Source organism: Streptomyces sp. Z26, from assembly GCF_003665095.1.
Classification (GTDB): domain Bacteria; phylum Actinomycetota; class Actinomycetes; order Streptomycetales; family Streptomycetaceae; genus Streptomyces; species Streptomyces phytohabitans.
The window spans coordinates 3,022,052-3,133,931 of record NZ_RCHV01000002.1; the positions used below are offsets into that span (position 1 = coordinate 3,022,052).

The window sequence follows — 111,880 nt, forward strand, 5'->3', positions numbered from 1 at the left end:
GACCGGCGGGCAGAAGATCGCCTCGATGGGCAACGAGGGCCAGTCGACCGGACCGCATCTGCACTTCGAGGTGCATCTCGACGGCGGATTCGGTTTCGGGGACGACCCGTTGGCCTATATGTCCGAACGAGGCGTGCAACTTCCCTGCGTGCCGTAACCGACCGGCCCGTCGCCGTACGGCCGTGGCAGAACAGCCCGTCACCGTACGGCCCGGCGCCGTCCGGCGTCGCCGCCCCCACACGGCGGTCGCCGCCCGGCGCCCCACGCGGCGTCCCGCTCGACGCCGCACACGACCCCGGTGCCCCGCACCGACCCCGTCCCACCGGACGGGCTTTCCCGGCACCACGGGCGCACCCCCACGGGCGCCCGCTCCCCCCACTGCCGAAGGAGAGCACGACATGGCAGCCAACAGGAACGACAGAGACCACGCACACGGCCCGGCCGAACAGCCGGGCGCCCGGTCGCCACGGCCGCTCCCGTCCGCGTTCGACCGGCGCGCGGTGCTGCGCGGCGGTCTGGGCGCGACGGCGGCCGTCGGCGCGCTCGCGCTGGGCAGCACGGGCACCGCGCACGCAACCCCCACGGCGTACGCGGACCGGCTGTCCAGCGCGACGAGCGCGCGGCGGGGCGCACGCGCCGCCGCCGAGCCGCGGATCTACACCACCGCCGAGTGGAACGCGCGACCGCCGAGCGACGACATCGTCGTCCTCGACCGGAAGCCGACGTACATCGTGGTGCACCACACGGCGGAGCCGGGCAACAGCACGGACTACTCGCTGGCGCACGCCAAGCAGATCTGCCGCGACATCCAGAACTTCCACATGGACGGCAACGGCTGGTCCGACACCGGCCAGCAGTTCACCAACAGCCGCGGCGGCTTCGTACTGGAGGGGCGGCACAAGAGCCTCGACGTCGTACGCGGCGGTGTCCAGCACGTGCAGGGCGCCAACGTCGGGGACCACAACAGCGAGGTCATCGGCATCGAGAACGAGGGCCTGTACACGCAGGTCGACGTGCCCGCCGCGCTGTGGACCTCCCTCGTCGGGCTGGTCGGCTGGATCGCCGCGCAGTACGGCACGGCGCCCGCGAACATCCAGGGCCACCGGGACTTCAACTCCACGGAGTGCCCCGGCGACGTGCTGTACGGGCGGCTCCAGGAGCTGCGCGACGCGGTCGGCCTCGCCCTCGGCGTACCGTCCGCGCACCCCGCCCTGTGGCCGCTGCTGCGGCCGGGCGACTCCGGGCACCGGGTGCGCGCGGCGCAGCACCTGCTGCGCGCCAAGGGCTTCGAACGCCTGCCGGTGGACGGCCTGTTCGGCCCGGCCACCCGCCGGGCGGTCGCCACGCTCGCCGAACGGAACGGTGTGAAGCAGCACACGTGCGCCGCGTCGCACCACCGTACGACGGACGAGACGGGCTATCTCGGCTCGGACATCTGGCCGCTTCTCACTCCGCACGTTCGAGCCGGAGATAACGGGGAAGTCTCCAAAGCAGTCAGTACGCTGAAGGGCGCGACTCGCGAGGGTGTCCCCACGGACGCGCTCGGTGAGCGGGACTGGAAGCGTCTGCTCGCCTGAACGCCGGTGGGCCCGCCCCCAGGGAGCGGGCCGACCGGCCCCCGGTCGGGCGCACCGGCCGGGTGACCACGGAGGGGTCACCCGACCGGCACGCCGTCCCGGGGCGTACGGCTGGGCCCCGGCCGCTCCCGCGCGCGGGTCAGCGCAGCGAGTCCAGCAGCACCCCGAACGCGGGGGTGTGCGGCGTCATCGGCGCGTAGTGACCGCACGCCAGGAGATGCAGCCGCGCACCCCAGTCGTTCGCGTAGCGGCGGGACAGTTCGACCGGGACGGTCCGGTCCCCCGTGCCGTGCAGGATCTCCACCGGCACGCGCGGCATCTGCTTCATGGGGTCGGCGGCGTACAGCCGGTCCGACCAGCCGGGGGCCGTGTGCTCCAGGAAGTCCGCCACCGCGCCGTCACCGAGGCGCAGTTCGTGCGCGCGGGCCAGGTCCGCGACGGGTGACACCGCGAGGACGCGGGTCCGCGCGGCCCGTTCCCGCGCGGCGGCCGCCCACAGCGCGAGGTGGCCGCCCGCCGAGTGCCCGAGCAGCACGTGCGGCGGCTCACCGAGGTGCGTCAGCGCCGCGTCCACGTCCTCCGCGGTCGGCGGCCAGCCGCCGCCACCACCCGTACGGCGGTACTCGACCAGCTCCACCACGTACCCGTTCGCGGCCAACCCGGCGGCCAGCGGCGACAGATGGGTACGGTCGAACTTCTCCCGCCAGAAACCGCCGTGCAGCACGGTGATCCGCGGGCCGCCGCCCGCCGCCCCGTACACGTCCACGACCTGCGACGGATGCGGTCCGTACCGCTCCGTACGGTCCGGCGCCACCGGCGCGAGCCCGAGCAGCGCGTCCTGTTCCCCCGCGTCGTTCAACCGACGACCTCCCCCAGCGCACGCGCGGCGCGCTCCGCGTCCGCGAACGAAGTGTAGAGCGGGGTGAAGCCGAAGCGCAGCACGTCGGGCGGCCGGAAGTCCCCGACCACACCGCGCTGCGCCAGCGCGGCCATCACGCCCTCCGCGTCGGCGCAGCGCAGCGAGACCTGGCTGCCGCGCCGCCGCCGGAGCGCCGGGGTGAGGCTGTGGACGCGGCCGCCGCGCACGTACGCGCCGACGCAGCGCAGGAAGAAGTCCGTCAGCGCGAGGCTCTTGGCGCGTACGTCCGCGAGGTCGACGCCGTCCCACACCGTCAGCGCCTCCTCCAGCGCGAGCAGCGACAGGATCTCCGGGGTGCCGACGCGGCCGCGCGCGGCGCCGTCGGCGGGCACGTAGCCGGGGGACATCGCGAAGGGCTCGGCGTGCGAGTTCCAGCCGGGCAGCGGGGAGTCGAAGCGGTCCTGGAGGTCGCGGCGCACGTGCAGGTACGCGGGGGAGCCGGGGCCGCCGTTGAGGTACTTGTACGTGCAGCCGACCGCGAAGTCCACCCGCTCCGCGTCGAGTTCGACGGGGAGCGCACCCGCGCTGTGGCACAGGTCCCAGACGACGCGGGCGCCCGCGCGGTGGGCGGACGCGGTGATGCCGGACAGGTCGCCCAGCTGGCCCGTGCGGTAGTCGACGTGGTTGACGAGGGCGACCGCCGTGTACGGGCCGAACGCCTCCGCCAGCTCCGCCGCGGGCAGCGGGCGGAGCGTGGCGCCGGTGAGCCGGGCGGCGGACGCCGCGAGGTAGCCGTCGGTGGGGAACGTCGCCTCGTCGACCAGCACCTCGTGCCGTCCGGGCGCGTCCTCGCGCGCCATCCGTACGGCGGCGACGACCGCCTTGAACACGTTGACGCTGGTCGAGTCCCCGACCACCAACTGGCCCGGCGCGGCGCCGACGAGCGGCGCGATCCGGTCCCCGACCCGTTCCGGCGCGGTCCACCAGTCGGACTCGGACCAGGAGCGGATGCGCAGCTCGCCCCACTCGCGGGTCACGACGTCCGCGAGGCGGGCGGCGACGGCGCGGGGGAGGGCGCCGAGGGAGTTGCCGTCGAGGTAGACGGTGCCGTCGTCGACGGCGAACTCGCCGCGCTTGGCGGCGAGTCCGTCGGCGGCGTCCAGCGCGGCGGCCTCGGCGACGAGGTCGGCGGGGGTGCCGACCGGCGGGTCCACGGGCGGGGCGGGGGGCTCGTGGGGGCGCGGGGGCACGGGGGTCCCGTGGGGCTGCGGGGGGTCGTGGGGCTGCGGGGTCTCAGACATGGCTGCGCGCCGTCCACAGCTCGGGGAACACGTTCTTCGTGGCCCGCTTCTCCAGCCAGGCCACCCCCGCCGAGCCGCCCGTACCCGTCTTGCTGCCCATCGCGCGGCGGGTCGCCACCAGGTGGTCGTTGCGCCAGCGCCACACCAGCTCGGCCACCTCGGTCAGCGCCTCCCCGAGCCGTACGACGTCGCTGCCCGGGTCGCCCGCGTACGCCCGCACCCACACCGCCTCCACGGCCGGGTGCGGGTCGTGGCGGCGGGTCAGGTCGCGCGCCAGCACGTCGTCCGGCACGTCCTCGCCGCGCCGCGCGAGGTAGCGCAGCACCTCGTCGTACAGGCCCGGTTCGTGCAGCGCCTTCGCCAACTCGTCGTGCACACGCGGCGCGCCGCGGTGCGGCACCAGCATCGACGCCGACTTCTCACCGAGCAGGAACTCCATCCGCCGGTACATCGCGGACTGGAAGCCGGAGCCCTCCCCGAGGGCCGAGCGATACGCGTTGAACTGCCCCGGGGTGAGGTGCGCGAGCGGCTCCCAGGACGCGTTCAGCGACTGGAGCTCGTACGTCGACCGCTTCAGCGCGGCGAGCGCCACGGGCAGGTCGTCCCGGCGGAGCGCCTCGGCGGCGGTCTCCCACTCGTGCACGATGACCGTGAACCACAACTCCATGACCTGCGTGGTCACCAGGAACACCATCTCGCCCGGGTCGTCGGACAGCGGGTGCTGGAGATGGGTGAGGACGTCCGCCTGGACGTAGTCCTCGTACGGGGTGGTGCCGGCGAAGTCGAGCGCGGGGGTCTCCACCGCGTCGTCGGGGGCATCGGAAACGTGGGACATCGCTGTCTCCTCCATGAGCCTTCCGGGTAGCGGTCCGCTCCTTCCTGGAGGTGGTGGAGCCCCGGTCCCCTGGGCCGCGCCGTACGGACGGGGCCCACGAAGCATCATCAGCGAGGCGAGGGCCGGGGGCAAGGCCACCCCTGTGAGGCCATGGGCATATGCCCTCGGTCTCACGGGGGTGGCGGCCCCTCGGTCACGGCCCTGGGGCCGACCGCCCTACGACAGGGTCTCCGCCGCCGTCGGGGAGCTGTCCTTCAGGAACGTGGCGCAGCGCTCGTACTCCTCCTGCTCCCCGATCTCCTTCGCCGCGCGCGCGAGCGCGTGCAGGGCGCGGAGGAAACCGCGGTTCGGCTCGTGCTCGAAGGGCACCGGGCCGTGGCCCTTCCAGCCGCTGCGGCGGAGGGCGTCGAGCCCGCGGTGGTAGCCCGTACGGGCGTAGGCGTACGACTCGACGACACGACCGGCCTCGAAGGCGTCGTCGGCGAGCTGCGCCCAGGCCAGCGAGGAGGACGGGTACTGCGCGGCCACCTCGGCGGGCGCGGTCCCGGCGGCGAGCAGCTCGCGCGGCCCGGGGTCGTCGGGCAGATGCGTCGGGGGCGGACCCCCGAGGAGGTTCTCGTGAATGGGCATGGTCCCAGTCTGCCCCGCCCCGACGTGCCGCTGCCGCCGGGGGCGGGGCCTGGGACCGGCCCGGACCGCGTTACTTCAGCTTCGTACCGGTCGAACGGAGGTGGCCGCAGGCCAGCTGCACGCGCTCGGCCATGCCCTTCTCGGCGGCCTTGCCCCAGCTGCGCGGGTCGTAGACCTTCTTGTTGCCGACCTCGCCGTCGACCTTCAGCACGCCGTCGTAGTTGCGGAACAGGTGCTCCACGACGGGGCGCGTGAACGCGTACTGCGTGTCCGTGTCGAGGTTCATCTTCACGACGCCGTTCTCCAGCGCGGTGGCGATCTCCTCCTCCGTGGAGCCGGAGCCGCCGTGGAAGACGAAGTCGAACGGGGACTGCTTGCCGTACTTCTCGGCCACGCCCGCCTGGAGGTCCTTCAGCAGCTCGGGACGGAGCACGACGTTGCCCGGCTTGTAGACGCCGTGCACGTTGCCGAAGGAGGCGGCCAGCAGGTAGCGGCCCTTCTCGCCCAGGCCCAGGGCCTCGGCGGTGCGCAGCGCGTCGTCGACGGTCGTGTACAGCTCGTCGTTGATCTCGTGCGTGACGCCGTCCTCCTCGCCACCGGTCGGCGTGATCTCGACCTCGAGGATGATCCGGGCGGCGGTCGCGGCGGCCAGCAGCTCCTCGCCGATCGCCAGGTTGTCCTTCAGCGTCTCGGCCGAACCGTCCCACATGTGGGACTGGAACAGCGGGTTCTGCCCCGCGTCCACGCGCTCCTTGGAAATGGCGATCAGCGGACGCACGTAGCCGTCCAGCTTGTCCTTGGGGCAGTGGTCGGTGTGCAGGGCGATGTTGACCGGGTACTTCTTCGCGACGATGTGGGCGAACTCGGCCAGCGCCACGGAGCCGCTGACCATGTCCTTGCTGTACTGCCCGCCCAGGAACTCCGCGCCACCCGTGGAGATCTGGATGATGCCGTCACTCTCGGCGTCGGCGAAGCCGCGCAGCGCGGCGTGCAGCGTCTGCGTCGAGGTGACATTGATCGCCGGGTAGGCGAACTTGTCCGCCTTCGCCCGGTCCAGCATCTCGTTGTAGATCTCAGGGGTTGCGATGGGCATCTGTCCGCTCCTTGTGATGTCCGATATGCGTGGGCCCTGACCTGGGTGCCGAGTGACGTCACCGTCGGCCCCATCTTTCCAGACACCCTCACGGACTCCACCCCGGCGGGAGTTTCACGTGAAACCCCCGGTGGTAGGGCCCGGCGGCGGGGCCCGCCCACGGTGGGGGCGCAGCGGGTCAACCCCCGCCCGGAGCGCGGTCGTTCACCCCAGCCCGAGATCGCTCAGGTCGTACGGGTAGAGGTACGGCAGACCCGCCTCGCGCATCGCCCCGGCCGCGCCGCGCTCCACGATCGACGCCACCGCGACGACCTCCGCGCCCGCCTCGCGCGCCGCCTCGACGGCGGTGAGCGGCGAGTTCCCCGTGGTGGTGGTGTCCTCGACGATCAGCACTCGACGGCCCGCGATGCTCGGCCCCTCGATGCGCTGCTGGAGCCCGTGCGCCTTCCCCGCCTTCCGTACGACGAACGCGTCCAGCGAACGCCCGCGCGCGGCGGCGGCGTGCAGCATGGACGTGGCGACCGGGTCGGCGCCGAGGGTCAGCCCGCCCACGGCGTCGTACTCCAGGTCCGCGGTCACGTCGAGCATCACCTGTCCGGCGAGCGGCGCGGCCGTGCCGTCGAGGGTGATGCGGCGCAGGTCGATGTAGAAGTCGGCCTCGATGCCGGAGGAGAGGGTCACCCGGCCGTGCACGACGGCCTTGTCCCGGATCTGCCGCAGCAGTTCGGCCCGTACGCCCGTCGGGTCGTCGCCGTCGCTCACGTCACTCACACCACTCACGTCGTTCACGTCGCTCATGGCGTCGAGCCTATGACAGGTGCCGCCAGCTCCAGGTGGTGGCGATCTCCAGCGGCTCGATGGGGGTGACGAAGCGGGGCAGCGTGTTCAGCCCGTTGGGCGGGCCGGACTGCGGCTCGACACAGACGGCCTCCGGCTGCTCGTCGTAGACCACCACCCACTCGTCGCGGCCGGTCAGCCGCAGCTCCAGCTCGCCGGGCCAGGTCAGCGTCACGTCGACGCCCCGCGGCATGCCGAAGCAGTCGTCCCACGGGCCGGGGCGCGGTGCGACGCGCCGCCCGTTCGGCAGGTGGTCGGGGCCGCGCTCCTCCTGCCACTCGGCGTCGAAGTCGATCCGCACGTCCTCGCCGCCCGCGCCCAGGTTCCGGAGGAACCACGGGTGCCAGCCCGCCTGCGCCGGGAACGAGTCGCCCCGCGTCTCCACACCCAGCGTCAACGTCAGCCCCGTACCGTCCTCGGCCAGCTCGACGAGCTGCGTGACCCGGCCCTCCCAGGGCCAGGGCTCGGTCAGGTCGACGGTGAACGCGGCGGAGCGCCCGTCGGCGCGTACGGTGCGCCAGCGGGCGTTCCGTACGGTGCCGTGGAGGGCGTGCGGGTCGGCGTCGACCGGGAGTTGGAACAGGTCGGGGCCGTTGCGGAACCGGCCCCGGTCCGTACGGCCGCACCACGGCGCCATCACGAACGAGCCGTACCGCGCGCCCTGCCGCAGCAGCTCCGTACCGCGCGTCGTGAGCGAGGTCAGGCGGCAGCCGTTCCCGGGGTCGACGCGCAACTCGGTGTCCGCGGCGCGCAGTACGACGGCCGCGTCGGGGTGGTGACGGTCCATGGGGCCGACCCTAACCGGCCGGACCGCGCGGCGGCGGTCCGGCCGTACGGCGAGCGGCGTACGTGGCCGGCGCGCGTACGGGGCAGGGCGCGTACGGGGTGGCCGGTCAGCGGCGGCGGCGCAGGGCCCGGCCGAGGACCACCGCACCGGCGACGACCAGCGCGGCGGCCGGGGCCGCCCAGCGCAGGGTGGCGGTGGCGGCGGCGTCCTCCGGGGCGGGCACGGGGGCGTACCGGCCACGGGGCGGCGCGTGGTCGACCTCCTCGGCGCTGCGGCCGATCATGGTGCGCCGGGCGTGCGCCGCCTCGGCGGTCGCCTCCCCGGCGTGGTCGGCGTCGTCGTCCGTACCGGAGCCGGCGCCCGTGCCGTAGGTGTCGGCACCGGCGTCGGCGCGCGGGTCGAGGGACGGCGGCGGGATCTCGGCGTCGAAGACGCCGCCCGTGGTGGGCCCGGTGCCGGGCGCCGGGGCGTCGTCGGCGCCCTCCGGGGTGTCGGGTGCGGCGGGGGTGTCCGAGGGGGTCTCGGCGTCGGCCTCGGAGCCCGCGGGTGCCTCCGTACCCGCGTCCGCGTCCGTCCCGGCGGGCGGCTCCCCGGACGTACGGTCGCCGTCCCGCTCCGTCGTACCGTCGGCGCCGTCCCTCCCGGCGCGGTCCGCGTCGCCCTTCTCGGGCCCGGGGATGCCGGGGATCGCGCGGTCGTTGTCGTCGGGTTCCCCGATGCCGCCCGTGGCGCCCGCCGCCTCCGCGGCGCCGTCGGGCCGCGGCCCGTCCCCGGCGGGAGCCTCAGCCCCCGTCGTCCCGGACCCGGACTCCGGCGTACCCGTCGTCCCCGGCTCCGTGGCGCCGTCCGGCGTCTCGGCGCGCAGGCTGTCCGCGAGGGCCTGAGCGAAACGATCCAGCAGCCGGTGCCCGGCCGCCGTCGCCACCTTGGCCTCCAGGTCGGCGAGCCGCCCGTCACCGGTCGCCTTGCCGGTGCAGACGAGCCGGGTGCCCCGGCCGTCGTCCGCGAGTCGGGGCACGACCTTCAGCCGGACCTTCACCGTGCCGCTGCCCCGTACCTCCTCGCCGGTGCCCCTGGCGGTGAACCCGTCGCCCTGCGCGGTGATCCGGAGCCTGCCCCGGTACGTGATCGTGGAGCCGCCGACGCGGACCCGCAGCCGCCCTTCGACCGCGTCACCCGCGCCCTCGGCGGCGGCGAGCTGGAGGCCCGGGACGCAGCGCGTCACGCGGGTCCGCTCAGCGAGCGCGGCCCGTACGGAGCCGACCGGGAACGGGACGTACACCTCATGCTCCATAGGCCGGAGCCTACCCACCGCACCCCGCGCATGTGCCCGACCGCACATCCGCCGCGCCGCGCACCGCCCGCGCCCCGGCCGTACGACGCCCGTACGTACGTCACCCGCGCCCGTACGGCGCCCGCGCGGGCCGTCAGAACCGCGGCCGCATCAGGGACGACGGCGGCAGCCCGCCGATCCGCGCGCGTTGCGCCCGGCTCACCGCCTCCCGCAGCCTGCCGGGCGCGAGCGCCTCGGGCCGGGGCGGGTCGCCGTCGCGGCCGGTCGCGGCGACCCGTACGGGTGGTGGCTCCCCCGTGTGGTGCCCCGACGCGAGGACGAAGCTCCAGTGCCGCCGCCCGTTCCCCTCCCTGCGGTGCCCGCGGTCCCCGTCGGAGGTGTGCGCGGGTGTCCGGCCCGGCACGGCGTACGGGGTGGTGCGCAGGCCCGCGGCGCGCATCGTCGACTCCACCGTCCAGAAGGCGCGCGAACCGAGGTCCTGCGCGCCCGCGTGGACGACCACGCGCCCGCGCGGGGCCAGGACGCGGGCGGCGAGGCCGTAGAACTCCCGCGAGTACAGCTTGGTGTTCGCCGAGATGCGCGGGTCCGGCAGCGCCGAGACGATCACGTCGTACGTGCTGCGGGTGGCGGGACCGCGGGTGCCGGGGCCGCCGGGCGCGACATGGCCGCGGTCGGCGCGCGTACGGGCCCGGTCGCGCAGCCAGTCGAAGGCGTCGGAGGTGACGACGCGTACCCGCGGGTCCGCGAAGGCGGAACGGTTCAGCCTCCGCAGCTGCTCGTCCTCGCGGGCCAACTCGACCAGCGCGGGATCGAGTTCGACGACGGTCACCGACCGCACGTCCGGGTACGCCAGCGCCTCGCGCAGCGCGAGCCCGTCGCCGCCGCCGAGGATCAGCACGCGGGCGTGCGGGCCGCCGCTCATCGCGGGGCGCACCAGCGACTGGTGGTAGCGCTCCTCGTAGCGCGCCGCCACCCGCAGCCGCCCGTCGAGGAACAGCTCCAGCTCGCGCCGCCCGTCCCCCGTCAGGACGATCTCCTGCACGTCGGAGCGGGTGGCGACCCGTACGTCCGGCCCGTACACGGCCTCCCGCGCGGCCCGTTCGAAGGGCGCCACGAACACGGTGCCCACGAGCAGCAGCACCAGCACCACGCCGTTCACGGCGAGCAGGCTCCAGCGGCCGCGCCGCGACAGGTCCTGGCGGAACAGCCACAGCACGACGACGCCGCCCGCGACCGCGTTCACCACCCCGGTCAGCAGCGTGCCGGTCAACTGCCCGAAGAACGGCAGCAACAGGAACGGGAACATCAGCCCGCCCAGCAGCGCGCCCACGTAGTCCGCGGCGAACAGGTCCGCCAGCGCCACCCCCGGGTCCTGCGCGCGGATGCGCTGGATCAGCGTCATCAGCAGCGGCATCTCCGCGCCGATCAGCACCCCGATCGCGAACGAGAAGCCCACCATCGGCACCCGCGCCTCGTCGAACCAGGCGAACGCGGCGTACAGCGCCATCGCCGACCCCCCGCCCACGAGCGCGAGCAGCGCCTCGATCAGGCCGAAGCCGACCGCGGCGCGGGCGTACAGCCACTTGGCGAGCAGCGAGCCGACGCCCATCGCGAAGACCATCACGGACAGCACGACGGACGCCTGGGTGACGGAGTCGCCCACCAGGTACGCGGCCAGGGCGACGAGTTCCAGCTCGTAGACCAGCCCGCAGGCGGCGCACACGAACACCGAGACGAGCACGACACCGCGTCCGAACCCGGCCGGTACGGGCAGCCGCGCGGGATTGCTGGGCCGGTCGATCATGTGGGGAACCTACGTCACACGAACCGCGCACAAGTCGTCCACCCGAATGTTCCGTTCACACACACGGGAACACGCGAACTCCCGGGGGCGTACTCAGACCAACGCCTGTTCGGCCGCGTCGTGCGTACGTACGCCCACCCGCGTCCGGGTGGACACCAGCCGGCCCTCCTGCGGATAGGAATGCCAGGTGCGCCACGCGACCTGTTCGCCGTGCCGTTGGACGAGCAGCGCGGTGAAAGCCGTCGGACTTCCCGGAAAGGTGCCCGCGAGGCCGTTCGGATGGTCGGCCACGAGCGCGAGCAACTCCTGCGTGCGCCCCAGGAACGAACCGGCGGACAACGTCTCGACGCGCGCCGCGAACTCGTACTCCCACGCGCCTATGCGCTTCGACACGCCGAGCGGCAGCGGCGCCGTACTGCCGGGCATGCACGCCACCGTCTCCGAGCACGAGCCGTGCTCCTCGTCGAGCAGCACCTGGTGGGAGGCGCCGAGCAGGCGCAACCGCACGCGGGCGCCGGAGAGTTCCAGGTCGAGTTCGGCGAGCGCGGGCAACGGCTCGCGCCCCAGCGCCCAAGCGAGGTCGCCCGCGCGGGTGTCGCTGTACGCGGTCTTGAGAGAAGTGAGCATGGGTCGGCTCCGCAAGGCGCAGTTGAGGGTGGGATTCACCGAATCACGGAATGCGCCGGGACCACAGCGTTTTACCCATCTTCGCCGGGTTTCCATCCGCTTGGGGGCTCGGCTGCGCAACTGTTCAACTCGAAAGCCCACCAAGGGATTACGGCTCATCCGCGAGCAATCGTTTCAGGGAGCTCCGCGAACGGAGGCCCCGGTTTCGCGCGCCGCGGGAAAAGCAGCGCTCGCGGAGTCGTGCGCGCCCGCTCACGCCCGTCTGCGCCGGGAAGCGCGGGAAGCGCGCGGGGGACGGGCCGCGCCGGGGACGCGTGGATCGCCGCGGCCCCGCTGCCCGTGGGCCCCGACCGCCGCCCGCGGCGCGTCCGGTGGCCGCGGCGGGCACGTCGGCCCCGACAGCCCCACGGTGATCATCCCCGCGGCCATGGCGTCCCCCTTCGTCCGACCGGCTACCCACCACACGTCGCGCGAGTGATAAGACGGAACGTTCCCGCTGAACTCCGGTTCAATCCCTCCGTGTTGACACTGTGTCGCATTGCGCACCGCCGCAGGCCGGGCAGTCCGTACGGCGGCCGAAGCGGTCGACGGCGGGCTCCTCGGGCCGGACGAGGTTGAGACCGAAGCGGAATCCCGGCTCCATGGCCGGGACCCCGGTCAGCAGCGCGAGCGCCGCGTGCGCCAGCAGGCTGCCGGAGAGCCCGGCGGTGACGGCGTTGACCGGGTTCCACGGCATGCGGGGCGAGGCGGCCTCCTCCCCCTGGTCCGGGCCCAGCCGCAGGTCGCGGCGTTCGCGGTCGCCCGCGCGGTGGCACTCCCAGCAGGCGCCCCGGCCCGGCACGTGGACGCCGACGGAGACCAGCGGGCCGCGGTAACCGCCGTCCACCCACGGCGTACCGGCCGCGAGACAGGCGGTGTTGGCCCAGCCCCGTACCTCCGCCGGGTGGTCGGCGCACAGCGCCAGCAGGTCGTAGCCGGGGGCCAGCAGGGCGGCGAGGTCGTCCGGGCCGCCGACGGCGCGGCGCTCGCCGGTGACGGCCACGTCGGAGTTGAGCGCGCGCAGCGACGCGAGGGCCGCGTCGAGCTTGGGGCAGCCGATGTCGTCCTCGCGGAAGAGGAGTTGCCGGTTGAGGTTGGACAGCTCCACGACGTCCGGCTCGACGCAGTGCAGCAGGCCGACCCCGGAGGACACCAGGGCCTGCGCGGCGAAGCTCCCCGTCCCGCCGACGCCGACGAGCAGCACCCGGGACCGGCGCAGCCGCAGCTGCAACTCCCAGGCGCTGGCGCGCGGTTGGCGGTCCATCCAGCGAAGCAGCGGAACGCCCTTGGCGTAACGATTGTGCTCCCGCTCGGACAGCTCGACCGGCGGCCCCGCCCCCGCGTCCTCCAGGAAGCCCGCCGCCAGCAGCTCCCCCATCGCCTCCACCACGTCGGCGGCGGGCAGCCACGGGTGCCGCACCCGTACGGCCGCGGCGACCTCCGCCGGGGAACGGGCGCCGTCCATCGCCTCCGTGAGCGTCCAGATCCAGCCGTCGGGGTCGCTGATCTCGGCGCCGAGACCGTAGATGACGCTGCCTATGCGGATATTCCCGTCCACGGTCCGGTACGGCCGATGCTCGGGCTTGACCCGCGGTTTTCGTATCGCGTCGATTGTCACCGCCACGCGTTTTCCCCGTCCCTTCGCCCTCGCGACCGAAAGACATCTTGACACTGTGCCCAGCGCCATGGACTACTGACAAGGCTGCACCACACAAACACGCCAGCGCGGTCAACCGGTCCTTATCCTGGGCCGGTTGAAGTGGAAGGAGCCGGAAGTGGCCCAGAAGATCCAGATAAGGCCGCTCGAAAAGAAAGAGACCACCGGACTCAGCGGCACCAGTAACAGCTGACCGGCCCGGGGCGCCCCCGTCGTGTTCGGGGGCGTCCACGGACCGCCCTCGCGCCTTTCGGTCGTTTCTGCCCGACTGTTCCTCTGCTCCGCGCCACCGCCCCCCGCCCGCTGAGAAATCGCCCGCAGAGAGCCCGGCAGAGAAGTGAGGCATTCCCCCGTTGAGCGAAACCCTGCGCCCGCACGGTGTCCCGCCGTTCAACGACTATCCGACCGTGTCGGAACTCCACTTCCGCGCCCGCGCGTTCGCCTCCCGCCATCCCGCACGCACCGGCGTACGCCGGGTCGGCACCTCGCGCGCGGGCGAGGAACTGCTGCTGCTGTCCGTGGGTACCCCGGATACGGCCCCCGACACCCGGCACGGCCCCGGTGTCCGCGCGCGCCCCGACGGCCACCGCGACGTGCTGGTGGTCGCGGGGCCGCACGCCAACGAACGGGTCGGCGGCGCCACCGCCCTGCGGCTGGCCGAACACGTCGTGGGCGAAAGGCCGTTGCGCGGCGACGGGTCCCACGACGTCCGCTGGCACTTCCTGCTCTGCCTCGATCCGGACGGCGCCCGGGTGAACGAGCACGGGGCCACGGGAACGGATTCCGCGACGGTCGCGGGAACCAGCCGGAACACCCTGCTCGGCTACCACCGGCCGTTCTTCCGGCCCCCCGGAAAGGAGCAGCCGGAATGGGCGCCCTCCCTCACCGGAAACGACGGTGAATTACTCCCGGAAAGCCGCGCCCTGCTCACCGTCATCGACGAAATACGCCCTTTCCTGCAATGCTCCCTGCACGCGAACGACGTCGGCGGAAGCTGGGTCCAACTCACCCGCGCGGTGCCCGGATTGCCGGAACCGTTCGCAAAGTCCGCCGCGGATCTGGGAATCCCGGTCGAGATCGGCAGCATCGACACGCTGTATTGGCCGAGTCCCGGCCCCGGGGTGTTCGTGATGCCCGAACCGGGCGTTCCCGAACGCCTCGCGAGCCTCCAGGAGGACGCGGCGCGCTCCACCTGGTACCACCCGCACCGGTACGGCGGCATGACGGCCGTCGTGGAGGCGCCGATGTGGGCGAGTCGCCTGGTGGACGACTGCACGCCCGTGCCCGACCCCGGGCCCGCCGTACGCGGCGCCGCGCTGCGGCTGCGGCGGCGCGGGCGGCGCGTCGCCGCGTTGCTCGACCGCGCGCGCCCGCTGGTGCCCGTCGAGCACGCGCCGGTGCTGCGTGGCGCGGAGGCGGCCGTGGAGGTGTGCCCGGGGCTGGCGGACGACTGGACGCGCCTGTCGCGGGCGCAGGCACAGGCCCGGGTGCCGGGCCCGGACGCGGCGCGGGTGCCCGCGCCGGGGTGGGCGGGGCTCGGGGCGGGGGCGACGGTGGTCGGCGGGGCGGCCGGTGGCGGCCGACGGCCGGGCGCGTACGGGGAGACGGGGCGCGGGGGCACGGCGTACGGGGACGTGGCCGGAGGCGTGGCGGCGCGCGGCACCCGTACGGCACCCGGCCCGCGCCCGTACGCGGGACCGGGCGGCGCGGGCGCCCGTACGGGCCGGGGCGCGGACGGTGCGGACGGCGCCGGGACGGGCGCCGGGGTGCCCGCGCCACCCGCGCTCACCGCCGGGCACCTCGCCTCCTTCGCGGGTGTCACCTGGCGCATCCCGCTGCGCGCCGCCGCGATGCTGCTCGGCGCGCTCGACGGCGTACCGGGCCGCGCCGCCGGGGAGTTGCGGGCGGAGCTGGCGGGGATCGTGTCGGCGTGGTGCGCGGCCTTCGAGTGCGAGTTCCAGACGCGCTGGGTGCCGCTCGACGACCAGGTGCGGCACCAGGCGCGTACGGTCCTCGCGGTCCTCGACCGCGTCGGCCACGGTCGTGCGTGAGACCCGTACGCGCCGGGCCGGTCGTCGGGGCCGGTCGTCGGGCCGGTCGTCAGTCGGGGAGGTGGCAGACGGCCTCCACGTTGTTGCCCTCCGGGTCGCGGACGAACGCCGCGAAGTAGCACGCGTGGTACTCGGGGTGGAGCGCCGGGGCGTGCAGCGTCTCCGCGCCCGCCGCCGTCGCCGCCTCGTGGAAGGCCACGACGGCCGCCCGGTCGGCGGCGGTGAACGCGACGTGCGTCTCGCGCGGCGCGCCGTCCGCCCCGGCCGGTCCGATCCAGAACGTCGGCCGGTCCCCCACCCCGTACCCGACGACCGGCCCGAACTCCCGCACCCGGCTGCCGCCGAGCGGCGCCAGCACCGCGTCGTAGAAGGCCCCGACGGCCCGGGGGTCCCGCACCTGGAGCGACATGTGATCGATCATGCCGGGCAGTCTGGCAGCCGCCACCGACAATCCACGGGCGCGCGCGGCCCGAAGCGCGCCGCCCCGCGCACCCGGCCCCCGGCGCCGCGCGCCCTCAGCCGAAGTCCGCGGCGTGCGCCGCCGCGTACGCCGCGAACGACCGCGGCGCCCGCCCGGTCAGCTCCTCCACCGTGTCCGTCGTACGGTCCTCCGCGCCGCGCGCGATCCCGTCGTCCAGGTCCGCCAGCAGCTCCGCGTACGGCACGGGCATGTCCCGCGCCAGCCGGTCCCGCAACTCCCCCCGGGACAGCGGCCGGTGGCGTACGGGCCGCCCGGTGATCCCGGCGACGACGGCCGCCACGTCGGCGTAGCCGAGGGCGTCCGGGCCGGTGAGGACGAGGTCGGCGCGGGGCGCCACGGGGGCGGTGAGGGCGTGGGCGGCGACGGCCGCGATGTCGGCCGCGTCGATGAAGCCGACGCGGCCGTCCCCCGTCGCCGAGACGATCTCGTCCGCGCCGCGGATGCTCTCCGCGTGCGGGTGCCCGCCGGTGAAGTTCTGCATGAACCACGACGGCCGCAGCACCGCCCACTCCTCGTACGTGTCCGCCAGCGCCCGGTGCACCGCCCCCAGCCCCGGGCCACCGGCCGGGACGGCGCTGGAGCTGAGCAGCACCGCCCGGCGCACGCCCGCCGCGCGCGCCCGCGCCAGGAAGGGCACCATGACGGCGTCCGGCTCCGGGTCGTAGGCGGGCGCGACGAGGTACACGCGGTCGGCGTCGCGCAGCGCGGCGTCGTACGTGCCGGGGTCGGCCCAGTCGAAGCGGACGGCGCGCACGGGCGCGTCGGCGGGCGCGTCGGCCGTACGGGCGCCGGGGTCCGTACCGGTGCCGGGGACCGTCGCGGCCCCGCGGCTGGCGGCCGTGACGGGGTGGCCGAGGGCGGCGAGGCGCCGGGCGAGGGGGCCGCCGGTGTTGCCGGTGGCGCCGGTGACCAGGACGCGGGCGGCGGCCGGTGCCGTACGGGCGCTCACGCGGCGGTGCCCTCGGCGGCCGTGGCGTCCGTGGCGTCCTCCGCGTGCCAGGAGTCGGGCAGGCCGAGCGGGTTCCAGTAGTCGCGGTAGTGGTGGAAGCGGCCGTTCCGTACGGTCACCACGGCCACGTACGCCATCTCGTACGGGCTGTCCGTGACCACCAGCCGACCGGTCGCCCGCATCTCCACCACGATCGTCCCGGGGTCCTGCGTGCGGTGGATCTCCAGGTGGGGGATGGCGCGCAGGTCGACCTGGTCCGGGTACTCCCGCATGTACGCGGCGACCTCGGCCCGGCCGTCCAGCCGGGAGGGCGCGCGGGGCGGGGCGAAGGGGAACTCCATCGTCCCGTCCTCGTCCCAGAGGGCCACCCAGCCGTCGATGTCCTTGTCCAGCAGCAGGCGCAGCCCGTGCCGGAACAGCTCGGCGGGGTCGGCGAGTTCCGCGCGTTCGGCGTGATCCGCGTGTTCGGCGTGCTCCGCGGGCTCGCCCGGCACCGCCGGGTCCGTGGGGGTGTCCGGCGTCGTGTGCCCGGTGCGTCGTTCGCTCATGGTGTCCCGTCCCGTCCGTGCGGATAGAATGCGGACCGTCAGTCCGCTTCAACCCCCAACATACGGACCGTCAGTCCGTTTAGCAACCGGAAGGCCCCGCGCCCATGCCCGACCGCAGGCCCCGAGCCGACGCCGTACGCAACCGCGAGACCGTCCTCGCCGCCGCCGACGCCCTCTTCACCGACTCCGAGAGCGCCCGTACCGTCTCCATGGACGACGTCGCCGCCGCGGCGGGCGTCGGGAAGGGCACGCTGTTCCGCCGGTTCGGCGACCGCGACGGCCTGGTCCGCGCCCTGTTCGAGGCGCGTACGGACTCCCTCCGGCAGGCCGTCGAACACGGCCCGGCGCCCCTCGGGCCACGGACCGCCCCCCGCCGCCGCGTCCTCGCCCTCCTCGACGCGCTCCTCACGTTCAAGCTCGCGAACCGCCACCTCTCGCGCGCCCTGGAGGAGACGGGCAGCGGCAGCCCGTACGAGGCCACCCACTACACCTGGTGGCACGGCACCCTGCGCGACACCCTCCTGCTGCTGCGCGGGCCCGCTTCGCGCGAGGACACCGGCGCGCCCGAGGCGCCCGAACAGCCCCTCGACGCCTGCGCGTTCACCGCCCACGCCCTGCTCGCCGCCGTACGCGCCGACCTCGTCGAGCACCTGCTCGGCGCGGAGGGGGCGTCGCCCGAGGCCGTACGCGCCCAGCTCGCGGCGTACGCGGCGCGGGTCCTCGACGCGGACGGCGCCCCCTGACCCGTACGGCCCGCGCACCCGCCCGGCGTCCCCGGCCCCACCCCGCCCGAGCCCTGTTGAGGAAGCCCGCGGCTTCCCCGAGGATGGCGGCCATGACCGCCACGCCAGGACGCCCGCCGCTCAACCGCCGCCTCACGGAGTTCGGCTCGACGATCTTCACGGAGATGTCCGCGCTCGCCGTCCGCACCGGCGCGCTCAACCTCGGCCAGGGCTTCCCCGACACCGACGGCCCCGAGTCCGTACGGGAGGCGGCCGTACGGGCGCTGCGGGACGGCCGCGGCAACCAGTACCCGCCCGGCCCCGGCGTCCCCGAGCTGCGCCTCGCCGTCACCGAGCACCAACGGCGCTTCCGCGGCCTCGACCTCGACCCCGACACGGAGGTCCTGGTCACCGCGGGCGCCACCGAGGCGATCGCCGCCTCCATGCTGGCCCTCCTGGAACCGGGCGACGAGGTCATCGCCTTCGAGCCGTTCTACGACTCGTACGCCGCCTCCATCGCCATGGCCGGCGCCACCCGCGTCCCCCTCACCCTCCACGCCCCGGACTTCCGGCCCGACCTCGACGCGCTCCGGGACGCCGTCACACCCCGCACCCGCCTGCTCCTCCTCAACTCGCCGCACAACCCGACCGGCATGGTCCTCACCCGCGCCGAGGCCACCGCCCTCGCCGAACTCGCCGTCGCCCACGACCTCCTGGTCGTCACCGACGAGGTCTACGAACACCTCGTCTTCGACGGCGAGCACGTCCCGCTCGCCTCCCTGCCCGGCATGCGCGACCGCACGGTGTCCATCTCGTCGTCCGGCAAGACGTTCTCGTACACCGGCTGGAAGGTCGGCTGGGTCACCGGCTGCCCGGAGCTGGTGGCGGCGGTGCGGACGGCGAAGCAGTACCTGACGTTCGTCAGCGCGGGCCCGTTCCAGTACGCGATCGCGGAGGCGCTACGGCTCCCCGACGCGTACTTCCACGACTTCCGCGAGGGGCTGCGCGCGAAGCGGGACCTGCTCGCGGACGGGCTGGCGGAGGCGGGGCTGGCCGTCCACCGGCCGCAGGGCACGTACTTCGTCACCGCCGACATCTCCCCGCTCGGCGAGAAGGACGGCGTCGCCTTCTGCCTGGCCCTGCCGGAACGCTGCGGCGTCGTCGCCGTACCCACCGCGGTCTTCTACGATGACCCGTCGGCGGGCCGCTCGCTGATCCGCTTCGCGTTCTGCAAGCGGGACGAGGTGCTGCGGGAGGCGGTCCGCCGCCTCAAGGGGCTGACGGGCTGACGGGCCCGGCGGGCGTACCGGCGGCGGGCGTACGGGCGCGGGCACGGCAGCGCCCCCGGAGCGGCGCGAACGGCCGCCGGGGGCGCTGTCGTGGGAGCCGGGGCCGCCGGGGGGGGCGACTCAGCTCTTGCCGGTGTCCTCACCGGGCTGGTCGTCGGCGTCCTTGCCGGACGCGTCCGCCTCGGTGCCGGACTCGGCGGCGGCGTCGGCGGCGTCCGCCTCAGCGCCGGCGTCGGCGTCCGAGCCGGACCCGGCGTCCTTCTCCAGGCCGAGCTGCTCGACGAGCCACTTGTCGAACTCGATCGACGCCCGCACCCAGCTGACGGTGCTGGACACGAAGTGCTCCAGCGAGACACCGGTGCCGATCATCATCTGCGCCTCGCCGATGAGCCGTACGGTGCCGTCGTCGTGCGTGTGCGTGTAGACCTTCGGCCACAGCGTGCGGCGGTTCCAGTCGTCGATCGACTCGAGCAGCGGGAGCTTCTCGTCGATGGAGTGCGGGCGGTCGTAGAACGTCCGCACCGAGAACACCCGCTGGTCGCCCTCGCCACGGAACATGAAGTACGTGCGGAATTCCTCCCAGGGCGCGGCGAGGTCCCCCTCGTCATCCACGACGTACTTCAGCTCCATCTGGTCGAGGAGCTGCTTGACCAGGTCCTGGTCGGGGATGACGGGGCCGGCCGGGCCGCTCGCCTGCTGCGGGTCGGGCTGCTGGCCCCCGAAATTCGGAATCGAGGACGGGTCGATGCTCACCGTGGAATTCCCTTCATACGGTTCCGGCCATCCTCTCCCATGACGGCCCGGACAACGCAAGCGTGTGCCCGGACGACCTGCCGCCCGGGTGCAGAAAACCTTCCCCCGCCCCACACGCACCACGCGCCCCGTCCCCGAGGGGAAGAGGCGCGCGGCGCGTACGGGTACGGGTGGTCCCGCGTGGCCGGTCAGACGCGGGGTGCCGCGCGACCGGCCGGACGTGACCGGGTCAGGCGGTGTGGAGCGTGAGGCCGTACTTGCTCAGCACCGGGTTGAGGGGTTGGAAGAAGGTGGTGCCGCCGCTGGAGCAGTTGCCGGAGCCGCCCGACGTGATGCCCTGCGCCTGGTCACCGCTGATGTACGAGCCGCCGGAGTCGCCGCCCTCGGCGCAGACGCTCGTCTGCGTCATGGAGTAGACGGGACCCTGCGAGTAGTTGACGGTGACGTTCTTCGCCTGGATGTTGCCGCAGTGCCAGTGCGTGGTGGAACCGGAACGGCAGATGGAAGCGCCGATCGGGGCCTCGTTCGAGCCGCGCACGAGCTGGTCGGAGACGGTGCCCCAGCCGAGGACGACGGGCTCGGTCCACCAGCCGTTGGCGACGTTGACCCACGCGTAGTCGTTGCCGGGGAAGGTCGAGCCCTGGAACTCGCCGATCCGCGAGCGGTCCCAGCCGTTCACGGCCTGGCCCTTCGGGCCGCAGTGGCCCGCCGTGACGAAGCCGCCGTGCACGGAGAAGCCGATGGAGCACCGGACGTTGCCGGTGTAGTACGGGTCGCCGCCGACCGTACCGGCCGCGGTCGTACGGGGTGCCTCCGCGACCTTCGCCACGGTGACGGGGCCGCTCTCGCGCGCGTCCGCGACGAACGCGCGGACGTCGTCGTCCGACTCCTTCGAGTCGACGACGTTCACCACGACGCGGTTCGTCCGGTCGTCGACCTGCCAGCTGCTGACTCCCGCCGGCACGGAGAGCTTGTCGATCTTCTTCATCGTCGCCGCGAGCCGCTTGGCGCTGTGCTCCACGACGCGGACGCTCGCACCGGTCTTCCGCACGGCGTCGGCCTTCGCCTCGTCGGTGACGGCGACGGCGAGGGTGTTGCGCTCCGTGTCGAACCAGGAGCCGCCGTACGACGCGCCCGCCGCGCGCCGCGCGTCGTCCTGGGCGGCCGTCGCCTTCTTCTCGGCGGCGAGGCGGACGGTGGCCTGCTTCTTCGTCAGCCCCAGGTCGCGCTGCATCGCGGAGAGCAGCGCGTCGGAGGCGGGCTTCGCCGCGGCCGAGGTCGAAGCGGAGTCGGAAGCGGAATCCGCATCGGAGGTGGTGGCGGTGGCGGTGGGGATGAAGGCCGCGGCGGCCAGGCCACCGGCGACGAGCATCGCGGAAACGCGGGCACGCAGGACTGTCTTACGTCTCATACGTCTCAAGGGAGGAACCCTTCTGTGTTCCAGGAAGTGGGGTGGAACAGCAGACAGTTGAGAGCGCTCTTAACCGATGCCAGCTGGAGCGTAGCCCCGCGCCATTTGCCAGGTCCATACCAGTGGCGACGTGAATTTCGGGCGCCCCGGACGCGGGTCGCGCGCGGGCGACGGGTGGACGACGGGCGCGGTGGGCGTCCCGTACCGCACCCGTCACGGCCCGTCGCCGTACGCCCGCCGCGGCCCCCGGCTCCGGCCGCCCCCGCGCCCGTCACCGGACGGGAGGCGGCACCCGCGTCACCCCTCCGCCCGCGCCACGCTCAACCCCTCCCAGCCGTCGACGCGGTCCACCCGCACCGTGTCGCCGTCCCGGACGTCGCCCGCCAGGATCTCCCGCGCCAGCTGGTCCCCGATCGCGGTCTGTACGAGCCGCCGCAGCGGACGCGCCCCGTACGCCGGGTCGTTGCCCTCCTCGGCCAGCCAGTGCAGCGCCGCCGGGGTGACGTCCAGGGTGAGCCGCCGGTCGGCCAACCGCCTTTGCAGCGCCTTCAGTTGGAGCGCCGCGATCCGGCCCAGCTCGTCCGGGCCCAGGGCGTCGAACACCACCACGTCGTCCAGCCGGTTCAGGAACTCCGGCCGGAACGACGCCCGTACGGTCTCCAGCACCTTCGCCTTCTTCGCCTCCGGCTTCTCCAACTGGTCGACCAGGAACTGGCTGCCGAGGTTGGAGGTGAGGACGAGGATGGTGTTGCGGAAGTCGACCGTACGGCCCTGCCCGTCCGTGAGCCGACCGTCGTCGAGCACCTGGAGCAGGATGTCGAAGACGTCGTGGTGCGCCTTCTCCACCTCGTCCAGCAGCACCACCGTGTACGGCCGCCGCCGCACCGCCTCGGTGAGCTGGCCGCCCTCCTCGTAGCCCACGTAGCCGGGGGGCGCGCCGACGAGCCGGGCGACGGAGTGCTTCTCGCCGTACTCGCTCATGTCGATGCGGACCATGGCCCGCTCGTCGTCGAAGAGGAAGTCCGCGAGCGCCTTGGCCAGTTCGGTCTTGCCGACGCCCGTCGGGCCGAGGAAGAGGAACGAGCCCGTGGGCCGGTCCGGGTCCGCGACACCCGCGCGCGTACGGCGTACGGCGTCCGACACCGCCCGTACGGCCTCCGTCTGGCCGATCAGCCGCCTGCCCAGCTCGTCCTCCATCCGCAGCAGCTTCTGCGTCTCGCCCTCCAGCAGCCGCCCGGCGGGGATGCCCGTCCAGGACGCGACGACGTCCGCGATGTCGTCCGGACCGACCTCCTCCTTCACCATCGTCTGCTTGGCGGCGTGCCCGTCGTCCCCGCGCTGCGAGGCGGCGGCCTCCTCCTCGGCGGCGCTGGCCTCCTCCAGCTCCCGTTCCAGGTCCGGGATCTCGCCGTACAGCAGCTGGGAGGCGCCCTCGAAGTCGCCGTCGCGCTGGGCCCGTTCGGCCCGGCCGCGCAGCTCGTCGAGCTTCTCCTTCAGCTCACCCAGCCGGTTCAGGCCCTGCTTCTCCTTCTCCCAGCGGGCGTTCAGACCGCGCAGCTCCTCCTCGCGGTCGGCCAGCTCACGGCGCAGCCGCTCCAGCCGCTGCACGGAGCCGGGGTCCGTCTCGTTCGCGAGGGCCAGCTCCTCCATCCGCAGCCGGTCCACCGCACGCTGCAACTCGTCGATCTCCACCGGCGACGAGTCGATCTCCATCCGCAGCCGCGACGCCGCCTCGTCTACCAGGTCGATGGCCTTGTCCGGCAGGAAGCGGGACGTGATGTAACGGTCCGAGAGCGCCGCCGCCGACACCAGCGCGCCGTCCGCGATCTGCACCTTGTGGTGGGCCTCGTACCGCCCCTTCAGCCCGCGCAGGATCGCGATCGTGTCCGGCACCGTCGGCTCCGCCACCAGCACCTGCTGGAAACGGCGCTCCAATGCCGGGTCCTTCTCGACCCGCTCGCGGTACTCGTCGAGGGTCGTCGCGCCCACCATCCGCAGCTCGCCCCGGGCCAGCATCGGCTTCAGCATGTTGCCCGCGTCCATCGCGGAGTCGCCGCCCGCGCCCGCGCCGACGACGGTGTGCAGCTCGTCGATGAACGTGATGATCCGGCCGTCGCTGGACCGGATCTCCGCCAGCACCGTCTTCAGCCGCTCCTCGAACTCCCCCCGGTACTTCGCGCCCGCCACCATCGCGCCGAGGTCCAGCCCGACCAGCCGCTTGTTCTTCAGCGACTCGGGCACGTCGCCCTTCACGATCCGCTGGGCCAGGCCCTCCACCACGGCCGTCTTGCCCACGCCGGGCTCGCCGATGAGCACGGGGTTGTTCTTCGTGCGGCGCGACAGCACCTGCACCACGCGGCGGATCTCCTGGTCCCGGCCGATCACCGGGTCGAGCTTGCCCTCGCGGGCGGCGGCGGTGAAGTCCGTACCGAACTTCTCCAGCGCCTTGTACGTCCCCTCCGGGTCCGCGTTCGTGACCCGCTGGCCGCCGCGCGACTTCTCGAACGCGTCGAGCAGCTTCCGGTCCGTCGCCCCCTGCGCGCGCATCAGCTCCGCGACCGGGCCGCCCTTCGCGGCGACGCCGATGAGCAGGTGCTCCGTCGAGACGTAGTCGTCGCCCAGCTCCTTGGCGTGCCGCGCGGCGTCCGCGATCACGGCCAGCAGCGCGCGGTCCGGCTGCGGGCGGCTGACGGTCGAGCCCCGCACGCTGGGCAGCGCGGCGAGCCGCCGCTCGGCGTCCGCGCGCAGGGCCGCCTGGTCGACGTCGACGGCGGCGATCAGGTCCTGCACGTTCTCGTTGTCCTCGCCCTCCAGCAGGGCGAGGAGGAGATGGACCGGGGTGATGTCGGGGTGCCCGCCGGTGACGGCCTTGTCGTTGGCCGCGCTGATGGCGTCCCGGCTCTTGTTGGTCAGCTCGGCGTCCACTGTGCTGCGTTCCTCCTCGTCCCGTGGCGTACGGCTGGTGCGCGGCGCCGTCCGTGCGGCGCTCCGGTGCTCACTGACTGATGTGACTTGCCATGTTCAACCTGCAACAAGTTGAGTCTATTCCACTCAACTCACGAGCGGCTACATTCGTTCCCCGTGACGACCACCGAGGACCCGGCGCTCCTCGCCTTCTGGCGCGAGCCCCACCACTCCACCCTGACGACGTTCCGGCCCGACGGCACGCCGCACGTGGTACCCGTCTCCGTCACGTACGACCCGGAGACCCGTACCGCCCGCGTCGTCGCCAGCGGAGGCAGCAAGAAGGTGCGCAACGTACGGGCCGCCGGGCCCGACGGCATGCGCGTGGCGCTCTGCCAGGTGGCAGGGCGCCGGTGGTCGACCCTGGAGGGGCGCGCGACCGTACGCACCGAGCCGGAGCTGATCGCGGACGCCGAACGGCGCTTCGCGGAACGCTACGGGCGCGACCCCCGGCCGAACCCGCGGCGGGTCCTCATCGAGGTGGCCGTGGACCGGACGATGGGCCGGGGCTGACCGGCGCGGGGCGGGGGTGCGCGAGGGCGACGGCGTACGGCGGGGCGACGGGCGCGGGCGCGGGTGCCGGGGGGGGCGCGACGGCGTACGGGCGGGCGCCCGGCGGCGGGCGCGGGCACGCGTACGGCGAACGGCCCCGGCGCGTACGCGGACCCGGCCACGTACACCGGACGACTCCCGCACAAGAGGGGTAACCGGCCAGCCCGTGCCTCCGACGGCCGGGGCCACCACGGCGCGAATCGACCCCTTCGCCCCCCACGGCGGCGGGCCATGCCCGCCCAGTCACGGCCAAATCGCCCCACCCTCGGCGCGCCCGGGTGCAGAAACGATTGGGCTGGATCGCGCCTCCCCGCCCCCGTACGGAACTCCTAGCCTCCGCCGAGACGACGAGGAATCCCTCACATCCACGTCCCGGAGGAGCTCCGATGAGCCCGTTCGCCCGCATATCCCCGCGCGCCCGCACCCGTGCCCTCGGCATGGCGGCGGTGGCCGGAACGCTCGCCCTCACCCCCCTCTCCGCCCCCGCCGCCGATCCCGGCCACGCCCCCGGCGGCACGGACAGATCCGCGACCGCCGCCCAGAGCGCGCAGGGCACGCAGGCCGCCGACTGCGCCGACACGACCACCACGGCCGCCGCCGACGGTCACGGCCACGGGCACGCCACCGAGGCCGCGCCCAACGCCCGCGCGTACGGCGAGGAGGGCGTCGCCCACGAGCCCAACGCCGTCAGCGACCGCGAGGCCCGCGGCATGGAGGCCGACCTGCGCGACCGCCTCGACCGGCTGCGCGCCGCCGGCAAGCTCCAGCTGCCCTCCAGCGCCGACGTCACCATCCCCGTGTACTTCCACGTCGTCCACGACGGCGCCACCGGCAAGGTCGACGAGGCCGCCATCGCCGCGCAGATCGACGTGCTGAACGCCGCCTACGCGGGAGAGGGCGAGGGCAACAACGCCTCCCCGTACCAGTTCGAGCTGGCGGGCACCACGTACACCGACAACGCCGACTGGTACAACGGCCTCGCCCCCGGCTCCTCCGCCGAGACCGCCATGAAGTCCTCGCTGCGCGAGGGCGGCGCCGACGCGCTGAACTTCTACACCGCCAACCTCGGCCAGAGCCTGCTCGGTTGGGCGACCTTCCCCAGCTCGTACGAGAGCTACCCCGAGGACGACGGCGTCGTCGTCCTCGACACCTCGCTGCCGGGCGGCTCCGCCGAGAACTACAACGAGGGCGACACCGGCACCCACGAGGTCGGCCACTGGATGGGCCTGTACCACACCTTCCAGGGCGGCTGCGCCGAGCCGGGCGACGAGGTCGACGACACCCCGGCCGAGAGCGAGCCCGCGTCCGGCTGCCCCGAGGGCGCCGACACGTGCCCGGCCGAGGGCACGGACCCGATCCACAACTTCATGGACTACTCGTACGACGCGTGCATGACCCAGTTCACGGCGGGCCAGGTGACGCGGATGAACGAGGCGTGGCAGGCGTACCGGGCGGGCTGACCCGGACACGCGGGGCCCGTACGCGCCGACCGGCCGTACGGGCCTCCCGCACGCGCGAGCGCGGGCTCTCCTTTTTGTGCCTCCGCACGCGAACAGGCGTGGCGCAGGCATTTTCGTGATTCGTTCATACCTTGGAGTGCGTGCGGTACCGAGGCTCCCCACCAGGGCACACCAGGCCCTAATCTGCGCGTTGGCAGACCAGCCGGTGCTTCGCGCACCGGCTCCGCACAGCCACGCGACGGGGGACCGGTTTGGCCGCACACACGATGTCCGCCTTCGGGGTCTCCCCGGAGGAGGAGGAGACGTACCGGTACTTCCTGCGCCACCCGGACGCCCTCCTCGACGGCCCCGCATGCGTGCCGCACGTCGGTACGGACGCCGTGCCGGGCGCGGTCGAACGGCTCGTCGCCCGAGGCCTGTTGCGCCGCGACGCCACGGCCCGTTCGGGGTACGCGCCGGAGGACCCGGAGACCGCCATGGCCCGGCTCATGGACCAGCGCATGCACGAACTCCACGACGAGCTGCGCCGCGTCACCAGGATCCGCCCGGTCATCGAGGCTCTACGCGCGGAGATGCAGGCCCTTCCCGCCCCCCGCGCCGCCGGGCCCGAAGCGGCCCCGCCACGGGCGGACGCGGCGGCCCCCGGCACGGACGCCCCGGGCGCGGGTGAGGGTGCCCCGGGCGCGGGTACGGGCGCCGACGCGCGTACGGGCGCGGGTGCCGGTACGGGTGCGCGTGCCGGTGCGGGCACCACGGCGGACGGGCGTGCGGCGGCAGGCGCCACGCACCGACCGCCCCACGTCCCGGCCCCTGCCCCGGCTCCCGCCACGACGCGCGACACGACGGCAACCGCCGCACCACGTACGGGGGCGCCGCGCGGCGTCGAGCGGGTGACCGAACCGGACCGGATCCTCAGCCGCGTCGACGATCTCGCGTTCTTCGCGCGCGAGGAGATCCTGTCCGTCGAGCCCACCGCCGCGCCGACGGCCGGTGACCTCGAACGGGCCCGCGCGAGGGACCTGCGTTCCCTACGGCACGGTGTACGGCTGCGCAGCGTCGTCCCCACCGCGGCCCTGCACCATCCGGCCTCCGTGGCCCACCTGCGCGAACTCGCCGCCACAGGCGTTTCCTTCCGCGTCACCCCCGAGGTCGCCGAACGCGTCCTGGTCTACGACGCCCGGACCGCCGTCATCCCCGTCGACACCGAGCAGCCCGGACGCGGCGCCCTCTTCGCCCACGAACCCGGCCTCGTCACCCCGATAGTGGCCCTCTTCGAACGGATCTGGGCGCAGGCCGAGGACCTGCTCACCGCCCTGGACGGGCGCGCCGCCACACGTACGCCCGAAGTCTCCGAACGCGAACGGCGCGTACTCGTCTCCATGATCTCGGTCGGCAAGGACGAGTCCGGCGCCCGGGAGTTGGGCATCTCCGTACGGACGTACCGCCGTCACGTGGCCGACCTGATGCACCGCCTCGGCGCCGCCAGCCGGGCACAGGCGGCCCTGCTGGCCCGCGAGCACGGCTGGATCTGAGCCCGCGGGACGTGCCTCCCGCACCCGGGCAGCAGCACCACCAGCGGCAGTGATCGGGGGCCGCAGCCCGAGGGGCCGGGTACCCGACCGTCCACGTGCCGGACGTCCACAAGCCGGACGTCCACAAGCCGGACGTCCACGCGAGAGGGGCGGTCGGATGTCCTGGCGTGAGGGCGTCCCGCATGGGGGTTACGCATGGGGGTCGTCCGGCATGGGGCGTTCAGCGGTGAGGCGTCCCGGTGTCGACCTCGCCGTCGCAACCGGACCCGTACGGCGGTCGGCCCCCGCTTCCGGGCCATGCGCGCGGCAGCGACGCCGTCTGCCGGGTTGGCGCCCGCGGGCGCGATGCCCGTTGAGGCGGGTGGAGGCGGCCGGTGCGGGTGGGGCTGACGTCGGTCGAGATGGTGGCGGTCGGACACGGGCACGGGTGAAGCCGGCGTGGCTGGGCGCAGCGGGGGCGGGTTGAGGGAGGGGCTGGGGGCGGTGGCGTGTCGTCGGGGTCAGACCTCCCCGGCCGACCAGCCGCGCAGCGCACCGTCCGCCAACAACTCCGCCACCGCGTCCCGCGCGGCGCCGGTCCCCCCGCAGCCGTGGTCGGTGCCGGGCTTCATCGCGTACTCGATGCGCAGCCGCACCTGGTCCGTGCCCACGTCGTCCGGTACGCAGATCCAGTCCATCGGCAACAGCCCCAACAGCCGTACCACCGTGGTCTCCCCGGCAGGTGCCCACGACTCCTGCCGTACGAAGAGGACGTCCAGGGCCCCCGCGTCCACCGCGAACTCCCCGTCCGACTCAAGACCACGGCCGAGGTCCGACCCCTGGTCGGGGCCCGCAGCGGGATCGACCACGGCTCCGGCTCCGGGCGGAGCCCCGGAAGCGGCTCCGGACGCGGGCGCCGAGTCGGCACCGCCGCCAGCGACGTTGCCCCCGTGGGCACCCGAAACCGGACCGGGTGCCGGGCCCGGCACCGGGCCGCCTTCCGGCGCCCGAGCGGGGCGGGGGTCGCCGTCGGGGTGTGCGGGCGCCGTACCGGCGGGGGAGGGCGGACGGGCTTCCCGCACCGGCACCTCCGTCGACGGCCCTGCTCCCGGCATCAGTTCACCCCTTCTCTCTGTCCCGTACGGGCGTCCGCCACGGCCGCGCGGGCGTACGCGTGCAGCAGCGGGTGCACCCTGTAGGGCGCGGGTGGTCCGTCCTCCAGCAAGCCCGCGTCGACCAGTTGGTCCAGGACCTGTTCGGTCTCGGCGACGGTCATGCCGAGCCGTCCCGCCGCGTCCTCCGCCCGGAAGGTGCCCAACGGGCCGAACCGCCGCATCCCCGTCGCCCGCAGGAACGCCTCGGACATCCTCGGGTCAAGCCGGTCGAGCGCCCGGCCGAACACGCGCCGTACGGACAGGGCGGGGTCGTCGGCCACCGCGAGTCGGCGCAACGGGTCCCGCGCGAGCCAGTCCGCCGCGTCCGGCAGCGCCAGCCCGGGGCGGGTCTGCAACCGTGCGGCGGCGATACGCAGCGCCAGCGGGTGACCGCCGCACAACTCGGCGATCCGGGCCGCCGCTTCGGGCTCCGCCTCGACCCGGCCGGCACCCAGCACGGCCCGGAGCAGTTGTCGCGCCGCCGACGGTCCGAGCGGGCCGAGCCGGTGGACCCGGCCGCCGTGGGTGACGACGAGCCCGGCCAGTTGTCTGCGGCTCGTGACCAGGACGGCGTCGGCAACGGGGCCGGTCGGCAGCAGCGGGCGTATCTGCTCGGCATCCACCACGTCGTCGAAGACCAGCAGGGCCCGGCCGCCGCCGCGTCCCGCCCGTACGGCTGCCAGCTCGCGCGCCAACTCGCCCGGCCCGCGCGGTGTCCCGTCCGGGCGCACCATCCGGACCAGCAGCGCGCCACCCGGAAACCCGGCCCGCAGGAGGTGCGCGACGTGCAGGACCAGCGCGGTCTTGCCGGTCCCCGGGGCACCGCAGAGCAGTACGGGCTGCGGCACCCGCGCGTCGCCCCCACCCCCGTGTCCGGGCTCGTGTCCGGCGTCACCGCCGGGCCGGTCCCCGTACGCGGAGCCGTCGTGCCGCTCGGTTCTCCCGCCGTACGCGGCGGTCGCCCCACCGCACGCCGAGCCAGCGCCGTACGCGGTGCCGTGCCCGCCCGCGCACCCGCATCCCTGCCCGCACCCGTGCCCGCACGCGTACTCGGGGCCGCACCCGCAAGCCGGACCGTACGTCGAACCGTCGGGACGCGCGCGCCCGGTGGGCCGCCCCGGCCGCAACCACTCGGTCAGGGTGGCCACTTCGGCCGCGCGCCCCGCGAACGACGGCACGTCCGTCACGTCCGACACCGCCCCCGCGGCCTGCCCGTCCGCTGTCGCCTCCGCGCGCTCCGCCACCGGCCACGTCTCCGCCGGGACGCACGGCACCGGCCCGCCACCCGTACGCACCTCCGGCGGAACGGGTGCGAGGGGCGTGAGGGACGCGTCCGCCCGTGGTATCGACGGCGGGTCACCGAGCCGTATCGCCGGGAGGCGGGCACTCGGCGCGCCGCCCAGGTCCTCGCCCCGGAGCATCGCCCGCTCCAGCCGTTGCAGCGCGGGCGAGGGGTCGACGCCCAACTCGTCGCGCAGGTGCCGCTTTATCGCCCCGTACTCCGCGAGGGCCTCGGACTGGCGCCCCGAGCGGTAGAGCGCTTCGATGAGCTGCTGCCGGAACCGCTCGTGTCCCGGGTGCAGCCGGGTCACGCGGGACAGCTCCACCAGCGCGTCGGCACAGCGTCCGAGCGCCAACTCCAGTGCGCAGACACGCTCCAGAGCGCGCAGCCGCTCCTCGACGAGCCGGGGGACCTCGTCCCGGTGCAGCTCGGGCGACGGCACGTTGACCAGCAGGGAGCCCTGCCAGAGCGTCAGCGCGTCCTTCAGCGCGTGCAGCTCCGCCTCCGGGCCGCCGTCCGACGCCAACCCCTCGGCCACGCGCAGCCGTTCACGGAAGCCGAGCAGGTCGAGGGTGCCGGGGCACGCGTCCATGCGGTACCCGCCGGGGACCGCCTCGACCGGCGTGCCGGGCACGCCGTGCTCGGCGAGGAGTCTGCGCAGCCGCAGCACGCAGGTCTGCAACGCCGCCTTGGCCGTGGTGGGTTGGTCCGCGCCCCAGACCGCGCGGAGCAGGCAGCCCACGGACACCACAGAGTTGGCGTGGAGCAGCAGGACGGCCAGTAGGGTGGTCGGCCTGGACGGCCGCAGCACCCGCACCTCGTGTCCGTCCGTGATGCTCAACGGCCCCAGCACCTGAATCCGCAACGCCGTCGCCCCCTTCCCCACGCCCTCGCCCGCGCACCTCGTGTGCCCGCGCCCCCGTCACACCCACGCCCGTACGCCCACGCCGTACGCCAGCGCCCGTACGGCAGAACCTGCCGACCACCGAAAGCCGACCACCGGCGCCGAGCCCGTCCCAGCCCAGGCCGTACGCGGTGCTTCCCGTCCGTAGTCACCGCTCACCCTGTGCTTACGACCATGCCACGCCCGTCAGCCCGGCGGCACCCTCGGCCGCGTCAGGTTGCTGCCACTCGCCCGAGCCGCTCCGCAACTTGCTGCCAGGGGCACGCAGTTACAGAAACCGGACATCCTTCCGCACAACTCTCCGCGCGAGCCCCGTATCCAACACAGCGGGAGGGCCCGGGGGAACCCGGGAACCCCGGAGATCGAGGCCCTCTCGCGCACACCGAACGAAGCGAAGAGCAGCAACCGACTGGAAGAAGAGACCCATGTCGCACCACCGCAACTCGCGCAGGACCAAGCGCCACAGCATCGTCGCGGGGGCTGTCGCGGCCGTGCTCCTCCCGCTGGGCGTCGCCGGTACGGCGGCGGCGGACGCGCCGGCCGGAGGCTCGCAGCACACCGCGACCGGCTCCGCGCCGGGCGCTGCGGCGAGCACGCCGAAGGTCGTCACCAAGGTCGAGAAGTTCTACCGGAGCTACATCGCCGCCCTCGGCGCCGGTGACACCGCGAAGGCCGACTCCCTCCGCGAGTCGAACCTCACCAAGTCCCTCCGGACGCAGCTCGCGGAGTGGGAGCGGCAGCACTCCGCGGACGGTGTGACGCGGGCGCAGAACGTGCCCGTGGGCGCCGACGTCGCCTACGACGGCAGCGGGATGGGCCACTCCTGGACCATCGTCACGCTGAAGTGGAACGGCGGCTCGGACGTCACGAAGCTGCACGTGCAGTCCGACCTGGACACGCTGCGGATCTCGGACCTCAAGACGTTCGACTGACCCGCGACACCTTCGCGGAGCGGGACGCACTTCCCGTACGTCCCGCCGCACACCCGCCGCACACCCGCCGCACGGCTGGGGCCGGGCGCCCGACCGGCGCCCGGCCCCTCGCCGTACGTCGGCCGCGTACGGGGCCCTCCCCCGTACGTCCCGCCACCCGCGCCGCCTTCAGTCCGACCCCGCCTGCCCCGCCGCTCCCCCCGTGGACCCCTCCGGCCGGTAGTGCCGGTGGCCGAGGTTGATCAACTCCAGCTGCCTGCGCGCCGTACGCGCCGCCTCCTCCGCGTCGCGCCCCTCGCCCTCCGCCGCGGACAGGAAGGCGCTGGCGGTCGTCAGCATGTGGTCCACGTACAGCTCGGCCAACATCCGCACCTCGTCGTCGCTCCAGCCGTCCGAGGCGGCGTCGCCCCGCAGCGTGTCGGCCACCTCGCGCGCGAACAGGTCGAGTTGCGCGGCGATGGCCGTACGGACCGCCCGTACGCCGCCGTGCTGTTCGCGGGCGACGAAGCGGATGTGCGGCGCGTGGTCGCGTACGTGCTCGGCGAGCAGTTGCACGGTGTGCGTGATGCGCTGCTCGGGTCCGTCGGCCGTGGCGAGGATGTCCCGTACGAGGGCGTGCAGCCCGCCGAGCGCCTCCTCCACGAGGGCCACGCCCAGGTCGCTCATGTCGCGGAAGTGCCGGTAGAAACCGGCGGGCGCGATGCCGACCGTACGGGTCACCTCGCGCAGTCCGACGCTGCTGAGGCTCTGGTCCTCCAGGTGGTGCAGCGCGGCGGCGAGGAGTGCCTGCCGGGTCTTCTCCTTCTGCGCCTGGCGGTTGCGCGCCTGCGGGGTGTGGCTCATGTCATCGAGTAAACACTCGTTCCGCCGGTGGAGCCACCACTACACTGATTCCAGTGAACAGTTGTCAATCCAAGTGTTCACCGGAAATCGACCGTTGACGACCGATGACGATCGACCCCGGTCACCGGCCTCTACCGAAGGACTGACGATGATCTTCCTCGTGGCCGCCTTCCTGCTCCTCGGCGTGCTGATCGGCGCGGCAGCCCACCTGCCGCCCACCGTCGCGACGGCGGCGGGCGCGGTGCTGGCGTGCTGGCTGCTGGTCTTCGCGTACCGCGAGCGCCGTCGTACCCGTGTCGAGGAGGGAGCCCGATGAGCACCGCCACCACACACCGCACCACCGCACCCCGCAGCACCGCGTCCCGGACCACCCCGGCCGCCCGCGGTGACGCCGACGGCATGGCCGTCGCGTCCTTCGCGCTGGGCCTCACCGGACTGCTGGTCTTCAACCTCGTGCTCGGGCCGTGCGCCCTCGTCCTGGGCGGGCTCGCCCTGGCGCGCGGCACCGTACGGCGCGGACGCGCGCGGGCGGGCATGCTGCTCGGCGCCGCCGACCTGATCGTGCTGGCGACCCTGGTCACGGCGAACGGCACCGTCAGCTGGCAGTTCACCGGCTGACCCGGCACCCGTACACCCCACAACCCACGCCCCACGGAACGAGAAACGGCCCCGGCCGACGGCTTCCGCCGCCGCCCGGGGCCGTTCCGCCGCCCTGAGCCGTCCCTACTCGCCGCCGCCCGGCGGCCTCGGCCGCCACACCACCAGCGCGCTGGACTGCTGCACGTCCTCGTACGGCACCAGGTCCCGCCGGTACGACGCGTGCACCTGCGCCTCGCGCCGCCGCATCGCCACGGCCGCGCTCTCCAGCGCCTGTTGCAGCTCGGCGGCGCGCGCCTGGAGCGCGGCCACCTGGTTCTCCAGCTCGATGATGCGCTTGATCCCGGCGAGGTTGATGCCCTCGTCCTGGCTCAACTGCTGCACCTGCCGGAGCAGTTCGATGTCCCGCGCGGAGTAGCGCCGCCCGCGCCCCGCCGTACGGTCCGGGGAGACCAGGCCCAGGCGGTCGTACTGGCGCAGCGTCTGCGGGTGGAGTCCGGAGAGCTGGGCGGCCACCGAGATGACGTAGACCGGCGAGTCGTCGGTCAGTTCGTACGGCGTGTTCCCTCCGAATCGCTGACTGCGCCCACCACGGCCGTCCATCTCAGTCTCCCTTCGCGGCCTTGAACAGCGCTGCTCTCGGGTCCTCGTCGTCCGTCTCGTCGCGGTAGGACTCCAGGAGGTCCCGCGCCTTGTCGCTCAGCTCCGTCGGCACCACCACGTCGACGGTGACGAGCAGGTCGCCGCGCGTACCGTCCTTGCGGGCCGTGCCCTTGCCGCGGGCGCGCATCGTACGACCGGCCGGAGTGCCCGGCGGCAGCTTCAGCGTCACCGGCGGCCCGCCGAGCGTCGGCACCTTGATCTCCGCACCGAGCGCGGCCTCCGTGAAGGAGACCGGCACGGTGAGCGTGAGGTTGTCGCCGCGCCTGCCGAACACCGGGTGCTTGTCGACGTGCACGACCACGTACAGGTCGCCCGCGGGACCACCGCGCTCCCCGGGAGCGCCCTTGCCGCGCAGCCGGATGCGCTGCCCGTCGGATACGCCCGCCGGGATGCGCACCTGCATGGTGCGCGAACTCGTCGCGCGGCCACTGCCCTTGCAGTTGTCGCACGGGTCCTGGGCGATCAGCCCACGGCCCTTGCAGTCCACGCACGGGTCGGTGAGCGAGAAACCGCCACCGCCACCGCGGCTGACCTGCCCGGTGCCCACGCAGGTGGGGCAGACGCGCGGGCTGCCGTTCTTGTCGCCAGTGCCGTTGCAGGTCTTGCAGGCGGCCGAGGAGGACATCCGCAGCGGGACCGTGGCCCCGTCCACCGCCTCGGTGAAGCTCAGCGTCACCTCGGACTCGATGTCCTGGCCCCGGCGCGGCTGCGTACGCGTCGTGGTGCCGCCGCGGTTGAACAGGCCGCCGAACACGTCCCCGATGCCGCCGCCGAAGCCGCCCGCACCGGGCCCGCCACCGGGGGCACCGCCGCCCGGCGCGCCGCCGAACAGGTCCCCGAGGTCGAAGTTGAACGAGCCCGCGCCGCCCGGCCCGCCGGGACCGGGACGGTACCCGCCGCTGCCGAAGAGGGTGCGCGCCTCGTCGTACTCCTTGCGGCGCTTGGTGTCACCGAGCACGTCGTACGCCTCGGAGGCGTCCTTGAAACGCTCCTCGGCCTTGGCGTCACCGCGGTTGGCGTCCGGATGGTTCTCGCGGGCGAGCTTCCGGTACGCCTTCTTGATCTCCGCCTCGGTCGCGTCCTTCGGGACGCCGAGGACCTTGTAGTAGTCCTTCTCGATGAAGTCCTTGGTACTCATCTTCGGCGTCCCTCCTCCCGTTCATCCATCTGGTCGGTCTTCCGATCGGCGTCTCAGCCCTCGTCCGGGTCACCACTGTCGTCGTCCGCCTGCTCGCCCTCGTCGCCCTGCGGCGACGCGGACTGGGCGGGCTGCGCCCCCGGCTGCGGCTCGGCGACACCGACCCGGGCGGGCCGGATCGTACGCTCGCCGATGCGATACCCCGGCTGGAGGATCTGCACGCACGTGGTCTCGGTGACGTCCGGCGAGTACGAGTGCATCAGGGCCTCGTGCACCGTCGGATCGAAGGGCTCGCCCTCCTTGCCGAACTGCATCAGGCCCAGCTTCGCCGCCACCATCTCCAGCGACTCGGCCACCGACTTGAAGCCGCCGACCAGTTCGCCGTGGTCACGCGCGCGGCCGATGTCGTCGAGCACGGGCAGCAGCTCCGTCAGGAGGTTCGCGACGGCGACCTCCTTGACGGCGACGCGGTCGCGCTCGACGCGGCGGCGGTAGTTCTTGAACTCCGCCTGGAGCCGCTGGAGGTCCTGCGTGCGCTCGCTCAGCGCCGTACGGGTCTGGTCCAGCTGCGCGGTCAGCGCGGCGCCCTCCGCGATGCGGTTCGGGTCGCCGTCCGTGCCGTCACCGTCGGGTCCCTGGCGCGGGCCCGCCGGGCCCGCCTCCGAAGAGGCGGGTCCGGCGGCCTCCGCCGCGTCGTCGGGCTGTTCCTGCCCGGCTTCGGCGGGGACCTCGGGCTCCTGCGGGAAGCCCGGAGTCTCCTCCGTCACGCCGCACCGCCCTTGTGCTTGTCGTCGTCGACGATCTCGGCGTCCACGACGTCGTCGTCGGCGCCCTGGGCACCGGCCGCGCCGGGCCCGGCCTGCGCGCCCTCGGCACCGCCCGCCGCCTGCGCGGCCTGCGCGTCGGCGTACAGCGCCTGGCCCAGCTTCTGGCTGGTCGCGGCGACCTTCTCGGACGCCTCGCGGATCGCCGCGGTGTCCTCGCCCTCGGCGGTCTCGGCGCCCTTGAGCTTCTCCTTCAGGTCCGCGATCGCGGTCTCCACCTCGGACTTGATGTCCGCGGGGACCTTCTCGTCGTTGTCCTTGAGGAACTTCTCGGTCGTGTAGACGAGCTGCTCCGCCTGGTTGCGGGTCTCCGCGGCGTCACGGCGCTTGGAGTCCTCGTCGGCGTACTGCTCGGCGTCGCGCATCATGCGCTCGATGTCGTCCTTCGGCAGCGCGGAGCCGCCGGTGACGGTCATCTTCTGCTCCTTGCCGGTGCCGAGGTCCTTCGCGCCGACGTGCATGATGCCGTTCGCGTCGATGTCGAAGGTGACCTCGATCTGCGGCACGCCGCGCGGCGCCGGGGGCAGGCCCGTCAGCTCGAACATCCCGAGCTTCTTGTTGTACGCGGCGATCTCGCGCTCGCCCTGGTACACCTGGATCTGGACCGACGGCTGGTTGTCCTCCGCCGTCGTGAAGATCTCCGAACGCTTCGTCGGGATCGTGGTGTTGCGCTCGATGAGCTTCGTCATGATGCCGCCCTTGGTCTCGATACCGAGGGACAGCGGGGTGACGTCGAGCAGCAGGACGTCCTTGACCTCGCCCTTGAGGACGCCCGCCTGGAGCGAGGCGCCGATGGCGACGACCTCGTCCGGGTTGACGCTCTTGTTGGCCTCCTTGCCGGCGGTCAGCTCCTTGACCAGCTCGGCAACGGCGGGCATACGGGTCGAGCCACCGACGAGCACCACGTGGTCGATCTCGGACAGCTGGATGCCCGCGTCCTTGATCACGTTGTGGAACGGCGTCTTGCAGCGCTCCAGCAGGTCCTGCGTCAGCTGCTGGAACTGCGCCCGGCTGAGCTTCTCGTCGAGGTGCAGCGGGCCCTCGGCGGACGCCGTGATGTACGGCAGGTTGATGGAGGTCTCGGTCGAGCTGGACAGCTCGATCTTCGCCTTCTCCGCGGCCTCGCGCAGCCGCTGGAGCGCCATCTTGTCCTTGGCGAGGTCCACGCCGTGGCCCGCCTGGAACTGCCGCACCAGGTGGTCGACGACGCGCTGGTCCCAGTCGTCACCGCCGAGCTGGTTGTCGCCGTTGGTGGCCTTCACCTCGACGACGCCGTCACCGATCTCCAGCAGCGAGACGTCGAAGGTGCCGCCACCGAGGTCGAAGACGAGGATGGTCTGGTCTTCCTTCTCCAGCCCGTACGCGAGGGCGGCCGCCGTCGGCTCGTTGACGATCCGCAGCACGTTGAGGCCCGCGATCTCGCCGGCCTCCTTGGTGGCCTGCCGCTCGTGGTCGTTGAAGTACGCCGGGACGGTGATGACCGCGTCGGCCACCTTCTCGCCCAGGTACGCCTCGGCGTCGCGCTTCAGCTTCTGCAGCACGAAGGCGCTCATCTGCTGCGGGTTGAAGTCCTTGCCGTCCAGGTTGATCTTCCAGTCGGTGCCCATGTGGCGCTTGACCGACCGGACGGTCCTGTCGACGTTGGTGACGGCCTGGCGCTTGGCCACCTCGCCGACCAGCACCTCGCCGTTCTTGGCGAAGGCGACGACGGACGGCGTGGTCCTGGCGCCCTCGGCGTTGGTGATGACGGTGGGCTCACCGCCTTCGAGAACACTGACGACGGAGTTCGTCGTACCCAGGTCGATGCCGACCGCACGTGCCATTTCGGTTTCCTCCAACTGAGCCTTGAGTGGATCTGGCTCAACAGTGCATGAGCGGATCGGCCAAGTCAAATGAGCTGAGTCGAGGACGCTCAACTCTTATGCGGTCTTTACAGGCACCCCGGAGGCGGCCCCTCTCCCAGGTTCGCACAGGGGTACATTCGGGACGCCACGGCCACCCTCCGCCCGCACCCCGCGGGCCCCTCGCCTAGGCTCCACCCGCCGCACGGCCGCGTACGGCCCGCCCGCACCGCCCGCACCGCGCACGGGTCGCCCCTCGCGACACAGATCACCGCACGACCGGGTACAGCGGCACCGGGACAGTGGGTAGTGTCGTACGCACCACTTAAGTTACCGCTTAGTAAAACGCTCGCCGCAGGTCCGAGGAGCCCCCATGCAGCTCACCGCGATCATCGTCTCGCTGGTGCTCGCCGCGGTCGGCGTCGCGCTGTTCGCGCGCGCCATCGCCCAGATCTACCACGCCGTGAAACTGGGCCAGCCCGTCCCCGCGGGCACGCGTACCGACGAACCGGCGCAGCGCACGCTCACCCTCGCGCGCGAGTTCCTCGGGCACACGCGCATGAACCGTTGGGGGATCGTCGGCTTCGCCCACTGGTTCGTCGCGGTCGGCTTCCTCACCCTGGTCCTCACGCTCGTCAACGCCTTCGGGCAGCTGTTCCAGGCGGACTGGGTGCTGCCGGTAATCGGCGCGTGGACGCCGTACGAGATGTTCATCGAGTTCATCGGGCTGATGACCGCGCTGGGCATCCTGACGCTGATCGTCATCCGGCAGCTGAGCAGCCCGACGCGGGCGGGCCGCAAGTCCCGGTTCACCGGCTCCAAGACAGGTCAGGCGTACTTCGTCGAGGCCGTCATCCTCGTCATCGGCGTCTGCATCCTCACCCTGCGCGGGCTGGAGGGCGCGCTGCACCACGTCGAGGGCTACGAGGCGGCGTACTTCATCACGTACCCGCTCGTCACACTCTTCGACGGGATGAGCACGAACGCGCTCCAGAACACGGTCTACCTGGTCGCGATGGTCAAGATCGGCACCTCCTTCGTCTGGATGATCGTCGTCGGCCTCAACACCAACATGGGTGTGGCCTGGCACCGCTTCCTCGCGTTCCCCAACATCTGGTTCAAGCGGGAGGCCACGGGCGGTACGGCGCTGGGCGAGCTCCAGCCGATGACGTCCGGCGGCAAGCCCATCGACTTCGAGACGGTCTTCGACGACGAGGGCGGCGAGGAGACGCAGTTCGGCGTCTCCCAGGTCGAGCACTTCTCGTGGAAGGGCCTGCTGGACTTCTCCACCTGTACGGAGTGCGGCCGCTGCCAGTCGCAGTGCCCGGCCTGGAACACGGGCAAGCCGCTGTCGCCCAAGCTGCTGGTCATGTCGCTGCGCGACCACGCGCACGCCAAGGCCCCGTACCTGCTCGCGGGCGGCGGCAAGGACGCGGAGGGCGCCGAGAAGGCCACCGCCGAACAGCTGCGGGACGTACCCGCGACCGCGCTCGCGGAGGCCGAACGGCCCCTGATCGGCACCGCCGACGACGGCCCCGGCGCGCTGGGCGGCGTCATCGACCCGGACGTGCTGTGGTCCTGCACCACCTGCGGCGCCTGCGTCGAACAGTGCCCGGTGGACATCGAGCACGTCGACCACATCGTCGACATGCGCCGCTACCAGGTGATGATCGAGAGCGCCTTCCCGAGCGAGGCCGGGACGATGCTCAAGAACCTGGAGAAGAAGGGCAACCCCTGGGGCCTGGCCAAGAAGCAGCGGCTGGAGTGGACGAAGGAGCTGGAGAAGGAGACCGGCTTCGCCGTCCCCGTCGTCGGCAAGACCGTCGAGGACCTGACCGAGGTCGAGTACCTGTACTGGGTGGGCTGCGCCGGTGCCCTTGAGGACCGCGCGAAGAAGACCACGAAGGCCTTCGCGGAACTGCTGCACATCGCGGGCGTCTCGTTCGCCATCATGGGCGGCGACGAGAAGTGCACGGGCGACTCGGCGCGGCGGCTCGGCAACGAGTTCCTCTTCCAGCAGCTCGGCGAGGAGAACGTGGCGACGCTGAACGCCGCGTTCGGTGAGGACGACGGCGACGACGGCGAAGGGGCGACGCGGCTGCCCGCCGCGAAGAAGAAGATCGTCGCGACCTGCCCGCACTGCTTCAACACCATCGCCAACGAGTACCCGCAGCTCGGCGGGCACTACGAGGTCGTGCACCACACGCAACTGCTCCAGCACCTCGTGGACGAGGGGAAGCTCGTACCGGTCACCCCCGTCGAGGGCCTCATCACCTACCACGACCCGTGCTACCTGGGCCGCCACAACAAGGTCTACACGCCGCCGCGCGAGATCATCAGCCGCGTCCCCGGCCTCCGCAACGAGGAGATGCACCGCCACAAGGAACGCGGCTTCTGCTGCGGCGCGGGCGGCGCCCGGATGTGGATGGAGGAGCGGATCGGCAAGCGCATCAACAACGAGCGCGTGGACGAGGCGCTGTCCCTCAACCCGGACATCGTGTCCACGGCGTGCCCGTTCTGCCTCGTGATGCTCACCGACTCCGTGAACGGGAAGAAGGCCGCCGAGGACGGGCGGGCGAAGGAGAACCTCCAGGTGGTGGACGTGGCCCAGCTGCTGCTGGACTCCGTACGGACGCCGGAGGTCGAGGCGGAGGCGGTGGAGCCGGAGCCCGAACAGGTCGTCGAGGCGGAGCCGAAGGCAGTGGCGGCGGAGCCGAAGGCTGAGCCGAAGCCCGAGGCGAAGGCGGCTGAGCCCGAGCCGAAGGCTAAGCCGGTGACTACGGAGGCGGCTCCGGAGGAGGCGCCCGCGAAGCCCGAGGCGGAGAAGGCGGAGGCCGAACCGGCCGAGCCCCGCGCCGAGGCGGAGGCGGAGCCGGAAGCGGCCCCGGACACGGCGGAGGCGACGGAACCGGAGGCCGCGAAGGCGGACGACGCCACCGCCGAGGACTCCGAGCAGGACTCCGGGGAGGGGCCCTCGAAGCCCGCTCAGTAACGGGGAGACCAAGGCCGAGGCCGGTCCGCGCGCCGTGGCGCGGGACCGGCCTTTGCCATGCCTATGGTCTGACGTGCGAAAAAGTCCAGGTCAGATACTTTGGTAAAGTAACCATTGGCCTTTACTTGACCATTGCTTGACTCTACGGACGCCCCAGGAGGAGTTATCCGCTCGCTGACGCGCGCCCTCGTACGCCCGCCCGTCCCCGTACTCCCCAGCCGGGGGAGGTGACGACGTGGGCCACGCCGACACCCTGCTCGCCATGGGCGGCGCCTTCATCGCCGCCGCCGTCCTCGCCCGGCTCGGCGGCCGCATAGGGCTGCCGACGATCCCCCTGTTCATCCTGGCCGGCATGCTCCTCGGCCCGCACACCCCCGGCTACGTGCTGGTCCACGACCCGCACGAGCTGGAGATGCTCTCGGCCCTCGGCCTGGTGCTGCTGCTCTTCTACCTCGGCCTCGAATTCCACATGGACGACCTGAAGACCGGCGGCCGACAGATGGCGCTCGCGGGCGGCGCGTACCTCGCGCTGAACGTGTCCGCCGGGTTCGGGTTCGGCATGGCCCTCGGCTGGGGTCTGTCCGAGGCGCTGGTGCTCGCGGGTGTGCTGGGCATCTCGTCGTCGGCGATCGTCACGAAGGTGCTCGTCGACCTCGACCGCATCGGCAATCCCGAGTCGCGGCCGATCCTCGGCATCATCGTGGTCGAGGACATCTTCCTGGCGCTGTACCTCGCCGCGCTGCAACCCGTCATCTCCGGTGCCGACAGCGTGGGTTCGGCGGTGGCGCAGGGCGGGAAGGCGTTCGGCTTCCTGCTGCTGCTGGCGGCCGCGGCACGGTGGGGCACCAAGCTGATCGGGCGGCTGATCGCGACGAAGGACGACGAGCTGCTGGTGATCTCGTTCCTTGGCGCCGTCGTGCTAGTCGCCGGGATCGCGGAGGAGTTCGGGGTCGCGGACGCCATCGGGGCGTTCATGGTCGGCCTGATGCTGGGGCAGACCGGCTCCGGCGACCGCATCAGGGAGCTGGTGCACCCGCTGCGGGACGCGTTCGGGGCGATCTTCTTCTTCGCGTTCGGGCTGTCCATCGACCCGGGTGACCTGCCGCTGGTGGTGTGGCCGGTGCTGATCGCCGCCGTGATCACCGTCGCGATGAACGTGCTGGCCGCGCTGGTCGCCGCCCGCATCTACGGCTTCGGGCGCGGCCCCGCGGCGAACGTGGCGACGACGCTGCTGGCGCGCGGCGAGTTCGCGCTCATCCTGGCCACGATGTCGGCCAACGCCGCGCTCGACGAGCGGCTCGGCCCGTTCATCGCGGGATACGTACTGGTGCTGGCCGTGCTCGCACCGCTGGCGGCGGGGCGTTCGCACTGGCTGGCGCGGTACCTGCCACGCATAGGCGAGCAGAAACCCGTCACGACCGGCTGACCGGCCGGGGGCGGCGGTGCTTCCCGTACCACCGCGCCACTGCGGAAGCTTCTCTGCGGAGACTTCTTTGCAAAGAACTCTTTGCGGAGAAGTCTCCGCAATCTATGGTGCCCGTATGGCTGCCCCACACGACGACTCCGTCGTCCTCGACGCCAAGGGCCTGCGCGCCCTGGCGCATCCCCTGCGCGTGCAACTGGTCGGTCTGCTGCGGAAGTTCGGCCCGTCCACCGCCTCCCGGCTGGCCGAACGGCTCGGCGTCAACTCCGGTACGACCAGCTACCATCTGCGGCAGCTCGGCGCGGCGGGCTTCGTCGAGGAGGACACCACGCGGGGGAACGCGCGGGAGCGCTGGTGGCGCGCGGTGCACGAGCTGACCCGGTTCGACGGTCTCGACCTGATCGAGCAGGAGCCGGACGCGGCGATGGCGTACCTGACGTCCGTCGCCACCGCCGACGCCATGCGCGTCCAACGCGTGCTCAACGAACTCCGGACGATGCCCACCGAGTGGCGCGCGTCCTTCGACATGAGCAGCTGGCCGCTGCGGCTCACCCCGGAGGAGGCCGAAGCGCTCCAGGACGAGCTGCGGTCGGTCGTCGAACGCCACCGGCGGCCCGACCCCGCGTACGGCGACACCGAACCGCCCGACGCGGAACGGGTGACCGTGGTCGTCCAGATCCTGCCCGAGCCGGACGACGCGGGACCGGACGACGGCCACCACGGTGACCACGAACCTCACGGCGACCATGAACCTCACGGCGACCATGAACCTCACGGCGACCACGAACGTGACCGCGACGGTGACGGAAGCGGCAACCGTAATCGCGACGGTGACGGAAGCCGGGCCGGTGGCGCCGGGCACGACAGCGGCGGCCGCGCGCCGCGCGCGCGGTAACCCGGTGGACGGCGGCTCCGGCCACGGCGGCCGGATACGGGACGTACGGCGGCTCCGTCCGCTGGCGGCGCTCCTCGCGGCGACGGCCGTGGCCCTGACCGGTACGCGCGTCTCCGCGATCGCGCTACCGTGGTTCGTCCTCGTCGACACCGGCAGCACCACCCGGACCGGGCTGGTCGCCTTCGCCGAGATGGCGCCGTACGTGCTGGTCAAGGCGTTCAGCGGGCCGCTCGTCGACCGTACGGGGCCGCGCCGCGTGTCCTGGGCGACGGACGCGGTCAGCGCCGGTGCGGCCGCCGCGGTGCCGCTGCTGCACTCCGCCGGGCTGCTCACGTTCTGGCTGCTGCTGGCGCTCGTCGCCGTCATCGGCGCGGCCCGCGGACCGGGCGACCTGGCCAAGGAGGTCATGGTCCCGGAGGCGGCCGAACGGGCCGGGGTACGGCTGGAACGGGCCACCGGCCTCTCCGGCGTCACCGAGCGGCTCGCGGGCACCGTCGGCCCGGCGGTGGGCGGTTCGCTGGTGGCGCTGGTCGGCCCGGTCACGGGCGTGGCCGTCAACGCGGCCTGTTTCGCGCTCGGTTCGGTGCTCGTCGCGGCGCTGCTGCCACGCGGCATGGGCGACCGTACGGACCCGGCCGCACCCACCGAACCAACCGACGGTGCCGACAGCGCGGACGGTACGGCGTACGACCGGGCGGACGAACCCGGCTACTGGCGGCGCTTCGCGGAAGGCTTCGCCTTCCTGCGCCGCGAGCCGCTGATGCTCTCCGTCATCGCCATGGTCGGCGTCACCAACCTGCTCGACGCCGCCTTCACGTCCCTGCTGCTGCCCGTGTGGGCGAAGGAGTCCGGCAACGGCCCCGGCGCCCTCGGTCTGACCGGCGGCGTGGGCGGCGCGTCCGCGGTCGTCGGCAGCCTGGTGGCGACGGCCGTCGCGCACCGGTTGCGGCGCAGGGCGGTGTTCTTCGGCGGGTTCCTGCTGGCCGGGGCGCCGCGGTTCCTCGTACTGGCGGCGGACGCCCCGCTGTGGGCGGTGCTCGTGGTGTTCGCCGTCAGCGGCTTCGGCTCCGGCTTCCTGAACCCCGTGCTCGGCGCGCTCCTCTTCGAACGGGTGCCGCGTCGCCTGCTGGGCCGCGTACAGGCCCTGGGCGACTCGTTCGCCTGGGCGGGCATCCCGTTGGGCGGGCTGCTCGCGGGGGCGGCGGTGGCCTCGTTCGGTCTGGTGCCGGTGCTGGTCGCGGGCGGTACGGCGTACTTCCTCACCACGAACCTGGCCGGACTCCGCCCGGAGTGGCGGGAGATGGACCGGTCGCGGGGCCGGAACGCCGCCCCGGACACGACCTCCGGCACCGCTCCCGGCGCCGCCCCCACCGTGCCGGGCTGACCCCCGTACCGACCCGGCGGACTGGCGGGCGGTGGCACGCGGCGGCGTCTCAGTCGCCGCCGCCGGGCAGGACGTCCAGCGCGCGGTCGAACGCCGAGTCGCGGCCGTGCTCGAACTCCTCGTCCGTGAAGACCGGTTCGGAGAGATCCGGCGGGATGCCGGGCCCGTCGAACGTACGGCCGTCGCGGGTACGGAACTCCTCGTTCGGCACGCCGAGCCGCCAACCGTTGGGCAGCGCGCGGTCGAGCACGTCGGAGAAGACGCCCTGCGTCGGCGCGCCGATCCGCACCGTACGGCCCGGCCGATCGAGCAGCGCCTGCGTGAACGACTCGCCCGCGCTCACCGTCGAACCGCCCGTCAGCACCGCGACCGGCCCCGCGTAGCGCGGCACCCCCGGCGCCGGTACGACGTACTGCGGCTGCGCGCGGGTGAAGTGCCCGGGATCGTCCGGGTCGTTGCGGGCGGCCTTGGCGTACGCGAAGTGCGTACGGTCGGTGAGCCGCGACGCGAGCCGCAGGCCGAGGCCGTCCGCGCCACCGCCGTTGACGCGCAGGTCGACGACCAGGCCGCGCAGGCGCGCGGTGCGGTCGGCGGTCAGGACGGAGTCGAGCGCCCGGTCGAGGGCTGCCCGCTCGGCGGCGTAGCGGCCGTCGGGGTGCTCGCCGTCGGAGTAGCCGATGAAGCCCGAGACCCGCAGGTAGCCGCGGTCGCCGGGGAGGTCGGCGTAGCTGACGCGGCCGTTGGCGTACTCCGTCAACCCGCCGCCGTCCAGGTCGTGTTCCTCGATGTGGCGCTTCACCTTCGCGTCCAGCTCGGCGGAGGGCGCGGTGGTGCCCGGCCGGGTCTCCGCGAAGAACCGGTCGGCGCCGTCGGTGACGCTGACGTGCGCGTCGTGCAGCGGGGCGAGCATCTCGCGGAAGACGGCGAAGAGTTCGTCGTCGGTGGTCCCGTCGTCGACCGTGGGGCGGTGACGGTCGCGTACGGCCTGCCAGTCGACGTCCTTGGCCGCGAAGAACGGGTAGTTCTCGTGGAACGTCCGCCAGAACACGTCGAAGGTCGCCACCGGGTCGTCGGGCGCGTCCCCGGTGCAGGCGGCGGGCAGGCCGCCCCGTACGCGCGCCATGTCCTGGTGGCCGGGCGAGCCGTCCGTGGACAACCGCGCGCCGGTTCCGGTTCCGCTGTTGGCGCCGCCGCCGGTGCGTACGGTCAGGCGGCGGCCGTCCGCCATCGTGTACGCGGCCCAGCCGGGCCCCCGCGCCGTACGCCGCGCGGTCTCCCCCTCGACGCAGCTCACCGAGGTCGTCTGGTACCTCCGCAGCACGTCGCCCTCGACCGACACCAGCGAGCCGTAGCCGTCCGTACGCCAGACACCGTCCAGCCCCTTACCCGTACTTGTGCCCGCACCGGGCCGTGGGCCCGACTCGGCGCGGCCGCCCGGGAGTTCGCCGGCGGCCGCGGCGGCGGGCAGCAGCGCGCCGCCCGACAGGGCGAGCAGCACACCTCCCGCGACGACGGCGGGCTTCCTGAACAGCATGATCACGCCTTCCCCTCGTTCCCCTGTGGCCCCGACACCGCCCGGCACCCGCTGCGGGGCCGCCCGGCACGCTCCATGCTCGGCCGCCCGCGTCCCGGGGTGACATCCCGCTGACCGGCGCATACGGGGTGGGGGCAGCCCCCGTGCGGTACGGGGGACCGGCATAGGTCGGGGCTGCCGTGACGGAGGGGGTCGTTGGGGTCACCGTGACGATGGGAGCGGTGGCGACGCGCGGGCTCGTGTGGGGTCCGCGCCGCAGCGGGTGGCCTCCCGTTCGGAGTCCGCCGGAGCGCGCCGGAGCGCGGCAACAGGCGCGGCCACGGTGCCGTACACCCCCTGGCGCCACCACCCCGGTGGGGCTGCCCCCACCGGGTCCCCCTAGGGGATGTCACAGGTCAGCGGCGATGCCCGGCCATTCCCCATCGCCGTGGTCCCCGAGTGCGCCGGACACGGTACGTTCGACGGGTGGCTGGATTCAGGATCGGACGCGGCCGGGACTCCCGGAACGCGCAGCAGCGGCAGCATCCCCCGCACGGCGCCCCTCCGCAGGGCCCGCCGCCGGGTGGCCAGTACGGGCAGGGCGGGCCAGGTGCCCAACCGCCGTACGGCCCCGGCCCGAGCGCCTACGGCAGCGGCCCCCGGCAGGGCGCCCCGGGCGCGCCCCAACCGCCGTACGGGCGGCAGGGCGGCGGCTGGCCCCAGGCGGCCGGCGGACACGGCGCGCACGGCGGGCAGGGGGGACACGGCGGGCACGGCGAGCCCGAGTACTTCGGCGACCCGTACGGCCCCGCGCACGGCGGCCCGGGCCACGGGCCCGGCCACGACCCGTACGCCAACAACCCGGGCCACACGCAGTCGTTCAGCGTCCAGGACCCGTACGGCCAGGGCGGTGGCGGGCAGCACGGCGACGGCTACACCGACGGCGACACGTACACCGCCGGTCAGCCCCCGGCCGTACCCGCCGGGCCCCGGCTGCACTGGAAGGACCTGCTGCGGGGCATCGTGCTGCGCCCCAACGCGACGTTCTGGCAGATGCGCGACTACGCGGTGTGGGGCCCGGCCCTCGTCGTCACCTTCCTCTACGGGCTGCTCGCCGTCTTCGGCTTCGACGAGACCCGCGAGGACGCGCTTAACGCCACGCTGACCACCGCCCTCCAGTACGTGATCGGCACCGGCGTCGCGATGGTGCTCATGGGGCTGATGCTGGGCGCGGTCACGCACACGCTGGCCCGCCAGTTCGGCGGGAACGGGACGTGGGCGCCGACGATCGGGCTGTCCATGCTGATCATGTCGATCAGCGACGCGCCGCGGCTCCTCGTGGCGATGTTCGCCGGTGGCACCGAGACGGTCGTACAGGTGCTGGGGTGGGTGACCTGGCTCGCGGCCGCCGCGCTGTTCACCTCGATGGTGAGCCGCTCGCACGACCTGCCGTGGCCGAAGGCGCTCGGCGCCTCCGCGGTCCAACTGGTCGCCCTGCTCGCCCTGGTGAAGCTCGGCACGCTCTGACGCACACCGGTCGTACCGCACTCACCACACGTACCACTCGCACCGCCCGTACCACTCGCACCACCCGTTCCGCACCACGCCACCGGGACGGCCCCGCCGACGCCCGCCCCCAGCCGCACCGGGGGCGGGCGTCGGCACGCCCGGGGCGCGCGGCACCGCCCCGGCGCCGCGCCCGCACGGTCACATGGGCTCGGCGTACGGGTGGCGCCAGGCCGGGGCCGACTCCGCACCCGGGCTCGTCCAGTACTCCCGGGCCCGTACGACCACTCCCTCCCGCACCGTCCAGAAGGACGCCGCGTGGAACATCCCGAACTCGGCGTGCGGCACGTCCACCTCGGAGACCACCGTGTCCCCGTCCGCGACGACGCGCCGCACCCGTATCTCCCAGCCCTCCGGGTACTCGCTGTTCACCGCGAGGAAGTTCGCCCTGCCGACCATCCGCTCCGCGGTGACCGGCCACTCCACCACCACGTCCTCCGCGAGCAGCGCGCCCAGGCCCGCCCAGTCGCGCGCCTCGACGCGCCGCCACAGCTCCGCGACCACCGCCGAGGGCGCCCGCCCCACGGAATCCGCCTGTTCCACGGCCCCTGCCTCTCCCACAGCCGCCCGCCTCCCGCCGCACCCGCACCGCGTACCGACGTCGTGCCGTACCCGACGCCATGCCCGCAAGCGTGGCACGCGCCACTGACAACGGGCCGGGCCCGGCGGACCCCGCGTCCGGGCGGGCGACCGGGACGGGTCACCTGCCGGGCGGCCACGGGACGGCGGCGAGGGCGGGGAGCAACGACTCCTCCTCGTGGTCGAGGTGGGCCTCCAACTCCGCGGACATGCGCGCCAGTTCGGTACGGAACCGCTGCGGGTCGGCACCTCCCAGGTCCGCGAGGAGGGCGAGGAGCGCGTCGTGGACGCGGGCGACCGTACGGTGCTCGCGGCCCAACCGTTCGAGTGTGTCGCGCAGTTCGGGGTGGTGGCGCGCGACGACGGGGAAGACGTGCCCGTCCTCGGCCGTGTGGTGGAACTGGAGCGTCTGGCAGAACGCCAGGCAGTGCTGCCGCAGTTGGAGCCCGAGTCCGGGCGCGGGCGGCTCGGCGCCGGGGCCGCCGTACGTGCCCTGCCCGGCGTACGCCTCCCGCGCCTCGTACGCGGCACGAGCGGCGAAGTACGCGTCGGCCTCCGCCCGTACGTGCCGCAACTGCGCCCGCAGCCAACGGTGCACCTCGACGAGCTTGTCCGCGAGGGTGGTGACCTCGACGGACGCGGGCTGGTCGCCGGGCCGCTCCGTGGCGTCCGGGGCGGCGGGGGTGTCCGGGGTGGCGGGGGCGAGGACGACGACGGGCAGCGTACGGGCCGTACGCGCCTGGTGGTCCGCGTATCCGGAGTCCACCCGTACGGCGTGCGCGAACAGCCGGTCGCGCCGGTCGCCCTCCGCGGGCACCGCGATCGCCTCGAACTCCCCCGCACCGGTGTCGACCCGTACCAGCGGGTGGGCGAGGAGGTTGTGGTACCAGGCGGGATGCCGGTCGGCGCCCAGGTCGGACGCGACGACGTACAGCAGCCCGTCGTGGCGGACCAGGCCGAGCGGCACGGTGTGCGCGGCACCGGAACGGGCGCCGGTGGTCGTCAGCAGGAGCAGCGCGCTCCCGGCGGACGGGCCACCGACACGGCCGCCGTTCGCGCGGAACTCGTCGATGACGGACCGCTGGTACGTCGCGGGGGTGCGCGGGGGCGGGGGCGTGTGCGGGGACTTGCGGGCAGGCGTGGGCATGGGTGTGGGCACTCCAGAGCAGCGTGACGCGCGCGCCGCGGCGCCCGTGGGGCGACGCGAGGGCGCGGCGTGGAAAGGGGGAGAAGAGAGGGCGGGAAGGAGGAGCCGGAAGGCGAACGGCGCGGTGTCACGCGCCGGTTCACGCCGGGCTCAGCCCGCGGAGTGTGTACGCATCGCACGTTCCCTCGGCGACAGGTGCTCGCCCGGCCACCGACCTGCCCACTGCTCTCCGGTCGGCGCCACGCGGCACGCGCTCATTACAGCCACGGGGCCACCGCGATGTCAACGCCGAGCCCCGGCACGACCCGCGGGCCCGTTCCAGGCACCCCGCCCCGCGCGAACGCCGCTCAGGCGTCCAGCACCTGCCCGTGCCGCCGTACGACCGGGGGCGCCACCGACCACGGGAAGTTGATCCACCGGTCCGTGCGCTTCCACACGTACTCGCAGCTGACCTCGGACTGCGGCTTCTCGTAGATGACGGCCGTACGCACCTCGGCCACGTGCTCGGCGCAGAAGTCGTGGACGAGCTTCAGGGTGCGGCCGGTGTCCGCCACGTCGTCCGCGACGAGGACCTTCTTGCGGCTCAGGTCCACCACGTTGGGCACGGGCGGCAGCATGACGGGCATCTGGAGGGTCGCGCCGACGCCCGTGTAGAACTCGACGTTCATGACGTGCAGGTTCTTGACGTCCAGCGCGTAGCCGAGGCCGCCCGCGACGAACAGCCCGCCGCGCGCGATGGAGAGGATGATGTCCGGCTCGAAACCGTCGTCCGCCACGAGCTGCGCCAACTCGCGTACGGCCTGCCCGAACAGCGGATACGTGAGGTCCTCGCGCTCGTCACCCATCGCGCTCGCCAGCCCCGCTCTCAGATCTGCGTACGGTGGAAGTTGAGGTACGAACGGGACGGTGTCGGCCCACGCTGGTCCTGGTAGCGCGAGCCGTAACGCGCGGACCCGTACGGGTACTCGGCCGGTGACGACAGCCGGAAGAGGCAGAGTTGGCCGATCTTCATCCCCGGCCACAGCTTCATGGGCAGCGTCGCCACGTTCGACAGCTCCAGCGTGACGTGCCCGGAGAAGCCCGGGTCGATGAAACCGGCGGTGGAGTGCGTCAGCAGGCCCAGCCGACCGAGGCTCGACTTGCCCTCCAGCCGGGACGCGATGTCCTCGGGGAGGCTGACCACCTCGTACGTCGACGCCAGCACGAACTCGCCGGGGTGCAGGATGAACGGCTCGTCGCCCTTCGGCTCGATCGCCCGCGTCAGGTCGGGCTGCTCGACGGAGGGGTCGATGTGGGGGTAGCGGTGGTTCTCGAACACGCGGAAGAAACGGTCCAGCCGGACGTCGATGCTCGACGGCTGCACCATGGCCGGATCGTAGGGGTCGATCCGCACCCGTCCCTTGTCGATCTCGGTACGGATGTCCTGGTCGGAGAGAAGCACGGGCCGAGCCTACGCGTACGGCGCGGGCCCGGCCCAATCGGACCCGGCCCGCGCCGTACTCCTCAGCGGTGGGCGCCGCGTCGCGCACGCGGGCGGACGCGGCGGCGGTCAGCGCTCGCGGTGCGTACGGGCGCCCGCGTCGGCGTGCGGGCCGACGGGCGGGCCCGCGTGCGCGTCGGACCGCCGATGCGTGTCCGAACGCCCGTGCGCGGGCGCGGACTTCGGCACCGGTACGGGGACCGCCTGCCGCAGCCGCGCGCAGCGCGGACACCGCAGCAGCCGCCCCGGACCGATCCGGTCGGCGCCGAGGTTCTGCATCGGGAACGTCGAGGTGCTGAACTCGTGCCCTTCGGCACAGCGGACGACGGTGGACTCCATCGTTTCCTCTCCCCAGGTACGTGAACGACAAAAGCCACGCTAGGGGATGGAACGCCCAACTCCCGTACCGGCACTCCGCCCACCGTACGCTCTCCGGCCACCCCGCCCCCGCCCCTCACGGCCCCTCGCGTCACCTGCCCCGAACAGCACAAAGACCCCTCGGCCTGTGCGCCGGGGGTCCGCCATGAGGTACAGTGTCCCGCGTTGAGAGGGCTGCGGAGCAGCGTCTCGCGGGCGTAGTTTAATGGTAGAACATGAGCTTCCCAAGCTTATAGCGCGGGTTCGATTCCCGTCGCCCGCTCCATGACAAACCCCCAGGTCATCCGACCCGGGGGTTGTTTGCTGTCAGCGGTGATCACTCACCACGTGCCAGATCCGTGCCAGAAGACCGGCGCATCCGGCGCACCGACTCATCAAGACCGGCAGCGACCTCGCGTTGACGCTCATCGTCGGAGTGTTGGTAGATCAACGCCGCCTTTTCCGAGGACTGGCCCGCACGGACCATCGTGTCTTTGAGCGTGGCACCCGAGCGCGTGGAGAGCGTATGCCCCGTGTGTCGAAGATCGTAGAACCTGAAGTCGTCTGACATGCCGACAACGTCACGAGCCCGACGCCAGGTTCGACCGAAGGTGCTGCGCCGGAACGGGGCACCGCGCTCCCCGACGAACAGCAGTCCGCGAGGCCCGAACTCGGCGTACAACTCCATATGGGCACGCAGCTCCGATCGCAGGAAGCCGGGTAGCACCACGGTCCGAGTACCCGCCTCCGACTTGGTGTCGCCCGGAGCGCGACGACCGTTGGTTCGTTCCGGCTCGGCACATCGCACCGTGATCGTCATAGCGCGTACATCAACATCCCGCCGACGAAGCGCCGCCAACTCCTCCGGACGTAGCGGTCCGTACGCCCCAAGGAACACCATCAAGCGCCACCTGGTACCGACCGCGCGGGCCAGGGCATCCACCTGAACCACGGTCGCGATCCTCCGCTCGGCCGCTTTCTCGATTCCCGCACCCTTGATCCGGCACGGGTTCCGCTTGATCAGCTCATCGTCCGTTGCGGTTTCCATGACCGCTTTCAGCAGCCGGTACGACTTGGCCACGGTCGTTGCTCCAGTGGCTTTAAGTCGTTCGGCTCGCCAGGTGCGCACGCGCGGCGGGGTGATCTCATCCAGGTCTAGGTCCCCAAGGGCCGGCGCGAGATGTTGCGACAAGAGACGCCGATAGAGGTCTTCAGTTGTAATCGACAAGCCGCGTTCGCTAATCCATTTCAGCGCGTATTCCGCGAAGTTCACGGTCCTGGAATCCGGGTTTTCCCATTCACCGCGCCGAATTTCAGTCTGCTTCTCGGCAAGCCAATCATCGGCATCGACGGTGGCCGCGAAGGTCTCCGGAGCAGGTCGCATGACGCCATCCGGCCCGGGATAGCGAGCCTGGTACCGCCCGGAAGGCAGCTTCCGGATCGCACCAAAGCGGCGACGCCTCCCCCTGTTATTCGCCATTAGGCAGCCCTCCCGTAGCGAGCCCGCGATCGACAGATCGGAGTAACGGTATGGGAGGCGATGAACTGCTGAACGGCACTTTCAGGAATGCGAACGTGTCGACCAACCTTGACGAAAGTGATCCGTCGTTCTTCAATCAGACGGCGAGGGAATCGGATTGTCGTGCCGAGGATTTCCGCGACTTCCTGCACAGACAAGAGCTTTTCCACGGTCACCATTCCCCCTCATGGTCGTTGATCACGGTGCGTTGTTGGCGTGCGGTTTCGCGGTTGGCGGTGATGTCGCGGTGGATGGTGGCGGCGAGCCAGGATTCGCCGGGGGTGTGGCCGTGTCCGGCGTAGGTCCAGTGGGTGAGGGTGAGGGTGGTCGCTTCTTCTGGTGTGTCGTCGGGGTTGGGGAGGCCGAGGGCTTCGCGTTGTTGTGTGGCGCGGTAGTCGGCACGGGTCTGGCGCAGCGCGCCGAGGGTGGTGGAGTAGGTGCGGGACTTGGTGGAGAAGTGGCCGCGGAAGCCGAGCATGTGGGCCCAGTCGCGGAGTCGTCGTTCGGGGTAGGCGGGGTGGAGGTCGAGGCAGGCGGCGATGAGTCGGGCGGGGTGGTCGGGGATGTCGAGTAGGGCGATGGCTTCGTGGCTGCCGATGCGGTGGTCCACGGTGCCGGTGGTCTCGGCGGCTTTGGTGGCGTACTTGGCGACGTAGGAGGCGACGGCCTGTTCGGTGAGGTCTTCGCCGTTGCCGAAAGCGCCGATGGGCTGCACGTCGATCTGCTGCCCCCAGCGCAAGTCCCGTTCGGGCAGGCCGTGTTCGTCAACGGCCGGGATGGTGACCTGGACGCGTGCGGCGGCGGCGCGGATCGCCGCGTCGAGGAGGGCTGTGGTTGCCCAGTGCGGGGGCGGGGTGTCGGGGCCTTCGGGGCCGTCGAAGCGGATGACGGCGTGGAAGTGCACGGCCCCGCGCTTCTGGTACTCCGCGACCTTCCCGAACGACACCCGGCATTGTTCGCGGGCGGCTTTCTGGGTGAGTCCGGCGCGGGCGGCGATCTCCCGGCGGAGGTAGATGGTGAAGCGCTGCCACAGTTGGGAGGCGTGGTTGTTCCACAGCACCGCGCCCGCGTAGTCGTACGTGCCTGGGTCGAGGGGTGTGCCCAGGGCGGGGTCGGTGTCGGTGTGGCGGGTGCCGCAGCGGCAGGGCCGGTTCCCGGGCCGGTTGTGGACCGGGCCGAACGAGGGGGCGGTGAGGGTGGCGAACACCCGGGGGTGGTCCCGCACGGCGGGGGTGACGCCCTTGGTGTCGTCGCCGGTGAGCCCGGCGCGGATGAGGTGGAAGGTGTCCCCGGCATACGTCCAGGCGCAGGCGGGGCAGCGGGAGGCGCGGCGGTTGCCGCAGGCGATCCGTAGGCGTCCGCCGGGTTCGGTGTCGGTGCTGTAGTGGTGCAGGACCTCACCCGTGGCGCGGTCGCGGGTGACCGTGCCGCCGGTGAGGTGGATGGGGTCGGAGCAGCCGCCGGTGCGGCGGATCTGGTCCTGCCAGCGGTCGAAGCCGGGGGCCCCGGCGACCCGGAGCGCATCGCTCAAGGTCGCCGGGGCCAGGCCCGCCGAGGTGGCGGTGTCCGTCATGTGGTCACCCACCCTGCCGGTTGTGGGCGGGGCCGTGGTTGGCGGTCCAGCCCTGGACCAGGAGGGCGACTTGTGCGTCCCCGTTGGCAGTGGCCGAAGCGCCGCAGTGGCAGCGTGCGGATGCGGTAGCCGGAGCCGAGGGCGCGTTCTTGGTGACGTGCAGGCCGGGGCGGTCCTGGGACGGAGTGAGGTCAGTCATCAGGCCACCTCGGTCCGAACCGGGAGCGGAGTGTTGAGGCGACTGCGGCGGGTGCCGGTGCCGTGGCAGGTGCGGCAGTCGACGGGGACGGTGGTGCGGGTGCCGTCGGTGTGGCGGGTGCCGGTGTCGATGTGGACGCGGGGGAAGCCGTCGCAGTTCGGGCAGAACCGTGCGCGGGCAGGGGTGGGCTGGGTCATGATGGTGGTGTCCTTTCGGATCTTCGGGTCTGGAAGGGGATGGGCCGTCCGGGGCGGCGAAAACTTGCCGGTTGAGGCCGCCCCGGAGGGCTGTTACAGGTGCTTGCGCGGGCGCCGTACGGGGCGCTTGCCGGGCCGTCCCTTGGTCGCGGGGCGGGGCTTGGTCTTGCGGCGGGTGGGGCGGGTGAAGCTGTAGCCGATCCCGCAGCTCGCGGTGAGGACCGCGACCATGGACGCGGCGATGATCTGGGCCACGAAGGCGATCACCAGCAGCACGACCACCGTGCCGACCGTGATGGTGAAGGCGAGCAGGATGGGGCCCTTGTAGGAGCGGGGCGCTTCCTGGACGATCACGACTTTCCGCAGGTCGGTGCCCGGAGGCATCCGGCGGTAGAGGTCGGTGGGGATGTGTCCGGCGCGGAGCTGTTCGTCAGGCAGTCGCATGACAGGGGTCCTTGTCAGGTGCAGCGATGGGTACGAGCGGCGAGTTCGGCCGCCGAGCGGTCGGTGTAGTCGGCGGAGAAGCCGCAGCGGGGCGCGGTGCACGCGGCGGTGTGCTTCTCCAAGCCCCGGCGGTTGCGGTAGCTGCCGACCTGGACCGGACCGAAACGGCGCACGTCGTAGAAGCGGTTCGGACGAGACATTCGGTCAACCTCCTTTCATCTCAAGCGAGTTGAGCGGCGATGGCATGGGCGAGTGCTTCCGGGACACCGAGCCGGGCACGGAGGGTGCCGGTGTCGATGTGCTCGCCGGTCCGCACACGGTGAGCCTCTGCGAGCTTCCGGGCGTGTTCGATCAGCGCCGGAGGAACACCCGACGCCGCAGCAGCCGGAACAGGAACCGGAGGCGGTGCGGGGGCCGGGGCTTCAGGCAAGGCCGGAACGGGCTCCGACTCGGGGAACTGCTCACGCTCGGCCGGAGACTCGGGCACGGGGATCTGTTCCACCTCGGGCACCACCGGGGCCGCGTCCTGCACCGGGGCAGGTGGGGCGGTGTGGGCGAGAAGGGTTCCGCCGAGGAACGCCAGGGCGGGCCATCCGGCGACCAGGATGCGCAGCCAGTCCGGCACGTTCTCCAGATCGAGGAGCCCGGCGGTGGCGATGTTCGCGCCGAGTGACGCGGCGAGCGCGATCATGAACCAGCACCACGCCGCGACCTTCTCCGAGCCGGTGCGCAGCCGATGCCACGCGGCGACGAGCAGCAGGTCAACCGAGATGGGGTAGGCCCAGGCCTTCCAACCGTCCTGCCCGGCAGCAGCGGCGAGGTCGTGCAGGTGGGCGAAGGACAAGGCCCCCGCGATCACCGCCTGTACGAGTACCGCGTCCAGCCGGAACGGCAGTTTGCGGATCATGTCGTCACCTCCTTCCAAGGGGTTGGGCCACCGGGGGCGGGCGACGGGCGATCTTCGGCCGCCCGGCCCCCCGGGGGGCGGGATCAGTCGGCTTCGCCGGAGCCCCAGCACGAGGGGCACATGGCGGTCTGCTGATCGGCGGTGGCACGGCCCTTCCGGGTGCCGACGCGGACCGATTCGCGGATCTCACCGGCGCCGTCGCAGGTCGTGCACTTCTTCGCCGTGCGCTTCGGGGTCGTCTTCCGTGTCGCCATGGAGTGGATTCCCTTCCGATTTCAGGCATGGGCGGGGTAGGGACCTGGCGCGAGGAACGGCCGCGCCGACCGTGAAACGAGGGAGTGTCAGTCGGTGATCGGGCGCGGAATCAGCAGCGGCGGCACACCGTCCGGCACGAGGGCCGGTTCGGGTCGTACGGCCGGGCGGAACGGGGCCAGCACCGGCAGGTGCGGGGTCAGGTGCGCGAACTCCCGGCAGGCGGACACGGTTTCGGCCTGGGAGACCTCGGGGGTGCGGATGCGGGACCAGCCACCGGAGGCGTCACCGGCCACCGCCACACCGGGTTGGTCCGGCGGGATCGTGGTCACAGCGGACACCGCGTCCGGAGCGATATCGCCCAAGCCCATCTCGGCAGACGCCTTGTCGTTGACGCGGTGGACGACCCGGCCGGTCAACTGCGCGCGGAGCATGGTCGCTCCCTTGCCCAGCTCGGAGCCGAACCGCTGCCCGCACACCTCCAGATAGATCCCGACCGCGCGGGCCATCTGCGCCAGCCGCACCAGGTGTTGCACCATGCGGTCCCGGCGTTCCTCCTCCTTCTTCGCCGTGACGAGGAAGAGTTCCGCGACCTCATCGATCAGCACCACCAGCGGCACCGGCCGTACCTGTTCCGGGAGCTGCCACAGGTCGGACACGCCGTGCTCGGACAGCACGTCGAACCGGCTCTCCATCTCCGCTACGAGGGCTTCCAGCAGCTCCGATGCCGTCTGCGGAGTCGTCGCCAACGCCGACAGGCGCGGAGCGTAGGAGGACTGCTCCACCCCACGCTTGCAGTCGATCCCGACCAGGCCGACCGGCAGGCGGGCGAGGCCCTTGATCAGGTTCCGTTGGAACATCGACTTGCCCGACTGGTTCGCGCCCAGCGTCAGCGAGTGCGGCACCTTCCGGTACTCCCGGGCGAACACACTCCCGTCCTCCCGCAACGCCATCGGGACCACCATCAGCCCGACCTCGACCGAACGCGGGAGACGGACGCGGGCCAGGACGTCGTAGCCGGTCATCCGCAGCTCGACCACACCCGACTTCACTTCCACCACGGTCACCGACCGCATGCCCCAGGCGTGCCGCAGCCGTTCCGAAGCCGCCGCCACATCCGCCGGTTCCAACCCGGCCGGAAGCCGCAGACGCACCCGCAGCCCCGTCGAGGTGGGACGCACCATGCGCTTGACCGGGACCACCGGCCGCACCTCACGGCGGGCCACGTTGCGGGACATGAACGCCCGGAACCCGGAAGGCTGCACGGTCAGACCGCACACCTCCATCGTCGAGCGGTAGGTGAAGGTGAACCGGCCCCACGCGGCGGGCAACCCCACCAGCGACCAGTACACCCCCGGGGCACGGACCTTCGCGTAACCCAACCCACCGGCACCGGCAGCCACCGAAGCGACCTCAACCGCCACCCCGAGATCCGCCATGATCAGGCCCCCAGCGGGGTGACCGCGACGGCGCGGAACGCGATCCCGTGCCGCTTCTGGCCGTTGAACTCGTTCTCCCAGTCCCGCGCCTTCAGCCCCGTCACCGACACCGGCATCCCCGGGGACAACCCGTCCGGGAGACCCGTCTCCAGGACCGTCACCTGGTAGAGGTTTCCCTCCCCCTCGTCCGACACCAGCAGCCCCACCGTCGACAGACCCGCACCGGTCTCCCGGTCCACCGCCCGCTCCCCCGTCTTCTTGTTCGCCATCTTCGGCTCCGGCGCCGTCGCCACGAACACCACAGCGGACGACAGATCGATCTTGAACGAAGGCATACGCCTGTCCTTTCAACTTGCGTTCGCGTACTAGCTTACGTTGAGAGTACGCATGCTAGTACGCGTGCGTCAAGCGAAGACATCGGCCGACTTCAGCCCTGCGGTTAGGCGGTCCGCCTCCTAACATGAGTACGCGAGCTAGGGCGCGGGAAGTAGCAAGCCCTAGCATGCGACCGGAAAGGAAGGGAGAGGATGACTCCGAAGATCGAGCGAAGCACCCCACCGTTCATGCAGATCGCGACCCACTTCAGGGCGAAGATCGTCAACGGTGAGCTGGCGCCGGACGCTCAACTGCCAGCGATCACGACGATTGCCAGCGATTGGGGCGTCGCATCCGCCACAGCCGCCAAGGCGATCAAGCAGCTTCAGGCGGAGCGCTACGTGCGCTCAACGTCGCAGGGGACGTTTGTTGATCTCGGGCGCAGGCAGACAACCGGACCTGACCGACTTCAGATGCTCCGCGTCGGTGGTTCCGGGTTTCGACCGGGGGAGCGGGTGGAGATTCTTGACGCCCAACTCGTATCTGCCAGCGCCGAAGTAGCCGAAGCTTTCGAGGTCAACGAGGGCGCTTCCGTCGTGCAGCGAAGGCGTAGGTATCTCGACGATGAGGGCGTCGTGTCGGTCTCAACGTCTTGGCTGTCCGGCGAACTCGCAGACAGCGCGCCTGAGCTGATCTCTACAGAACCCTTGCCGAAGATGACGTTCGGCTTGATCGAGGACCGCACTGGCCGAATCGTCGTGCGGCGACGGGATCTTGTATCACTACGCCCTGTGCCGGATAGCTTGGCTGAGTGGTTGGACCTTGAGCCCGGAACGCCCGCTCTCACCATGACCAATCAGTACTGGGACCAGTACGGCACAACTACGGAGTATGCGACGGACTTCCTTGGCGCAGGACGCATGCTCTCTGCCGAGCAGGACGTGGCATAGCGGTCAACCGAGCTGTTACAGGTTTCCCTACTTCATCAAGGCTCGCTGCGCTCGCGGGGTGGGGAGGGGGCTCCCTTCGGGAGTTGCCGCGCGGGGGAGGCGCCTACCGGGGCGTGGTGGGCTGCCGGAGGCGGGCGCGGGAAAGGCCGTTCGGGGACCTGAGCCCCGGGGCGTGCGGTGAGTCGTACCGCTGGCGCGGGGAGACGGGCTTGGGCTTCGCCGCTTCCCCGGGCGGGCATCTCCGCTCGCGTCCGTCGAGCCGGGTCCCTTGCCCTTCGGGCAGCAGACGCCCGGCGGATCAACTGCTTCGTCAGCAGACGCTACGGACACACCCTCGGCCCGCCCACGCGGGCCCGTCGGGGCTCGTGGCGGCGCCTGCCTTCGGCGCGCCGCCACGGCCCCACAGCAGCAACTCACAGCTATGGGATGTCCGCTTCACGCTTCGACACGCCTCGAACGACAGCGTCAGCCCGACCCCCCAAGCCACTCCGACCACCACGCCGACACCCACCACCAGGCGACCAGCCGAGCCAACACCCCCGACGCTGCGACGACACCGAGCCCAGGCGACGAGACCCCAACACCGACGCACCGCCACGAGCACAACGGCCGCAAAGCGCCGAAAGCGGGATGGAGGTGGGGAAGTGGGTGGCGGGGGCGGTCGGCTCCATGACTTTAGGCAGCCACCATGGGGCGAGCCTCGAAGATCAGGGGCCCAGTGGGGAAATCGGGTGGGGTGGCAAGCCTCCCCACTACGCCGGGCAAGCTTACGGGCCCCAGATCTCTCGCCCCATGGCAGCTCCAGCCCAAAGTCATTCCACCGACCTCATGGACACCTACCGGCCGTGCCACAGCCATGCCAGAACAGACGGGGAACCACGGTAAATGGCGGACACAGGACACGCGGGTAGCGGCAGCTCGTGAGCGCGTAAGTGCAGGTCAACTAGCAATCTGGCGACCAAAGACCGCTGATTCCCAAGCTTATAGCGCGGGTTCGATTCCCGTCGCCCGCTCCACGGTGAAGGCCCAGGTCGCAGACCTGGGCCTTGTTCGTTTTGGGAACCGGTCGGCGACCGCCTACCGGCTAGCGCATCACCAGGACCCTGGTCGCGGGGTTTCCGTTTTCCTGTGTCAGGTCCGACTGCAGACCCGCCGGGTTCACGAGTCGCCTATCGGGGTCGTAGACCAGCGCGAGAATTCCGCGGCAGTCCGGGTGCCGGGAATACCTGCTCCAGTCGATCATCAGCTCCTCACCGACCTTCCGGTCCGCGAGCGTCTCCCGGGTCATCTTCGTCTCGACGACGATGCCGACCTCGGGCAGGAGGAAGTCGACCCGGGAACGCCCGCCACGGTATTCGGGAACGTAGTCCTCGGGGCGTACGTCCTCGTACATCTGGCGCAGGCAGGCACCGATCAGCACTTGCAGGTCCGCCTCGTTCCCGATGTGCGGCGCGGGGACGTTCGGCCGTCCGGAACCCCTCAGGGCTTGGAGGAAGTTCGGGAATCTGGCGAACGCCTCGGCCAGTTCGGTGAGAGTCGGCGCCACCTCGGCCACCGCGTAGGTCTCGCGTTGGAGGAGGGAGCGCTGCTCGTGGAAACTCGGGCGGAACGTGGTCTCGTACGGGTGACTCCACCGGGGAAACGGAGAGTCCGGATTACCCGGGTCGTAGAACTGGTTGGTGTCCAGGGGGCCGCTCAGGAACGCTTTGACGCGCCCGATGATCATGCCTCCCTCGTACATGTCCCGGAACTTCTCACGCGCCGTCTGTTCCGAGATCATCGAGGTGGCACGCGCGTACCAGGACTGGTAACGGTCCCGCTCCCTGCGTAACTCCTCATCGCTGACGGTCTCGCGTTCCTGCCATATCGAGACGGCAGCCTCTATCTCGCGGCTCTCCTCGACCAGTCGCTCGATTTCCGCACACTTGCTGGAGGACATCATGTGGCAGCTCCTTTTGCCCACGCATTCCCGCGAAGGGCCGTAGAAGCGTGACACGGGTCGGCGACAATCCCCTCCCACCGTGGCCAACGCGCCGTCGGCGCGGCTGAGTCGGGCGGCACTCACCGGCTGGAGCCCCCGGCCGGGTGGGCGGGGGCTGTGGTGTGGGGCCGGGGGTGGGCGGGGGTCAGGCGGTCTTCGTGACGTGGTGGATGGTCTTCGCCGTGAGGGCCGGGGCGTCGAGGTAGATGTAGTGGCCGCTGTCGCGGACGGCCGTCACGTGGCTGTCCGGGGAGAGCGCGCGCCACTTGTGCTGGCCCGCCGTCCAGGCGCGCTCCAGGCCGGGGCCGTACTCCGGGACCTCCGCGAGGTAGCGCTGGCCGTGCCGGAGGATCGCGACCGGGATGTCCCCGGCGCAGCGGACGTCGCCGTCGGGGAGGGTGAGCCGTTCCGGGTTCTCGCCGCCCGCGATGGCGAGGAACTGGTCGCGCATCTCGGCGGCCGGGCCGGTGGCGGACTCCGGGATCTCACGGACCACGTCGGCGCTCTGTGTGGGCGACGTGGCGTCCATCAGGACGACGCCGTCGACGCGGTCCCGGTGGTCCGGGGCGTAGCGGGCGGCGAGCAGGCCGCCGAGGGAGTGTCCGGCCAGTACGACGGGGGAGTCGCCCGCCACGTGGTCGAGCACCGCGGTGAGCACCTCGCTGCTGTCGGCGAGCGTCTGCGGCCCGGGGGGTTGGTCGCTGGCGCCGGCGCCGAGACGGTCGTACGAGCAGACGCGGTCCTTCGCGGCCAGCCGCTTCTGGAGTCCGGCCATCTTCTCCAGGCTGTCGCCGCCGCCGTGCAGGAGCATGACGACCGGCTCACCGCGTTCGGGGCGGCCGGAGCAGGAGACGTTCACGGCGCGGCCGTCGACGTCGATCTTCTTCGTCCCCGTGAAGGAGGCCGCCGGGGCGGTGGTGGAGGAGGCCGCCTGGGAAGTGGCCGCGGGGGTCGACGAGTTCGCGTGTGCCAACGTGGCCCCCGTACCGGCGAGGAGGCCCGTACCGGCGACGGTGCAGCACAGCGCGGTCAGTGCGGCTGCCTTGGCTTTGCGGATCATCATGGCCTCCGGGAAGAGAAGTGGCGCCGTCTTCGGCGTGAGGTGAACGCTACGGAGACGGCGCCCGCGGATCGTCACCGTGCGGTGGACACTTCCGCGTAGCTCCCACGGGGGACACGCCCCGGGCCGGGGGCGGTGGTTACGGCTTGCTGATCTTCCCGAAGCCCTCGCTCTGCTCCCAACCGAGGGTGTAGAGGCCGGAGTCGCTGTTGTAGAGGAAGAGGACGCGGCTGCCGTCGTCGTTGATCGAGGTGTCCTCCCAGCCGTCGAAGTCCTCGGTGATGTCGATGTCCCAGTCGGCCAGGTCACCCTGTGCAACGCCCGCGACGGACTCGGTGGGCGGCTCGCCGTCGGAGCAGTAGAGGCCGAAGTCGGCGATGAGCGAGACGGTGCCGTTGGTCTCGGCGAGTTCGACGCCCTGGCAGCGGTCGGTGGCCGTCTTGTAGAGCGTCTTCCAGCCGCTCCAGGTCGTCGCGCCCGCCGCGCGGTGCCGTTCCTGGACGCCCTTGTCCGCCACGAGGCGTACGGTGACCTGCCCGCCGTCGCTCAGCTTCAGCGTGGACTCGTAGTCGTCCACGGCGGAGACGTCCGCGGCGGAGGCGTCGCTGGAAACGGAAGCCGGGCGGTCCGTCCCGGTGGCCGGTTCCGGTGTGACGCCGACGGCGGTGCCGTACCCGGCGGCGACGAGTCCGACGGCGGCCAACGCCGCCAGTGTGCCCCGGCGCTTGCCGCCGGTTGTGCGCGTGTTCATGGTGTTCCCCCTCGGTCGACGACCGTCCGGGTCGGCGGACGGTCCTGTTCCGTGTGCCGGTCAGCGGCCCGCGGGCGCTCGCGGAGCGCCGGTGGAGCGCGTACTTCCGGCCACACACTCCCAACCACCCTAGTCATTCACCGCTCCGCCGTCCCGGCCCCGTACAGGCCCGTATGCTCGCCGCCCTGGACACCGAATCGGCCGCACCAGCCCACCGGTTCGCCCCGGCCGACCCGACCACTCCGGCCGATCCGGCCCACCAGGCCGGTGACTCCGTACGACGAGGGGGAACCCCATGCGCAAGTCGATCGCCACCGTGTCCCTCAGCGGCTCGCTCTCGGAGAAGCTGGACGCCGTGGCCGCGGCGGGCTTCGACGGGGTGGAGATCTTCGAGAACGACCTCCTGGCGAGCCCGTTGAGCCCTCGTGACGTACGGGCGCGGGCGGCGGACCTGGGGTTGGGCATCGACCTGTACCAGCCGTTCCGGGACATCGAGGCGCTGCCGGAGGAGGCGTTCGTACGCGGACTGCGGCGCGCGGAGCAGAAGTTCGCGGTGATGGCGGAGCTGGGCGCGGACCTGCTGCTGGTGTGCTCGAACGTGTCGCCCGCCGCCCTCGACGACGACGCGCTGGCCGCCGCGCAGCTGCGGCGGCTGGCGGAGCGGGCGGCGGAGCACGGTGTCCGGATCGCGTACGAGGCGCTGGCCTGGGGGCGGCACGTCAGCACGTACGAGCACGCGTGGCGGCTGGTGGAGCTGGCGGACCACCCCGCGCTCGGCACCTGCCTGGACAGTTTCCACATCCTGTCGCGGGACTCCGACCCGAAGGGCATCGAGCGGATCCCCGGCGAGAAGATCTTCTTCCTCCAGCTGGCGGACGCGCCGCGGATGGCGATGGACGTGCTCCAGTGGAGCCGCCACTACCGCTGTTTCCCCGGTCAGGGTGGTTTCGACCTGACGCGGCTGGTGGAGCACACCGTACGGGCGGGGTACGCGGGGCCGTTGTCGCTGGAGGTGTTCAACGACGTGTTCCGGCAGGCGGACGCGGGGCCGACTGCGGTGGACGCGATGCGGTCGCTGATCTCCCTGGAGGAGGCGGCGCGGCTGGCCGAACTGCCTGCGCCCGCGATCCCCACGGGGGTGGCGTTCGCGGAACTGGCCGCCGTGGACAGCGGCCCCGTACGCGCGCTGCTCGGCGCGCTCGGATTCACGCGCGCCGGGCGGCACACCGGCAAGCCGGTGGAACTGTGGCAGCAGGGCGGCGCGCGCGTCGTGGTCAACAGCGCGGGCGGCGCCCGGCGCGAGGGCCCGGCGCTGACCGCGTTGGGGCTGGAGACGGCGGACCCGGCGGCGGCCGTACGGCGTGCCGAGGCGCTGCTCGCGCCGACGCTGCCGCGGCGGCGGGCGGCGGGGGACGCGCCGTTGGAGGCGGTGGCGGCGCCGGACGGTACGGAGCTGTTCTTCTGCCGGACGGGCGGGGACGGCGGGCCGTGCTGGGTGGACGACTTCCCGCCGGTGGCGGGGGACGGCGCGCGGGCGGGCGGCGCGGGGCACACGGGTACGGCGGCGGGTACGGACCGGGGTGCGGCGGCGGGCGCGGAGCGCCCGGGTACGGGCGCGGGCGCCGGGGTGACGCGGATCGACCATGTCGCGCTGCCCCAGCCCTGGCACCGCTTCGACGAGGCGTCCCTCTTCTACCCCAGCGTGCTGGGCCTCCAGCCGAACGAGAGCCTGGACGTGGCCGACCCGTACGGCCTGTTCCGCAGCCGGGCCGTCACCGACCCGGCCGGGACGCTGCGGATCGCGTTGAACGTCGCGCCCGGACCGGACGACGAGGGCACCCGCCCGCAGCACATCGCGCTCGCCACCGACGACCTCGCGGCCACCGCGCGGTGGGCGCGCGCGCACGGCGCCGAGCTGCTGCCCATCCCCGACAACTACTACGACGACCTGCGCGCCCGGTACGACCTCGCGCCCGAACGGCTCGCGGAGCTGCGGGAGTTGGGCATCCTCTACGACCGGGACCCGGACGGCGAGTTCCTGCACTGCTACACCGTGACCGTCGGCCGCGTCTTCTTCGAGCTGGTGCAGCGCACCGGCGGCTACCAGGGTTACGGCGCGGGCAACGCCCCCGTACGCCTCGCCGCCCAGCACGCCGCCGGGCAGGGTCACCGGCCGCCGCGCTGACCGTACGGACGTCGCGTGCGCAGCCCCGACTGCGGGCGTAAACGCGCCCGTTCGCGCCGTACGGCTCCAACTGCCGTCGTGCGGAGGCGGGTCGGCGGTCGTCGTCCGTTCAGGCGTCGTCGGGCGGGGGCAGGGTGCGGGCGACGAGGGCGTCGATCAACTCGCTCTGCCCGTACGGCGCGAGGAGGTCGGGCACGGTGAGTTCGTCGACGAGCATGCCGAGCATGCCGAGGTAGAGGAGCAGCACCGTGGTGCGGTCGCCGGGGAGTCCGGCGTCGAGGTGCCAGGCCACGTTCCGCTCCAGGGTGGTGCCGAACGCGTGCGTCAGGTCGGCCAGCATCTCGGGCCGCCGGGTGGCCTCCAGGCGGAGTTCCAGCATGGCGAGGTGGCTGCTGCGGTCGGCGCGCATGCGGTCGAGGAGCTGTGCCAGCAGGGTGGCCGTCAGTTCGCGGTCGGCGGGCGCGCGCATGGTGGCGGCGAGGGCGTCCGGGTCGGGCGTGAGGCGTTCGTGGGTGCGGTCGAGGATCTGGCGCAGCAACTCGCCACGGTGCGCGAAGTAGTTGGAGGCGGTGCCGGGGGGCACGCCCGCCTCCTTGTCGAGGGCGCGCAGGGTCAGGCCGCGTGAGCCCTCGCACGCGAGGACCTCGATGGCGGCGTCGAGCAGGGCGGTGCGCCGGGCCGGGTTCTGCCGCATGGTCTTCCCTCCGGTCGGAAACGTCGTTGACACCACTGCAAGTGCAGCACTACGTTCATACCACTCCAGGCAGAGTACATCGCGTGCCGTGGAGGTTCCCGCCGGGTCCCACCCCGGTCACACCCCTCCCGAGAGGCCCGGTATGCGCACCCTCACCTACTGCATCGGCACCACCCTCGACGGCTTCATCGCCGGACCCGACGGCTCCGACCCGACCGGCCCGGACGGCTTCTGGCCGATCGCCGAGGACTACGTCGCGCACCTGGCCGCCACGTACCCGGAGATCCTCCCCGGCCCCGCGCGCGCGGCGCTCGGCGTCACCGCCGAGGGCACCCGCTTCGACACCGTGCTGGAGGGCAGACGGTCGTACCAGGTGGGACTCGACGCCGGGGTCACCGACGCGTACCCGCATCTGCGGCACCTGGTGTTCTCCCGCACGCTGACCGAGAGCCCCGATCCGGCGGTGGAGCTGGTGGGTGGCGATCCGGTGGCGCGCGTACGGGAGTTGAAGGAGGAGGAAGGCGGCAAGGGCATCTGGCTGCTGGGGGGCGGCGGGCTGGCGGGCGCGCTGTACGGGGAGATCGACGAGCTGGTGCTCAAGGTGGCGCCGGTGACGGCCGGTTCGGGCGTACCGCTGTTCTCGTCCGCGACGCCGTTCGACCCGGCGGCGTACGCGCTGGCGGAGTGCGTGCCGATGGAGAGCGGCGCGGTGTTCCTCACCTACACGCGCAAGCCCGGGAGTTGAGCCGTAGGCGGTCAACGCCCCCTGTGCGCACGCGCGTTCACCACCCCGCGCCCCCGCTTCTGCGACCGGGCGCCCCCGCGTGCGCCGACGGGCGGCGGCACGCGTCTGGACCGGGTACGGGCGCGGGCCTAGCGTGCACGGCGGACCGGTCACCCGGTCGACACGGCCAACGGCACGGCCGGCACGGCCGGCCGGGACACGCACCGCTCACCACTCACCGCCGCCACCGCGCGGCCACGGGGGACGCCATGCCGACGGTACGGGAAGCGCCCGACATCCTCTCGCCGGAGTTCGCCGCCGACCCGTACCCGTCGTACGCGGTGCTGCGCGAGTCGTATCCGCTGCTGTGGCACGAGGCCACCGGCGCCTATCTCGTCTCGCGCTATGAGGACGTCCAACTCGCCTTCCGCGACGAGCGGTTCACCACCCGGAACTACGACTGGCAGCTGGAGCCCGTGCACGGGCGCACGCTGGTGCAGCTGAGCGGCCGGGAGCACGCGGTGCGTCGGGCGATGGTCGCGCCCGCCTTCCGGGGGCGGATGCTGGAGGAGCGCTTCCTCCCGGTGATCGAGGAGAACGCGCGGGCGCTGATCGCCCCGATCCGCGCGGCGGGTACGGGGACGGCCGACCTGGTCGCGGACTTCGCGACGCACTTCCCGATCAACGTCATCGTGGACATGCTCGGGCTGGACAAGGCCGAGCAGCCGCGCTTCCACTCCTGGTACTCGTCGATCGTCGCGTACTTCGGCAACCTCGCGCAGGACCCGGAGGTCGCCGCGGCCGGGCTGCGTACGCGGGAGGAGCTGGCCGCGTACATGATCCCCGTCATCCGGGACCGCCGCGCGCACCCCGGCGACGACCTGCTGTCCAGCCTGTGCGCGGCGGAGATCGACGGGGTGCGGATGAGCGACGAGGAGATCAAGGCGTTCATCAGCATCCTCTTCGCGGCCGGTGGCGAGACCACCGACAAGGCCATCTCCGGCCTCTTCGGCAACCTGCTGGCGCGTCCGGCGCAGCTGGCGGCCGTACGGGAGGACCGTTCGCTGATCGGGCAGGCGCTCGCGGAGACGCTGCGCTTCACCCCGCCGGTGCAGATGATCATGCGGGAGACGGCGGAGGACGTCGAGCTGTCCGGGGGTGTCGTACCGGCGGGCGCGACCGTCAACTGCCTGATCGGGGCGGGGAATCGGGACGGTTCGCGCTTCGCGGACCCGGACACGTTCGACCTGTTCCGCACCGACCTGCCCGCGCGTACGGCGTTCAGCGCGGCGGCCGACCACCTGGCGTTCGCGCTGGGGCGGCACTTCTGCGTGGGCGCGCTGCTCGCGAAGGCGGAGGTGGAGACCGGCGTGAACCAACTGCTGGACGCCCTGCCGGATTTGGCGTTGCGGGACGGGGAAGTGCCCGCGCACGAAGGCGTGTTCACGCGCGGGCTGACCACGCTGCCGGTGCGCTTCACACCCGCGTAGGGGCAGCGCCCCGGCCCCCGGCGCGTACGCGTCCGTACGCGTCGGGGAGGTCGCGCCGGGTGCCGCTACTTCCGCTCCTCGTACACCACCCACACCTGGCCGCGGTCGAACGGCATGCGCTCGCCGTTCGGCAGCGTGTACGTGGTGTCGCCCTCGGGGCTCGTCCGCTCCCACGTCGTCTCGTACGCCTTGCCGTCGCGCAGCACGGTCGCCTTGCCCTTGTCGACGGTCTCGATGAACGGCGTCGTGTTCGTCGGGTCCTGGAACTCGGAGAGCGGCATGTCCGCCTCCTGCACGACGACCGTCTTGCCGCCGAGGCGCTCGCCGTCGGTGCTGGTGGCGGGCTCGCCATCGAACGAGGCGAGCCAACGGTCCTCCTCCGCCGACCAGTTGAACGTCGTGTCCGCCGACGGGTAGCTCACCGTCCGCTCCTCCAGGGGCTCGCCGCCCTCCGGGGCGTCGTCACCGAAACGGAAGCCGATGTCGTTGCTGTCGCTCGCCTCCGGGGCACCGGCGAGGATCTCGTCGGGGTGCACGAAGAGGTTGTGCGGGGCGTCGCGGCTGTCGTCGCGGAAGTACGCGCCCGGGAAGTTGTCGTTGGAGAGGCCGTAGAGCGGCGACTCCTGGATGAGGTCGTCGACGCCCTTCTGCGCGCCGGAGTACGCGAGCGCGGGCCGGTCGAACATCCGCAACTGCTCCACGTTGTACTCGCGGGCGCTGCGGACCGGGCCTATCTCCTCGGGCTGCTCGCTGGAGAACACGCCGATGAGACGGCTGAGCCCGCCCTCGACCTTCTCGACGAAGACCATGTCGGCCTTCTCCAGGGCGGTGTGCGGGCGGGCGGCCTTGACGTTGTCGACCTTCACGGCCAGTACGGGCGCCGGGTCGGCGGGCAGCCCCGTGAACGGCGACTCCGCCTGCTCCTTCGCGCGCGGCGCGTCGTCGGCCAGCGCGGAGGACTGCACCGCCGTGACGGCGACCAGCGGAGCGAGCACGGCGAGGGCGGTGACCAGCCGCCGCGTCCGGCGGGAGGCGCGGGCGGTACGGGTGGGGGGCTTGGCGCTGTGGCTCATGGGCGGTCCTTCGTGTGGGGGAAGTGGCGCGCAGTCACCCCACCCCCGCCGGGCGGAATCGTCAACACCCCGGGGAAGCCTGTGTGGACGTCTCGACGCCTCCCCCGCTTTTCGGTCACGGGCGGCGCGGGTGGTCCGCGGACGGAATGCGCGCCTCAGGCGGCACGCGTACCTCAACGGTCCCGGGCGTCACAGCCGTCACGCCTCACGGAGCGCAGCTCGCAGCACGTGGCACAGGCGGAGCAAGCGAAGCAGGCGGAACACGCGGCGCACACGCCCCAGCTGTCACACCCACCTCGGTGGACGCGCGGAGCCGAACGGACTCACGCACCCCGGCAGGCTCACGTACCCCAGCCGTCCCCCGTACCCCGGCGGACCCCGCGCGTCAGGACCAGCCGTCGTCCAGGATCTCCCGCAGCAGCGCCGGCGTACGGGTCGGGGGCTCGGCGGTGGTGACGAGGCGGTCGACGACCTGGCGGTACCTCCGGATGTCCTCGGGGTCCTCCGGGTAGTGCGCGTCGAACAGCTGCTCCAGGTACACCACGTCGGGCAGGCCCGGCTGCGGCACCCGCAGCAGCGTCACCGGTCCGCCCGCGGCCGCGTGCCCACCCGCGCCGAACGGCAGCACCTGGAGCGTGACGTGCGGCAGCTCGCAGGCGGCGAGCAGGTGCTCCAGCTGGGCGCGCATCACCTCGGGGCCGCCGACCGGGCGGCGCAGCGCGGCCTCGTCGACGACGGCCCACACGTGCGGGGGTCTGGCCCGGCGCAGCACGCGCTGCCGGGACATGCGCAGCTCGACGCGGCGCCGGAGGCGGCTCTCCGGCTCGTGCGCGTGGCCGAGGGATACGACCGCCCGCGCGTACTCCCGGGTCTGGAGCAGGCCGGGCACGAACTGCAACTCGTAGCTGCGGATGACTCCGGCGGCGTGCTCCAGGCCGAGGTAGGCGCTCAGCCAGCGCGGGACCACGTCCGCGTACGGGTGCCACCAGCCGGGGACGTTCGTCTGCGGGACCAGGGCGTGCAGGGTGGCGCGCTCCGACTCGTCGTGCAGGCCGTAGACCGTCATCAGGTCGGAGACGTCGCGGGCGCGGAACCCGGTGCGGCCCAGCTCCATCAACGTCAACTGCGCCTGCTGGAGCCGGATCGCCTCCGCGGCCTCGCCGCGCGTGATGTACTGCGCCTCGCGCAGCCGCCGCAGCCGCTCGCCCAGCGTCATCCGGGCGATGGCCGGGCCGTCGGCCGCGCCCGCGGCCCCGGCGTCCGCGGGCAGGGCGACGGACACGTCGTGGGTGAGCCGTGTGATCCGCATCTTCCCGTTTCTCCGTCCGGCCGCCTCGGGGCCGTTCCACGCTACGCCCCGGGCACAGTGGTGAGCAGTACCACGGCAGGGGTCGGTTTCGCCTGCTGACCTTACCGTTCCCGCTGGACACCCGTGCGAATCACCTGCCTCCAGTACAGGAAGGGGCAGTTCGGGCCCCGTCGGCGTACATCGGTCCCGTGATCAGCCCGTTCAAACGTGACGATCGGAACTGCGCGCTTCTGTCCGGATGCCCCCGCGAGGGCGGGCACAACTGCCCTATGGTGTTCACCGGTTGAGCGGAACCCGGGCCCACGTCGGCCTCGCCGACCACGAGGACGACCGGGAACGGCACGGCGCGGTGAACGGTACGGCGCGGGAACAGCGGGCGCGGGCGCGGCACAGCGCGCGAGCGGGCCGTACGGCCGCCGCCGCCCCGCGCGGGCGCACGCGCCGGGCCCCCGGGTCCCGCTCGCGCTACCCCGTCCCGGGAGGACGCAACGTGACGACGCAGCCCGAAACCGTCGGCGTGGGCGCCGCACCGCCGGCCGGTTGCCCGGCGCACGCGGCGGCGGACGCCGTGCCGCTCGGCGGGACCCGCTTCCACACCGAACCGGCCCAGATGTACCGGGAGATGAGGCGTACGCACGGCCCGGTGGTGCCCGTGGCGCTGCCCGGCGACGTACCGGCCTGGCTGGTGATCGGCTACCGCGAGATGTACCAGGTCACCTCCGACCCGGTGCTCTACCCCCGGGACTCCGGACTGTGGAACCAGTGGCCGCACCTGCCCGCCGACTGGCCGCTGCTGCCGATGGTCGGGCAGCGGCAACCGTCCGTGTACTACACCGTGGGCGCCGAGCACCGCCGCCACCTGACGATGCTGGAGAGCGCGCTCGACGGCGTGAGCCAACTCGAACTGCGCAGGCACACCGAGGAGTTGGCGGACCAGCTGATCGACGGCTTCTGCCACCGGGGCGACGCGGAGCTGATCGCGGACTACGCCCGGCCGCTGCCCGTCCTCGTCCTGGCCCGCATCCTCGGGCTGCCGGACGCCGACGGCCGCCCGCTGCTGGAGGCCATCACCGCGCTCGCGGACGGCGGGGCCGACGCGCTGGAGGCGTTCGGCTGGTTCTCGGCCCGCATGCGGCGGCTCGTCGAGGAGAAGCGCGCGGCGCCCGGCGCGGACATCGCGTCCCGCATGCTGGCGTACCCGGAACCGTTCACCGACGAGGAGTACACCCTCGACCTCCAGGCCCTCGCCGCCGCCGGGAACCTCACGACCGCCGACTGGATCGGCAACTCCCTGCGGCTGATGCTCACCGACGACCGGTTCGCGTCGTCGCTCGGCGGCGGGCGGCACAGCGTGCCGCAGGCCATGAACGAGGTCCTGTGGGAGGACACGCCCACCCAGATCCTCGCCGGGCGCTGGGCCGCCCGCGACACCACGCTCGCCGACGTACGGATACGCGCGGGCGACCTGCTGCTGCTCGGCCTCGCCGGAGCCAACATGGACCCGCAGGTGCACGTCGCGGACGGCGCCACGGACGGCTTCCGGAACGGGAACAGCGCCCACTTCTCGTTCAGCCACGGCGAGTTCCAGTGCCCGTTCCAGGCGCAGGAGATCGCGGAGGTGATCGCGCGCGGCGGCATCGAGGTGCTGCTCGACCGGCTGCCGGACATCGACCTGTCGGTGGCGGAGGCGACGCTGTCGCGGCGCCCGTCCGCGTTCCAGGGCGGCATGGCGGAGCTGCCGGTGCGCTTCTCCCCCGCGCCGCCGCTGGGGGACGCGCGGTGAGCGGCGGGGGCGCGCACGCGGGCGGTACGGACACGGCGGGCGCGGCGGGTACGGGCACGGCGGGCGCGACGCGCGTTACGGGGGGCGCGGCGCGCGGCGGGTGCCCGCTGGCGCTCGACCCGCTCGTACGGGACCTGGCCGGGGAGACGCGGCGGCTGCGCGAGGACGGCCCGCTCACCCGGATCGAGCTGCTGGGCGTACCCGCCTGGACCGTCACCCACCACGCGGAGGCCCGGCGGCTGCTCACGGACCCGCGGCTGGTGAAGGACATCGAGCACTGGACGCTCTGGCGCACCGGCGAGGTCACCCGCGAGTGGCCGCTGATCGGGATGATCGACTCGGGCCGCTCCATGTTCACCGTCGACGGCGCCGAACACCGCAGGCTGCGGACGAAGACGGCGCAGGCCGTCACCCCGCGAAGGCTCGCGGACCTGCGGCCGGTCGTCGCCCGCATCACCGACGAACTGCTCGACGACGTCGCCGAACGGGGCGCGGACGGCGCGGTGGTGGACCTCAAGTCCGCGTTCGCGCTGCCCCTCCCGATGCGGGTGGTGAGCGTGCTGATGGGCGTCGACCCGGAGCTGCACCCACGGCTGCACGAGCTGTACGGGGCGTTCTTCTCGATGCTCACCCCGCAGGACGAGCGGCTGGCCGTGATGGACGAACTCGACGTCCTCTTCCGCGACATGGTGCGGGCCCGTACCGCCGAACCCGCCGACGACCTGACGAGCGCGCTGATTCTCGCGGACGAGGGTGGCGCGCCCCTCACCGAGGACGAGGTCGTCGGCAACCTCAAGGCGATGGTCGCGGCCGGGCACGAGACCACCATCGGGCTCGTCCTGAACGCCGTGCGCGCCCTGCTCACCCACCCCGAGCAGCTGCGGCTCGTACTCGACGGGCAGGTGGCGTGGGAGACGGTGATCGAGGAGACCCTGCGCTGGGACACCCCGACGACGCACCTGCTGATGCGTTTCGCCACCGAGGACGTCGAGGTGGGCGACCCGGACGCGGGCGGCGGGACCGTACCGGCGGGCGACGGCGTCGTCGTGTCGTACCGCGCCGTGGGCCGCGACCCCGCCCAACACGGGCCGGACGCCGACCGGTTCGACGTCACGCGGCCGACGCCGATCCGGCACATGACCTTCGGGCACGGGCCACACATCTGCCCCGGCGCCGCCCTGTCCCGGCTGGAGGCGGCCCTCGCGCTGCCCGCGCTGTTCGACCGCTTCCCGGGGTTGCGGCTGGCGGTGCCCCCGGAGGAGATCACCAACCTGCCGGTGCTGACGCAGAACGACCTGCGGTCGTTCCCCGTGCTGCTGGCGGGCGGGCGCTGAGGACACGGGCGGGGCACGGGCGGCGACCGTACGGCGGCGGGCTCCCGTACGGCGACCGGTGACGGCGCCGTACGGGAGTCGGGCGTACGGGGGCCCGGTCCGGGTCAGCCGTGGCGGCTGCCGGGCACGTACTTGTAGCCGACCCGGCGCACGGTGATGATCCGGTCGCGGTGCGGCGCCCCCAACTTGCGGCGCAGCCGCGCGACGTGGACGTCCACGGTGCGGCCGTCACCGACGTACGTGTGGCCCCACACCGCCTCCGTCAGCAGTTCGCGCGAGTGGACCCGGTGCGGATGCGCGACGAGGTGCGCCAGCAGCTCGAACTCCAGGTAGGTGAGGTCGAGTTCCCGCCCGTCGACGGTGGCGGTGTGGCACTCGGTGTCGACGGTGATCCCCGTCCTGGGTGACAGGAGCATGAGGTGGGCGGCGGCGGACTGTGGCACGTTGCTGCTCCTTCTGCGGAGACGCGGAGTCGGCGGGGGTCCAGGCGCGCGCCCGGCCCCCGCCCGTGGGTTCGGTCAGGCGGCCCGGTCGGCCGCGGGGGTGTAGTGGCCCGCGTCGTCGCCCTCGACGACGCGGCTGCGCTCACCGTCGACGCCGACGGGCACGTCACCGGCGACGGTGACGCGGTGCAGCAGGCGCGGCAGGTCCCCGAAGTCGTCGGGCGCGTAGTGCTGCGTGATCCGGTTGTCGAAGAGGACGAGGTCGCCCGGCTCCCAGGTCCAGCGCACGATGTTCTCCGGGCGGGTCACGTACGCCTGGAGGATGCGCAGGAGGTCCCGCGACTCCCCGGACGACAGGCCCACGAGGCTCTGCGCGAACCCGCCGACGAACAGCCCCCGTTCACCGCTCTCCGGGTGGACCCGCACCACCGGGTGCGCGGTGCGGTACTTGCGGGAGACGAACTGCCTGCGGTGCGCCGCCGCCTTCTCGTTGCGCGGGGCGGCGTAGTCGTAGTCGTTCGTGTGCACGGCCGTCAGCCGGTCGGCCAACTCCCGCAACGGCTCGGGGAGGTCGCGGTAGGCGGCGGCGCTGTTGGCGATCAGGGTGTTGCCGCCGTACGGCGGGACGACGAGGGCGCGCAGGGTGCTCGCCTTCGGGGGCGTACGGACGAACGTGACGTCCGTGTGCCACTGGTTGGAGCGGATGCCCTCGTCACCGTCGACGGGCAGGATGTTCGGCTGCCCGTCCACGGAGGGGACGGTGGGGTGGGCGGTGGTCAACTCACCGAAGTACGCGGCGAAGCGGAGCTGGCCCGCGTCGTCCAGCCGCTGCCCGCGGAAGAACAGCGCCTTGTGCTCCAGCAGCGCGGCGTTGACGGCGGCGACGGTGTCCGGCGTGAGCGGCGCGGACAGGTCGAGGCCCCGGATCTCGGCGCCGATACGGCCGCCGACGCGGCGTACGTCGAGGTCGGGCGGGGTGGTGGTGGCGGTGGCGGTGGCGCTCGTGGTCGTGGTGGTCGTGGTGCTCATGCGGGGTCCCTTCGGGTGCGGTACGGGTGATGGGGGTGTCGTGCGGGTCGCGGGTACGGGTCGGGGGTACGGGTCCGGGTCGCGGTACGGGGTCAGGGGCGGCCGGTCTCCGGGCGCCAGGCGGTGAGGCGCCGTTCCACCGCGAGCAGCAGCTGGTTGAAGGCGACGCCGATGACCGAGACGGTGAGGATCGCCGCGTACATCTGCGGGATCGCGAAGTTGAACTGCGAGGAGTTGACGAGATAGCCCAGGCCCGCCTTCGCGCCGACCATCTCGGCCGCGACGAGGACGAGGATCGCGACGCCGCCGGACAGCCGGATGCCGGTGAAGACCGTCGGGAGGGACGCGGGCAGGATCACCTTGCGGAACACCTGCGGCGTGGACAGGTCCATCGACCGCGCCAGCCGGAGCAGCGTCGGGTCGACCGTACGGACGGCGCTGACCGTGTTCAGCAGGATCGGCCAGGCGCACGCGTACAGCACGATCGCGATCTTCGACGTCTCCCCGATGCCCAGCAGCAGCACGAAGACCGGCAGCAGGGCGAGCGCGGCGGTGTTGCGGAAGACCTCCAGCAGCGGCGTGAGCGCGTCGGCCAACCGCCGGTACCAGCCGATAAGCAGCCCCAGCGGCACCGCGACCAGCACGGCCAGCCCGAAGCCCGTACCGGAACGGGTGAGGCTCGCCCGGGTGTGCTCGCCCAGCTCGCCGCTGCGGAACAGCCCCCACCACGCGTCCACCACCTGGTGCAGCGGCGGCAGGAACGTGGGGTCGACCAGCCCGGCGCGCGGCGCGACCTCCCAGAGGGCGAGCAGCAGGAGCACCGCGCCCGTACGGGTCAGCAGGCCGAGCAGCAGCCGCCCCGCGCCGCGTACGAGGCGGGCCAGCGGGGCCCGTACGCCGCCGCGCGCCAGCGCGCCGGTCAGCTCCGCGAGCAGCGCCCGGAGGGTGAGGGCCCGCAGCACCGGCCCGGAAGGGCGGCCCTCACGGCCGACCGCCGCGGCACCGGCCGCGTCGACGGCGGCGAGGCGGGCGCGGGTGACGTCCGGGGCGGTGCCCGGGTCCGGGTTGGTGTCCGGGTCCGGGGCGGTGCCCGGGTCCGTGCTCGTTTCCGTGCTCGTTTCCGTGCTGACGCTCATGGCGCGATCGCCTCCTTCTCCTGCTGCTGGGCGCGGGTGACCTCGTCGCGCAGGAGGTCCCAGACGCGGTGCCGGTACGCGGCGAACTCGGGGCTGGAACGCAGGTCGGCGACGCGCGTACGGTCCTCCAGGTCGATCCGTACGACCTCCTTCACCCGGCCGGGGCGCGACGTGAGCACCGCGACGCGCTGCCCCAGGCAGACCGCCTCGTCGATGCCGTGGGTGATGAACACGACGGTCTTGCCGGTCCGTTCCCAGATCCGCAGCAGCTCGTCCTGGAGGGACTCGCGGGTCTGCGCGTCGAGCGCGGCGAACGGCTCGTCCATCAGCAGCACGTCCGGGTCGTACGCGAGGCTGCGCGCGATCGCGACCCGCTGCCGCATCCCGCCGGACAGCTCCTGCGGGTGCCGGTCCTCGAAACCGGACAGGCCGACGAGCGCCAGGAACTCACGGGCGCGGTCGGCCCGTTCACGCCGGGGGACGCCGGTGGCCTCCAGCCCGAACGTCACGTTGCCGAGCGCCGTACGCCACGGCAGCAGCGCGTACTGCTGGAAGACGATGCCCCGGTCCAGACCCGGTCCGGTCAGTGGCTCGCCGTCCAGCAGGATGTTGCCGTCGGTCGGCTCGGCCAGGCCGCCGAGCAGGTCGAGCAGCGTGGACTTGCCGCAGCCGCTGGGGCCGACGAGGACGGTGAACTCGCCCGGCGCCACGTCGAGGGTGAAGGAGTCCAGCGCCACGGCGGGCGCGTTACCGCCGCGCGCGGGGAAGGTCTTGCCGACGGAGCGGAAGCTGATCTTCGGCACGGTGACCGCCTGCCGCGGGCCGCGGGCGGTGCGCGCGTGCTCCCGGGCCGGCTCGGACTGCGCGGCGTGCTCGTGTGTCGTGGCGCGCTCGCGTGGGGCGGCGTGCTCGTGCGGTGCCGTCACCGTTCCGCCCTCCCCGTACGGGACGAGCGCGCGCGGCGGTAGCCGTTGAACTCGTTCGTGTAGATGCCGGCGACCCGTACGGCGTCGCGTTCGATCTCCCCACGGTCCGCCAACCAGTCCGCCCAGAAGGCCAGTTCCTTCTCCGCGATGCGCCCGCCGGGGCCCGCGACGCCGTACGAACGCCAGTAGCGCAGCGGCTCGGCCTGCTCGTTCCGCTTCCGGCGGGCGACGATCGCGGTCATGCGGTCGACGACCTCCGCGCGCGGGGTGGCCCGCGACCACTCGACGGCGCGGGCGACACCGGTGACGAAGGACGCGGCGGTGTCGGGGTTGCGCTCCAGGAAGCGGTCCGCGATCACGTACGTGCCCGCGCTGAACGCGCCGAGGAGCCGGTAGTCGTTGAACAGCTCGCGCAGTCCCCCGCGTTCGCGGGCCTTGTCGCGCAGTACGCCGCTCAGCGACGCCACCCCGATACGGCCCTGGCGGAGCGCCTGCTCGGTGCTCACCGGCGGTACGACGAGCGCCTGGACGTCGTCGGCCTCGTCGGACGACAGGCCGTGCTTGCGGAGGTAGAGGTCGAGGACGGCCTCGGCGTGGCCGCCGAGGGTGTTCACGCCGACCTTCTCGCCGCGCAGGTCGCGGGCCGTGCGGAGGTCGCCGTCGGCGGCGGCGAAGAAGGAGTTGTACGACAGCGCGTCCGTGCCGTAGTAGCTGACGACGGCGGTGACGGGGGCGCCGCTCGCGGCGAGCTTGACCACGGCGCCGTTGAAGGCGCCGCCCACGTCGATCTCGCCGGTGGCGGCGGTCTGGATGTCCTGCGGGCCGCTGATGGTGTTGCCGACCCACTCCAGCTTCACACCGTCCAGGTAGCCGAGGTCGGCGGCGAGTTCGGGCGGGGTGACCTGCCCGCCCCAGCCCTGGTAGCGGACGGTGTCGGTCCGCCGGTCGCCACCGACGGCCCGGCCGCAGCCCGCCGCGAGCGCGGCCGCGCCGGTGAGCGCGAGGAACGAGCGCCGGGCGGGCCGGAACGGGCGCCGCACCGGACCGGCCGCCCGGCGGGAGTACGACTGGTGGGGTGGTGACTGACGGGGGTGTGGCTGTTGGGAGGACTGCTGGCGGAGGGACGGCTGGTGGGAGTACGGGTCGGGACCGGGGCGCGGGTACGGGGACAGTGCGGGCGGGGCGGTCATGCACGGCTCCACGGTGGGAAGAATTCTGCGACAGGGCAGACGAAAGGGCAGGGGAGGGCCCGGTGACGGGTCCGCGGAATTCCACGGAAAGGGACTTACGCGCACGGGAATTGCCCGCGCGGAATCACACGGGGGCGCGTACGACCTCAATTCCGGGAAGGAAGAGGAAAGGTCCCGGCAGCGGGGTGTACGACGCGACGGCGGAACTCAGTCGCCGTCAGCGCCGCCCCACGGCGTCCCCGGCCACGTGCCCGGCGGGCACCGTCCGCTCAACGAGCCCGTGGAACGGGGCCCTTGGCGGAACGGCGGCACGTACCGTACGGCGGCGTACTACAGGGCGTACGACCGCACGGTGCGGTGCGGTGCGGGTGCCGGGGAGCGGCGGAGAGGGGCGGCGGGGGAACCGGCCGGGTGTGGAGCAGGGTTCAGCGGCCAGCGGCACAGATGGCGCTGGCGTGACGTCGCAGATCGACGTGCAGACGCGATACGAGAACCTCGGCTTGACTCACAGGAGTGAGCATGCCAGCAGTCGCGCGCGGCCGTCAATGAATCGTGCCGTACATCTCGCCATGCGGGACCCGGATTTCCACCCGCACCTATTCCGGCGCTTTCCCGTCTCCTTGTCGGAGCCCCTATCGGAGCCCCTCCGTGGGCCCTCTCGAAGCCCCCATGCGGCTTTCGCTCCCCTGCGGTTCCGGCACCTGCACCGGCACCGGCACCGGAGGCCGCTCGCGGGAGTGGACGCGGCAACCCGCCCCGCCCGTACGGGTGTCGGCGGCGGCGCTCGCGGGCGCACAGCCGTGGCGGGCGGTCGCACCGTACGCCGGGGTACGCGGTCCGACGCGCGGGCTACGAACGGGCGGGGAACGGGCCGGAACGGGCATGGAAAGCACAGGAAGGGTGACCCGTACCACCAAGTAGCCGGAATGAGGTTGGTCAACGCGCAAGCGGGAATGACCGGTTGCGTACACGGGGGACCGTCATACGGACGGAGGGGGAGTGGACACCATGCGCGCGAGACCTCAAGGGGTGCGGCGCTCCGCACGCGTCGAGTACGCACTGCCGCGGCAGGACGTGTCGGCCAGTTGGGCACGGCGGCTCACCGCCGGTTTCCTGGCCGGTTCGCGGACGCCGCCGGAGGCGGCGCTGCGGACGGACGAGGCCACCCTGATCGTGTCGGAGCTGGTCACGAACGCCACGCGGCACGGCCGGAGCCGCTGCCGACTGCGGCTGAGCACGGTGGCGGGGACGATCACCATAGAGGTCTACGACGACGGTCCGGGCCGTCCCACGGCGCTCGCCGCGAACGCCGACTGGGAGGGCGGCCGGGGCATCGCCCTCGTGCGCCACCTCAGCCGACACCTGGACATCACCTCGCACGCCACCGGCGGCAAGACCGTACGGGCGGTCCTCGCCGCGGCGTGACCGCGCTGGGCACGCGTCCCCCGCGACGGCGTGCCCGAACGGGCGGGGCCCGGGGCCCGTTTCGGCCCCGGCGCCACCAAGCCCCTTCGTCCCCGGGCCCGTTCACGCCGGTCCCGGTTACCGCACCGCCGCCCTGCACATGCGGCCCAGCGGCTCAGCGGCTCAGCGGCTACGGAGCCGACGCAGTTCGGCATTGAACTGGGCCCCGGTGAGCAGCGCCAGGTTCGACATCCACAGCCACACCAAGAACACCACGAACCCGGCGAGCGGCCCGTACAACCGGTGGTACGTGCCCGCGTGCGAAGCGTAGAGCGCGAACCCGAACGACGTGAGCAGCCACAACAGCACCGCCACCACACCGCCGGGCAACCCTTCCCGTACGCCCCTCGCCTCGGTGGGGCCGGAGCGGAACAGGACGAGCACCAGCATCGCGACCAGCACCAACAGCAGCGGCCAGCGCAGCACTTGCCACGCCTGTACGGCCTCGTCACCCCAGCCGAGCAGCCGTCCGACCGTCCGCGCGACCTCCTTGCTGAGCATCAGCGCGAGAGCGCTGCTGACCAGCAGGCCGAGCAGCACGAGCGCGGTGAGCAGGATCATCGGCACCCTGCTCAGCGCGGGGCGGCGGTCGCGGATCCCGTGCATGGCGTGCAACGCCCGCCGGAACACGCTGAGATAGCTCGTCGCGGACCACAGCGCCCCGGCGGTCCCGATGCTCGCGAGCAGCCAGGCGGCGGATCGCTGTGCGGCCATGTCCTCCAGCGCGGACCGCATCAGCTCGCGCGAGTCCGCGGGCAGCAGCGTGGTCAGCGCGCTGATCAGGTCCTCCGTCGCGGACTTGCCCGCGATGCCGATGACGGAGACCACGACGAGGAGCGTCGGGAAGATGGCCAGCACCGAGTAGTAGGTGAGGGCGGCGGCCCGGTCGGTGACGTCGTCGTCGTTCCACACCGACAGGGGCGCGCGGCGCAGCGCGACGCCGTACTCCCCCGTGCGCCCGTGCTTCAGCGGCGCCGCCACGCGGCGGCCCATCTCACCCGGGGACCGGGACCTCCCGGCGTTCCCGGCGCGCCGCGCACCGTGCGCCTCGTCCATGTCCGGGTCGACGTACGCGTCCAGGGCCGGGTCCGACTCCGGGTCCGGGGCTGTGTTCGCGGCCACGTCCGGGCTCGCGCTCGCGCCAGGGTCCGGACTCGCGCCCACGGCCACGCCCGGGTCCCTGCCCTCGCCCGCACCCGCGTTTGCGTCCGGACCTCCGTCCATCGCCGCATCGGCCTCGTAGGGTGTGCCGCCCCGCGCGCCGGTCGCGCCGGGCGCCGTGTCGGTGGCCGCACCGAGCGTGCCGTCACCGGACACGTCGGTTCCTCTCCCCCGCGACGCGCAGTCGCACCGTGTGGGTGATGTCGCCGTGCGCCCCGGCGGTCGTGCCGAGCCCGGCGAGCGGCCCCGCGGCGAGCCGGGACAGCACGGGCGCGGAAGCGCTGTCCGGCTCCAGCACGGCGACAACGCGGGCGTACACGCGACCGCGTCTGCGGCCCAGCCTCACGCGCGCGTCGCGCACCCCCGGCAGTGCCTCCGCGTCGGCAGCCGCCGCCCGCGCGAGTGCGCGGGCACGCAGCCGCGCGGCGGGCCGCAGCGGCAGTGCGCGCGGCTGGCTGCGGGCGCGCTGGGCGGCGAACCACCACAGCGCCAGCAGCAGTACGGCCGCCGCACCGACGATCAGCGCGGCCGTCCACCAGCCCTGGTCGCGCAGTTCGTCCAGGCGGTCGCGGTCGAGCAGGACGCCGTCCCGCTCCGGCCACCAGGACGGGAGCGCCGGAACCCACGAGGGCAGCCCGCCCTCCCGGTGCTCGCGCGCACCCAGCCCGGCAGCCGCGAGCAGCCCGCCGCCGCCGAGCGCCAGCGCGCCGACGAGGGCGAGCAGCACCCTGTTCACCATCCCGCGCGCACTCCGCGCGTCTCGCGCGTCCCGTACTCTCCGCACGCTCCGCAGCCTTCCGTCCGTCTCTCCGTCGGGGTGGTCCGGCCTTCGCCAGGGTGGCCCCGATCTTTCCGCGCTCTATCCGCGCTCTCTCTGCCGGGTGCTGCCGGTCACCGAACGCACTCACCGCTCTCCGTCACCGCGCATCACCGCATCAAGCAACCGCACCCGGTGACCGCGTCCAGCGCTCGAACGCCGTCACCGGCCGTCACGCGGGGGGCGTCGCCGCGGGCTCCACCGGGGGGACCACCGGTGGAGCCTCCCGGCCACCGACACCGTCGCCGCCGCCGAGTCCGCCGCCGGGGTCCTCCGGTGGGGGCGGAGGATGCCACAGCGCGTCCGGTACGGCCCGCACGACCACGGTGGGCGTCCGCACCAGGCCGAGGTGCGCGCACCGTGCCCGCGCCGCCTCCACGACGGCCGCCTCCGCCTCGTCCAGGTCACCGAAGCGCACCGCGGCCCGTACGACTGCTTTGCGGCGGCCGACCTTGACGCGTGCCGAGGAGACGGCGGAGGCGGTCATGGCCGCGTCCCGCAGCAGCCGTGCGGCGGCCCGCCGGTCCAGTACGGCGCGCACCCCGGCGGCCGGTGACACCATGCGCAACCGGCCACGGGCGCCCGGGGTCAGGGCCAGGACCAGTAGCCAGAAGCCGAGGAGGGCGAGCGCGGCGGCGGCGCCGATCACCCATGCCTCGTACAGGTGCGTCCGCGCCAGCCGGTCCGCCGTGCGTCCCGACCATCCGGCGAGCGGGGAACGGTCCACCGCCCCGGCCACCTCGTGGAACAGCAACAGCCCGGCCGCCGCCGCGACCGGCACGGCGAGCGCCGTCGCCGGGGTGCGCCGTGCCGACCAGGGTCGGCGGCGGGTCCGTCGCGGGAGCCGCCCGTCGCCACGCTCCGGCGGCGGGGGCAGTGGGGGCGGCGGCTCCACGGACGGCGCGGGGGACGCCGTCCGGGAGCCGCCGTGGACGGGCTCCAGGGAGCCCACCAGGACCTCGACCGAGCCCACCGCCAGCCCTGTCAGCGCACCCGATCGCTCGGTGACATACGCCTGGACGCCCGCGCAGACATCGGCCGCGTCCACGGGGTGGGGGAGCCCGATGTCGAGGGAGATGCGCGCGGAGCCGTGCCGTACGGCGCCGGTGCCCTTCGCCGCGCCCGCCAGCCCGCGGGCGGCGAGGGCCTCACCCGCGGCGCGTCCGGCGATACGGCTCAGGGCCCGATCGGTGACGGTCGTCGCCCCCCGGTCGGCCGCGGCCGTCCGCTCCGTGCCCGGCACTCCGGGCACGGGTCCCGGGGCAAGCCCCGGGTCCGGGACGGCTTCGGCGTACGCGGTGCCCGACGCGTCCGCGGCTCCGCTCACCGCCTCCGCGCTCCTTCACCCAGGAACTGGCTCAACTCCACGTCGCCCTCGATGATCCGGCCGACCACGAACCCGACCGCTCCGAGCGCGGCCACCAGCAGGAACGCCCCGAAGCCGCCGAACCAACCGGCGAAGCCGAGCGCCATCCCCACCAGCAGTCCCGAACCAGCTCTGCTCATCGTCGTTTCCCCTCACCCTCCGCCGTCTGTGACACCTGCGACGTCTGCCGTACGCGTCCTCGCGCCCGGACGCGTACCCGTCTCCGTACGTCCGCCCCGCGACCGTACGTCCGTCCGCGCGCGTCCCTGGGAATGTGCCGGGACGCGGCGCGTACGCGAGGTCACTCGACCCGGTGGTCCGTGCTCTCCTCGTCCTCGGGCAAGTGCACGTCGTCGATGGTGACGTTGACCTCGACGACCTCCAGGCCCGTCATGCGCTCGACGGCCTGGATGACGTTCTCCCGGACGTCCCGCGCGACGTCCGTGATCGGCACGCCGTACTCCACCACGAGGTCGAGGTCGAGGGCCGTCTGCCGCTCTCCGACCTCGACCTTCACGCCCCGGCCGACGTTGGGACGGCCGCCCGGCACCCGCTCGCGCACCGCGCCGAGCGTGCGGGACAGGCCGCCGCCCATGTCGAAGACGCCCGGGACCTCGCGCGCCGCCATGCCCGCGATCTTCACGACCACGACGTCCGCGATGGTCGTCCGGCCGCGCGTCGCCGCGGGCTCCTCGGGACCGGTGGCACCCGCGCGGACGGTGGCGCCCTCACCGGACGCGGCCGACTTCGTGCCCTGCGGGCTCGCGACGCCGGAGGAGCTGGGGGAAGCTGTGCTGGTCGCCATGGGACGACTCCTTCGCCTTCTCGTAGGTGCTGACACTGCGTTCGACACGGCTCACGGACGTTCGTCACGCGAGATCGCGATTTTCTTTTTCCGGATTTCTCCGCCCTGTCCGCGTGACGATGTCCGCCGCCGGTGTGTCGAACCGGGAAACCGGGAGACGCAAGGAAGGGAGACGGTGCGTGAGGGAGGACCACATGGGCGGGCCGGCGGGGCCCGACGACGACGCACTGCTCGTCGTCCGCGCCGGTGAGGGCGACGAGGGAGCCTTCGAGGTCCTCGTACGGCGCCACGGCCCCGTCCTCCTCCAGCTGGCACACCGGCTGCTCGGCAACCGTGCCGACGCGGAGGACGCCGTGCAGGATTCCTTCGTGAGCGCGTGGCGCAGACTTCCGGAGTTCCGTGGTGAGTCGGCGTTCCTGACGTGGATGTACCGGATCGTCACCAATCGCTGCCTCAACCAGCTGCGTTCCCGGCGGCCCAGCACGGACCTGGACGCGATCGCGGAGCCGGCCGCTCCCGAGCACGAGGGCTCACCCGCGCGCGCGGCCGAGTCGGCCGTCGCGCTCGGGGAGCTGTCGCGGGCGCTGGCCCGGCTGCCACCGGACCTGCGTGCCTGCTGGGTGCTGCGAGAACTGCACGGACTGCCGTACGAGGACATCGCGTCGGTGGTCGGCATCAGTCACTCCGCCGTACGAGGGCGGATCTTCCGCGTACGGCGCTATCTGACGGAGGCGATGGGCGCATGGCGATGAACACGGACCACGGCCCGCCGGAGGAGGACGACCTCCTCCCCTGCGGTCACACGCTGCGGGAGGTGTGGGAGGCGTGGGACGACGGGCACGTACCGGATCACCCGCACATGTCGCGCTGCTCGCACTGCGCCGCGGCGCTGGACGGGCTCCAGGTGCTGGACGGCTATGTCCGTTCGGCCAGAACCGCCGAGGCGGACGAGGCGCGCGCCGCCGAGGCGGACGGCTCGGCGGCGGCGGGCGCGGACGCCGTCGCGGCGCGGGTGATGGAGATCGTGCGGCTGGAGCTGCGGCCCGGCCGGACGCTCCCCCTCGGCGCGCCCGACGAGGACGGCTGGATCGTGGAGGCCGCGGCGGCGAAGGCGTTCCGGTCGGCGGCGGAGACGCTGCCGGGCGTTCGGGCGGGCAGCTGCCGGATACTGCCCGCGGACGCGGACGGCACCGCCCGCCGGGGGCCGCTGCCGGGCGGCACGGTGCCGCGCGGGCCGGTGAGCGTACGGCTCCAGGTGACGGGTGATCTGTCGCGGCCCGTGCCGGAGTTGGCGGAGGAGGTGCGCGCGCGGATCACGGAGGCCGCGCACGACGACCTCGGCATGGACGTGCGCTCCGTCGACGTGCAGGTGATCGACGTCTTCGTGGACCTGGCCATGGACGTGAGCCTGGGCGGCAGCCTGGACGTGCACGGGGGCGGAGACCTGGACACGGGCCCTGGTACGGCTCTGGGTCTGGACGCGGGACCGGAAGCGCGCGGGTCCGGATCTCGCGGGCAGGGGCGACGCGGTGGTGGGGGGAGGCTGCGGTGACGACACGGCAGGAGACCCAGTCGCGCGTGGTCGAGGCCGCGGCCAAGGCGGCGGCGTCCACGCCGGGCGTCGCGTTCCTGCGGCCCGGTCTGGCCGACCTGCTGCGCGGTTCGACGTACGGCGCGCGCGGGGGCGGCCCTCGTACCCCCGGCGTACGTGCCCGGCACACGGACGTACCGGAGGGGTGGCACCTCCAGCTGCACCTCGCGGTGCTCCGCGGACACCAGGCGGCGGGCGTGACGCGGGCGGTGCGCACCTCCGTCGAGACGGCGGTGCACGCGGCGCTGATAGCGCTCGCGGCCGAGAGACCGGACGACGCGGCGGGCACGCACGGGGCGCGGGGCACCGCGGGGAAGGCGGCGGCGGTGTCGGTCACGGTGACGGTCACGGACATCGCGTAGGCGCGGCCCCTGCCCGGTCGGGTCCTGGCCTCGACACGACCGGCCGGGTCCCGCCCCGCGTGTGCCGTACGTCGGCCGAGGTGACGGCGGCCGTCAGGCGAGCGCCGCGCGCACCGCCGCGACCAGCGACGAGGCGCGGGGCCCTCGGCGCCGCTGACGATGTTGTCCAGCACGTAGCCGAAGCCGACGCCCTGCTCGGTGTCGGCCAGTCCGGGCGAGGCGCCGCGGCCGGAGTGTCCGAACGAGCCGGGGCCGATCATGAGGGTGGTATCGATGGGCAGCATGTAGCCGAAGGCGAACCGGTTCCGGCTGAGCAGCACCCGGTCGAGTCCGGCGGCCCGTTCCTCGACGGCTGAGGCGAGGGTGTCCGGGGTGAGGAGGCGCACCCCGTCCACTTCTCCGACCAGGACCGCGTACGTGCGGGCGACGCTGTGGGCGGTGCCGATGCCGTTGGACGCGGGCATCTCCCCGGCCTGCACCCCGGGGGTGAAGTCGATCTCCACGGGTCGGTGATCGCGAAGGCCCTGTTCATGAGGGAGTCCGGGTCACGCAACGCGGCGATCTGGCGGCGGAGTTCCTCAGGGAAGGCGCCCTCGTCCAGGGTGTCCGGGTCGATGTCGGGCCGCCAGTACGCGAGGCGGCTGACGCGGTGGCGCGCGCTCTCCGGCAGGCCGATGTGGAAGTCCAGACCGAGGGGCGCGGCGATCTCGTCGGCGACGAAGCGTCCCGGCGTTCGGCCCGTGACCCGCCGGACGACTTCACCGACCAGCCAGCTCCACGTACGGCCGTGGTAGCCGTGCGCCGTGCCCGGTGTCCGCTGGGGGCGCTGCGCGGCGAGGGCCGCCGCCCTCGGGTGCCAGGCCAACGTCCGGGCCAGCGGCACCGGTTGGCCCGGTGCCACCGGCCCGGCCCGGCCTGGTGCGAGAGGAGCCGTCGGACGGCGATGTCGGCTTTGCCTTAGGCGGCGGACTCGGGCCAGTACGCGGCGACGGGGGCGTCCAGGTCGAGTTCGCCGCGTCGGGCGAGGAGGTGCGCGGCGGTGGCGGTCACACCCTCGGTCACGGAGTAGACCAGCGCGGCTCCGAGGACAGGACCGGCCCGGCACTGGTCGTACCGGCCACGGCCTGGACCGCCCTCACGGCGCGCCTCCGGCACCCGTAACTCGCCCCGGACGGCCGTACGTTCACCCGCAGAGCGCGTCGTCGACCAGCCTGTTGGCGGCTTCCTGCGTGGCCGAGCCCTTCGAGCCGTCGCCGGTCGCGTTCACGGTCACCGCGCGGCGGCCGTCCTCGCTGACGCCGTTCCGGGTGGTGTAGCCGGCTATGTCGCCGCCGTGGCTGTAGTAGGAGCCGCCGCAGGTCAACGGGACCTCCATCAGGCCGAGTCCGTAGCGCAGGCCGGGCCAGGCGGGATCCAGTTCCGGGGCCCGTACGGTCGCCTTCATCTCCGCCAGCTCGGCGGGGCGCAGCAGTCGGCCGCCGAGGAGCGCCTGGTAGAAGCGGCTCAGGTCGGCCGTCGTACTGATCATGGCTCCCGCCGCGCCCGCCACGCTGGGGTTGATCTCCGTGACGTCGATCGGCGCCTTGTCGTCGCCGAAGGCGGAGTAGCCGCGCAGATGGCGGCCGGGCAGCCGGGGGTCCGTCGTCGGGGCGACGGTGTCGCGCAGTTTCAGCGGACGGATGACGCGCGCCGTGACCTCACGCTGCCAGCTGTGCCCGGTGATCTTCTCGATGATCATCCCGGCGAGCGTGTAGTTGGTGTTGGAGTAGCTCCACCCGTCGCCGGGTTCGAAGTTCGGGGCGTGCTTCGTCGCGACGGCGACCAGCTGCTCCGGGGACCAGGTCGTACGGCGACCGTCCAGGTAGCCGTCCCTGGTCGTCAGCACGGGTAGGTCCGCCGTGTAGTCGTACAGCCCGCTGGTGTGCTGGAGCAGCTGCCGTACGGTGATCCCGCCGCCGTCGTTGCCGTTGCCGGAGACGACACCGGGCAGCCGGTGTTCGACGGTGTCGTCGAGCGACAGGCGTCCCTCGCCCACGAGTTGGAGCACCACGGTGGAGACGAACGTCTTGGTGGTGCTCGCGACGCGGAACGAGTCACCGGGGCGTACGGGGTCGCCCGTGGCCTGGTCGGCCACCCCGGCGGTGGCGTGACGGGGGCCGTGCGGGCCGGTCGTCCGCGCCACCACACCGACGGTTCCGGTCCCCAGGAGCGCGTCCACGTGCGCCTGCAACGCCTTGTCGTGTCGCGTGCCGTGGCCCTTGCCGGGTCCCGGGCCGTTCGCCTCGGTGTGCGGCGGCGTGGTCGCGGTGTCGATCGCGCCCGCCGCGGGCAGCGCCAGACTGATGCCCGCCAGCGCGGTCACGAGCGTCGTGACGACCCTGCGGGAGGTCACTCGGGAGGTGCGGTGGGTCTTCATCTGACGTGGGCTCCCCAGGTGTGGGCTCAGTGTGTGGTCGCGGTGCGTCGTGCCGGTCGAGTCGCTGTCGCGGCGTCCACCTCACGCTAGGAATTCCGGCCGGAGCAGGCGATCACGCAGCCGGGCCACCCGGCGGGGGTGGTCGCCCCCGGTCGGTGGTAGCGCCTGCGGTACGGCGGCGGCCGCGACCTGCGGCCGGGGCACCGGCAGCGGCGGTGACCCGTACAACGGCCGCCGGGCACAAGGCGGTTCGGGCGGGCTGGCGTCCGGGGCGACGTCGCGGGTGGAAGGACCGAGCGCCCCCACGGCAGGCCGCGCGCACGGGGGACACCGGGGCCCCGGCGGTAGTGCCTGCGGTACCCCGAGGTGGCCAGCGCACGGGGTCGAGACGCCCACCACGCGCAGGCGAATCTATGGCCATGACGCGACGCAAGGCAGTGATCATCCCTTCAGTCCTCCTCTCCCTCGGCGCCGTGGCACTGGCGACCCCGGCCGTCGGCGACGCCCTGGACACGTCACCGAGGACTTCCGCGAGCCACTCCGGAACGTCAACTCCGGGGCAGCGCACGGACGATGTGGTCGACGCCATCGAACGCCACGCCCACCCGCTGCGGACCACCGACCCCGGTGGCAGCCTGCGGGACCTGGCCGCGCTGGACCGCATGGTCAAGGACGCCGAGGTGGTCGGTCTGGGCGAGGCCACCCACGGGTCGCGGGACTTCTTCCGCATGAAGCACCGGGTCTTCCGCCACCTCGTGGAGGAGAAGGGCTTCCGGACCTTCTCCCTCGAAGTCTCCTGGAGCACCGGCCTGCGGCTCAACGACTACGTACTCGACGGCGAGGGCGACCTCCGGAAGATAGCCGACGAGGAGTTCCAGGGCTCGTACCGCATCTGGAACAACCGCGACTACATCGAACTCATCGAGTGGATGCGGGACCACAACCGCCAACACCCCCTGGACAAGGTCCAGTTCATGGGCAACGACATGGGCTGGGCCGGACCGGAACTGTACGAGAAGGTGACCGACGAGGTGGCGCGCGCGTACCCGCGGCTGCTGAAGCGCGTCACCGCGCTGTACCGCGGGCTGGCGCCGACCACCGACGCCGGGACGTACGCCGCGGAGTACCCGAAGCTGCCGCTGGCCGAGCGTCAGGAGCGGGCGGAGCGGACGGGGAAGGTGTACGAGCTGCTGCGCGAGCAGCGCCCCGGCCCCGGCGCCGACCGGCGGCAGCACCTGTGGACCGTGCAGCACGCCAGGGCCATCCACCAGATGGCCAAGGGCTTCGCCCTCGACCTCACCGACGAGAAGCAGGTCACGGAGATGATGCGGATGCGCGACCAGGTGATGGCGGAGAACGTGGCCTGGTGGCACCGGCACACCGGCGACCGGACGTTGCTGTCGGCGCACAACACCCACGTGTCGTACGACTCGTTCGACGAGCGGTACCCCAAGACCCAAGGGGCCTTCCTCCGGGACACGTTGGGCCGGAAGTACGTCAGCGTCGGCTTCAGCTTCTACAAGGGGTCCTTCAAGGCGTTCGGCACCGACGACGACGTGACGCGCACCTACCGCGTGGACGCCGCCAAGCCCGGCTCCAACGAGGAGACCCTCGACAAGGTCCGCCAGGACGACTACCTCCTCGACATGCGCACCGTGCGCGGCGCCGCCCGCGACTGGCTGAACACGTCGCGCGTCACCTGGAACATCGGCGCCGGATGGCCCGACCCCGTGACGTACGAGAGTGCCCCGGGGCGGGCCCATGACGTACTGATCCACCTGAACGACGTCGAGGCGACCGAGTACCTGGGCAAGCCCTGACCGGTTGAAGTGGGGGGACGGTGGGGCCCGCAGCGCGGGCGGAGGGCGCGCGGGGGGCGGGCGCGCACCCGGTCGTCCTTCCCCGTACGGGAGCGGGCCGGGAGACTGGAGCGGCAGCCGACCTGCCGACCCCTCCGCCGATTTCCTGAACCGAACCGAACCGGAACGAAGGGGAACACGTCGGCGCCGGGGCCCGTGACAGGTGTGTCGCGGGCCCCGGCGCCGAGTGGGCGAGGGGTGCGGGTCAGCGGCCGATCGGGCCGCCGTCCTTCGCGCGGACCGTGATGACCGACGGACGTACGGCCTTGCCCGGCCCGTCCGGCCACTGCGAGACGGGGTGGTCCGCGCTGGCGCCGTCCACCTCGCCCGGGTGCTGGACCGCGACCAGTACGCGCTCCTCCTGGACGACCGGCCCGCAGACCTCCGCGCCCTTCGGCACGGTGAGGAACTGCCTGACCTCGCCCTCCCGCTTCCCGTTCACGGCGACGCCGAACAGCCCGTCGTTGCTGCCGAGGGCGTTGCCGTCGGTGGCGAGCCACAGGTTGCCGTACGGGTCGAACGCGATGTTGTCCGGGCAGGAGATCGGGCTGACCCGCTCCTTGGGGAAGCCCGCGAAGTACGTGCCCGGGTCCTCCGGGTCGCCGCAGACGAGGAACAGCCGCCACGCGAAGCGCGTACCGGCCGGGTCGTCGCGGTGCTCGGACAGCTCCAGGACCTGGCCGTGCTTGTTGCCGTCGCGCGGGTTGACCTCGTCGGCCGGGGCCTTGCCGGCGGCGCCGCGGTCGGTGTTGTTGGTGAGGGCGACGTAGACGCGTCCGCCGCGCGGGCTCGGTTCGACGTCCTCGGGCCGGTCCATCTTGGTGGCGCCCGCCTTGTCGGCGGCGATCCGCGTGAAGACGTACACCTCCTCGGCGGTCATGCCCGGCACGTACGACCGGTCGCCCGCCGCGAGCCTGACCCACTCGCCGCGCCCGTCGAACTCGCCGTCCTCCGGCAGCTTCCCGCTGCCGTCGATCTCGTCGGCGGGGCTGTCGCCGCTGAACCTCGCGACGTACAGGGTGCCTTCGTCGAGGAGCTTCGCGTTGTGCTCGCGGACCCAGGCGCCGTGGCCGCGGCGCATGCGCTCCTTGGAGACGAACTTGTAGAGGTAGTCGAACTTCTCGTCGTCGCCCATGTAGAGCACCACGCGCCCGTCGCGGGTGAGGCGGGGCTCGGCGGCCTCGTGCTTGAAGCGGCCGAGGGCGGTCCGCTTGCGGGGTGTGGAGTCGGGGTCGTACGGGTCGATCTCGACGATCCAGCCGAAGCGGTTGGCCTCGTTCGGCTCCTTGGCGAGGTCGAACCGGTCGTCGTACCGCTCCCACTTGCGTTCCGACGCGCCGCCAGTCAGCCCGTAGCGGGCCAGCCGCTCCTTGGTGGCGGGGTCGGTGACGTCGTCGGCGTGGGCGAAGTACTGGTTGAAGTTCTCCTCGCCGGACAGCACCGTGCCCCACGGGGTGATGCCGCCGCCGCAGTTGTTGAGCGTGCCGAGGACCGTACGGCCCTCCGGGTCGGCCGTGGTGCGCAGCAGTGCGCCGCCCGCCGCCGGGCCGGTCACCTCGAACGGGGTGGTGGCCGTGACGCGGCGGTTCAGCGGGTGCCGGGGCAGGGCGGTGAGGCCGCCGTCGCGGCGCTCCTCGGCGGCGAGCACGGTGAGGCCGTGGGCGGCCCAGCCGACCTCGACCTGTGCGCGGGTCGGGTTCTCCTCGTCGTAGCCGCGGAACATCATGACCTCGGTCGTGTACTCGTGGTTCACCACGAGGAGTTGACCGCCGCAGCCGCCCGTGCGGTGACCGTCGCCCGTACGGTGGTCGCCGCGCGCGCCGGGGCCGCCGCGCGCGCCGTGGTGCGCGCCGTGGCCGCCGCCGTGCGGGAGGTCGAGGACCGCCATGTAGTCGCAGTTGAAGCCGAACTGGAGCGCCTGCGCGTCGCCGGTCTGCCGGTCCGGGTCGAAGGCGGGGGCGCCGGGGAGCACGGGGTCGCCCCAGCGGATCAGCACGTCGTGCGTGTAGCCCTCGGGCACGGTCACGGCGTCGCGGGTGTTGGGCGCGACGGGCGCGAAGCGCAGTCCGCGCGCGGCCTCGCCGCGGCGGGCGGCGGCGGCCGTGCCGCGGCCCCGCGCGGCGGCCGGGGGCGCGGCGCCGACGACGGTGGCGCCGGTGGCCGCGAGGACCGTACCGGCGGCGCCCGCGGCGAGCACCGCGCGGCGGGACAGGGCACCGGCGACGACATCGCCGAGGTACGCGTTGCCGCTCTTGTTCGGCACCTCGTGGAAGCAGGCGTCACCGCAGCGGTAACGGCAGGTCAGGGCGGATCTTCCGCCGGGATGCGAGCCGACGAGCGGCAGCAGTTCACGCATGGGTCCCCTCCGGATCTTCGAGCTACGCCGGGCGTGACGCTAGGGGGGCGGGCCCGCCGGAGGACGACGTCGAGGTGAATGGGGAGTGAACCGGTGCCCCGTTCCGGCCGGTTCGGCACCGTACGCGGGGCGGGGGCGGGTACGGGGGCGGCACGACGCGGGTGTCAACTCGCGGTTGACATGGCGATGAGTGTCAACTTACGGTTGACACATGACCGAACCCACGAACATGACCCACCCCGTACGCCTCGACGACCTCATCGACGCCATCAAGACGACCCACTCCGACGCCCTCGAACAGCTCTCCGACGCCGTCATCGCCGCCGACCACCTCGGCGAGCTGGCCGACCACCTCATCGGCCACTTCGTCGACCAGGCCCGCCGCTCCGGCGCCTCCTGGTCGGACATCGGCAAGAGCATGGGCGTCACCCGGCAGGCCGCGCAGAAGCGCTTCGTGGCCAAGGGCTCCGGCGACGCCGACCTCGACCCCGCGCAGGGCTTCAGCCGCTACACCCCGCGCGCCCGCAACGCCGTCATCGGCTCCCAGAACGCCGCCCACTCCGCCCGCAACGACGAGATCACCCCCGCCCACCTCGTCCTCGGCCTGCTCACCGAACCGCAGGCGCTCGCCGCGACGGCGATCACCGCGCAGGGCGTGACGCTGGACGCCGTACGGGAGGCCGCGACGCTGCTGCTCCCGCCCGCCGCCGCCGAGGTGCCCGCGCTGACACCGTTCAACGCGCAGGCCAAGAAGGCCCTGGAGCTGACCTTCCGGGAGGCGCTGCGGCTGGGGCACAACTACGTCGGCACCGAGCACATGCTGCTCGCCCTGCTGGAGCACGAGGACGGCTCGGGCCTCCTGCACGGCCTCGGCCTCGGCAAGGGCGCCACCGAGGAGTACGTCGCGGAGCAGCTGGCGGCGTACACGCGGGAGGCGGCGCGGGAGGAAGGGCAGGAGTAGGGCACCGAGCGCGGGGGCGGACGCGGGGCGCGGGGCGAATCCGGGTGCGGGCGGCGGGCGGCGCGTGGTTGGCTGCGCAGCGTGAAGGACCGCCCCGAGGGCATCGACGAGCAGGACGTCCGCCGGGCCCTCCAGGACGGGTGGGGGCTCGGCCGGGTCACCCTCGCGTACGCGCCGGTCGGCTTCGGCGACTACCACTGGACGGCCACCGACCGCGCCGGACGGCGCTGGTTCGTGACCGTCTCCGACCTGGCGCTCAAGCCGTACTGCGTGCACGGGCCTCCCGTGCCCGACGCCCCCGGGAGCGGCGAACGCGCCCTGTCCGACGCCGCGTTCGACGGGCTGCGCCGCGCCATGGACACCGTCGCGGCGCTGCGCGACGGCGGTCCGGACCTCGCCGTCGCGCCCCGACCGGACGTACGCGGCGGGACCGTACGGCGGCTCGGCGTACGGCACGCGCTGAGCGTCTTCCCGTACGTAGACGGGGAGTCGGGGGACTTCGGCCGCCCCCGTACGGCGGAAGAGCGCGCCGCCGTCCTCGACCTGCTCGCCGCGCTCCACCGCGCCCCCGCCCCCTCCCGTACGCCCGTCCTCCGGCCGGAACTCCCCGACCGCGCGGTGCTCACCGCCGCCCTCGACGGTCCGGAACCGGCCCCGGCTCCGGGCCACGGGCCGTACGCCGAGCCCGTACGCGCGCTGTTGGCCGAGCACGCCGTACGACTCCGGGGGCGGCTGCGGGAGTTCGACCGGCGGGTGGTCGAACTCCGTTCCCGCGGAGCCCCGTTGGTCGTCACGCACGGCGAGCCGCACCCCGGCAACGTGCTGCGCGCGGGCGACCGGCGCCTCCTCGTCGACTGGGACACGGTCGGACTCGCCGTCCCCGAACGGGACCTGTGGTCCGTGGCCGCCACCCCGGACGACCTCGCCCGGTACGCGGAGGCGACGGGCCGTACGCCGGACCCGCGGGCCCTGGAGCTGTACGCGCTCCGGTGGGACCTGGCGGACCTGGCGGAGTACGTCGCCCGCTTCCGTGCCCCGCACGGCGACACCCCGGACGCGCGCGAGGCGTGGGCCGACCTGTCGGTGGTCGCGGCGCGGCTGGCCGGGGCCTGAACGGGCGCGGCCCGCCGGGGCTCCGTACACCGTCACCCGCCCCCGTGCGGGACGGCGCTGCTGCCCGCGTGCGCGTCCAACCCGGCGACCAGGGACGCCAGTCGCGGGGACCCGGCGTAGTTCCGGCGCTGCAACTCCGCGATGCGCGCGCCCAGTCCGGGGTCCGGGGTGTCGCAGATGTCGAAGCTCTCGAACCTCGCCATCAGGGGGAAGCCGACCCGCTCCGACCGGGTGTGCGCCGGGTGGGCGAGGTACGCGCCGTACCCGTCGAGGTCCTCCAGCGCGAACACCGCGCTCCAGTCGTAGTCGCCGCCGTACTCGGTGCCGAAGACGAACGCCTTCACCGCCGGGATGTCCCGGCCCTGCGCCTCCAGGCACTCCAGCGCCTCGTCGACCTGCTCGGGGGTGACGTCGTCGCGGAGCTTCATGCGGATGCCGTGGTAGATCATCGGGGTTCTCCTCCGTGGTGGTGCCGGTCGCGTGGACGGGCGTGGTGCGCGGGGTCGTCGGGGAAGGTGCGCGGTGGTCAGCGGCGGCGGCGCACGGCGGCGACGCGGCGGAACTCCAGGGCGGTGGCGACCACGTAGCCGCCGCCCCCGGCCGCCGCGAGGACCTGGAACAGGCCCGGCGTGCCGAACGACAGGGCGATCGTGGAGACCAGCGCGAGCCAGACGCCGAGGCCGTAGTGCAGGACGTTGCGGCGGGCGGCGCCCTCGCTGAGGTAGATCAGGCCGACCATCAGGCCGGAACCGGCGGGCCAGAGGGTGTCGGCCAGTTCGGGCATGTCGAGCGACGAGGTGAGACCGGTGATCGCGAGGGCCAGCGCGGCGAACCCCACGACCCAGGAGAGGCCGAGGAGCCGCCCGCTGAACACGTCGGCCGTGTCGGCCCCCCGCTGGGAGCGGAGCGCGGCGCGGGTGGCGAAGACCGTACCGGCCAGCAGGCCGACACCCAGCAGCGCCATCGGCAGCCACTCGGGCAGGACGACCAGCGGGTCGTCGCCACGGGACAGCGCGGCGCCGCCGTGGCCGAGCAGCCAGGCGAGGCCGAAACCGACGTACGCGGCGCGGTTGTCGACGTCCCCGGGCCGGAGTCCGGCGGCGGGAACGGGGGCGGGGGCGGTACGGGTGGTGAGGGTGGCGGTGCTCATGGCAGAGGTCTCCTGAGGTGAGGGGCGGAAGAGGGTGCGGGGTGCGGTGCGAGGTGCTGTGCGGCGCCGCGTACGGCGGCCCGTTCAGACGAGGTGCGACAGCGGGGAGGCGAGACGCCGGACGATGTCGTCCGGCCAGGCGAACGCGTCGCTGACGGCCCGCTGGTGGGCGAGCCCGTGCAGGCCCAGCCACAGGGCGACGGCGTCGGCGGCCGGGTCCGTGCTCGCGCAACACCCGGCGGCCACGCAGTCGTCGAGACAGTCGGCCAGCAGGCGCGTCGCCTCCCCGCCGGACGGCGCGGCGTCCGGGTCGGCGGGGTGCAGGGTGGCCGGGTCCGGGTCGACCGGGTCCGGGGCGGCGGAGTCCCGTACGGGGTGCCACGCGCCGCCGAACATCACGCGGTACCGCTCGGGGTGGTCGTGGGCGAAGGCCAGGTACGCGCGGCAGACGGCGTGCAGCCGTCGGCTCGGGTCCCCGCCCGCCGCGCCGTGGGCGGCCCGGAGGTCGTCGGCCAGCGCGGCGAACGCCTGCCGCACCACGTCCCGTACGAGGGCGGGCCGGTCGAGGTAGTGCGGGTAGATCGAGGGCGCGGAGATCCCGGCCCGGCGGGCGACGGCGCGGAGGGTCACGGCCCGCTCGTCGCCGTCGGCGTCGAGGAGTTCGGTCGCGGCGGCGAGGATGTCGGCCCGCAGCAGGCGGCCCTCGCCGCGCCGGTTCGGGCGGCGACGCGAGGCGTCGCGCGGGGCGCGCGGCGTACGCGGGGCGCGCGGGGCGGGGGTCGTACCGGAGGCCGTGCCCGCGCCCGTACCGGAAGCCGTGCCCGTGCCCGCGCCCGTACCGGAGGCCGGTGTCATGACCGCGGCGCGTCCGGCACCAGGACGACCTTGCCCGCCACGGTGTGCGACTCCGCGAGCGCCAGCGCCGCCCCCGCCTCCGACAGCGGGTACTCGGCGGCGATCCGCGGCGTGAGCGTGCCGTCCGCCACCAGCCGCAGCACCCGTGTCAAGTCCTCGCTCAGCCGGCGCCGGAAGGAGTCGGCGCAACGGCGGCCCGCCCAGAGGTTGTAGAAGTGGGCGCCCTTGCCGTTCGGCAGGTTGTTCCAGACCGCCAGCTGCGCGAACAGCTTCAGCACCGGCAGCTGCGAGTCGCCCGCCAGGTCCTTCGTCGCGGCGGTCCCGTACGACACCAGGGTGCCGCCCTTGCGCAGCAGCCCCCACGACTCGGCGACGGCGGGCCCGCCGACGTGGTCGAAGACGGCGTCGACGCCGTCCGGCGCCAGCTCCCTGATCAACCGGTACATCTCCGGGTCGCGGTAGTCGACCGGGGTCACGCCCTGCTCGCGGAGGCCCTCGTGGTGGCGCGGGGACGCCGTACCGATCACGGACAGGCCCGCGTGCCGGGCGAGTTGGACGAGGAGGGAGCCGACGCCGCCGTTCGCGCCGAGGACGACGACGGTGCCGCCGGACCGTACCCTCGCCGTCCGGTGCAGCATCTGCCAGGCGGTGATGCCGTTGACGAGGACGGTCTCGGCGGCGGCCGGGGAGACCCCGTCCGGTACGGCGACCAGGTCCGCGGCCTCCAGCAGCAGAGCGCTGGCCCACGCGCCGGTCTTGGTGACGGCGGCGAAGCGGCGCCCGACGAGCGCGGGGTCGACGTCCGGGCCGACGGCAGTGACGGTGCCGACCACGTCGTAGCCGGGGACGAAGGGGAACTCCGGCTGGTCGTAGTACTTCCCGCGGCGCATCTGCTGCTCCGCGAAGCACACCCCGGTCGCCTCCATGGTGAGGACGACCTGGCCCGCGGCGGGCGCCGGGAGGGCGCGGGCGGCGACCTCCAGGCCGTCGGGCTCGACCCGGCCCGGCAGGACGATCTCGGTGACGGTGGTGCCGGTGGTGCTGCTCGGGATGGCCGTGGCCTTGGCGTGGTCGCCCATGGGTCCGCTCCGGTTCTCGTGTCGCTCGGTTGTGCTTACGGCCGTAAGGCTACGGCCGTTAGTCGAGCGCACACAAGAGCTAACAGGCGTTAGTTTTTCCGTGTAAGGTGAAGCCATGGACGACGCAGAGAACGGAACGCGCCCCCGCGCACGCGCACGCAACCGCCGCGGGGAGGGCGGCCTCCTGCGGGACGAGATCGTGGCGGCGGCCGTCGCGCTGCTGGACGAGACCGGCGACGAGAGCGCCCTCACCCTGCGCTCCGTCGCCCGCCGCGCCGGGATCGCCGCCCCGTCGATCTACCGGCACTTCCCGGACCAACCCGCCGTCATGCTGGCGGTCGTACGGAACGCGTTCGCGGAGCTGGACACCCTGCTGCACACCGCCCGCGACGCGGCCGAGGACACCCCTCGGGCGCGGCTGCTGGCCGTGTGCGACGGCTACCTGGAGTTCGCCCGCACCCGCCCCGGGCGCTACCGCACGATGTTCGGCGGGCTCTGGACGCCCGACCTGAACGAGAGTTCCGTGACCGCCGAGGACGTGTCCACGCTCGGCAGTACGAGCATGGAGCTGCTCGCCCGGTCCCTGGGGGACTGCGTCGCGGCCGGTGAGGCCGTCAGCACCGACGTGGCGGCCGACACGGTCGCGCTCTGGCTCGGTCTGCACGGGCTCGCGCACCAGCGCGCGGTCTCGCCCGCGTTCCCGTGGCCGTCGGACATCGCGGACCGGGTCGTGACGACGCTCGCCCACCTCAAGGACGCCTGAGGCGGGGGTCGTTGGACGGTGGTCGACTGCGGGCGGCTGCGGGCGGCGGGCGGTGCGGAATTGCCGTACGGGACGAATTCCACGGACCGTACGGGGGAAATCCCCGGCGGCACTTCACGGGTGCGCGACGCACGTATTCCGGACGCGGCAATTCCGTGCACTCCGCGCCCGGTGCGGGCCGGGGGCGTGCGGTGGAAGTGGAACGCCCCTGGTCACCCGAATGCGGGACTGGTGCAGGTCAACAAGCCGCTGCTAGCGTTTTGTCCAGCGATACCCGTACGAATCGGCGCGGAAATCACACCAGTTGGCACATCGGTCGGCCGGGGTGTTCCGCCGCGCGGAATTCCGTGCCGTCCGTGGACGGCGACCCGTTCCGCCGGAAAAGGACGGCGCGGACCCGCCCGTGAAGGCGGATCGACCCGGCGGGCGGGCCGTGCGTCACCTCCCCGGCGCCGCGTCCGCCCGTCGTCAGCACCGAGCACGAGCACGAGCATGAGCACGCGACCGGCGTCCCGGTCGCGTGGTGAGGGGGCGTGATGCGGCGGAGCCCGCCCGGCCACGACGACGGTCCCGACGGCCCTGGTTCCGAGGGCCCTGGTCCCGACGGCCGCGGCGACGACGCCCGCGAAGTCGGCCCGCCCGGCGGGCCGTTCGGCGCCGCGCAGGAGCCCACGTTCCTACGGGTCCTCGAAGTGCTCGCCGAGCGCGGCCTGTTGCGCGCGCCGGACCCGCCGTCCGCGCCCGGCCTCCCCCGTCCGGAGGCGGGCCCCGGCCCGGGTGGCGCGGACGGCGCGGACGACTCCACCGCCCCCGCCCGCTGCGGGTGCGCCCTCCACCGGCACCGGCCCGCGCCCGTACGCCCGTGGTCGGTCGTCGTCGGCCTGGACGACGACCGGGCGACACCGCCCCCGGAAGAGGCGCGCCGCACGGAACCGGGCCGTACGGAAACCGGCCGTACGGAAGCGCGCCCCCGCCCCGGCAGCCGTACGGCGCACGGCCCGTGGTGGTGAGAGGCCGTACGCCGTACGCGCGCGGGATGCCGTCCGCGCAGGCGCGCGGCAGCGGTCAGGGCGCGATGCCCACGTCCCCCCACCGCTCCCACCACTTCGCCCGCGCCGCCGTCAGCGCGGGCCAATGCCGCCCGCCGGGACGGGGGTTGACCCGCGAGGCGTAGTCGCCGGGCACGTAGGCCGGGTCGAAGAAGCAGCCCGCGCCGTACTCGCGGTCGTACGCGGCGCAGGACGCGGCCACGCCCGACGGCGTCGGCCTGGTGCCGTCCGTCACCCAGGAGGAGAGGGCGCCGAGCGCGGTCGCGTAGCCGGAGTCGCTGAGCGCGCTGTGCTCGCTCTCCCGGGTGAACGTCTGCACCAGGTTCCGCGCGCCGCCCCAGCGCGCGCCCGCCAGGCTCGCGCGGTAGGCGGCGTCCTGCTCCACCGGCACCGTCGGGTCGTCGATCGCGTGCAGCGACAGCACGGGGATGTCGACGACGCCGGTCAGGTCGCTGTCGTAACTCAGGTCGCGTACGGCGGAGCGGTCGGCGGAGAAGCGCTGCACGCCCTTGTTCAGCGCCCGGTCGTCGTGCGAACCGGTGTAGCGCACACCCCTGTTGGAGAACGGGTTCCGGCCGCCCAGCCGCTCCGCGACGATGTCGCGGAAGGTGAACGTGGCGAACGACAGGTGCGAGACGAGCGTCCGTTCCGGCAGCTTCGTCACGGCGAGGATGTCCGCCAGGTTCCGCCGCTGGAGGGCCGTACGGTCCTCGGGGGCGGAGTCGACGCCCGTGCACTCCTGGACGCGGGCGCGGACGTCGGCGTTGGTCATCTCCGAGTCGACGGGCAGGCCGCTCCACAGCGGGTACTGCCTTTCGTCGGGGCGCGGGTGGTTGTGGCAGTAGAACTGGTAGACGGCGCGCAGGTCCACGCGGTGGTCGTAGCCGCGGGAGCCGCCCGCGACCGCGCCGTTGGTGATCAGCGCGCCGTCGTACGCGGGCCGCCCGCCGCCGCGCGGTGCGCGCGCCGCGAAGGTCTCGGCGATCTTCGCGGCGACGTTGCCGCCCCACGACTGCCCGTGCACGTAGGTGCGTTCGGGCTGTCCGAAGGTGGCGACGAAGAGGCGCCGCAGGTTCTCGGTGTCCTCGGCGGCCATCCGTACGCCGTAACCGCCGCGCCGGTACGAGGACCCCGCCCACGCGTAGCCCTCCTCGACCATGACCGACCAGCGGCCGAGATCCTCGCGGTTGCGCTCCGGCGTGGCCGCGCCCAGGTCGGGGCCGCCGTGCGCGTGCATCACGAGGGAGCCGTTCCAGTCGTGCGGGACGGCGATCGAGTAGTAGGCGCCGTTGGCGTCCCGCCCCTCGTAGCAGTCGGTGCCGACGGGCAGCCCGTCCGGGCAGGCGGCGGGCGCCGGCGCCCCGGTGCCCGACCCGCCCGCGGTGTCCCGCGCGGCGGCGGTGCCCGGTGCGAGGCCCGCCACCAGGCAGCCCGCGGCCAGCAGGGCGGCCAGCGGGCGGTACGTACGGCGCGGCGCGCGGCGCGTACGGGGTGGGCCCGCCGTACGCGGCGCGTCCGGGCGGTGTCTCCATGGTGCGGGGCGGCGACTGGTGTCCACGGCGTGCTCCCTCGGGCCTCGGCGGATGTCGCGGGACTGCGGCGTGACGCTAGTCACGGTCCGGTCCGTGGCCGATATTGCGTGCATAAAGAACTTCCCGCCGCCGGACACGCCCCGGAAACCCCCCGGACACACCCCCTTTCGGCCACCCCGCGTGCGCGCCCGCGCACCCCGGGCCACCCCGCGCCCCGCCCGTACGCCGGTGCTGACGGTCCGTGACCGGGTCGAGTCGGCGCCCCGGGGGCCGCTAGGCTTTCGACCATGGCGGCCACTGGAACAGAGCAGACGGGGCAGCGGACGTACTACGTCACGACGCCCATTTACTACGTGAACGACGCTCCCCACCTGGGCCACGCCTACACGACCGTCGCGGGCGACGTGCTCACGCGCTGGCACCGCCAGCGCGGCGAGAAGGTGTGGTACCTCACCGGCACGGACGAGCACGGTCAGAAGATCATGCGCACCGCCGAGGCGAACGGCGTCACCCCGCAGGCGTGGTGCGACCGGCTGGTCGAGGAGGCGTGGAAGCCCCTCTGGCAGCATCTGGACATCGCGAACGACGACTTCATCCGGACGACCGAGGAGCGGCACACGGCCCGCGTACGGGAGTTCGTGCAGGACCTGTACGACCGCGGCGAGATCTACCAGGGCGGCTACGAGGGGCCGTACTGCGTGGGCTGCGAGGAGTACAAGACGGAGGGCGAACTCCTCGACGGCGAGGGCGAGTTCGCCGGGCAGAAGCTGTGCCCGATCCACCGCAGGCCGGTCGAGATGCTCCAGGAGGAGAACTACTTCTTCCGGCTCTCCGCGTACGGCCCGAAGCTGCTGGAGCTGTACGAGGCCGACCCCGGCTTCATCCAGCCCGAGTCCGCGCGGAACGAGGTCGTGAACTTCGTCCGCCAGGGCCTGGAGGACCTCTCCATCTCCCGGTCCACGTTCGACTGGGGCGTGAAGGTGCCCTGGGACGACAAGCACGTCATCTACGTGTGGATCGACGCGCTCCTCAACTACGCGACCGCCGTGGGCTACGGCGCGGACCAGGCCCGCTTCGAGGAGGTCTTCCCCGCCGACGTCCACCTCGTCGGCAAGGACATCCTCCGCTTCCACGCCGTGATCTGGCCCGCCATGCTGATGGCCAACGGCCTGCCGCTGCCCGGGAGGATCGCCGCCAACGGCTGGCTGATGGTCGGCGGCGAGAAGATGTCGAAGTCCAACCTCACGGGCATCTCGCCGCAGCAGCTCACCGACCACTTCGGCGTGGACGCGTACCGCTGGTACTTCCTGCGGGCGATCGCCTTCGGCCAGGACGGCTCGTTCTCCTGGGAGGACTTCAGCGCCCGCTACACCAGCGAACTCGCCAACGACTTCGGCAACCTGGCGTCGCGCGTCGCCGCCATGGTCGGCAAGTACTTCGGCGGCGCGCTGCCCGCGTACGCCGCGCCCGGCCCCGCCGAACAGGCCGTCGTCGACGGGCTGGCGACCGCCGCCGCCGAGGCGGACCGGCGCGTGGGCGACGAGTTGGACTTCGCGGGCGGCATCGCCGCGGTCTTCGACTTCGTCAAGCAGGTCAACGGCTACCTCACGGAGCAGGCGCCCTGGAAGGTCGCCAAGTCCGCGTCCGCCGAGCCCGGCGCGACCGCCGAGGAGGCGGAGGCGCAGGCCCGGCTCGCGACGATCCTGCACACCGCCGCCGAGTCGCTGCGCGCCTGCGCGGTGCTGCTGCACCCGGTGATGCCGGAGACCTGCCGCAAGCTGTGGGACTCCCTCGGCGCCGAGCCCGCGCTGGGCGCGCTCGCCGACCAGCGCGTGCAGGACGCGGGCCGCTGGGGGCAGTTGCCCGAAGGCGTCACCGTGACGAAGGGCGCGGTGCTGTTCCCGCGCCTGGAGGAGCCGAAGGCGGACTGAGGCGCGCGAGCCCGACGTAGGGCACGCGGTACACGTACGGCGGCGGCGCCCACCCGGGTCGGGGTGGGCGCCGCCGTCGCGTACGGCGGCGGGCTCGGCGTCGCGTACGGCGTCGCGCGCGGGGCGGTACGGGCCGGGGCTCCGGCCGGTCAGTCCTGCTGCTCGGCGTCCTCACCGGGGCCGCCGGACAGCACGTCCTTCCCCGGGCCGCCCTCCGCCACGTCACCGGTGGTGCGGATCGTGTCGTCGCCCGCGTCGCCGCGCGCGATCGAGGCGGGGCCGACCGTGAGGGTGTCGTCGCCGTCGCCGCCGCTGACACCGCTGCTGTCGACGCTGCCGGTGCTGGTCAGCTCGTCGTTCCCGGCGCCGAGGGAGAAGGAGTCGGTGAAGAAGGCGTCGGTGGAGTTGTCGACGGTGACGGTGCCGTCGCCGTCACCGGAGTCCAACGCCAGGACGCGGTACGGGCTCTGGCTGTCGACGGTGACCACGGTGCACGTCACCCTGGTGGCGTCGGAGGCGTCGGGGTGGGCGCACCCGTTGCCGGGGGTGAGCGGCGCGACGTCGTCGATGACGAACTCGATGTCCGTGCCGTTGACGAACGTCTCGGAGATCTCCAGCTCGTTGGCCTGCCCCGCGCCCACCGTGAAGGTCAACTCCCGCCCGTTGTCGCTGACTTCGACGGCACCGGCGGACGCGGACGGGGCGGCGGACGGAGCGGCGGAGACGCCGTCCGACAACATGCCGGCGAGCTTCTGGGCCGTGGTCTGCGGTGACCACTCGGCCGCGTGGTCCCGCGACCCGGAGACGTACCGGCGGGACGCCGCCGAGGACAAGGGCCGCTTCCGGCTCTACGGCGACTTCGCGTCGAGCATCGAGCCCTGCGCGTTCTGGGACGAGTCCGCGGAGCCGGTGACCGAGGTCGACAACGGCGTCGGCGGTCTCGTCGTGCAGAACGAGTGGGACCCGCAGACCCCGCTGCCCAGCGAGCAGGCCCTGCACGAGGACCTGAGGGGTTCGCGGATGGTGACCGTACGCGGCGGCGAGGGCCACGGCGTCTACCCGAACGGGACCGCCTGCGCCGACGGCGCCGTCAACGCCTACCTCATGCGGCGCGAACTGCCCGCCGAGGACGTGACCTGCGACGCGCCCACCGGGGAGAAGGGCGGGGCGCGCGAGCGGCGGCACACCGCCCCGACGCCGGAGCGCGCGCCGGACCGCTTCTGAGCCCCGCGCCCGATCGCGGTACGGCCCGACGGACGACGGCGGGGCGGGACCCCTCGTGGAGGAGGTCCCGCCCCGCCGTCACGTGCGTACGGGCCGTCGGGCCGTCAGCTGGTCACACCGTCAGACGGTCACGCCTTCGGGGCCGGGGGCTTCCGCAGCGAGAGGTGCAGCTCCCGCAGCCGGGACTCGTCGACCTCCGTCGGGGCGCCCATCAGCAGGTCCTGCGCGTTGCCGTTGAGCGGGAAGGCGATCGTCTCGCGGATGTTCGGCTCGTCCGCCAGCAGCATGACGATACGGTCGATGCCCGGGGCGATGCCGCCGTGCGGCGGGGCGCCGAACTGGAACGCCCGCAGCATGCCGCCGAACTCGCGCTCCACGTCCTCACGGGAGTAGCCCGCGATGCCGAACGCCTTGAACATGACGTCCGGTTCGTGGTTCCGGATCGCGCCGGACGACAGCTCCACGCCGTTGCAGACGATGTCGTACTGCCAGGCCAGGACGTCCAGCGGGTCCTGCGTCTCCAGCGCCTCCAGACCGCCCTGCGGCATGGAGAACGGGTTGTGCGAGAACTCGACCTTCCCCGTCTCCTCGTCCTTCTCGAACATCGGGAAGTCCACGATCCAGCAGAAGCGGAACACGTTCTCGACGAAGTGCCCCGTACGCCGGGCCGCCTCGACGCGGACCGCGCCCATGATCTTCGAGACCTCGTCGAACTCGCCCGCGCCGAAGAACACCGCCGTGCCCGGCTTCGCGTCCAGCGCGGCCAGCAGCGCCGCGACGTCCGCCTCCGTGAGGAACTTCGCGATGGGCCCGGTCAACTGCCCGTCGTCCCCGACCCGCACCCACGCCAGGCCCTTCGCGCCCTGCTCGACGGCGAACTCGCCCATCTGGTCGAAGAACTTGCGCGACTGGTCCGCCGTGTCCGGCACCGCCAGCGCGCGTACGTGCTTGTCCGCGAACGCCTTGAAGCCGCTGCCCGCGAAGACCTGCGAGACGTCGACCAGTTCCAGCTCGGCGCGCAGGTCCGGCTTGTCCGAGCCGTACTTGAGCATCGACTCGCGGAACGGGATGCGCGGGAACGGCGAGGTGACGTGGCGGCCCTCGCCGAACTCCTCGAAGATCCCGGTCATCATCGCCTCGATGACGCGGAAGACGTCCTCCTGCTCGACGAAGCTCATCTCGACGTCGAGCTGGTAGAACTCGCCGGGCGAACGGTCGGCGCGCGCGTCCTCGTCGCGGAAGCAGGGCGCGATCTGGAAGTAGCGGTCGAAGCCCGCGACCATCAGCAGCTGCTTGAACTGCTGCGGCGCCTGCGGCAGCGCGTAGAAGCGGCCCGCGTGCAGCCGGGACGGTACGAGGAAGTCGCGGGCGCCCTCGGGCGAGGTGGCCGACAGGATGGGCGTGGCCATCTCGTTGAAGCCCTGCTCGGTCATCCGGCGGCGGATGGAGGAGATGACGGCGGAGCGCAGCATCACGTTCCGGTGCATGCGCTCGCGGCGCAGGTCGAGGAAGCGGTACTCCAGCCGCCGCTCCTCGTTGACGCCGTCCTCGGCGTTGATGGTGAACGGGATCTGGTCGGCCGCTCCGAGCACCTCGACGTCGGTGACCTCGACCTCGACGTCGCCGGTGGGCAGCTCCGCGTTGACGTTCTCCGCGCCGCGCGCGACGACCTTGCCGTCCACCCGCACGGTGCTCTCCTTGGAGAGGCCGCTGAGCAGCTCGTGGACGGCGGTCTGCTCGGGCCGTACGACCAGCTGCACGATGCCGTAGTGGTCGCGCAGGTCGAGGAAGAGGATGCCGCCCAGGTTCCGCCGATTGTGCAGCCAGCCGCTCAGCCGGACGTCGCCGCCGACGTCGGTGGAACGGAGTTCGCCGCAGGTGTGGGACCGGTACCGGTGCATCAGTCATCCAAGTCGTCGGGCCGGGGTTTCGAGTGGAGACGGGACCGACGCCGTGCCGCGGCGGGGTCCCGTGACCCCTCAGGGTACCGCCCTGGGCCCCGCTCACTCGCCCCCCTATTCCGTACCTGCATAAAGTGGGGCAATGCGCACCGAGGACGTCCTGACGGCCGTGGGCACCGGTGTCTGGCGGTGGGAGAACACCACCGGCACGGTGACCCTCGACGCGCGCGCGGCGCGCCTGCTCGGGCTGGCCGGGGAGGGGGCGAGGGGAGCCACGGGCGCGGCCGGGGAGGCGGCGGACGCCGACGGCACCGTGACGGTCGGCGAGGCGGCGGCACGCTCCCGGCTGCACCTCACCGACTTCCTGGAGTTGCAGAGCATCGCCACCCTGGCGGTCACCGAACGGACCCTGGCCGAGGCACTCGTACGGGTCGTCGCCCCGGACGGTTCGGTGGTGCGGACCGTACGGGTGCGGATGCGCGCCGTCGGCGCGGGCCGGGGCCCGGACGGGGAGACCGGCCCCGCCCCGTTCCACGTCATCGGGCTCATGTCGGAGATCCCCGACCCGCCGCCCAGCTCCAGCGGCCCCAGCGCGCCGGGCGCCCCCGCCGGGATCTCGCGGACCCGCGTGACCGGCGACTGGCGGCGCTCCCGCGAGGCGTTCCTGCTGGACGCGGGCCGGGCGCTGGCCGAGGCGCGGTCCACCGCCGAGGTGCTGCGGGTGGTCGCCGGGCTGTCCATGCCCGGCTTCACGCCGGACGGGCTGGCCGTCTTCGGTGTGGAGGGCGAACGGCTGTCGGTGATCGGCCACCACGGGCACGCGCCCGGCGACGAGGGCCCGTTCGTGGACATGCTGCTGGAGACGGACTACCCGGCGGCGCGGGTCGCGCGTACGGGCCGGGCCGTCTACCTCCCCACCCCCGACGACTACCGCCGCCGCTTCCCCACCACCTGGCCGCTGGCCTCCTCCTTCGGGCGGCAGTCGTGGGCGTTCCTGCCGCTGACCGTGGCGGGCCGGACCATCGGCGCGTGGCTGGCGGCGTTCTCGCACCCGGTCGCGTTCACCCCCGACGAACGGTCCGTGCTGTCCACCGTCGCGCGCATGCTCGCGCAGGCGCTGGAACGGGCGTCCCTGCACGAGAGCGAACGCGAACTGACCGACGGCCTCCAACGCGCCCTGCGGCCCGCCGAGAAGCCCGGCATGGAGGGCATGGAGATCGCCGCCCGGTACGTGCCGACCGGTGGCGGCCTCCAGGTCGGCGGCGACTGGTACGACGTGATCCCGCTGCCGTCGGGCCGTACGGCCGTGGTCATCGGTGACGTGCAGGGGCACGACGTACGGGCCGCGGGGATCATGTCGCAGCTGCGGATCGCCCTGCGCGCGTACGCCGCCGAGGGCCACCGGCCGGACGCGGTGCTCTCCCGCGCCTCCCGCTTCCTCGGCGGCCTGAACCGCGCGGAACAGGCCGGGCGCGACACCGGGCCCGGCTCGGGCTACGGCACCGGCCCGGCGTACGGCACCGCGGCGGGCGACGCGGGCGGGGACGGGGACGGCGGCACCGCCGCGGAGGCGCGCTTCGCCACCTGCCTCTACATGGAGGTGGACCCGCGCACCGGCCGCCTCGACGTGGCCCGCGCCGGGCACCCCGACCCGGCGGTACGGATGCCGGACGGCACCGTACTCGTACGGCCCACCGAGGGCGGCCTCCCGCTGGGCGTCGACCCGGACACCGTCTACCCCACCAGCCAGCTGCTGCTCCAGCCCGGCGAGACGCTGCTGGCCTGCACGGACGGGCTGATCGAGACCGGCGGGCACGACCTGGAGAGCGGCTGGGAACGGCTGCGCGAGGTGTGGGCCGCACAGCCGGACGACGCCCCGGGGGCGGCGGCGCCGCTGCCGACGACGGTGCCGCCCCCGGAACGTACGACGGGTACGGGTAAGGGCGCGGGTTCCGGCGGGGACGCGGAGGCCGGGACGGCGGGCCGGGAGCGGGCGGGCGGCCTGGAGGCACTGGCCGACGCGCTCGTGCAGGCGGTCCACGGCCCCTCCTCGCACCACCGCACGGGCCCACTGGCCGACCGCCGCGAGGACGACATCGCGCTGCTCCTGCTGCGCCGCAAGGGCGACGGCACGTACGACGGGACGGCCCGTACGCCGGGCCGCCGCACGGTGCTCACCGTCGCGCAGGCCGCGCCGGACCGGATCGCGTCGGCGCGGCACCAGCTGGAGTACCTGATGCACGACTGGAAGGACGAGGGGCAGATCCACGGCGCGGTGCTGATGCTGTCGGAGATGCTGACGAACGTCCTGGTGCACACCGACGGCGACGCCCTGGCCGTAGCGGAGATCAGCGGCGAACGCGGCGCGCGCCTCCTGCGCGTCGAGGTCGCGGACCACAGCGACGAACTGCCGCACCTGCGCACTCCCGGCGAGATGGCGTCGTCGGGCCGCGGCCTGATCCTCATGGAGTCGCTGGCGGGCGCGTGGGGCGTGGACCCGGTGGGCGACGGCAAGTCGATCTGGTTCGAGATCCGCGAGAACGCCGACACGGACACCCCCGCCGACACGGACCCCGACCGGGACCCCGACCCGGACACCGGAGCCGACGCCGGAACGGTCGCGGTCTGACCCGCGCGGCTCGATCCGCGCGGGTCCGTCGTCCGGGCCGGTCCCCCGTCGCTCAGTCGCGCGTGGCGGGGACGCGGCCGAGGCGGCCGGCCTGGAAGTCGTCGAACGCCTGCTGGAGTTCGGCCCGGGTGTTCATCACGAACGGCCCGTAGTGCGCGACCGGTTCGCGGATCGGGCGGCCGCCGAGGAGGACGATCTCCAGGTCGGGCGCGTTGCCGTCCTGCCGCTCGTCCGCCCGTACGGTGAGCGCGCCGCCCGCGCCGAGCACCGCGGCCTGGCCGAGGTGCAGGGGGTGGCGGTCCGGGCCGACGGTGCCGCGCCCGGCGAGGACGTACGCGAGCGCGTTGAAGTCGGAACGCCAGGGGAGTACGGCCTCGGCGCCGGGCGAGACGGTGGCGTGCACCATCGTGATCGGCGTGTGCGTGACGCCCGGGCCGTCGTGGCCGTCGAGGTCGCCCGCGATGAGGCGGAGCAGCGCGCCGCCGTCGGGGGTGGTGAGCAGCTTGACCTCGCCGCCGCCGATGTCCTGGTAGCGGGGGGCGGTCATCTTGTCCCTGGACGGGAGGTTCACCCAGAGCTGGAGGCCGTGGAAGAGGCCGCCGCTGACGACCAGTTCCTCGGGCGGCGCCTCGATGTGGAGGAGGCCGGACCCGGCCGTCATCCACTGGGTGTCGCCGCCGTTGATGGTGCCGCCGCCGCCCTCGGAGTCCTGGTGCACGAAGGTGCCGTCGATGAGGTACGTGACGGTCTCGAAGCCGCGGTGCGGGTGCCAGGGCGTGCCCTTGGGCTCGCCCGGCGCGTAGTCCACCTCACCCATCTGGTCCATCATGATGAACGGGTCGAGGTGGCGCTGGTCGATGCCCGCGAAGGCGCGGCGGACCGGGAAGCCCTCGCCCTCGTAGCCGGTGGGCGCGGTGCTCACGGCGAGCACCGGGCGCTGCGCGGCGGTCGAGGGGTCGGGGGCGGCGACCCGGGGGAGAGTGAGCGGGTTCTGGACGGTGATCGCGGGCATGGTGAGCCTCCTCGTCGACATCCCCAGAGTAGTTCAACATTGAACGGAATGCCATACGAGCCGCCCCGGCCGAGTCCGCGCGCACCGGCCCACCCGCGCGCGGACCCGGCCGTACGCCGACTCAGCCGTACATGCGGCGCATCGCGTAGTCGACCATCTCCTCGACGGCCTTCGCGTCGAAGACCACGCGGTGCTCGCCCTCCATGTCCAGCACGAAGCCGTAGCCCGACGGCAGCAGGTCCAGCACCTCCGCGCCGGTGATGACGAAGTACTTGGACTCCTTGCCCGCGTACCGGCGCAGCTCCTTGAGCGTGCTGAACATCGGGATCACCGGCTGCTGGGTGTTGTGCAGCGCGAGGAAGCCCGGGGTGTCGCCGCGGGGGCAGTAGACCTTCGAGGTCGAGAAGATCCCCTGGAACTCCTCGCCGCCCACCGTGCCGGTGGTGAAGGCGCGCACGGCCTCCGCGAGGGACGGCGGCGACGGCTCCGGGTAGAGCGGCTGCTGCCCGTACGAGGACGGCGGCTGCTGCTGCGCGTACTGCTGGTGCGCGGCATGCTGCTGATGCACGTGCTGCTGTCCGTGGTGGGACTGCTGGCCGTGCGAGGAGTGACCCGGGGCCGTGCTCTGGTCGTAGCCGTACATGCGGGCAAGCGTAACGAGTCACACATCGGCGGCGAGGGGTTGCTTCTTATTACCGACCGGTAGCATCATGGTCGTACTTGCTGGTACGAACGAGTCATACGGAGCCGTCGCCATGGGGCACTACAAGTCGAATCTCCGCGACATCGAGTTCAACCTCTTCGAGGTGCTCGGCCGCGACACGGTCTACGGCACCGGACCGTTCGCGGAAATGGACGTCGAGACCGCCCGGAGCGTGCTCTCCGAGATCGCGCGTCTCGCCGAGAACGAGCTGGCCGCGTCGTACGAGGACGGCGACCGCAACCCGCCCGTCTTCGACCCGGAGACCAACACGGCGCCGGTGCCCGCCTCGTTCCGGAAGAGCTACCAGGCGTACATGGACGCCGAGTGGTGGCGGCTCGGTCTCCCCGAGGAGATCGGCGGCACCCCCGCGCCGCGCTCCCTGCTGTGGGGCTTCGCGGAGTCGGTGCTCGGCGCCAACCCGGCGATCTGGATGTACGCCTCCGGGCCCGCCTTCGCCGGCGTCCTCCACGAGGAGGGCACCGAGGAGCAGCACCGGATCGCGCAGCTGATGACGGACCGCCAGTGGGGCTCCACCATGGTGCTGACCGAGCCGGACGCCGGTTCGGACGTCGGCGCCGGGCGGTCCCGGGCGATCCAGCAGGACGACGGCACCTGGCACATCGAGGGCGTGAAGCGCTTCATCACCTCCGGCGAGCACGACATGTCGGAGAACATCGTGCACTTCGTGCTCGCCCGCCCCGAGGGCCACGGCCCCGGCACCAAGGGCCTGAGCCTCTTCATCGTGCCGAAGTACGACTTCGACTGGGAGACCGGCGAGCTGGGCGAGCGCAACGGCGTCTACGCCACCAACGTCGAGCACAAGATGGGCCTCAAGGTGTCCAACACCTGCGAGGTCACCTTCGGCGCCAACGCCCCCGCGAAGGGCTGGCTGCTGGGTGAGAAGCACGACGGCATCCGCCAGATGTTCAAGATCATCGAGTTCGCGCGGATGATGGTCGGCACGAAGGCCATCGCGACGCTCTCCACCGGCTACCTGAACGCGCTGGAGTACGCCAAGGAGCGCGTCCAGGGTGCCGACCTGGCGCAGTTCACCGACAAGACCGCGCCGCGCGTCACCATCACCCACCACCCGGACGTACGCCGCTCGCTGCTGACGCAGAAGGCGTACGCGGAGGGCATGCGCGCCCTCGTCCTCTACACCGCCTCCGTGCAGGACGAGATCCTCGTCAAGGAGCACGCGGGCGAGGACGCCTCGGCGGCGAAGCGGCTGAACGACCTGCTGCTGCCGATCGTGAAGGGCTACGGCTCGGAGAAGTCGTACGAGCAGCTCGCGCAGTCGCTCCAGACGCTCGGCGGCTCGGGCTACCTCCAG

General features: G+C 73.0%; 100 protein-coding genes, 1 tRNA gene and 4 pseudogenes (2 of these 105 cut by a window edge). 36 read left to right on the forward strand and 69 right to left on the reverse strand.

Annotated features, from left to right (window positions below; genetic code table 11):
- Both D7M15_RS13400 and D7M15_RS13405 read left to right on the forward strand, forming a co-directional pair.
- Positions 1-157, forward strand: the 3' portion of a protein-coding gene (locus D7M15_RS13400; RefSeq protein ID WP_121517717.1) for a M23 family metallopeptidase. The gene continues 356 nt to the left of window position 1, outside the view; 157 of the gene's 513 nt are visible here — the last part of the coding sequence; its start codon lies beyond the left edge, outside the window; the stop codon is at positions 155-157.
- Positions 158-398: 241 nt separating this feature from the next.
- A complete protein-coding gene (locus D7M15_RS13405; protein WP_121517718.1) occupies positions 399-1,577 on the forward strand; it encodes an N-acetylmuramoyl-L-alanine amidase in 1,179 nt (392 codons plus the stop codon).
- A 139-nt stretch (positions 1,578-1,716) separates the two neighbouring features.
- On the opposite strand, the gene D7M15_RS13410 is transcribed toward D7M15_RS13405, so the two are convergent.
- The 11 genes from D7M15_RS13410 to D7M15_RS13460 all read right to left on the reverse strand — a co-directional run bounded on the left by D7M15_RS13410 (position 1,717) and on the right by D7M15_RS13460 (position 13,241).
- Positions 1,717-2,436: an alpha/beta hydrolase gene (locus D7M15_RS13410; protein ID WP_121517719.1), complete on the reverse strand. Its 720-nt coding sequence runs from the start codon at positions 2,434-2,436 to the stop codon at positions 1,717-1,719.
- Entirely contained in the window at positions 2,433-3,737 is a 1,305-nt protein-coding gene (gene kynU, locus D7M15_RS13415) for a kynureninase (protein ID WP_121517720.1), read from the reverse strand. The genes D7M15_RS13410 and kynU overlap by 4 nt, the downstream gene beginning before the upstream one ends.
- Entirely contained in the window at positions 3,730-4,572 is an 843-nt protein-coding gene (locus D7M15_RS13420) for a tryptophan 2,3-dioxygenase family protein (RefSeq protein ID WP_121517721.1), read from the reverse strand. The genes kynU and D7M15_RS13420 overlap by 8 nt, the downstream gene beginning before the upstream one ends.
- 216 nt (positions 4,573-4,788) lie before the next feature.
- Positions 4,789-5,202 carry a DUF3151 domain-containing protein gene (locus D7M15_RS13425; RefSeq protein ID WP_121517722.1) on the reverse strand — a complete coding sequence of 138 codons (414 nt, stop codon included), beginning with the start codon at positions 5,200-5,202 and terminating at the stop codon, positions 4,789-4,791.
- A gap of 70 nt (positions 5,203-5,272) precedes the next feature.
- A complete protein-coding gene (gene fbaA, locus D7M15_RS13430; protein ID WP_276314488.1) occupies positions 5,273-6,313 on the reverse strand; it encodes a class II fructose-bisphosphate aldolase in 1,041 nt (346 codons plus the stop codon).
- A 186-nt stretch (positions 6,314-6,499) separates the two neighbouring features.
- Entirely contained in the window at positions 6,500-7,093 is a 594-nt protein-coding gene (gene pyrE, locus D7M15_RS13435) for an orotate phosphoribosyltransferase (protein ID WP_121517724.1), read from the reverse strand.
- 10 nt (positions 7,094-7,103) lie between these two features.
- A complete protein-coding gene (locus D7M15_RS13440; protein ID WP_121517725.1) occupies positions 7,104-7,919 on the reverse strand; it encodes an aldose 1-epimerase in 816 nt (271 codons plus the stop codon).
- Positions 7,920-8,025: 106 nt separating this feature from the next.
- Entirely contained in the window at positions 8,026-9,213 is a 1,188-nt protein-coding gene (locus D7M15_RS13445) for an SRPBCC domain-containing protein (protein WP_121517726.1), read from the reverse strand.
- Between the two features lie 133 nt (positions 9,214-9,346).
- Entirely contained in the window at positions 9,347-11,017 is a 1,671-nt protein-coding gene (locus D7M15_RS13450; RefSeq protein ID WP_121517727.1) for a polyamine aminopropyltransferase, read from the reverse strand.
- A 93-nt stretch (positions 11,018-11,110) separates the two neighbouring features.
- Entirely contained in the window at positions 11,111-11,644 is a 534-nt protein-coding gene (locus D7M15_RS13455; protein WP_121517728.1) for a DUF2617 family protein, read from the reverse strand.
- 508 nt (positions 11,645-12,152) lie between these two features.
- Positions 12,153-13,241, reverse strand: a complete 1,089-nt coding sequence (locus D7M15_RS13460) for a ThiF family adenylyltransferase (RefSeq protein ID WP_240649297.1) — start codon at positions 13,239-13,241, stop codon at positions 12,153-12,155.
- Positions 13,242-13,747: 506 nt separating this feature from the next.
- Between D7M15_RS13460 and D7M15_RS13465 the strand changes: the two genes are divergently transcribed.
- On the forward strand, positions 13,748-15,391 hold the full coding sequence (locus D7M15_RS13465) for a M14 family zinc carboxypeptidase (protein ID WP_127201748.1): 1,644 nt from the start codon (positions 13,748-13,750) through the stop codon (positions 15,389-15,391).
- A 49-nt stretch (positions 15,392-15,440) separates the two neighbouring features.
- Here the strand turns inward: D7M15_RS13465 and D7M15_RS13470 are convergent, their stop codons facing one another.
- The 3 genes from D7M15_RS13470 to D7M15_RS13480 all read right to left on the reverse strand — a co-directional run bounded on the left by D7M15_RS13470 (position 15,441) and on the right by D7M15_RS13480 (position 17,369).
- Positions 15,441-15,812 carry a VOC family protein gene (locus D7M15_RS13470; protein WP_121517731.1) on the reverse strand — a complete coding sequence of 124 codons (372 nt, stop codon included), beginning with the start codon at positions 15,810-15,812 and terminating at the stop codon, positions 15,441-15,443.
- A gap of 94 nt (positions 15,813-15,906) precedes the next feature.
- Positions 15,907-16,821 carry an NAD(P)H-binding protein gene (locus D7M15_RS13475; protein WP_206337364.1) on the reverse strand — a complete coding sequence of 305 codons (915 nt, stop codon included), beginning with the start codon at positions 16,819-16,821 and terminating at the stop codon, positions 15,907-15,909.
- Entirely contained in the window at positions 16,818-17,369 is a 552-nt protein-coding gene (locus D7M15_RS13480; RefSeq protein ID WP_121517732.1) for a nuclear transport factor 2 family protein, read from the reverse strand. Before D7M15_RS13480 ends, D7M15_RS13475 begins: the two co-directional genes overlap by 4 nt.
- A 104-nt stretch (positions 17,370-17,473) precedes the next feature.
- On the opposite strand from D7M15_RS13480, the gene D7M15_RS13485 reads away from it, so the two are divergent.
- Both D7M15_RS13485 and D7M15_RS13490 read left to right on the forward strand, forming a co-directional pair.
- A complete protein-coding gene (locus D7M15_RS13485; protein WP_121517733.1) occupies positions 17,474-18,112 on the forward strand; it encodes a TetR/AcrR family transcriptional regulator in 639 nt (212 codons plus the stop codon).
- 92 nt (positions 18,113-18,204) lie between these two features.
- Positions 18,205-19,380, forward strand: a complete 1,176-nt coding sequence (locus D7M15_RS13490) for a pyridoxal phosphate-dependent aminotransferase (protein ID WP_121517734.1) — start codon at positions 18,205-18,207, stop codon at positions 19,378-19,380.
- Positions 19,381-19,500: 120 nt separating this feature from the next.
- Here the strand turns inward: D7M15_RS13490 and D7M15_RS13495 are convergent, their stop codons facing one another.
- The 3 genes from D7M15_RS13495 to clpB all read right to left on the reverse strand — a co-directional run bounded on the left by D7M15_RS13495 (position 19,501) and on the right by clpB (position 24,469).
- Positions 19,501-20,133: a YbjN domain-containing protein gene (locus D7M15_RS13495; RefSeq protein ID WP_165906250.1), complete on the reverse strand. Its 633-nt coding sequence runs from the start codon at positions 20,131-20,133 to the stop codon at positions 19,501-19,503.
- Between the two features lie 229 nt (positions 20,134-20,362).
- Positions 20,363-21,544, reverse strand: a complete 1,182-nt coding sequence (locus D7M15_RS13500) for a S1 family peptidase (RefSeq protein ID WP_121517735.1) — start codon at positions 21,542-21,544, stop codon at positions 20,363-20,365.
- A 297-nt stretch (positions 21,545-21,841) separates the two neighbouring features.
- Positions 21,842-24,469, reverse strand: coding sequence for an ATP-dependent chaperone ClpB (gene clpB, locus D7M15_RS13505; protein WP_121517736.1), 2,628 nt, complete (start codon positions 24,467-24,469; stop codon positions 21,842-21,844).
- A gap of 156 nt (positions 24,470-24,625) precedes the next feature.
- On the opposite strand from clpB, the gene D7M15_RS13510 reads away from it, so the two are divergent.
- From D7M15_RS13510 to D7M15_RS29005, 3 genes are all read left to right on the forward strand, one after another.
- Positions 24,626-25,021, forward strand: coding sequence for a TIGR03618 family F420-dependent PPOX class oxidoreductase (locus D7M15_RS13510; RefSeq protein WP_121517737.1), 396 nt, complete (start codon positions 24,626-24,628; stop codon positions 25,019-25,021).
- Positions 25,022-25,446: 425 nt separating this feature from the next.
- Positions 25,447-26,520, forward strand: a complete 1,074-nt coding sequence (locus tag D7M15_RS13515; RefSeq protein WP_121517738.1) for a zinc metalloprotease — start codon at positions 25,447-25,449, stop codon at positions 26,518-26,520.
- Between the two features lie 251 nt (positions 26,521-26,771).
- Positions 26,772-28,052 (forward strand): LuxR C-terminal-related transcriptional regulator, encoded by a 1,281-nt coding sequence (locus D7M15_RS29005; protein WP_240649298.1) that lies wholly within the window; start codon positions 26,772-26,774, stop codon positions 28,050-28,052.
- A gap of 500 nt (positions 28,053-28,552) precedes the next feature.
- On the opposite strand, the gene D7M15_RS13530 is transcribed toward D7M15_RS29005, so the two are convergent.
- Both D7M15_RS13530 and D7M15_RS13535 read right to left on the reverse strand, forming a co-directional pair.
- A complete protein-coding gene (locus D7M15_RS13530) occupies positions 28,553-28,825 on the reverse strand; it encodes a hypothetical protein (RefSeq protein ID WP_121517741.1) in 273 nt (90 codons plus the stop codon).
- A gap of 320 nt (positions 28,826-29,145) precedes the next feature.
- On the reverse strand, positions 29,146-31,332 hold the full coding sequence (locus D7M15_RS13535) for an AfsR/SARP family transcriptional regulator (protein ID WP_121517742.1): 2,187 nt from the start codon (positions 31,330-31,332) through the stop codon (positions 29,146-29,148).
- A 464-nt stretch (positions 31,333-31,796) separates the two neighbouring features.
- Between D7M15_RS13535 and D7M15_RS13540 the strand changes: the two genes are divergently transcribed.
- A complete protein-coding gene (locus tag D7M15_RS13540) occupies positions 31,797-32,303 on the forward strand; it encodes a hypothetical protein (protein WP_121517743.1) in 507 nt (168 codons plus the stop codon).
- A gap of 168 nt (positions 32,304-32,471) precedes the next feature.
- Here D7M15_RS13540 and D7M15_RS13545 read toward each other — a convergent pair whose 3' ends face one another.
- Positions 32,472-33,146, reverse strand: coding sequence for a TetR family transcriptional regulator (locus D7M15_RS13545; RefSeq protein WP_121517744.1), 675 nt, complete (start codon positions 33,144-33,146; stop codon positions 32,472-32,474).
- A 148-nt stretch (positions 33,147-33,294) separates the two neighbouring features.
- Here D7M15_RS13545 and D7M15_RS28445 point away from each other — a divergent pair, with 148 nt between their 5' ends.
- Positions 33,295-33,462, forward strand: coding sequence for a hypothetical protein (locus D7M15_RS28445; protein WP_165906251.1), 168 nt, complete (start codon positions 33,295-33,297; stop codon positions 33,460-33,462).
- Positions 33,459-33,764, forward strand: a complete 306-nt coding sequence (locus tag D7M15_RS13550) for a DUF4190 domain-containing protein (protein ID WP_121517745.1) — start codon at positions 33,459-33,461, stop codon at positions 33,762-33,764. The genes D7M15_RS28445 and D7M15_RS13550 overlap by 4 nt, the downstream gene beginning before the upstream one ends.
- Before the next feature lie 105 nt (positions 33,765-33,869).
- Here the strand turns inward: D7M15_RS13550 and D7M15_RS13555 are convergent, their stop codons facing one another.
- The 4 genes from D7M15_RS13555 to dnaK are packed head-to-tail and all read right to left on the reverse strand — an operon-like array spanning position 33,870 to position 38,191.
- Complete coding sequence (locus D7M15_RS13555) at positions 33,870-34,346, reverse strand: helix-turn-helix domain-containing protein (RefSeq protein WP_121517746.1); 477 nt, start codon at positions 34,344-34,346, stop codon at positions 33,870-33,872.
- 1 nt (position 34,347) lies between these two features.
- The gene (dnaJ, locus tag D7M15_RS13560) at positions 34,348-35,544 is read right to left on the reverse strand and encodes a molecular chaperone DnaJ (RefSeq protein WP_121517747.1); all 1,197 of its coding nucleotides are present in this window, start codon (positions 35,542-35,544) and stop codon (positions 34,348-34,350) included.
- 53 nt (positions 35,545-35,597) lie between these two features.
- A complete protein-coding gene (grpE, locus tag D7M15_RS13565; protein WP_121517748.1) occupies positions 35,598-36,311 on the reverse strand; it encodes a nucleotide exchange factor GrpE in 714 nt (237 codons plus the stop codon).
- Positions 36,308-38,191: a molecular chaperone DnaK gene (gene dnaK / locus D7M15_RS13570; protein ID WP_121517749.1), complete on the reverse strand. Its 1,884-nt coding sequence runs from the start codon at positions 38,189-38,191 to the stop codon at positions 36,308-36,310. The genes grpE and dnaK overlap by 4 nt, the downstream gene beginning before the upstream one ends.
- A gap of 391 nt (positions 38,192-38,582) precedes the next feature.
- On the opposite strand from dnaK, the gene D7M15_RS13575 reads away from it, so the two are divergent.
- The 4 genes and pseudogenes from D7M15_RS13575 (at position 38,583) to D7M15_RS13590 (ending at position 44,903) form a co-directional block, all read left to right on the forward strand.
- Positions 38,583-41,201 carry a heterodisulfide reductase-related iron-sulfur binding cluster gene (locus D7M15_RS13575; protein ID WP_121517750.1) on the forward strand — a complete coding sequence of 873 codons (2,619 nt, stop codon included), beginning with the start codon at positions 38,583-38,585 and terminating at the stop codon, positions 41,199-41,201.
- Between the two features lie 262 nt (positions 41,202-41,463).
- Positions 41,464-42,627 (forward strand): cation:proton antiporter, encoded by a 1,164-nt coding sequence (locus D7M15_RS13580; RefSeq protein WP_121520738.1) that lies wholly within the window; start codon positions 41,464-41,466, stop codon positions 42,625-42,627.
- 115 nt (positions 42,628-42,742) lie between these two features.
- Positions 42,743-43,318 (forward strand): annotated as a pseudogene (locus D7M15_RS13585) (winged helix-turn-helix domain-containing protein); the annotation flags it as partial.
- A 205-nt stretch (positions 43,319-43,523) separates the two neighbouring features.
- Positions 43,524-44,903 carry an MFS transporter gene (locus D7M15_RS13590; protein WP_240649639.1) on the forward strand — a complete coding sequence of 460 codons (1,380 nt, stop codon included), beginning with the start codon at positions 43,524-43,526 and terminating at the stop codon, positions 44,901-44,903.
- Positions 44,904-44,952: 49 nt separating this feature from the next.
- Here D7M15_RS13590 and D7M15_RS13595 read toward each other — a convergent pair whose 3' ends face one another.
- On the reverse strand, positions 44,953-46,437 hold the full coding sequence (locus D7M15_RS13595; protein WP_121520740.1) for a S41 family peptidase: 1,485 nt from the start codon (positions 46,435-46,437) through the stop codon (positions 44,953-44,955).
- A gap of 465 nt (positions 46,438-46,902) precedes the next feature.
- Between D7M15_RS13595 and D7M15_RS13600 the strand changes: the two genes are divergently transcribed.
- On the forward strand, positions 46,903-47,943 hold the full coding sequence (locus tag D7M15_RS13600; protein WP_121517753.1) for a Yip1 family protein: 1,041 nt from the start codon (positions 46,903-46,905) through the stop codon (positions 47,941-47,943).
- A 180-nt stretch (positions 47,944-48,123) separates the two neighbouring features.
- Here the strand turns inward: D7M15_RS13600 and D7M15_RS13605 are convergent, their stop codons facing one another.
- The 5 genes from D7M15_RS13605 to D7M15_RS13625 form a co-directional block, all read right to left on the reverse strand.
- Positions 48,124-48,525, reverse strand: a complete 402-nt coding sequence (locus D7M15_RS13605) for a nuclear transport factor 2 family protein (protein WP_240649299.1) — start codon at positions 48,523-48,525, stop codon at positions 48,124-48,126.
- 157 nt (positions 48,526-48,682) lie between these two features.
- Complete coding sequence (locus D7M15_RS13610; protein ID WP_121517754.1) at positions 48,683-49,708, reverse strand: nitroreductase/quinone reductase family protein; 1,026 nt, start codon at positions 49,706-49,708, stop codon at positions 48,683-48,685.
- Between the two features lie 347 nt (positions 49,709-50,055).
- Positions 50,056-50,553: a phosphoribosyltransferase gene (locus D7M15_RS13615; RefSeq protein ID WP_121517755.1), complete on the reverse strand. Its 498-nt coding sequence runs from the start codon at positions 50,551-50,553 to the stop codon at positions 50,056-50,058.
- Between the two features lie 20 nt (positions 50,554-50,573).
- Positions 50,574-51,149, reverse strand: a complete 576-nt coding sequence (dcd, locus tag D7M15_RS13620) for a dCTP deaminase (protein ID WP_121517756.1) — start codon at positions 51,147-51,149, stop codon at positions 50,574-50,576.
- A gap of 108 nt (positions 51,150-51,257) precedes the next feature.
- Positions 51,258-51,527 carry a hypothetical protein gene (locus tag D7M15_RS13625; protein ID WP_121517757.1) on the reverse strand — a complete coding sequence of 90 codons (270 nt, stop codon included), beginning with the start codon at positions 51,525-51,527 and terminating at the stop codon, positions 51,258-51,260.
- A gap of 230 nt (positions 51,528-51,757) precedes the next feature.
- Between D7M15_RS13625 and D7M15_RS13630 the strand changes: the two genes are divergently transcribed.
- Positions 51,758-51,831: transfer RNA gene (locus D7M15_RS13630), tRNA-Gly, on the forward strand.
- 51 nt (positions 51,832-51,882) lie between these two features.
- Here D7M15_RS13630 and D7M15_RS13635 read toward each other — a convergent pair.
- The 11 genes from D7M15_RS13635 to D7M15_RS13675 form a co-directional block, all read right to left on the reverse strand.
- Positions 51,883-53,025, reverse strand: coding sequence for a tyrosine-type recombinase/integrase (locus D7M15_RS13635; RefSeq protein WP_121517758.1), 1,143 nt, complete (start codon positions 53,023-53,025; stop codon positions 51,883-51,885).
- Positions 53,025-53,243, reverse strand: a complete 219-nt coding sequence (locus D7M15_RS13640) for a helix-turn-helix domain-containing protein (RefSeq protein WP_121517759.1) — start codon at positions 53,241-53,243, stop codon at positions 53,025-53,027. The genes D7M15_RS13635 and D7M15_RS13640 overlap by 1 nt, the downstream gene beginning before the upstream one ends.
- Positions 53,237-54,637, reverse strand: coding sequence for a replication initiator protein RepSA (gene repSA, locus D7M15_RS13645; RefSeq protein ID WP_121520744.1), 1,401 nt, complete (start codon positions 54,635-54,637; stop codon positions 53,237-53,239). Before repSA ends, D7M15_RS13640 begins: the two co-directional genes overlap by 7 nt.
- A 4-nt stretch (positions 54,638-54,641) precedes the next feature.
- The gene (locus D7M15_RS29010; protein ID WP_121517760.1) at positions 54,642-54,836 is read right to left on the reverse strand and encodes a hypothetical protein; all 195 of its coding nucleotides are present in this window, start codon (positions 54,834-54,836) and stop codon (positions 54,642-54,644) included.
- Positions 54,836-55,033, reverse strand: a complete 198-nt coding sequence (locus tag D7M15_RS28450; protein WP_165906252.1) for a hypothetical protein — start codon at positions 55,031-55,033, stop codon at positions 54,836-54,838. Before D7M15_RS28450 ends, D7M15_RS29010 begins: the two co-directional genes overlap by 1 nt.
- Positions 55,034-55,126: 93 nt before the next feature.
- The gene (locus D7M15_RS13655) at positions 55,127-55,477 is read right to left on the reverse strand and encodes a hypothetical protein (protein WP_121517761.1); all 351 of its coding nucleotides are present in this window, start codon (positions 55,475-55,477) and stop codon (positions 55,127-55,129) included.
- 14 nt (positions 55,478-55,491) lie between these two features.
- A complete protein-coding gene (locus D7M15_RS13660) occupies positions 55,492-55,677 on the reverse strand; it encodes a mobile element transfer protein (RefSeq protein ID WP_121517762.1) in 186 nt (61 codons plus the stop codon).
- A gap of 20 nt (positions 55,678-55,697) precedes the next feature.
- Entirely contained in the window at positions 55,698-56,384 is a 687-nt protein-coding gene (locus D7M15_RS13665; RefSeq protein ID WP_121517763.1) for a DUF2637 domain-containing protein, read from the reverse strand.
- Positions 56,385-56,467: 83 nt separating this feature from the next.
- On the reverse strand, positions 56,468-56,638 hold the full coding sequence (locus D7M15_RS28455; RefSeq protein ID WP_165906253.1) for a hypothetical protein: 171 nt from the start codon (positions 56,636-56,638) through the stop codon (positions 56,468-56,470).
- 87 nt (positions 56,639-56,725) lie between these two features.
- Positions 56,726-58,075: an FtsK/SpoIIIE domain-containing protein gene (locus D7M15_RS13670; protein ID WP_121517764.1), complete on the reverse strand. Its 1,350-nt coding sequence runs from the start codon at positions 58,073-58,075 to the stop codon at positions 56,726-56,728.
- Between the two features lie 2 nt (positions 58,076-58,077).
- Positions 58,078-58,410: a hypothetical protein gene (locus D7M15_RS13675; protein WP_121517765.1), complete on the reverse strand. Its 333-nt coding sequence runs from the start codon at positions 58,408-58,410 to the stop codon at positions 58,078-58,080.
- A 192-nt stretch (positions 58,411-58,602) separates the two neighbouring features.
- On the opposite strand from D7M15_RS13675, the gene D7M15_RS13680 reads away from it, so the two are divergent.
- Positions 58,603-59,340 carry a GntR family transcriptional regulator gene (locus tag D7M15_RS13680; protein WP_121517766.1) on the forward strand — a complete coding sequence of 246 codons (738 nt, stop codon included), beginning with the start codon at positions 58,603-58,605 and terminating at the stop codon, positions 59,338-59,340.
- A gap of 1,084 nt (positions 59,341-60,424) precedes the next feature.
- Here D7M15_RS13680 and D7M15_RS13685 read toward each other — a convergent pair.
- The 3 genes from D7M15_RS13685 to D7M15_RS13695 all read right to left on the reverse strand — a co-directional run bounded on the left by D7M15_RS13685 (position 60,425) and on the right by D7M15_RS13695 (position 63,132).
- The gene (locus D7M15_RS13685; protein WP_121517767.1) at positions 60,425-61,282 is read right to left on the reverse strand and encodes a hypothetical protein; all 858 of its coding nucleotides are present in this window, start codon (positions 61,280-61,282) and stop codon (positions 60,425-60,427) included.
- Positions 61,283-61,466: 184 nt separating this feature from the next.
- The gene (locus D7M15_RS13690; protein ID WP_121520746.1) at positions 61,467-62,381 is read right to left on the reverse strand and encodes an alpha/beta fold hydrolase; all 915 of its coding nucleotides are present in this window, start codon (positions 62,379-62,381) and stop codon (positions 61,467-61,469) included.
- A 139-nt stretch (positions 62,382-62,520) separates the two neighbouring features.
- On the reverse strand, positions 62,521-63,132 hold the full coding sequence (locus tag D7M15_RS13695; protein ID WP_240649300.1) for a hypothetical protein: 612 nt from the start codon (positions 63,130-63,132) through the stop codon (positions 62,521-62,523).
- 295 nt (positions 63,133-63,427) lie between these two features.
- Here D7M15_RS13695 and D7M15_RS13700 point away from each other — a divergent pair, with 295 nt between their 5' ends.
- Complete coding sequence (locus tag D7M15_RS13700) at positions 63,428-65,317, forward strand: sugar phosphate isomerase/epimerase and 4-hydroxyphenylpyruvate domain-containing protein (protein WP_121517768.1); 1,890 nt, start codon at positions 63,428-63,430, stop codon at positions 65,315-65,317.
- 109 nt (positions 65,318-65,426) lie between these two features.
- On the opposite strand, the gene D7M15_RS13705 is transcribed toward D7M15_RS13700, so the two are convergent.
- Complete coding sequence (locus D7M15_RS13705) at positions 65,427-66,011, reverse strand: TetR/AcrR family transcriptional regulator (protein ID WP_121517769.1); 585 nt, start codon at positions 66,009-66,011, stop codon at positions 65,427-65,429.
- 142 nt (positions 66,012-66,153) lie between these two features.
- On the opposite strand from D7M15_RS13705, the gene D7M15_RS13710 reads away from it, so the two are divergent.
- Together D7M15_RS13710 and D7M15_RS13715 are read left to right on the forward strand one after the other, a co-directional pair.
- On the forward strand, positions 66,154-66,756 hold the full coding sequence (locus D7M15_RS13710; RefSeq protein ID WP_121517770.1) for a dihydrofolate reductase family protein: 603 nt from the start codon (positions 66,154-66,156) through the stop codon (positions 66,754-66,756).
- Between the two features lie 248 nt (positions 66,757-67,004).
- Positions 67,005-68,225: a cytochrome P450 gene (locus D7M15_RS13715; protein WP_121517771.1), complete on the forward strand. Its 1,221-nt coding sequence runs from the start codon at positions 67,005-67,007 to the stop codon at positions 68,223-68,225.
- A gap of 65 nt (positions 68,226-68,290) precedes the next feature.
- On the opposite strand, the gene D7M15_RS13720 is transcribed toward D7M15_RS13715, so the two are convergent.
- Both D7M15_RS13720 and D7M15_RS13725 read right to left on the reverse strand, forming a co-directional pair.
- A complete protein-coding gene (locus D7M15_RS13720) occupies positions 68,291-69,298 on the reverse strand; it encodes a DUF3048 domain-containing protein (RefSeq protein ID WP_121517772.1) in 1,008 nt (335 codons plus the stop codon).
- Between the two features lie 385 nt (positions 69,299-69,683).
- Entirely contained in the window at positions 69,684-70,607 is a 924-nt protein-coding gene (locus D7M15_RS13725) for a helix-turn-helix transcriptional regulator (RefSeq protein WP_121517773.1), read from the reverse strand.
- 610 nt (positions 70,608-71,217) lie between these two features.
- Here D7M15_RS13725 and D7M15_RS13730 point away from each other — a divergent pair.
- Together D7M15_RS13730 and D7M15_RS13735 are read left to right on the forward strand one after the other, a co-directional pair.
- Positions 71,218-72,390 carry a cytochrome P450 gene (locus D7M15_RS13730; RefSeq protein WP_240649640.1) on the forward strand — a complete coding sequence of 391 codons (1,173 nt, stop codon included), beginning with the start codon at positions 71,218-71,220 and terminating at the stop codon, positions 72,388-72,390.
- Positions 72,391-72,497: 107 nt separating this feature from the next.
- The gene (locus tag D7M15_RS13735) at positions 72,498-73,724 is read left to right on the forward strand and encodes a cytochrome P450 (RefSeq protein WP_121520751.1); all 1,227 of its coding nucleotides are present in this window, start codon (positions 72,498-72,500) and stop codon (positions 73,722-73,724) included.
- 104 nt (positions 73,725-73,828) lie between these two features.
- Here the strand turns inward: D7M15_RS13735 and D7M15_RS13740 are convergent.
- From D7M15_RS13740 to D7M15_RS13760, 5 genes and pseudogenes are all read right to left on the reverse strand, one after another.
- Positions 73,829-74,092 (reverse strand): annotated as a pseudogene (locus D7M15_RS13740) (winged helix-turn-helix domain-containing protein); the annotation flags it as partial.
- 150 nt (positions 74,093-74,242) lie between these two features.
- Positions 74,243-75,196 (reverse strand): TauD/TfdA family dioxygenase, encoded by a 954-nt coding sequence (locus tag D7M15_RS13745; RefSeq protein WP_121517774.1) that lies wholly within the window; start codon positions 75,194-75,196, stop codon positions 74,243-74,245.
- A 92-nt stretch (positions 75,197-75,288) separates the two neighbouring features.
- The gene (locus D7M15_RS13750) at positions 75,289-76,332 is read right to left on the reverse strand and encodes an ABC transporter permease (protein ID WP_121517775.1); all 1,044 of its coding nucleotides are present in this window, start codon (positions 76,330-76,332) and stop codon (positions 75,289-75,291) included.
- Positions 76,329-77,135: an ABC transporter ATP-binding protein gene (locus D7M15_RS13755; RefSeq protein ID WP_121520753.1), complete on the reverse strand. Its 807-nt coding sequence runs from the start codon at positions 77,133-77,135 to the stop codon at positions 76,329-76,331. Before D7M15_RS13755 ends, D7M15_RS13750 begins: the two co-directional genes overlap by 4 nt.
- A 119-nt stretch (positions 77,136-77,254) precedes the next feature.
- A complete protein-coding gene (locus D7M15_RS13760; protein WP_121517776.1) occupies positions 77,255-78,448 on the reverse strand; it encodes an ABC transporter substrate-binding protein in 1,194 nt (397 codons plus the stop codon).
- 1,008 nt (positions 78,449-79,456) lie between these two features.
- Between D7M15_RS13760 and D7M15_RS13770 the strand changes: the two genes are divergently transcribed.
- Entirely contained in the window at positions 79,457-79,873 is a 417-nt protein-coding gene (locus D7M15_RS13770) for an ATP-binding protein (protein ID WP_121520755.1), read from the forward strand.
- A gap of 162 nt (positions 79,874-80,035) precedes the next feature.
- Here the strand turns inward: D7M15_RS13770 and D7M15_RS13775 are convergent, their stop codons facing one another.
- From D7M15_RS13775 to D7M15_RS13795, 5 genes are all read right to left on the reverse strand, one after another.
- Positions 80,036-81,229, reverse strand: a complete 1,194-nt coding sequence (locus D7M15_RS13775) for a YihY/virulence factor BrkB family protein (RefSeq protein WP_240649301.1) — start codon at positions 81,227-81,229, stop codon at positions 80,036-80,038.
- Entirely contained in the window at positions 81,219-81,812 is a 594-nt protein-coding gene (locus D7M15_RS13780; protein WP_121517778.1) for a hypothetical protein, read from the reverse strand. The genes D7M15_RS13775 and D7M15_RS13780 overlap by 11 nt, the downstream gene beginning before the upstream one ends.
- A 250-nt stretch (positions 81,813-82,062) precedes the next feature.
- Complete coding sequence (locus tag D7M15_RS13785; protein ID WP_121517779.1) at positions 82,063-83,217, reverse strand: DUF6286 domain-containing protein; 1,155 nt, start codon at positions 83,215-83,217, stop codon at positions 82,063-82,065.
- Positions 83,214-83,396, reverse strand: coding sequence for a hypothetical protein (locus tag D7M15_RS13790; protein WP_121517780.1), 183 nt, complete (start codon positions 83,394-83,396; stop codon positions 83,214-83,216). Before D7M15_RS13790 ends, D7M15_RS13785 begins: the two co-directional genes overlap by 4 nt.
- Before the next feature lie 161 nt (positions 83,397-83,557).
- Positions 83,558-84,061, reverse strand: a complete 504-nt coding sequence (locus D7M15_RS13795; RefSeq protein WP_121517781.1) for an Asp23/Gls24 family envelope stress response protein — start codon at positions 84,059-84,061, stop codon at positions 83,558-83,560.
- A gap of 194 nt (positions 84,062-84,255) precedes the next feature.
- On the opposite strand from D7M15_RS13795, the gene D7M15_RS13800 reads away from it, so the two are divergent.
- The 3 genes from D7M15_RS13800 to D7M15_RS13810 are packed head-to-tail and all read left to right on the forward strand — an operon-like array spanning position 84,256 to position 86,014.
- The gene (locus tag D7M15_RS13800; RefSeq protein ID WP_121517782.1) at positions 84,256-84,813 is read left to right on the forward strand and encodes an RNA polymerase sigma factor; all 558 of its coding nucleotides are present in this window, start codon (positions 84,256-84,258) and stop codon (positions 84,811-84,813) included.
- On the forward strand, positions 84,804-85,613 hold the full coding sequence (locus tag D7M15_RS13805; RefSeq protein WP_121517783.1) for an Asp23/Gls24 family envelope stress response protein: 810 nt from the start codon (positions 84,804-84,806) through the stop codon (positions 85,611-85,613). The genes D7M15_RS13800 and D7M15_RS13805 overlap by 10 nt, the downstream gene beginning before the upstream one ends.
- Positions 85,610-86,014, forward strand: coding sequence for a hypothetical protein (locus D7M15_RS13810; RefSeq protein ID WP_121517784.1), 405 nt, complete (start codon positions 85,610-85,612; stop codon positions 86,012-86,014). Before D7M15_RS13805 ends, D7M15_RS13810 begins: the two co-directional genes overlap by 4 nt.
- A gap of 93 nt (positions 86,015-86,107) precedes the next feature.
- Here the strand turns inward: D7M15_RS13810 and D7M15_RS13815 are convergent.
- Together D7M15_RS13815 and D7M15_RS13820 are read right to left on the reverse strand one after the other, a co-directional pair.
- A pseudogene (locus D7M15_RS13815) lies at positions 86,108-87,088 on the reverse strand (serine hydrolase domain-containing protein); the annotation flags it as partial.
- A gap of 109 nt (positions 87,089-87,197) precedes the next feature.
- Entirely contained in the window at positions 87,198-88,430 is a 1,233-nt protein-coding gene (locus tag D7M15_RS13820; protein ID WP_121517785.1) for a serine hydrolase domain-containing protein, read from the reverse strand.
- Between the two features lie 419 nt (positions 88,431-88,849).
- Here D7M15_RS13820 and D7M15_RS13825 point away from each other — a divergent pair, with 419 nt between their 5' ends.
- Positions 88,850-90,250, forward strand: coding sequence for an erythromycin esterase family protein (locus D7M15_RS13825; protein ID WP_121517786.1), 1,401 nt, complete (start codon positions 88,850-88,852; stop codon positions 90,248-90,250).
- 244 nt (positions 90,251-90,494) lie between these two features.
- Here D7M15_RS13825 and D7M15_RS13830 read toward each other — a convergent pair whose 3' ends face one another.
- The gene (locus tag D7M15_RS13830) at positions 90,495-92,645 is read right to left on the reverse strand and encodes a PhoX family phosphatase (RefSeq protein WP_121517787.1); all 2,151 of its coding nucleotides are present in this window, start codon (positions 92,643-92,645) and stop codon (positions 90,495-90,497) included.
- A 211-nt stretch (positions 92,646-92,856) separates the two neighbouring features.
- Here D7M15_RS13830 and D7M15_RS13835 point away from each other — a divergent pair, with 211 nt between their 5' ends.
- Positions 92,857-93,606 (forward strand): Clp protease N-terminal domain-containing protein, encoded by a 750-nt coding sequence (locus tag D7M15_RS13835; protein WP_121517788.1) that lies wholly within the window; start codon positions 92,857-92,859, stop codon positions 93,604-93,606.
- An 81-nt stretch (positions 93,607-93,687) separates the two neighbouring features.
- Positions 93,688-94,719 carry a phosphotransferase gene (locus tag D7M15_RS29400; protein ID WP_121517789.1) on the forward strand — a complete coding sequence of 344 codons (1,032 nt, stop codon included), beginning with the start codon at positions 93,688-93,690 and terminating at the stop codon, positions 94,717-94,719.
- 32 nt (positions 94,720-94,751) lie between these two features.
- Here the strand turns inward: D7M15_RS29400 and D7M15_RS13845 are convergent, their stop codons facing one another.
- The 4 genes from D7M15_RS13845 to D7M15_RS13860 form a co-directional block, all read right to left on the reverse strand.
- On the reverse strand, positions 94,752-95,168 hold the full coding sequence (locus D7M15_RS13845) for a Dabb family protein (RefSeq protein ID WP_121517790.1): 417 nt from the start codon (positions 95,166-95,168) through the stop codon (positions 94,752-94,754).
- A 77-nt stretch (positions 95,169-95,245) separates the two neighbouring features.
- Positions 95,246-95,869 carry an ABC transporter permease gene (locus D7M15_RS29405; RefSeq protein WP_121517791.1) on the reverse strand — a complete coding sequence of 208 codons (624 nt, stop codon included), beginning with the start codon at positions 95,867-95,869 and terminating at the stop codon, positions 95,246-95,248.
- A gap of 84 nt (positions 95,870-95,953) precedes the next feature.
- On the reverse strand, positions 95,954-96,724 hold the full coding sequence (locus D7M15_RS13855) for a TetR/AcrR family transcriptional regulator (protein WP_121517792.1): 771 nt from the start codon (positions 96,722-96,724) through the stop codon (positions 95,954-95,956).
- Entirely contained in the window at positions 96,721-97,803 is a 1,083-nt protein-coding gene (locus D7M15_RS13860) for a medium chain dehydrogenase/reductase family protein (RefSeq protein ID WP_121517793.1), read from the reverse strand. Before D7M15_RS13860 ends, D7M15_RS13855 begins: the two co-directional genes overlap by 4 nt.
- A 115-nt stretch (positions 97,804-97,918) precedes the next feature.
- Between D7M15_RS13860 and D7M15_RS13865 the strand changes: the two genes are divergently transcribed.
- Together D7M15_RS13865 and D7M15_RS13870 are read left to right on the forward strand one after the other, a co-directional pair.
- Complete coding sequence (locus D7M15_RS13865) at positions 97,919-98,566, forward strand: TetR/AcrR family transcriptional regulator (RefSeq protein ID WP_121517794.1); 648 nt, start codon at positions 97,919-97,921, stop codon at positions 98,564-98,566.
- A gap of 536 nt (positions 98,567-99,102) precedes the next feature.
- The gene (locus D7M15_RS13870; RefSeq protein WP_121517795.1) at positions 99,103-99,576 is read left to right on the forward strand and encodes a hypothetical protein; all 474 of its coding nucleotides are present in this window, start codon (positions 99,103-99,105) and stop codon (positions 99,574-99,576) included.
- Between the two features lie 55 nt (positions 99,577-99,631).
- On the opposite strand, the gene D7M15_RS13875 is transcribed toward D7M15_RS13870, so the two are convergent.
- A complete protein-coding gene (locus tag D7M15_RS13875) occupies positions 99,632-101,038 on the reverse strand; it encodes a hypothetical protein (RefSeq protein WP_240649641.1) in 1,407 nt (468 codons plus the stop codon).
- A 396-nt stretch (positions 101,039-101,434) separates the two neighbouring features.
- On the opposite strand from D7M15_RS13875, the gene metG reads away from it, so the two are divergent.
- Positions 101,435-103,078: a methionine--tRNA ligase gene (metG, locus tag D7M15_RS13880; protein ID WP_121517796.1), complete on the forward strand. Its 1,644-nt coding sequence runs from the start codon at positions 101,435-101,437 to the stop codon at positions 103,076-103,078.
- Positions 103,079-103,227: 149 nt separating this feature from the next.
- On the opposite strand, the gene D7M15_RS13885 is transcribed toward metG, so the two are convergent.
- Positions 103,228-103,818, reverse strand: coding sequence for a hypothetical protein (locus D7M15_RS13885; RefSeq protein ID WP_240649752.1), 591 nt, complete (start codon positions 103,816-103,818; stop codon positions 103,228-103,230).
- On the opposite strand from D7M15_RS13885, the pseudogene D7M15_RS13890 reads away from it, so the two are divergent.
- A pseudogene (locus D7M15_RS13890) lies at positions 103,811-104,302 on the forward strand (alpha/beta hydrolase); the annotation flags it as partial. The gene D7M15_RS13885 and the pseudogene D7M15_RS13890 sit on opposite strands and share 8 nt — an antisense overlap.
- 128 nt (positions 104,303-104,430) lie before the next feature.
- Here D7M15_RS13890 and aspS read toward each other — a convergent pair.
- Complete coding sequence (aspS, locus tag D7M15_RS13895; protein WP_121517798.1) at positions 104,431-106,203, reverse strand: aspartate--tRNA ligase; 1,773 nt, start codon at positions 106,201-106,203, stop codon at positions 104,431-104,433.
- A gap of 142 nt (positions 106,204-106,345) precedes the next feature.
- On the opposite strand from aspS, the gene D7M15_RS13900 reads away from it, so the two are divergent.
- Complete coding sequence (locus tag D7M15_RS13900) at positions 106,346-108,832, forward strand: SpoIIE family protein phosphatase (RefSeq protein WP_121517799.1); 2,487 nt, start codon at positions 106,346-106,348, stop codon at positions 108,830-108,832.
- A gap of 52 nt (positions 108,833-108,884) precedes the next feature.
- Here D7M15_RS13900 and D7M15_RS13905 read toward each other — a convergent pair whose 3' ends face one another.
- Complete coding sequence (locus tag D7M15_RS13905) at positions 108,885-109,844, reverse strand: pirin family protein (protein WP_121517800.1); 960 nt, start codon at positions 109,842-109,844, stop codon at positions 108,885-108,887.
- Positions 109,845-109,965: 121 nt separating this feature from the next.
- Positions 109,966-110,487: an SseB family protein gene (locus D7M15_RS13910; protein WP_121517801.1), complete on the reverse strand. Its 522-nt coding sequence runs from the start codon at positions 110,485-110,487 to the stop codon at positions 109,966-109,968.
- Positions 110,488-110,599: 112 nt separating this feature from the next.
- Between D7M15_RS13910 and D7M15_RS13915 the strand changes: the two genes are divergently transcribed.
- Positions 110,600-111,880, forward strand: the 5' portion of a protein-coding gene (locus tag D7M15_RS13915; RefSeq protein ID WP_121517802.1) for an acyl-CoA dehydrogenase. It continues 558 nt past the right edge of the window; 1,281 of the gene's 1,839 nt are visible here — the first part of the coding sequence; it begins with the start codon at positions 110,600-110,602; its stop codon lies beyond the right edge, outside the window.

Excerpts from the sequence above, each read along its gene's own strand:
- D7M15_RS13730 (WP_240649640.1), top strand. The coding sequence starts at position 71,218 with ATGTACCGGGAGATGAGGCGTACGCACGGCCCGGTGGTGCCCGTGGCG.
- D7M15_RS28455 (WP_165906253.1), bottom strand. The coding sequence starts at position 56,638 with ATGGCGACACGGAAGACGACCCCGAAGCGCACGGCGAAGAAGTGCACG.
- D7M15_RS13425 (WP_121517722.1), bottom strand. The coding sequence starts at position 5,202 with ATGCCCATTCACGAGAACCTCCTCGGGGGTCCGCCCCCGACGCATCTG.
- D7M15_RS13865 (WP_121517794.1), top strand. The coding sequence starts at position 97,919 with ATGGACGACGCAGAGAACGGAACGCGCCCCCGCGCACGCGCACGCAAC.
- aspS (WP_121517798.1), bottom strand. The coding sequence starts at position 106,203 with ATGCACCGGTACCGGTCCCACACCTGCGGCGAACTCCGTTCCACCGAC.
- pyrE (WP_121517724.1), bottom strand. The coding sequence starts at position 7,093 with ATGAGCGACGTGAACGACGTGAGTGGTGTGAGTGACGTGAGCGACGGC.
- kynU (WP_121517720.1), bottom strand. The coding sequence starts at position 3,737 with ATGTCTGAGACCCCGCAGCCCCACGACCCCCCGCAGCCCCACGGGACC.
- D7M15_RS13835 (WP_121517788.1), top strand. The coding sequence starts at position 92,857 with ATGACCGAACCCACGAACATGACCCACCCCGTACGCCTCGACGACCTC.
- D7M15_RS13485 (WP_121517733.1), top strand. The coding sequence starts at position 17,474 with ATGCCCGACCGCAGGCCCCGAGCCGACGCCGTACGCAACCGCGAGACC.
- D7M15_RS13480 (WP_121517732.1), bottom strand. The coding sequence starts at position 17,369 with ATGAGCGAACGACGCACCGGGCACACGACGCCGGACACCCCCACGGAC.
- D7M15_RS13615 (WP_121517755.1), bottom strand. The coding sequence starts at position 50,553 with ATGGGTGACGAGCGCGAGGACCTCACGTATCCGCTGTTCGGGCAGGCC.
- D7M15_RS13870 (WP_121517795.1), top strand. The coding sequence starts at position 99,103 with ATGCGGCGGAGCCCGCCCGGCCACGACGACGGTCCCGACGGCCCTGGT.
- D7M15_RS13470 (WP_121517731.1), bottom strand. The coding sequence starts at position 15,812 with ATGATCGATCACATGTCGCTCCAGGTGCGGGACCCCCGGGCCGTCGGG.
- D7M15_RS13655 (WP_121517761.1), bottom strand. The coding sequence starts at position 55,477 with ATGCGACTGCCTGACGAACAGCTCCGCGCCGGACACATCCCCACCGAC.
- D7M15_RS13825 (WP_121517786.1), top strand. The coding sequence starts at position 88,850 with ATGACGCGACGCAAGGCAGTGATCATCCCTTCAGTCCTCCTCTCCCTC.
- D7M15_RS13695 (WP_240649300.1), bottom strand. The coding sequence starts at position 63,132 with ATGAACACGCGCACAACCGGCGGCAAGCGCCGGGGCACACTGGCGGCG.
- D7M15_RS13540 (WP_121517743.1), top strand. The coding sequence starts at position 31,797 with ATGTCGCACCACCGCAACTCGCGCAGGACCAAGCGCCACAGCATCGTC.
- D7M15_RS13660 (WP_121517762.1), bottom strand. The coding sequence starts at position 55,677 with ATGTCTCGTCCGAACCGCTTCTACGACGTGCGCCGTTTCGGTCCGGTC.
- D7M15_RS13705 (WP_121517769.1), bottom strand. The coding sequence starts at position 66,011 with ATGCGGCAGAACCCGGCCCGGCGCACCGCCCTGCTCGACGCCGCCATC.
- D7M15_RS13745 (WP_121517774.1), bottom strand. The coding sequence starts at position 75,196 with ATGAGCACCACGACCACCACGACCACGAGCGCCACCGCCACCGCCACC.
- D7M15_RS28445 (WP_165906251.1), top strand. The coding sequence starts at position 33,295 with ATGATCTTCCTCGTGGCCGCCTTCCTGCTCCTCGGCGTGCTGATCGGC.
- D7M15_RS13625 (WP_121517757.1), bottom strand. The coding sequence starts at position 51,527 with ATGGAGTCCACCGTCGTCCGCTGTGCCGAAGGGCACGAGTTCAGCACC.
- D7M15_RS13690 (WP_121520746.1), bottom strand. The coding sequence starts at position 62,381 with ATGATCCGCAAAGCCAAGGCAGCCGCACTGACCGCGCTGTGCTGCACC.
- D7M15_RS13675 (WP_121517765.1), bottom strand. The coding sequence starts at position 58,410 with ATGCCTTCGTTCAAGATCGATCTGTCGTCCGCTGTGGTGTTCGTGGCG.
- D7M15_RS13635 (WP_121517758.1), bottom strand. The coding sequence starts at position 53,025 with ATGGCGAATAACAGGGGGAGGCGTCGCCGCTTTGGTGCGATCCGGAAG.
- D7M15_RS13795 (WP_121517781.1), bottom strand. The coding sequence starts at position 84,061 with ATGGCGACCAGCACAGCTTCCCCCAGCTCCTCCGGCGTCGCGAGCCCG.
- D7M15_RS13770 (WP_121520755.1), top strand. The coding sequence starts at position 79,457 with ATGCGCGCGAGACCTCAAGGGGTGCGGCGCTCCGCACGCGTCGAGTAC.
- D7M15_RS13580 (WP_121520738.1), top strand. The coding sequence starts at position 41,464 with ATGGGCGGCGCCTTCATCGCCGCCGCCGTCCTCGCCCGGCTCGGCGGC.
- D7M15_RS13800 (WP_121517782.1), top strand. The coding sequence starts at position 84,256 with ATGGGCGGGCCGGCGGGGCCCGACGACGACGCACTGCTCGTCGTCCGC.
- D7M15_RS13720 (WP_121517772.1), bottom strand. The coding sequence starts at position 69,298 with ATGAGCCACAGCGCCAAGCCCCCCACCCGTACCGCCCGCGCCTCCCGC.
- D7M15_RS13805 (WP_121517783.1), top strand. The coding sequence starts at position 84,804 with ATGGCGATGAACACGGACCACGGCCCGCCGGAGGAGGACGACCTCCTC.
- D7M15_RS13820 (WP_121517785.1), bottom strand. The coding sequence starts at position 88,430 with ATGAAGACCCACCGCACCTCCCGAGTGACCTCCCGCAGGGTCGTCACG.
- D7M15_RS13860 (WP_121517793.1), bottom strand. The coding sequence starts at position 97,803 with ATGGGCGACCACGCCAAGGCCACGGCCATCCCGAGCAGCACCACCGGC.
- D7M15_RS13855 (WP_121517792.1), bottom strand. The coding sequence starts at position 96,724 with ATGACACCGGCCTCCGGTACGGGCGCGGGCACGGGCACGGCTTCCGGT.
- D7M15_RS13845 (WP_121517790.1), bottom strand. The coding sequence starts at position 95,168 with ATGATCTACCACGGCATCCGCATGAAGCTCCGCGACGACGTCACCCCC.
- D7M15_RS13440 (WP_121517725.1), bottom strand. The coding sequence starts at position 7,919 with ATGGACCGTCACCACCCCGACGCGGCCGTCGTACTGCGCGCCGCGGAC.
- D7M15_RS13905 (WP_121517800.1), bottom strand. The coding sequence starts at position 109,844 with ATGCCCGCGATCACCGTCCAGAACCCGCTCACTCTCCCCCGGGTCGCC.
- D7M15_RS13665 (WP_121517763.1), bottom strand. The coding sequence starts at position 56,384 with ATGATCCGCAAACTGCCGTTCCGGCTGGACGCGGTACTCGTACAGGCG.
- D7M15_RS13900 (WP_121517799.1), top strand. The coding sequence starts at position 106,346 with ATGCGCACCGAGGACGTCCTGACGGCCGTGGGCACCGGTGTCTGGCGG.
- D7M15_RS13710 (WP_121517770.1), top strand. The coding sequence starts at position 66,154 with ATGCGCACCCTCACCTACTGCATCGGCACCACCCTCGACGGCTTCATC.
- D7M15_RS13575 (WP_121517750.1), top strand. The coding sequence starts at position 38,583 with ATGCAGCTCACCGCGATCATCGTCTCGCTGGTGCTCGCCGCGGTCGGC.
- D7M15_RS13420 (WP_121517721.1), bottom strand. The coding sequence starts at position 4,572 with ATGTCCCACGTTTCCGATGCCCCCGACGACGCGGTGGAGACCCCCGCG.
- D7M15_RS13405 (WP_121517718.1), top strand. The coding sequence starts at position 399 with ATGGCAGCCAACAGGAACGACAGAGACCACGCACACGGCCCGGCCGAA.
- D7M15_RS13455 (WP_121517728.1), bottom strand. The coding sequence starts at position 11,644 with ATGCTCACTTCTCTCAAGACCGCGTACAGCGACACCCGCGCGGGCGAC.
- D7M15_RS13450 (WP_121517727.1), bottom strand. The coding sequence starts at position 11,017 with ATGATCGACCGGCCCAGCAATCCCGCGCGGCTGCCCGTACCGGCCGGG.
- D7M15_RS13715 (WP_121517771.1), top strand. The coding sequence starts at position 67,005 with ATGCCGACGGTACGGGAAGCGCCCGACATCCTCTCGCCGGAGTTCGCC.
- dnaK (WP_121517749.1), bottom strand. The coding sequence starts at position 38,191 with ATGGCACGTGCGGTCGGCATCGACCTGGGTACGACGAACTCCGTCGTC.
- D7M15_RS13550 (WP_121517745.1), top strand. The coding sequence starts at position 33,459 with ATGAGCACCGCCACCACACACCGCACCACCGCACCCCGCAGCACCGCG.
- D7M15_RS13610 (WP_121517754.1), bottom strand. The coding sequence starts at position 49,708 with ATGCCCACGCCTGCCCGCAAGTCCCCGCACACGCCCCCGCCCCCGCGC.
- D7M15_RS13595 (WP_121520740.1), bottom strand. The coding sequence starts at position 46,437 with ATGCTGTTCAGGAAGCCCGCCGTCGTCGCGGGAGGTGTGCTGCTCGCC.
- D7M15_RS13830 (WP_121517787.1), bottom strand. The coding sequence starts at position 92,645 with ATGCGTGAACTGCTGCCGCTCGTCGGCTCGCATCCCGGCGGAAGATCC.
- D7M15_RS13680 (WP_121517766.1), top strand. The coding sequence starts at position 58,603 with ATGACTCCGAAGATCGAGCGAAGCACCCCACCGTTCATGCAGATCGCG.
- D7M15_RS29405 (WP_121517791.1), bottom strand. The coding sequence starts at position 95,869 with ATGAGCACCGCCACCCTCACCACCCGTACCGCCCCCGCCCCCGTTCCC.
- D7M15_RS13780 (WP_121517778.1), bottom strand. The coding sequence starts at position 81,812 with ATGGTGAACAGGGTGCTGCTCGCCCTCGTCGGCGCGCTGGCGCTCGGC.
- D7M15_RS13515 (WP_121517738.1), top strand. The coding sequence starts at position 25,447 with ATGAGCCCGTTCGCCCGCATATCCCCGCGCGCCCGCACCCGTGCCCTC.
- D7M15_RS29010 (WP_121517760.1), bottom strand. The coding sequence starts at position 54,836 with ATGACTGACCTCACTCCGTCCCAGGACCGCCCCGGCCTGCACGTCACC.
- dnaJ (WP_121517747.1), bottom strand. The coding sequence starts at position 35,544 with ATGAGTACCAAGGACTTCATCGAGAAGGACTACTACAAGGTCCTCGGC.
- D7M15_RS13490 (WP_121517734.1), top strand. The coding sequence starts at position 18,205 with ATGACCGCCACGCCAGGACGCCCGCCGCTCAACCGCCGCCTCACGGAG.
- D7M15_RS13685 (WP_121517767.1), bottom strand. The coding sequence starts at position 61,282 with ATGATGTCCTCCAGCAAGTGTGCGGAAATCGAGCGACTGGTCGAGGAG.
- D7M15_RS13555 (WP_121517746.1), bottom strand. The coding sequence starts at position 34,346 with ATGGACGGCCGTGGTGGGCGCAGTCAGCGATTCGGAGGGAACACGCCG.
- repSA (WP_121520744.1), bottom strand. The coding sequence starts at position 54,637 with ATGACGGACACCGCCACCTCGGCGGGCCTGGCCCCGGCGACCTTGAGC.
- D7M15_RS13750 (WP_121517775.1), bottom strand. The coding sequence starts at position 76,332 with ATGAGCGTCAGCACGGAAACGAGCACGGAAACGAGCACGGACCCGGGC.
- metG (WP_121517796.1), top strand. The coding sequence starts at position 101,435 with ATGGCGGCCACTGGAACAGAGCAGACGGGGCAGCGGACGTACTACGTC.
- D7M15_RS13545 (WP_121517744.1), bottom strand. The coding sequence starts at position 33,146 with ATGAGCCACACCCCGCAGGCGCGCAACCGCCAGGCGCAGAAGGAGAAG.
- D7M15_RS13910 (WP_121517801.1), bottom strand. The coding sequence starts at position 110,487 with ATGTACGGCTACGACCAGAGCACGGCCCCGGGTCACTCCTCGCACGGC.
- D7M15_RS13725 (WP_121517773.1), bottom strand. The coding sequence starts at position 70,607 with ATGCGGATCACACGGCTCACCCACGACGTGTCCGTCGCCCTGCCCGCG.
- D7M15_RS13700 (WP_121517768.1), top strand. The coding sequence starts at position 63,428 with ATGCGCAAGTCGATCGCCACCGTGTCCCTCAGCGGCTCGCTCTCGGAG.
- D7M15_RS13445 (WP_121517726.1), bottom strand. The coding sequence starts at position 9,213 with ATGGAGCATGAGGTGTACGTCCCGTTCCCGGTCGGCTCCGTACGGGCC.
- D7M15_RS13500 (WP_121517735.1), bottom strand. The coding sequence starts at position 21,544 with ATGAGACGTAAGACAGTCCTGCGTGCCCGCGTTTCCGCGATGCTCGTC.
- D7M15_RS13790 (WP_121517780.1), bottom strand. The coding sequence starts at position 83,396 with ATGAGCAGAGCTGGTTCGGGACTGCTGGTGGGGATGGCGCTCGGCTTC.
- D7M15_RS13885 (WP_240649752.1), bottom strand. The coding sequence starts at position 103,818 with ATGTTGTCGGACGGCGTCTCCGCCGCTCCGTCCGCCGCCCCGTCCGCG.
- D7M15_RS13640 (WP_121517759.1), bottom strand. The coding sequence starts at position 53,243 with ATGGTGACCGTGGAAAAGCTCTTGTCTGTGCAGGAAGTCGCGGAAATC.
- D7M15_RS13670 (WP_121517764.1), bottom strand. The coding sequence starts at position 58,075 with ATGGCGGATCTCGGGGTGGCGGTTGAGGTCGCTTCGGTGGCTGCCGGT.
- D7M15_RS28450 (WP_165906252.1), bottom strand. The coding sequence starts at position 55,033 with ATGACCCAGCCCACCCCTGCCCGCGCACGGTTCTGCCCGAACTGCGAC.
- D7M15_RS13760 (WP_121517776.1), bottom strand. The coding sequence starts at position 78,448 with ATGACCGCCCCGCCCGCACTGTCCCCGTACCCGCGCCCCGGTCCCGAC.